This window comes from Phytopseudomonas argentinensis (genome assembly GCF_900113905.1).
GTDB lineage: Bacteria > Pseudomonadota > Gammaproteobacteria > Pseudomonadales > Pseudomonadaceae > Aquipseudomonas > Aquipseudomonas argentinensis.
Map to the genome: position 1 here is coordinate 1 of NZ_FORC01000006.1, position 113,129 is coordinate 113,129.

Consider the following 113,129-nt stretch of genomic DNA (forward strand, 5'->3'; position numbering starts at 1 on the left):
CAACCGAGGCGCGCATCTTACAGCACCCTCATTTGCTGTCAAGTTGTTTTTGAAGAACTTTTTCTTTCTTCTCAACACCTTGCAGCGCCCGACCAGACCATCTTCTCTCCAGCGGGAGGCGCATTCTACAGCGTTACAAACCGCTGTCAACACCCTCTTTACCGCCTTCGATCAAACCTGATCGAACCATCAACAGAACCACTCAAACCACCCTGTCGATGCCGGCGCATTCTACTCGAATTCGCCGTCCGTGCAACCCTTATTTTCGTCTAACTCTTTGTTTCCAAAGGAGTTTTCAGATCAGGCTGCGCCGGAAGTGGTGCGCATTATAGGCCCCCTGAAACTCAGGTCAACCGTTTATTTCACTTTGCCTGAACTTTCTGCCCTGCCCCGCCTATCCGCGGGATTCTGCGCATAAGGGCAGGGATACGCAGCAATAGAAGCACGGCCCCAACGGCTGCATAGATAGCCCATTCCTTCAGATCCGCTCTGACGATCCAGAGCATATGCAGCAACCCCAGCGGCAGAATGAGATAAATAAGGCGATGCAGTTTCTTCCAGCCTTTGCCCAGACGGCGCTGACTGTATCGATTGGAGGTCACGGCCAGCAGCAGCAAGCCGAACAGCGCGATGGCACCAACGATGATGTACGGGCGCTTGCGCAGCTCGATGCCCAGCTGCGACCAGTCCAGCCCCATAATGAACACCGCATAGGCGGCCAGATGCAGAACCCCGTAGGCGAAACACCACAGGCCGAGCTGGCGGCGCACGGCCATCCAGCCCGACCAGCCGCTGAGTTTCTGCAGCGGGGTCATGCTCAGGGTAATCAGCAGGAGGATGAGTGCGCCCAGTCCCAGTCGCTCGACCAGAACCTTGCCCGGATCCGGTCCAAGGGCAAACGACCAGGCTTGATACAGCCAGTACAGAGGCCATACGGCGACCAGCACGAAAACGAAAAGACGCCAGAACGGGTGCCGCATCAATAGTTCTTCCGCAGATCGAGATTGCTATAGAGGCTGGCAACTTCATCGGCGTAGCCGTTGAACATCTGGGTCTCGCGTACATTGGGGCTGAACAGCCCACTGGGCAGACGGCGCTCACGCGCCTGACTCCAGCGAGGATGGTCGACGGTCGGGTTCACGTTGGCATAGAAGCCGTACTCCTGCGCTGCGATGCTCTGCCAGCTGGTTTGTGGCTGCTCACTCACCAGACTGATACGCACGATCGACTTGATGCTCTTGAAGCCATACTTCCAGGGCACTACCAGCCGCAGCGGTGCGCCATTCTGGTTGGGTAGCTCACGCCCGTACATGCCGACGGCCAGGATGGCCAGTGGGTGCATGGCTTCATCCAGACGCAGGCCCTCTACATAGGGCCAGTCGATCAAGCCGAAACTGGAGCGTTGCCCCGGCATGCTGTCCGGATCCTTGAGGGTTTCGAAACGGATGTATTTTGCCGCCGAGGTCGGTTCAATCTTGTCGAGCAGAGCCGAAATGGGAAAACCGATCCAGGGAATCACCATCGACCAGGCCTCGACACAGCGCAGCCGGTAGATACGCTCTTCCAGCTGATAGGGCTTGATGAAGTCTTCCAGGGCATAGCGCCCGGGTTTGCCGACCTCACCGTCGATCACCACCGACCAGGGCTCGGTCTTCAGGCTGCCGGCATTGGCTGCCGGGTCCGACTTGTCGGCGCCGAACTCGTAGAAGTTGTTGTAATGGGTGGCGTCCTGGAACGGCGTGATCGCTTCGTCCTTGACGGTCACTGCATTCCATTTGCTGGCCGCGATCCGCTCGGCCAGCCAGGGTGGCGCGCTACCCGCGTCGACTCCGGCGTAGCGCTCGGCCGTGGCTGATTGCGCCCAGGCCGGCACACTGCCCAGCGCGATACCGGCGGCGGCGGCTGACATGAAGGTGCGGCGGGAGAGATAGACAGACTCGGGGGTAACATCCGATTCGTTGCATTCGGATGCCTGACGCAGCTTGATCAGCATGATGACTCCGCAGTATCGGGACAGACCTGCCCAATAGACTACGGAGTCTGCAGGAAATTACATCACTGCATTGGCTTGCGACGACGCAAACGCAGCAGGTATTGAATCGGACCGGACGCGGCGTAGGCCAGGAAGATCAGCAACAGGATGCGCGGCGGATCGCTGAATACAACGGCGAACACCAGCACCACAGCGAGAATGGCCACGAACGGCACACGGCCTTTCAGATCCAGGTTCTTGAAGCTGTTGTACTTGATGTTGCTGACCATCAGCATGCCGGCTGCCGCAACCAGTATCGCCACCACGAACGACATGTTGGAGCCTTGAATGCCGAAGTCGCTGAACGCCCAGACGGTACCGGCGACGACACCGGCGGCTGCCGGGCTGGCCAGACCGATGAAGTAGCGCTTGTCGACGCTGCCGATCTGCGTATTGAAGCGCGCCAGGCGCAGCGCTGCGCCAGCCACATAGATGAAGGCAACCATCCAGCCGACCTTGCCCATGCTGCCGAGCGCCCATTCGAAGGCCAGCAAGGCGGGGGCGACCCCGAAGGCCACCATGTCGGACAGCGAATCGTACTCGGCACCAAAGGCGCTCTGGGTATTGGTCAGGCGCGCGACGCGACCGTCCAGGCCATCGAGCACCATAGCCACGAACACCGTGGCGGCGGCCACGTAAAAGTTGCCGTTCATGGCATTGATGATGGAATAGAAGCCGGCGAACAGGTTCGCGGTGGTGAACAGATTGGGCAGCAGGTAGATGCCGCGATGGCGCACCTTGCGCCCCTCGTCGTCATGCCCTTCCTCAATATGCTCGTCGATGGGCAGTAAGCTGTCATCGTCACGGGACGACTTGGGCTCTTGCGGACGCTCGCTCATGAACAACACCTTGCATCGGATTTGAATTTTCGACCGAGCCGCGGGACAAGCGTTCGCCCTAATCGGCCTGGATACCCGGGCTTTATACCAGAAGCCCGCCCGGGGCTCTTTACCAAAAGCACCTGCGCTCGGTGATGCTGCATCAAAAATCGCGGCGAAGGCGCCCAAGGCCGGCACACTTCAGCGCGCCCCCAAGGGCGACTGGAGCATGCTCACTACAGCCGCCTTGCCGCTCTCCCCTTGCCTAACCTTCTCCGGGGAACCTTGGTACACAGCCGATAATGAAAAAACGCGGCCGTGGCCGCGTTTCTTCAGAGATCAAGTCGACTTAGTTCTTGGCTTTGTCGACGATCTTGTTGGCAGCGATCCACGGCATCATCGAACGCAGTTGCTCACCGATCACTTCGATGCCGTGAGCGGCGTTGTTACGACGCTTGGCGGTCATCGACGGGTAGCCGGTAGCGCCTTCGCTGATGAACATCTTGGCGTATTCACCATCCTGGATGCGCTTGAGTGCATTGCGCATGGCCTGGCGGGATTCGGCGTTGATGACTTCCGGGCCGGTCACGTACTCGCCATATTCGGCGTTGTTGGAGATCGAGTAGTTCATGTTGGCGATACCGCCTTCGTACATGAGGTCGACGATCAGCTTCAGTTCGTGCAGGCACTCGAAGTAGGCCATTTCCGGCGCATAACCGGCTTCGACCAGGGTTTCGAAACCGGCCTTGACCAGTTCGACGGTACCGCCACAGAGAACGGCCTGCTCGCCGAACAGGTCGGTCTCGGTCTCGTCCTTGAAGGTGGTTTCGATGATGCCAGTGCGGCCACCGCCCACGCCCGAGGCGTAGGACAAGGCGACGTTCTTGGCATTGCCCGAAGCGTCCTGGTAAACGGCGATCAGGTCAGGGATGCCGCCGCCTTTGACGAACTCGGTACGTACGGTGTGGCCTGGAGCCTTCGGCGCGATCATGATCACGTCGAGGTCGGCACGCGGAACCACCTGGTTGTAGTGAATCGAGAAGCCGTGGGAGAAGGCCAGGGTAGCGCCCTGCTTGATGTTCGGCTCGATCTCGTTCTTGTACAGGGCGCCCTGGAACTCGTCCGGGGTCAGGATCATCACCAGGTCGGCAGCGGCGACAGCGGAGGCCACGTCAGCGACTTTCAGGCCATGGGCTTCAGCCTTGGCAACGGTAGCGGAGCCTTTACGCAGACCGACGGTGACGTCGACGCCAGAGTCTTTCAGGTTGCACGCCTGAGCGTGGCCCTGGGAACCGTAGCCGATGATGGCAACTTTCTTGCCCTGGATGATCGAGAGGTCACAGTCTTTGTCGTAATAAACTTTCATGTTCTTGGCTCTTGTGTATCGAAAGGAATGGGTGCCCAGCACCGCGACAGAGCTACCTTAAGTGATCCGTTCCGTTGCGTAAAATGATATATTTGCAACACAACATGCCGATATATGAAACACCATGGACAGCCACGCACTCGGACTTTTTCTCTCCCTGGCCGACAACCTGCACTTCGGCAAAACCAGCCGCGAGCAGCACGTCAGCCCTTCGGCGCTCAGCCGTAGCATCAAACAGCTCGAGGAAGAACTTGGCGCACCGCTGTTCGTGCGCGACAACCGCTCGGTACGCCTGACCCGCGAGGGGCAGCAGTTTCGCGAGTACGCCAGCGAGGTGATGAACGGCTGGCAGGCCATCCGCCAGACCTTCCGGCAGGATCAACTGGTTCTGCATGGCGAGCTGTCGCTCTACTGTTCGGTAACGGCGAGCTACAGCTTCCTCTACGAGATCCTCAGCAGCTTCCGCCAGGATTACCCGCGCATCGAAATGAAACTGCACACCGGCGACCCGGCCAAGGCGGTCGAACGCGTGCAGCAGGGCCTCGAAGACCTGGCCATCGGTGCACGTCCGGACAGCCTGCCAGCCGGCATCGAGTTCCAGTCGATCACCCGCTCGGCGCTGCGCTTCATTGGCCCGCAATCGCCACAGCTGCTCAGCGAGGAACAACTGAAGAATCCCGGGGCGCACAGCTGGCAGGATGTGCCACTGATTCTCTCCGAGGAAGGCCTGGCCCGGACCCGCACCGACCGCTGGCTCAAGCACCACAACATCAAGCCACGCATCTATGCCCAGGTCAGCGGCAACGAAGCCATCGTCAGCATGGTCAGCCTGGGCTTCGGCATCGGCGTGGTGCCGCAGATCGTGCTGGACAACAGCCCCCTGGCTGCGCGCATCCGCATTTACGATATCCAGCCGCCGCTGACCGCCTACGACATCGGCCTGTTCGCCCTGCACAAGCGCCTCAAGGATCCACTGATCGCAGCCTTCTGGAACCGCCGATAGGCAAATTCGCCCATAAAAAAACCCCGCACCAGGCGGGGTTTCTTTCAAGCGCTACGATCAGATGCTCAGCACCTTGTCGCCGCGGGCGATACCGGTGACACCACTGCGCACGGTCTCCAGGATCAGCGCGGTGCCGATGGCCTGGATAAAGCTGTCCAGCTTGTCGCTGGTACCGGCCAGCTGGATGGTGTACACGCTCGGCGTCACGTCGACGATCTGCCCACGGAAGATATCGGTGGTGCGCTTTACCTCGGCGCGCTGGGCGCCAGTGGCCTTGACCTTGACCAGCATCAGCTCGCGCTCGATATGGGCGTTTTCCGACAGGTCCACCAGCTTGACCACCTCGATCAGCTTGTTGAGATTCTTGGTGATCTGCTCGATGGTGTCGTCATGACCGATAGTGGTCAACGTCAGACGCGACAGGGTCGGGTCTTCGGTTGGCGCCACGGTCAGGCTTTCGATGTTGTAGTTGCGCTGGGAGAACAGGCCGACCACACGCGACAGGGCTCCCGGTTCGTTTTCCAGCAGCAGGGAAATGATATGACGCATGTCAGGTACGCTCCGTCTTGCTCAGCCACATGTCGCGCATCGCGCCACCACGAATCTGCATCGGGTAGACGTGCTCGCTGGTATCCACGGCGATATCGAGGAACACCAGGCGATCCTTGATCGCGAACGCCTCTTCCATCTTCGCCTTGAGGTCCTTGAGGTCGGTGATGCGCATGCCCACGTGCCCATAGGACTCGGCCAGCTTGACGAAATCAGGCAATGATTCCATGTAGGAGTGCGAGTAACGGCTGCTGTACTGCATGTCCTGCCACTGGCGAACCATGCCCAGCGCGCCATTGTTGAGGTTGATGATCTTCACCGGCAGGTCGTACTGCAGGCAGGTCGACAGCTCCTGGATGTTCATCTGGATACTGCCCTCACCGGTCACGCAGGCGACGTCGGCATCCGGGAAGTTCAGCTTGACGCCCATGGCGGCCGGGAAGCCGAAGCCCATGGTGCCCAGGCCACCGGAGTTGATCCAGCGGTTCGGCTTGTTGAAGCGGTAGTACTGGGCGGCGAACATCTGGTGCTGGCCCACGTCGGAGCTGACATACGCTTCGCCCCGGGTGACTTCGCACAGGGTCTCGATCACGGTCTGCGGCTTGATGATGCTGCCGTCACCCTCGTTATAAGGGAACAGCCGACCACCACCACGCCATTCTTCGATCTGCTTCCACCAGGTGGCTTGCGATTCCCTGTCAGGCCCGTGCTCGATTTCCTTGAGAGCGGCAACCATCTCGCTCAGCACGCTGTCCACCGGACCGACGATAGGGATGTCGGCCTTGACCGTCTTGGAGATCGACGCCGGGTCGATGTCGATATGGATGATCTTGGCGTTCGGGCAGAACTTGGCCGCGGTCTCGCCATTGATGACGCGGTCATCGAAGCGCGCGCCAACGGCCAGGATCACGTCGGCGTGATGCATGGCCAGGTTGGCGGTGTAGCTGCCGTGCATGCCGAGCATCCCGACGAACTGACGGTCATCGCCCGGGTAGGCACCCAGGCCCATCAGGGTATTGGTGACCGGCACGTTCAGCGCGCGGGCCAGCTCGGTGAGCTGCGCCGAAGCGCCACCGAGGATCACGCCGCCGCCGGAATAGATGATCGGGCGCTTGGCCGCGACGAGCATTTCCGCCGCCTTGCGGATCTGCCCCGAGTGCCCACGGGCAGCCGGGCTGTAGGAACGCAGCTTGACCTTCTTCGGGTAGCTGTATTCGAACTTCTGGGTCGGATCGCCCATGTCCTTGGGAATGTCGACGACCACCGGGCCCGGGCGACCGGACTCGGCCAGGTAGAAGGCCTTCTTGATCACTTCGGGGATTTCCGAAGGATGCTTGATGATGAAGCTGTGCTTCACGATCGGACGGGAGATGCCGACCATGTCGACTTCCTGGAAGGCGTCGGTGCCGACCACGGTGCTGGCCACCTGACCGGAGATGATCACCATCGGGATCGAATCCATGTAGGCGGTGGCGATACCGGTCACGGCGTTGGTCGCGCCCGGGCCGGAGGTCACCAGAACCACGCCGGCCTTGCCGGTGGCACGGGCATAGCCGTCCGCCATGTGGGTCGCCGCCTGCTCGTGACGAACCAGGACGTGGGTCACTTCCGGCTCTTTGAACAAGGCATCGTAGATGTGCAGGAGGGCACCACCCGGATACCCATAGATGTACTTAACGCCTTCGTCACGCAACGAGCGGACGACCATTTCAGCGCCGGATAAAAGCTCCACGTTGTTCACCTCTATTACGCCAGAAAACCGCCCTTTTGCAGGGTCGGCCCGAGTAGGTTTACTGCCAGCAGAGCATGAGCGACTGTGGTCGCCGACTACGTCAGCTACAACTGAGCAAGCATTGGGACAGCCCCTGATGTGTTGCGGGACTTTCCCACCCAGCGCGAGGTAACGCGTTGCGGGTGTAACGAAAGGTCGGCGCGGGTAGCGCCTCATGTCTACTGAGCTGAAGCCAGCTTGCGGCTGACCCCACTACAGCGAGCATTCGATTGTTGATATTCGCTGGCGGCAAGTCAAGCGATGCATGACGGAATACGCAATATCCGGCAACACCGCCCTGCGCCAGGGTTCGGACACGCGGTCCGCGTCGATGTGAAACAGACCAGACTCCCGCGCCGGCCGATTGGTTATAGTAGCGGCTCGAAACTGCAGCCCAGCGCTGCAAGCGCCTTACCGTCGATTGACCATGCATAAGGAATTTCCATGCGTCGCATGATTCTCACCAGCAGCCTGTTGCTAGCCCTGAGCGCGAGCGCCATGGCCGGGCAGATCTACAAGTGGGTCGACGCCCAGGGCGTGACCCACTTCGGCGAGCAGCCACCCCAGGGCCAACAATCCACCACGGTCAATCCTTCGGCAGCGCCGCCGCCCTCCACGACCACCGAACAGAAGCCGGCGCCGACCTTCGACAGCATCGCCGACCCCGAGCAGGCAGCCGCCGACGCCAAGGTGAAAAAGGAAGTGGCGGCCCAGGAGGCCGAGCGCAAGAAATACTGCGAGACCCAGCGCAACAACCTGGCGCAGTTGGAGAACAACCCGCGGGTGCGCGTGGAGGAAGGTGGGGAAATGCGTCGCCTGGGTGAAGACGAGCGTCAGAAGCGCATCGCCGACAGCAAGCAGGCGATCAAGGAAAACTGCCAGTAAGGCCGCTGAGGCGGGCCTAACGGCCCGCCGTGATCAGCCGGTCGAAATCCCCCAGCGCCTTGAGCAGTCCCGCAGCTTCTCGACTGTCGGCACCATAGACCTGCTCGGCCATCGGCAGGATGCCGGACACCGCCGGCAGGTCCGCGCCGGTCTCGATGATCGCCTTCATGCGTGGCAGGAATATCCACTGCAGCCACTGGGAGAAATCCAGGGTATCCACGCAGAACGGCTGCTCGCTGGCCAGGGCCTGCGCGCTGGGCGCAGATGCCTCCCACCACCCCTGCACCCGCAGTGCCCGCTCGACCAGCAGCAGCTGGTCAGCGATCAGGGCTAACGAGGCGGCACTCACAGGTTGACCCTGGCCCGCTCACGGGCCTGGGCAGCGCCAGCCGCATCGCCCTGCTGCTCGCGGGACTTGGCGATCAGATCCCAAAGGCTGGCCTGCAGTGCCGGACGGCCGTTGGCATAGCTCAAGCCACGGCGGGCGAACTGCTCGGCCTGGGCAGCGTCACCCTGGGCCAGGCGCACCTGGGCCAGGCGGTACAGCACTTGCGGCTCACGCGGGGCAATACGCTGGGCACGCTCCAGGCTGGACGCCGCACCATTGAGATCACCGCCGGTCTGCTGTTGCTGGGCGCTGGTCAGCAGCGCCAGTACCGGACCATCGAGCTGCTCGTCTGCGGCCAGGCCGCCGGCGTTACCACTGGGAATACCGCTGGGCGTGGACGGCTGTGAAGGCGCCGAGTTGCCGTAGTTCGGCGAACCCAGGGGCTCGCTGCTCAGCGGCGGCTCGTCGAAGGTCAGCCCACCGCTGTTGGCAGGCGCGCCAGCCGGCGCTGCGTAGGTGTCGATCGGTGCGGAGGGCGCACCGCCGCCGGGCACCATCACCACCACACCGGAATCCTCGGGCATGGACTGCTGCTGCGCTTGCGCAGGGGCATTGTTATAGCCACCGCCGGGGCGGTCGTCCTGTTCGTAGGCCGAACTACCGGAATCAACAACCGGGATGGAACCACGCGGAACGCTGGCACAACCACCCAGAACCACCGAGGCGGTCAAAACGGGAATCAACCACTTGCTCACGGCAAACCTCTCTTATTCCAACCAGCCTTTCACCCAGTCCATCACCGAGTCGACGGGCGCCTGAATACCACAACCTGCACCGGGTGCCGGCTCGCTGCCGCGAATATACGGCATCTGCACCGCACCCGGACAATTCTGCGCCGAACCCTGCCCGGTCGCGGCATCCACCCAGGCCAGCACCACGTTGTCCGGCATCGGCATGTCCAGCGGCAGCGGGTCGGCACGGCGCATGAAGCCCGTCCAGGCCTGCAAGGCGCCGGTCGCGCCAGTGAACGGGGTCGGGCCATTGTCGTCACGGCCCATCCACACCACGGTCAGCAGATCCTGACTGAACCCGGCGAACCAACTGTCCCGCGAATCGTTACTGGTACCGGTCTTGCCCGCCAGGGTCAGCGAGCTCGGCAGCTGGCTGTAGACCGACCGCCCGGTGCCTTCACGCATGGTGCGCTGCATGGCGTTCTGCAAGAGGTAGATGGCACCAGCATCGAAACGCTGTTGAATCTGATACGGGTAACGCTTGAGCGGCTCGCCTTCGGCGGTCAACACGCTGCGGATACCACGCAGCGGGGTGTTGAAGCCGCCACTGGCGATGGTCTGGTACATGCCGGTGACTTCCATCGGCGTCAGCACACCAGCGCCCAGCAGCATCGACGGGTAGGCCGGCCATTGACGCGACACGCCCAAGCGCTCGAGGGTTTTGAGCACATTCGGCACGCCCAGTTCCAGGCCAAGCTTGGCCGTGGACAGGTTGTAGGAGTGAGCCAGCCCCTGATACAGGTAAATGCTGCCGTGGGCCTCGCGATCATAGTTCTGCGGCTTCCACACCTGGCCATCCTGGCCCTTCACCGAGAAGGGTTCGTCCTGCACGCGAGTGGTCAGGGTGTACTGGCTCGGGCGCTCCAGGGCGGTCAGGTAGATGGCCGGCTTGATCAGCGAGCCGATGGGCCGCACCGCGTCCAGCGCACGGTTGAACCCGGCGAATCGTGCCTGGCGGCTGCCGATCAGGGCCTGGATCTCGCCGGTTTCCGGGTTGGTCACCACCATGCCGGCCTCAACCTCGTCGGCGCCCTTGCGGCCAGCCTGGCGCTTGAAGGTTTCCGCCAGCGCTTCCTCGGCCTTGAGCTGCAGGATCGGGTCGAAGCTGGTGAAGATGCGCAGGCCCTCTTCGGTCAAGTCCTCGTCGCGGTAGTCCTGGCGCAACTGGCGCTTGACCAGGTCCAGGAATGCCGGGAAGGAGCCATTGGCCATGCTGCCTCGCTGGGTCACGCCCAGCGGGCGGGCCTTGGCCGCGGCTGCCTCTTCAGGCGACACCACGCCCTGCTCGGCCAGCAGGTCGAGAATCATGTTGCGGCGGTTCAGTGCCCGCTCCGGATTGCGGCGCGGGTTGTAGTAGGTCGGGCCCTTGACCATGCCGACCAGCAGGGCCACCTGATCGAGCTTGAGCTCGGACAATGGCTGGCTGAAGAAGTACTGGCTGGCCAGACCGAAGCCATGCACTGCGCGCTGGCCGTCCTGACCGAGAAACACCTCGTTGAGGTAGGCCTCGAGGATTTCCCGCTTGTCGTAATGCAGCTCCAGCAGCACCGCCATCATCGCTTCGGTGATCTTGCGGGTCAGGCTGCGCTCGTTGGTCAGGTAGAAGTTCTTCACCAGCTGCTGGGTCAGGGTACTGCCGCCCTGGCGCAACTGCCCGGCCGAGGCGTTGATCCAGATGGCGCGGGCGATGCCCTTGGGCGAGACACCGAAGTGGTCGAAGAAATCGCGATCCTCGACCGCTACCAGGGTTTCCACCAGGTAGGCGGGCACCTGATCGAGCTTGATCAGCACGCGGTCTTCCTGGTGCGCGGGGTACAGCCCGCCGATCAGCATCGGCTCGAGCCGCGCCACGGCCAGGTCCTTGCCGTCGGCCTTGGTCAGCGAGGCGACGTAGTCGCCGGAGAAGCGCACGTTGACCTGCTGAGCCTGCTCGGCGCTTTCGTAGAACTGGAAACCACGGGAATGCAGGGACACGTTGTTGCCGGAGACGGCCACCGCGCCCGGACCATTGGCCACGCTCTCGCGGCGATAGCCGAGGGCATCCATTTCCTTGAGCAGGTCATCCTTGGCCAGTTTCTGGCCGACGAACAGCTCCAGCGGCCTGGCATAAACCTTGGCCGGAACGGTCCAGCGCTTGCCGGAGAATTTCTCCTGGACGATGGCATCGAGGTAAACCGCAAAACCGGCGAACAGCACCAGGCCTACCAAGCCAAGCTTTACAGCCCAGCCCAGCAAGGGGCGCATGCCACGGGGGCGGCGTTTGGAACGGGAGCGGGAAGATCGGGTACGAGTCATGGCGCGGCATTATACGCACTTTGCGCAGCGCCGGCAGCGACCACCAGCGGTTTGCAGGGCGCCGGCGAGGGGCCATAATGCGCGCCTGTTCCCACTTTTATAAGCCAAGGATCGTCCGTGAGCCAAGCCCTGATTACCGCCTTGCAGAACCCGGCCCTTTATCCGCACCCGGTAGACGGTTTCAGTGTCATCGAGACCCATATTTCCTGGGTTGTGCTGACCGGCCCCTATGCTTACAAGGTCAAGAAACCGGTCGACTTCGGCTTTCTCGATTTCACCTCCCTGCAGTCGCGCAAGCATTTCTGCGAAGAGGAACTGCGCCTCAACCAGCGCCTGACCGAGGATTTGTATCTGGAGGTGTTGCCGATCAGCGGTAGCGTCGAGGCGCCGCAACTCGACGGCGACGGCACGGTGATCGAATATGCCCTGAAGATGCGCCAGTTCCCGCAGGAACAGCTGCTGGCCGAGGTGCAGGCCCGCGGCGAACTCAACGAAAGCCATATCGACGCCCTGGCCAGGCAGATCGCCGATTTCCATCGCGACACCCCGGTGGTGGCGGCCGATCATTCGCTGTGCAATGCCACCGCCATCGTTGCCCCACTGCGCCAGAATTTCGAGCAGATCCGCCCGATGCTCAGCGACCAGGCCGACCTGCAGCAACTCGATGCCCTGGAGGCCTGGACCGAGACCAGCCTGGAGCGCCTGTGGCCGGACCTGGAGGCGCGGGCGCGTGACGGTTTCATCCGCGAGTGCCATGGCGATATCCATCTGGGCAACGCCACCTTGCTGGACGGCCGCGCCACGCTGTTCGACTGCATCGAATTCAACGAGCCGTTCCGCTTCACCGACATCGCGCTGGATACCGCCTTTCTGGTCATGGACCTGGAAGACCGCGGCCTCAAATGCCTGGCCCGGCGCCTGCTCAACAGCTGGCTGGAGCACACCGGCGATTACGGCTCGCTCAAGCTGTTCAATCTCTACAAAACCCACCGTGCCCTGGTTCGCGCCAAGGTCGCGCTGTTCCGCCTGGGCCAGGAGCAGGATGCCGTGCAGCGCGCGGTGATCCTGCGCCAGTACCGCGCCTACGCCAGCCTCGCCGAAAGCTACAGCGCCATCCCCTCCCCCCTGCTGGCGATCACCCGCGGCGTATCGGCGGTTGGCAAGAGCCAGGTCGCGCTGCGCCTGGTGGAGGCCCTTGGAGCGATTCGCATCCGCTCCGACGTCGAGCGCAAACGCCTGCTGGGCGAGCAGACCGGCAATGAACTGAATGCAGGCATCTACAGCCAGGACGCCAGCGACGCGGTCTACCAGCGCCTGAACGCCCTGGCCGATCTGGCGTTGCACGCCGGCTACCCGGTGGTGCTGGATGCCACCTTCCTCAAGCGCGCGCAGCGCCAGGCCGCCCAGCGCATCGCCGATGAAACCGGCGTGCCGTTCCTGATCATCGACTGCCATGCGCCGGACTCGGTCCTCGCCAGCTGGCTGCAGCAGCGCCAGCAGCAAGGCAGCGATCCGTCCGACGCGACCCTGGCGGTGATCGAGGCACAACGTGCCGGCGAGGATCCGCTCGAGGACGCCGAGCTGCCCTACTGCAAGCGGGTGGACACGCCCGACAGCGCCAGCCTCGCCGACCTGGTCAGTGCGGTTCGCCAGCGTTTCCCCACCCTCTGAAAACCACCAGCGGCGCGGCAAAGCTCTTCTATACTGGCAGTAAGCCTCCCCCGGACGACTGCCACCATGAGCCAACCGCGCCAGCTGGACACCCCGCTCTATCGCCTGCTGCACAACGATGACGTTGCCGCCTTTAACCAGCAGCGCCCCCAGGGCGAAGTCATCGACCTGAGCGGTGGCGATTTTCGCGGCCTCGACCTGCGTACCCTCGACGCCGAGGGCGTCGACTTCAGCAATGCCTACTTTCGCGGCGCCGACCTGCGTGGCGTGGACTTTCGCACCGCCCAACTGGAAGGCGCCAGCATCGCCCATGCGCAGATATCGGGCGCCTACTTCCCGGTCGAGCTCAGTGCCGACGAAATCCTCATGTCGATGAATTTCGGTACGCGACTGCGCTACCGCACCCAGCCCAATCACCAGTAGCAGTCTGTAACGCGAGGCACCTGCAAGGCCCGCCAGGCAGCACTAGACTTGGCGAACCGGCAGCGCTGCACGCAGGCCGCATGAGGAGATGGCGTGAACGACGAATTGCAGACCCTCAAGAATCTGGGCAAGACCTCGTCGCAATGGCTGCATGCGGTCGGTATACACACTGTCGGCGATCTGCGTAGGCAGGGCGCGGTAGATGCCTATCGGGCCGTACGTGCTCGTGGTTTCAGGGCATCCAAGGTGTTGCTCTACTCCATCGAAGGCGCTCTGCTCGACATTCACTGGAGCGAGCTGCCCGCAGCCCGCAAGGAAAGCCTCAACCACCAGCTGCAAGCCGCCAGCCGGCATGAACCTAGCTAGCGGCGTCGCCCGGGCAATGGATTATCACCGCCGCGCCGCTGACCTGAGCGCCGGGCGAGCCCCGGAACAGGCGCTGGTTCACAAGCCCCAACGAGAGCGATTTACCTGGAGCGTGGCGAGTATTATCGTTTCAGGGATTTTCGTGCGCATCCAGCATGAGCAGCCCAAGGAACCACCATGTATCTACTCGGGGAACAACCGGCTTACGCCGACCAACTGATCAGCCGCTTGCAGAGCATCCCCGGGAAACTACTCGACGGGCTCAGCCCCTGCGGCGAACCGCTGCAGATCGAGCGCAGCGAAAACCTGGCGAGCGATCTGCCCAGCAACCAGCTGTTCATTATCGACAATGGCCTGCTGCATGCACTGGTCGACGAGCGCCCGCTGTTCTATCTGCAGGAAGGTGACCTGGTCGGGCTGCGCCAGGGGATCGACCTGCCGAGCTGTCGCTATACCAGCGACGAGCCGCTGACGCTGATCCCCTATTCGCGCAGCGACGTGTTCAAACACATCTATGCCAACGAGCCGCGCCAGGAGTTGTTCATCCAGTACCTGGTGGGCCATACCGCCCTACTGTCCGATGCTCTGGCGCGCATCAAGCAACCCGAGGTGCGCCCGGCGACCGGTTTCAAGCATTTTGCCAAGGGCGATGCGCTGATCAACCAGGGCGACGAAGCCGACCACGTGTTCATCATCATCGACGGCCACGCCGAGGCCTTCGTCGATGGCGTGAAGGTCGGTGACGTGCAGAAGGACGAGATCTTCGGCGCGATGGCCGTGTTCACTCACGAGAAACGCAGCGCCACGGTGCTGGCCAGCCAGGCCTGCACGGTGATGGTGATTCCCAAGGATCAATTCCTCAGCCTGATGGAAAGCAATCCGCGCATCGCCCACAGCCTGGTGGAAAGCATGGCCAGGCGTATCGACCTGCTCAACAAGGAAGTCACCGGGTTGCGCCAGCCTGGCTGATCGGCTCTCCACCTGCGAAAACCCGGCCAGGTGCCGGGTTTTGCATTTCTGCAGAGCGCACAATCACTATGGCGCTGATCGGGGAAAATAATTTCCAATCGCTTGTTGACTATGTAATGAGAATTGCTATTATTTGCATCAGCTGATCGCGAGATCGGTCGATAAGCTCAAGAGCCCTTAGGTCGGACTCTTCAGGTTATCTCCTCATCAGGCTAATCACGGTTATTGACCCGGCACTTTGCCGGGTCTTTTTTTGCCTGGTGAAAAGTGCAGGCACCTCGCTCACTCCATTGAGCGGCGTCATGGCAGGTACACGAACACTGGCTAGACTGTCCACACGCTCACCAGGAGACAGGTCAATGGACATCCAGATCCGTGCGTCGCAAGGCCTACGCGGCACCTGCTGGCAGGTGTGCCTGGGCAAACACCAGGTCAATTTCCGCAGCGAGGAAGAAGCGCGCCAGTTCGTGGTCACGCTGCAGGCGCGGGTGCAGGCCCCGCATCCGCTGCCCAACGAGCAGCGCTTGGCCAGTTAAGCCTTAGCCAATCGGGTGCCCCGCGCGGCGCTCGGCCCAGCGGGTAAAGCGAGAGGCGCACACCGCCAGCACGCCGCAGCTGAAGATGACCAGCGCCATGGGTACGGCGCTGCCGTCATGCAGCACCCCGACCATGGAGGCCGCGCTTGCCGCGATGGTGAACTGCAGGCTGCCCATCAGCGCTGAAGCGCTGCCGGCATGGCGGCCCTGCCCGGCCATTGCGCAGGCCGAGGTGTTGGGCAGCAGTATGCCCAGGGAGGCGATGCAGCCGAACAGCGGAAGCATCAAGGGCCACAGCACCTGCGGGCCCAGCCACGCCAGCACCAGCAAAGCCGTGCCGCAGGCCAGGTAGAACCAGACGATACGCCTGGCCCAGTAAGCCGGGCCATGGCGTGACACCAGCCAGGCATTGACCTGGGCAGCTAGAATGAAGCCGGCGGCATTGGTGCCGAACAGCCAGCCATAGTGCTCGGCTGGTACACCATAAAGCTCGATGAACACGAAGGGCGAGCCGGCGATGTAGGCGAACATGCCGGCAATGGCCAGGCCGCCGGTCAGCGCATGGCCGATAAAGGGCAGATCGCTGAACAGGCGCCGGTATTCCCTCAGGGCGCCGCTCAAGGGCGGTGGCTGGATGCTCGGGCTCAGCGTCTCCGGCAGCCAACGGCCGAGGGCCACCAGGCACGCTGCGCTGAACAGCGTCAGGCAGACGAAGATCGATGGCCAGCCGAACAGATTCAGCAGCAAACCTCCGGCCACCGGCGCGAGGATCGGCGCCAGGCCCATCACCAGCATCAGTTGCGAGAATACCTTGGCAGAGCTGATCGGGTCGCACAGGTCGCGCACCACGGCACGCGATATCACCATGCCCGCGCAACCGCCCAGCGCCTGCACGAAACGGGCGGCGATCAGCCACTCCAGGCTTGGCGCCACGGCGCAGGCGAGGGACGCCAGGGTGAACAGCGAGACCCCGACCAGCAGCGGAACACGCCTGCCGAACCGGTCGGCCAGCGGCCCGTAGACCAGTTGCCCGATGGCCAGCCCGGCGAAATAGGAGGCCAGCGACAGCTGCACGTGCTCGGTGTCGGTACCGAACGCCAGCGCCAGCGCGGGAAAGCTGGGCAGGTAGAAATCGATGGCCAGCGGGCCGAAGGCGCTGAGCGCGCCGAGAATCAGTAACAGGCGAAGGGGCATTGGCAAGGTACTCGACAGGTGTCTCCCTCGGGCAGGAAAGAGGGTAAGGCCTTGAAAGAAGTGGACGCTGACAATTACATACAAGTTCGTCTGTAAAACAAACATCCGTTCGAAAAAATAATTACACTCGCAGCTTCCTGAACCGATTGATTGCTGTCGTATGCGCCGAACCAAAGAGCAAGCAGAGCAGACCCGCATCTCCATACTGGCATCTGCCGAAATTCTGTTTCTGGAGAAAGGTGTCGCCCATACCAGTCTCGAACATATCGCCAAGCATGCCGGTGTGACCCGCGGCGCGGTGTACTGGCATTTCCAGAACAAGGCCCACCTGTTCCACGACATGCTCAGTCAGGTGCGTCTGCCGCCGGAGCAACTGGCCAGCCGCCTGCTCGAAGACGCCCAGAGCGATGGCCTGCAGTCATTGCGCATGTTGTGCGTGGAGGGCATCGCCGGGATCGCCGAAGACCAGCAGAAACGGCGGATCTTCACCATCCTGCTGCATCGCTGCGAATTCACCGAGGAACTGCGCGAGGCCGAAGAGCGCCACGAGGCGTTCATCAACCAGTTCATCGACCTGTGCGAGACGATTTTCGCTCAGCCCGCCACCCAGCGGCGCCTGCGCCCAGGCATGACGCCGCGCCTGGCCGCGCGCACTCTGCACGCGCTGATCGTCGGCATGCTCAGCGACTGGCTACGCGACAATAGCCTGTTCGATCCGCAGCAGGACGGCCCGCTGATGATCGACGGGCTGTTTCGCGGCCTGCTCAGTGACTGGTCTTAGCCGCCGGCACCGCCTCGGCCTTGTAGCCTTCGTTGATGATCGCCTCGAGCACCTGATCGACCGGGTGGGTGGTATGCACCCTGACCTCACCCGCAGCAAGATCCACCTGCACCTGCGCCGAGGCATCGATCGCCTGTACTGCGCCGGTAACGGCCTTTACGCAGTGCTCGCATGTCATGCCTTGTACCTTGAATATCTGCATCGTTATCTCCTGGGCCCGCTGGGGCAGCAGTTGGTTTGCGTGATGAAGTGTCGAGCTTGCCATCAGGTCAAGGTCAAGCCCCGGCCTTGTTGAACCCGGCAACCTCGGCCAAGCTCAGTCAAACTCAGTAACCACTTGGTCAGACCATGAACCGCCTCCTGTTCTCACTGTTTCTTGCCCTGCCCCTGCCGGCGCTCGCCCAGGTGCTGCCGTCGCACGCCACCATGGGTGACGGCTACGCCGTACTGATCATCTCCCGCGAGCGCCTGGAGGTCGCCTCGCCCTGCGAGTTCGGCGTCTACCTGGAGGATCAGCTCACCGCCCGGCTGTTCCAAGGCCAGTCGGTATCGTTCAATCTGCCGCCCGGCGACGTGACCGTACGCCTGGGCCTGATCGGCAAGCAAAGCTGCCAGGCCGGGATCACGCCCCTCGAAAGCCAGCGGCTGAGCCTGACGGCCGGCGAAATCCGCCGTTACCGCATCGCGCTCAGCCCGTCCGGGCCGTACCTGACGCCCGCGCCTTCCAGCCAGTGATGGGGATCGACGGCCCAGGGGCTTGACCTTGTCCATGTGGCAAGGTTGATCCTGTGGTCATCTTCCTGGAATCACGGAGAGCGTCATGCCCACCTTCGATCTGCCGATCAGCGGGATGACCTGCGCCAGTTGCGCGGGTCGCGTCGAGCGCGCCCTGCTCGGCGTGGCGCAGGTCAGCGCGGCCAGCGTCAACCTGGCCAGCGAGCGGGCGCGGGTGCAGGCGCCTGCCGAGCAATTGCCGGCGCTGGTGGCGGCCGTGCAGAAGGCCGGCTATGAGGTGCCGGGGCAAACCCTCGACCTGGCCATCACCGGCATGACCTGCGCCAGTTGCGTGGGCCGCGTCGAGCGCGCGCTGAGCCGGCTGCCGGGTGTGCTGGCGGTCAGCGTCAACCTGGCCAGCGAACGCGCCCGCGTGCAGGTGCTCGCGGACACCGACCTGCAGACGCTGCAGCAGGCCGTCAGCGCCGCAGGCTATTCGGCCAGCCCGGTGGATGTGCCGGTCATGACTGGCAGTGGCAATGATCGCCATCTGCACGCCGAGCGCTGGCGCCTGCTGCTGGCCTTGTTGCTGGCCGCGCCGCTGGTGCTGCCGATGCTGCTGACGCCATTTGGCGTGCACCTGATGCTGCCGGCCTGGGTGCAGTTCCTGCTGGCCACACCGGTGCAGTTCGTGCTCGGCGCGCGCTTCTACCGCGCGGCCTGGCGCGCGCTGCGCAGCGGCGCCGGCAACATGGACCAACTGGTGGCCCTGGGCACCAGCGCCGGTTATGGCCTGAGCCTCTATCAATGGGCGATCACCCCGGCCGGGCAGATGCCGCATCTGTACTTCGAGGCTTCGGCGGTGATCATCGCCCTGATCCTGCTCGGCAAATACCTGGAAAGCCGTGCCAAACGCCAGGCCACCGGCGCCATCCGCGCCCTGCAGGCGCTACGCCCCGATGAGGCCACACGGCTGCGCGACGGCGTCGAACAGCGGGTAGCCGTCAGCGCGCTAAGCGTGGGCGATCAGGTGCTGGTCAAGCCCGGTGAACGCTTCGCGGTCGATGGCAAGGTACTGGACGGCAACAGTCACGCCGATGAGGCGCTGATAAGCGGGGAAAGCCTGCCCCAGGCCAAGGCGCCGGGTGATCGGGTGACCGCAGGCGCGATCAATGGCGAGGGACGTCTGCTGATCGAGACCACCGCCCTCGGCGCGGAAACCGTGCTGTCGCGGATCATTCGCCTGGTCGAGGACGCACAGGCCGCCAAGGCGCCGATCCAGAAACTGGTGGACCGGGTCAGCCAGGTCTTCGTGCCGGTGGTGCTGCTGATCGCCCTGCTTACCCTGCTCACCTGGCTGGCCCTGGGCGCCGGTGTCGAACAGGCGCTGCTCAATGCCGTGGCCGTGCTGGTGATCGCCTGCCCCTGCGCCCTGGGCCTGGCCACGCCTACGGCGATCATGGCCGGTACCGGCGTGGCGGCCCGACATGGCATCCTGATCAAGGACGCCGAAGCCCTGGAAGTGGCCCATGACGTCAGCGTGGTGGCCTTCGACAAGACCGGCACCCTGACCTCCGGCGCTCCGCGAGTCGCCCATCTGCAAAGCGTCGCGATCGACGAACGCGAGGCACTGCGCCTGGCCGGTACCTTGCAGCAAGGCAGTGAACATCCCCTGGCCAAGGCGGTGCTACAGGGCTGCCAGGAGGCCGAACTGGCACTTCCGCCTGTCAGCGCCAGCCAGGCCCTGGCCGGTCGCGGCATCGCCGGGCAGGTCGAGGGGCGCACCCTGCAGCTCGGCAATCGTCGTCTGCTGCAGGAAAGCGGCGCTACCGAGCCGGCCGAACTGGCTGCTGCCGCCCATCGCTGGGAGGCCGAAGGCCGTACCCTGTCCTGGCTGATCGAACAGGGGGCCGCGCCGCGGGTGCTCGCCCTGTTCGCCTTTGGCGACACCTTGAAGGACGGCGCCCGTGCGGCGATTAGCGAGCTTGGCAGACGACATATCACCAGCCACCTGATCAGCGGCGACAATCAGGGCAGTGCCAGGGCAGTTGCAAGCCAGTTGGGCATCGACTCGGTGCACGCTCAGGTACTACCGGCAGACAAGGCGCGTATCGTCAGCGAGCTGAAAGAAAATGGCGTGGTGGCCATGGTCGGTGACGGCATCAACGATGCCCCGGCCCTGGCGGCGGCCCATGTCGGCATTGCCATGGGCGGCGGCACCGACGTGGCCATGCAGGCCGCCGGGATCACCCTGATGCGCGGCGACCCGCGGCTGGTGCCCGCCGCCCTAGATATCGCCCGGCGCACCTACGCGAAGATCCGCCAGAATCTGTTCTGGGCGTTCATCTACAACTTGGTGGGCATTCCCCTGGCAGCCTCCGGGCTGCTCGACCCGATGCTCGCCGGCGCGGCCATGGCGCTGTCGAGCGTCAGTGTGGTGAGCAACGCCCTGCTGCTGAACACTTGGCGCCCGCGCCATGTCGAGGACTAATGCGATGAATATCGGCCAGGCCGCCAAGCACACCGGGCTCAGCGCCAAGATGATCCGTTACTACGAAGCCATCGGCCTGCTGCCCAGCGCTGGGCGCAGTGAAAGTGGCTACCGCCAGTACGGCGACGACGACCTGCAGCGCCTGCGCTTCATTCGCCGCGCCCGCGACCTGGGCTTCTCGCTGGCCGAGTCGGGCCGGCTGCTGGCGCTCTGGCACGACCGCGAGCGGGCCAGCGCCGACGTCAAGGCCCTGGCGGTGGAACATATCGAGGCGCTCAACGGCAAGATCGCCGAGCTCGAGGCCCTGCGCGACACCCTGCAGAACCTGGTCGATCACTGCCAGGGCGATCACCGCCCCGACTGTCCGATCCTCGAGGATCTGCAGGCCGGAAGCAGCTGCTGTCAGCCCGCCGCAGCGCCCAGGGCAAGCCGCTGAAGGGCCACGCAGTCAGCGACGAAGTGATCGCTGAGTTCCGGCCAGGGATTGCTGGGCAGGTTGACCAGCACCGTGGCAGTGCCAGCAGCGCGGCCACAGGCCAGGTCGTGGCGATGATCGCCGACCATGACCATATGCTCGGGTGCGACCTGCCAGCGTTCGGCCAGGCGCAGCAGGCCACCGGGGTCGGGCTTGGGCGGCGCTTCGTCACGGCCGAGAATGTCATCCGGCGCGAAGCAGTCATCCAGGCCGATGGCTTGCAGGGTCAGCAGCGCCAGCTCGCGGGCATTGCGGGTGAGGATGCCCAGGCGCAGGCCGCGGGCATGCAGGCTACGCACCAGGGCCACGGCACCGGCGGCCGGGCGTGAGGCAATGGCCAGTTCACGCTCGTGCTCCAGCAACCAGGCGTGCTTGGCCTTAGACACCTCGGCTGGCAAGGCGGCCAGGTGATGGAGGATGTCGTCGTCGGGCGGAATGTCCAGCGCCACGCGGATGGCGGCGAAATCGTGCACGGCGATGGTCAGGGTGCCGTCCATGTCGAAAACCCAATGGGTGTAGCGCTGCAGGCTCATCGCCCCTCCGGCAAGCATGGATTCGAGGCCGCAGCATACCTGCTCGCTAGCGGATGATCACGATCCCGCACGCCTCAGCGCCAGTCCTCACGAAGGCGGATCAATCCCTCCTGGGCCACCGAAGCCACCAGCTGGCCCTGGCGGTTGAACACGCTACCGCGGGAGAAGCCGCGGGCGTTGCCGGCCCAGGGGCTGTCCATGGCGTAGAGCAGCCAGTCGTCCATGCGCAGGTTGCCGTGGAACCAGATGGAGTGATCGAGGCTGGCCACCTGCATGAACTTCTGCCACACCGACACGCCGTGGGGCAGCATCGAGGTGGTCAGCAGGTTGAAGTCCGAGGCGTAGCCCAGCAGATACTTGTGGATCGCCGGAGTGTCCGGCAGCTCGCCATCGGCGCGAAACCACACGTACTTGACCGGCTCACTCACCTGCGGCGCAAAGGGATTGTCGACCGCCACCGGGCGGATCTCGATGGGCTTGTCGAACAGCACTCGCTCGCGCACCCGGGGCGGCAGCGAATCTGCCACCTGGCTGGCCAGCTCGGTTTCCGAACGCAGGCCTTCGGGCCCCGGGACGTCGGGCATCTGTGCCTGGTGGTGGAGGCCTTCTTCCTGGTACTGGAACGAGGCGCTGCAGGTGAAGATCGCCTTGCCCTTCTGCACCGCCGTCACCCGCCGTGTGCTGAAGCTGCCGCCGTCACGCACACGGTCGACCTGATAGACCACCGGCAGCGCAGCATCGCCGGGGCGCAGGAAGTAGCCATGCAGCGAATGCACATGGCGGTCGGCCTCGACCGTCTGGGTAGCCGCCGACACGCACTGGCCAAGCACCTGACCACCAAAGAGCTGGCGAAAGCCCAGATCCTGGCTGACGCCCCGGAACAGGTTTTCCTCGATGGCCTCCAGGCTCAGCAGTGCCACCAACTCTTGCAGGACTTGACTCATAAGCGATCTCCACGGGCCCTGTTAGGGGCAATGCTGCGACCCGCGCGGGCTGCGCGGACGGTGAATGGTAATGCCTTTGCCGGCGCTCAGGAATCGCATGATGGCGAGGCATGCGACAGGCTCAGTCCCGCTTCGGCCATTCATCCCGGGGGATTTCGTACAGCACGTGCCGACACAGCGGATGCTCAGGCGCCAGCGCCGGGTGCTCGAACTCGCTGCTCAGCTGCATGCCGATTGCCTGCATCACCCGCTGCGACGGGGTGTTGGTCAGGGTGGTGAACGCTACCACCCGATCAAGCGCCAGCTGCGTGAAGGCAAACTCCAGCGAGGCCCGCGCCGCTTCCTGGGCAAGGCCCAGCCCCCAGAATGCCGGCAGCAGACGCCAGCCGATCTCCACTGCCGGTGTGAAACTTGCCTCGAAGCCGACATGAGCCAGCCCGGTCATGCCGACGAAGCGCCCATCCTCGCGTTGCCACAGCGACCAGAAGGTGAAACCGTGCTGCGCCATATGCTGTTGCAGTCGGGAGAGCAGCGCTCCGCTCTGCTCGCGGTTCAACGGCGCCGGAAAATAGCGCATCACCGCCGGGTCCGCGCACAACGCGGCCAGCTCGTCCAGATCCTCGTCACGCCAGGCGCGCAGGTGCAGGCGCGGCGTCTGTAGCTCGGTCACATCCATTGCGCTTCTCGTGCATACTGCCCAGGGTTCACCCGATGACCGTCATTGTATGCCCCTGCCGCTGATCTACCACGACGATTACAGCCCGCCGTTTCCACAGGGCCATCGCTTCCCGATGGATAAATTCCGCTTGCTGCGTGACCACCTGGTGGATAGCGGGCTGACCCGGGACGAGGACTTGCTGCGCCCGGACATCTGCCCAGCCGATACGCTCGCCTTATGCCACTGCCCGTCCTATATCGAGCGTTACCTGAGCGGCGAGCTGAGCCATGAAGATCAGCGCCGCCTTGGCTTGCCGTGGAGCCCGGAGCTGGCGCGGCGTACCGTACGCGCCGTGGGCGGCTCGCTGCTGGCCACCGAGCAGGCGCTGCAGCACGGCCTGGCCTGCCACCTGGCCGGCGGCACTCACCACGCCCACTACGATTACCCGGCGGGGTTCTGCATCTTCAACGACCTGGCGGTGATCGCCCGCTACCTGCTGGAAACCGGGCAGGCCGGGCGTGTGCTGATCTTCGATTGCGACGTGCACCAGGGCGACGGCACCGCGCGCCTGCTCGAGCAGGTGCCCGATGCGATCACCGTGTCCCTGCATTGCGAACAGAACTATCCGGCGCGCAAGGCGCAAAGCGACTGGGACATCCCCCTGCCGCGCGGCATGGACGATGCCGACTACCTCAAGGTGGTCAACGACACCCTGGGGTACCTGTTGGCGCTGTACCAGCCCGATATCGTGCTTTACGACGCTGGCGTCGACGTGCACCAGGACGATGCCCTGGGCTACCTGCAACTCACCGACGCCGGCGTCGCCGCCCGCGACGAGGCCGTGCTCAACCACTGCCTGGGTCGCGACATTCCGGTGGTCGGGGTGATCGGCGGCGGCTACAGCAAGGACCGCCACGCCCTGGCCCGACGCCACGGCATCCTTCACCACAGCGCTGCGCGGGTATGGCAGCAGCGAGGGCTCGGGTAAACTTCGCTCTTTGCCCTGCCGACGCCGCCATGACCCACCCCTCCACGCCCATCGCCCACTCGGTCGCCATCATCGGCGGCGGCCCCGCCGGCCTGATGGCCGCCGAAACCCTGGCGCTCGCCGGTGTGCGGGTCGACCTCTACGACGCCATGCCTTCGCTGGGCCGCAAGTTTCTGCTGGCAGGCGTCGGCGGTATGAACATCACCCATTCCGAGCCTTACCCGGCCTTCGTCGCCCGCTACAACGAACGCCGAGGGCAGATCGACAGGCTGCTGCAAGGCTTCGATGCCGATGCCCTGCGCCAGTGGATCCACGGCCTGGGCATCGATACTTTCGTCGGCACTTCGGGTCGGGTGTTCCCCACCGACATGAAAGCCGCGCCGCTGCTGCGCGCCTGGCTCAAGCGCCTGCGCGAGGCGGGCGTGCAACTGCATACCCGGCATCGCTGGCTGGGCTGGAACGACGACGGCAGCCTGCGCATGGCCAGCCAGGACGCTGAGCACGCGGTGCACGCCGATGCCGTGCTACTGGCCCTGGGCGGCGGCAGTTGGCCGCGGCTCGGCTCCGACGGTAGCTGGGTGGCGCCTCTGCAGCAGGCTGGCGTACCGGTGGCGCCGCTGCAACCGAGCAATTGCGGATTCGATGTGGCCGCCTGGAGCCCGTTGCTGCGCGAAAAATTCGCCGGTGCACCGCTGAAGAACGTGGCGTTGGGTTTGCCAGACGAAGCGTCACGACCGGGCGAATTCGTGCTCACCGCCACCGGTATCGAAGGCAGCCTGGTGTACGCCCTGTCCGCCGGGATTCGCCAGCGCATCAATAGCGACGGCAGCTGCACGGTGTATCTGGACCTGCTGCCACAACGCAGCGAGGAAGCCCTCGGCAAGTCCCTGAGCAAGCCCCGCGGCTCCCACTCCATGGCCAAGCATCTGCATCGCCAGGCCGGCCTGGATGGCGTCAAGGCGGCGCTGCTGCGTGAGCTGACGCCTGCCGAGCAGTTCGCCGATCCCCAGCGCCTCGCTGCCGCCATCAAGGCGCTGCCGATCACCCTGTGCCGGCCACGTCCCATCGAAGAAGCGATCAGCAGCGCCGGTGGCGTGCCTTTCGAAGCCCTCGACGACAACCTGATGCTGAGCGCCCTGCCTGGCACTTTCTGCGCCGGCGAAATGCTCGACTGGGAGGCGCCCACCGGCGGCTACCTGCTCACCGCCTGTTTCGCCAGCGGCCGCGTGGCCGGCCAGGGCATGCTGCGCTGGCTGCAGGCCGGCACCCGTTAATCCAGGGAAAAAGGAAATTCCATGCTCACCAGCTTGCAACTCAAGACCTTCATCCCGGCCCGGGACTACCCGCTCAGCCAGGCCTTCTACACCGCCCTGGGTTTCAAGGCGGCCTGGCAGACGGACGAGATGAGCTATTTCAGCCACGGCGAGCACTGCGCCTTTCTGCTGCAGAATTTCTACGTGAAGGAGCAGGCCGAAAATTTCGTCATGCACCTGATGGTCGATGACGTGCAAGCCTGGTGGGCCCATGTGCAGGCAGAAAACATCGCCGAGCGCTTCGGCGTGCGCACCATCGCCCCCGAAGACCAGCCCTGGGGCATTCGCGAGTTCATCGTCTTCGACCCCAGCGGCGTGCTGTGGCGGATCGGCCAGAACATCTGAGCCTGGAATCGGCGAAGTAGCTTGGGTTGGGCAGAGCGATACCCAGGATTGTGAAAAGGTAAGAGGCTTAAGCTGCGAGAGCTCGCGCCACCATCTCGGTCAGTCGCTCTGGCCAGATGGTCTCCTCGCTTAACGGCAGATCATCGAGCGTCCACCAGCGATGCTCGGCAATGACCGCCCTCTCCTCAGTAGTCCAAAGCGAGTTGCATACCTCTTCGGTTGCAGCTCGAACGTAAAAGTAGTGCTCCAGCGCCTCGACCACTTCGCCATCAGACATACGCATTTCAAACCGGCGAAAGCCTACCGGCTCGCCGAGCGATGGAGCCCGAATGCCCGTTTCTTCCAGCAGCTCGCGCAAGGCCGCAGAGGCGAAGGTTTCACCTTCTTCGACGGCACCGCCAGGCGTAGCCCAATAGCTGCTGCCGTTCAGCGCGCCGCTGGCGTGGGCAAACCTGAACAGCAGAATCCTGCGGGCTGGGCTGACAACCAACAATCGCGCTGACTTCCGCACTCGCATCGCGGCTCTACCGTCCGCCCTTCGGCTTACCACCGAAACTCGGCACCTTGCGAATGGCCTTGACCGGCGGCTCGGCCGGCTCGTCGCTTTCCATCCAGCGGCCCAGGCCGCCGGCCTTGCCGCCGCCGACCACCTTGGGCTTTTTCGGCTTCTTGGGTTTCTTCACCACCAGGCCGCCGGCGACCGTCTGTGGTACGCGGTGGTCGGGGATGAAGTCCGGTTCGTCGACGCGCGGCAGGATCTGCTGGATCAGCGCTTCGATGGCCGACAACAGTTGCACTTCGTCGGCGCAGACCAGCGACACCGCCTGGCCCGTGGCGCCGGCGCGGCCGGTGCGGCCGATACGGTGCACGTAGTCTTCGGCGACGATGGGCAGGTCGAAGTTGACCACCAGCGGCAGGTCGTCGATATCCAGGCCGCGGGCAGCCACGTCGGTGGCGACCAGCACATCGACCTCGCCGGCCTTGAAGCGCTGCAGGGCGCGCAGTCGCGTGGGCTGCGGCTTGTCGCCATGGATCGAGTCGGCGCGGATGCCTTCGGCGAGCAGCGCCTGCTCCAGCTCATCGACCCCCTTGCGGGTCTTGGCGAACACCAGCACCTGGGACCACTTCTTGCTGCGGTACAGGTGCAGGAACAGCTCTGCCTTGCGCTTCTTGTCGACGGGAATCAGCCACTGCTTGACCGACTTGGCGGCGGCATTGCGCGGGCTGACTTCGATGCTCAGCGGGTCGCGCAGCATCTCCTTGGCCAGGCCGCGGATGGCCTCGGAAAAGGTCGCCGAGAACAGCAGGGTCTGGCGCCTTTTCGGCAGCGCGGCGAACAGGTCATCCAGCTCGCGGGCAAAGCCCAGGTCGAGCATGCGGTCGGCCTCGTCGAGCACCAGCACCTGCAACTGGGAAAACTTCACCGCGTTCTGGCGGTACAGGTCGAGCAGCCGGCCGGGGGTGGCGACCAGCACGTCGAGGCCCTTGCGCAGCTTCATCATCTGCGGGTTGATGCTCACCCCGCCATACACCGCATAGCTGCGCAGCGGCAGGAACTGCGAGTAGGTCTGCACGCTCTGCTGCACCTGTTCGGCCAGCTCGCGGGTCGGCACCAGTACCAGGGCGCGCACCGAATTGCTGGCCACCACCGGGCCTTCCATCATCAGGCGCTGCAGGATCGGCAACGTGAAGGCGGCGGTCTTGCCGGTGCCGGTCTGCGCTGCGGCCATGATGTCGCGGCCCTTGATGATCGGGCCGATGGCCTGGGCCTGTACGGGCGTCGGGGTCTTGTAGTCGAGGCCGTCGAGGCAGCGCAGCAGGGGTTCGATCAGGCCGAGGGAAGCGAAGGTCATGGCGGGCAACGTGGTGGGCAATGGAGATGGCGCGCAGTTTAACGCGTCCTACGGGCTATCGCTCGGCCGTTGCAGCGCCAGGGATGTACACCTCCAGCGCAGCGACACCCGGGAAATACAAACCTGGGTATCGGTGCGCTCAACCCAGGCTACGCGGCAGCGAGCAGCGCGCGCACCTTGGCGGCGGACATGCCCTGCAGCTGGCGCAGAAAATCGTGATCCACGGCGCTGCGCCCGTGCTGCTCGCGCAGCACCCTGCACAGGTGCAGGGTCAGGTTGGCAGCCATCTCCGCGTCAGCCAGCGCCCGGTGCGCCTTGCCGGTATCGGGCAGACACGCCCAGCGGTTGAGGTTGCCGAGTTTGTGGCTCGGTGCCCCCGGCAGCAGGCGACGCGACAGCAGCAGCGAGCAGGCGAAGTGCTGCACCCGGGCGCGACCGATCAGGCCCAGCTCGGCGTCCCAGAACTTCTGGTCGAAAGACGCGTTGTGCGCCAGCATCGGAATATCGCCGACGAACTCGGCAACCTCGTGCATCACCTCGGCAGCCGGCGGCGCGCTGCGCACCATGGCATTGCTGATGCCGGTCAGTTGCTCGATGAATGGCGGCACCCAGGCGCCGCTGTTCATCAGGCTCTGATAACGGGCGGTGATCTGCCCGCCCTCGATGATTACCACGCCGATCTCGGTGGCGCGCGCCTGCTGGGCCGGCGACATGCCGGTGGTTTCGAAGTCGATGACAGCGATGGGTTTCACGTAAAGCCTCAGTGTTTGAGCAACAGATGCCCCTCGATGGGCACGTAACGACTGGCCGCGCGCACCAGCGACTGCGCGGTAAGCCCGGGAACGCCATAGGCCACGGTCTCCACGCCATGGCGCTGGCGAATACGTTCGAGCAGCAGGTCGAAATCACCATCCCCCGAGGCCAGCACCACGCTGTCGACGTCGGCCGCGGCGTCCATCACGTCGATGGTGATGCCTACGTCCCAGTCGCCCTTGGCCGAGCCGTCGCTGCGCTGGATGTAGGGCTTGAGCTTCACGGTGAAGCCCAGGTTGCGCAGGATCTGCTGGAACTGCTGCTGCTTGGGATCACCGCGGTCGATTGCATAGGCGTAAGCCGCAACGATCTCGCCGCCCGCGGCCAGCTCGTTCCACAACGCCGTGTAGTTGAAGTGGCAGCCATAGGCCTGGCGCACGGTGTAGTAGAGATTCTGTACGTCGGCGAACACGGCAATTTTCTTCACCGGACATCCTCACAAGGGCTCGCGCGGGTTGCACGGGCAGCCAGTATGCCAGTGCGGCCCCCTCCAGGTCGAAGGCAGCGCCACAGCGGCGACGAACGTCATCGCTGGTGGCGGGCCGGCCGCGCTCGTATCATGGCAGCCTGTTTTTTCTGGCCGTGACCGTTCATGAATCCCCTCGACGCCCTGCGTGACGCCTGGTTCTTCTTCCGGCAAAACCTGTTGCAGATCCTCTTGCTGTGCCTGCCCTTGCTGCTGCTCGAAGCCTTCGTGAGCCTGCAGCTCGAAGGGCAGGTCGCGGCCGCCAAGGTGCCGCTCTATCAGGTGCTGCTGGGCCTGTTCTTCTATCCGCTGTACAGCGCGGCGCTGATCCTGTTCATCGACGCCCGCAGCCGTGGCGAGCAACCCGGCAAGGGCGCGCTGCTGGCCATGAGCCTGAGCCTGTGGCCGCGCTTCGTGCTGCTCGCAGGCATCGGCACCCTGGCAATCATGCTCGGCATCTCGCTGTTCATCCTGCCCGGCTTGTGGCTGATGGTAAGGCTGGTGTTCGCCGACTACCTGCTGGTGCTGCGCGGCCTGTCGCCGCTGCAGGCGCTGCACCAGAGCCTGCAGCTGACCCAAGGACACTTCTGGCCGATCTTCACCTGCGTGATGCTGGTGATGGTGCCGCCATGGCTGGCCGGCTTCTGGGCCGCCGATATCGCCAGCGAGCCGGCCGGGCGTCTGTTGCTGGACGTGCTGTTCGGCCTTTGCCAGCTGTTCACCACCGTTGTGGTGTTTCGCCTGTACATGCTGCGCGCGGACGACAATACCGATTCTCTTGCGTAACCTTCGGTCATTTACCTATCCCCATCGAGACGAGCCCGTGGCAAGAAAATCGCGCAGAGAGCTGGCCAAGGATCGCGGTGACCTGACCGAGCTACCGGTAACGGTCAAGGATGTGGCGCTCAAGGCCGGCGTATCGCCGATCACCGTATCGCGGGCCATCCAGCGCCCGGAACTGGTCAGCGACGCCACCCGCGAGCACGTGCTGGCAGTGGTGCGCGCCATGGGCTACGTGCCCAACCTGATGGCCGGCGCCCTGGCCACCAGCAAGAGTCGCCTGGTGGCCATCGTACTGCCGACCATCGCCAACTCGATCTACGCCAGCGTGGTACAGGCGATCATGGACCGCCTCGCCGAAGCCGGCTACCACACCCTGGTCGGCCCCAGCGGTTACACCCCCGAACATGAAGAAGCCCTGCTGGCCACCATCCTCGGCCGCCGCCCGGACGGCATCGTGCTGACCGGCACCTTTCATACCCAGGCCAGCCGCGAGCGGTTGGCCTCGGCGGGCATCCCGATGGTCGAGGCCTGGGATCTGAGCGATGACGGCCTGGATATGCAGGTGGGGTTTTCCCACGAACAGGTTGGCACCGCCGTGGCCGAGCACTTCTTCGCCAAGGGCTACCGCCGCTGGGCGGTGATTGGCGTCGACGATCCCCGCGCGCTGCGCCGCTGTAATGCGGTGATCCAGCGCCTCGATACGCTCGGTGCGGATGCCGTGGCTGTGCAGACGCTGCCGTTGCCGGCGACCTGGGAGGTCGGCCGCAAGGGCCTGGCCAACCTGCTCGATAACGGCGAGCAACCCGACTTCATCTTCTGCAGCTCGGACACCGTCGCCTTTGGCGTGCTGGCCGAAGCCACCACCCGCGGCCTGAACGTGCCGGATGATCTCGCCGTGCTGGGCTTTGGCGACACCCTCAACGGCCAGTTCGCCAACCCGGCGCTGTCCACGGTCAGCGTCAATGCCACCGAGATGGGCCAGCAAGTGGCCGAAGCGCTGCTGCGCCGCTTCGCGGGTCAGAAGGCCAAGGCGAGTGTGGATACCGGGTTTTCCATTATCGAGCGTGGCAGCACTGCTCGATCCTGAGCCCTACAATCTAATTGTGGGAGCGGGCGTGGACGCCTAGTCCACGCCCGCGAATGCGTTGCGGACCTCCATACCCCTTTGATGGGTTGCACCTACGCCGCCCGCCCCATCCTACGTACTGATTCCTGCCCTTCCATCGCGGGAGCGGGCCATGCCCGCGAAGCCGTACGCCATGGCGCGCTCCCACGTCAGCTCCATGACCATTGAATGGGTCGGGCCGCGCAGAGCGGCATGTTGATGGTTGCCCCCCCGCAGTCCGCCCTACCCATGGCCGCGGCCGCAGCCGCAGCCACCGAGCCGCAAATTTCGCTTGAATGATAACGTTATCTGCATATGATGATAACGTTATCTTACGGTGCTGCCCGGCGAGGCGGCCAGACCAACCGCAACGCCGGCAACGGCACAGGAACCACGCGATGAACAATAACAACACCCATGCAGGTACCCCGCTTATCACCGCCCTTGAGGTCATCCCGGTGGCCGGCCATGACAGCCTGCTGCTCAACCTCAGCGGCGGCCATGCGCCCTTCTTCACCCGTAACCTGCTGATCCTGCGTGACAACGCCGGCCATGTCGGCGTTGGTGAGGTACCGGGCGGCGAAGCCATCCGCCAGACCCTGGAAGACGCCCGCCAGTTGCTGGTCGGCCAGCCCATCGGCCATTATCAAAAGCTGCTCGGCCAGGTACGCCAGGCCTTCGCCGACCGCGACGCCGGCGGCCGTGGCCTGCAGACCTTCGACCTGCGCATCACCATCCACGCCGTCACCGCCGTCGAGGCCGCCTTGCTCGACCTGCTCGGCCAATACCTGGACGTGCCGGTGGCCGCCCTGCTCGGCGAAGGCCAGCAGCGTAATGCCGTGGAAATGCTCGGCTACCTGTTCTACATCGGTGATCGCAAGAAAACCGACCTGCCCTATCGCCAGGAAGCCGATGCCGACAACGCCTGGTTCCAGGTGCGTAACGAAGAAGCACTGGACGCCAGGGGCGTGGTGCGCCTTGCCGAAGCCGCCTATGAGCGTTACGGCTTCAAGGATTTCAAACTCAAGGGCGGCGTGCTGCGCGGCGACGAGGAAATCGAAGCGGTCACCGCCCTGGCCGAGCGCTTCCCGGAGGCGCGAATCACGCTGGACCCGAACGGCGCCTGGTCACTGCAGGAAGCCATCCGCCTGTGCCGCGACCAGCACCATGTGCTCGCCTATGCCGAAGATCCCTGTGGCGCCGAGAACGGCTATTCCGGCCGTGAGGTGATGGCCGAGTTCCGCCGTGCCACCGGCCTGCCGACCGCCACCAACATGATCGCCACCGACTGGCGGCAGATGGGCCATGCGATCCAGCTGCAATCGGTGGACATCCCCCTGGCCGACCCGCACTTCTGGACCATGCAGGGTTCGGTGCGCGTGGCGCAGATGTGCAACGACTGGGGCCTGACCTGGGGCTCGCACTCGAACAACCACTTCGACGTGTCCCTGGCCATGTTCACCCATGTGGCAGCGGCCGCGCCGGGCAAGATCACCGCCATCGATACCCACTGGATCTGGCAGGACGGCCAGCACCTCACCAAGGAGCCGCTGCGTATCGAAGGCGGCCTGGTGCAGGTGCCGAAAAAGCCCGGCCTCGGCGTGGAGCTGGATATGGACGCCGTGGCCAAGGCCCACGAGTGCTACAAGGGCATGGGCCTCGGCGCGCGCAACGACGCGGTGGCCATGCAGTACCTGATCAGCGGCTGGACCTTCGATAACAAGAAGCCTTGCCTGGTGCGCTGAGCGCGTTCCAGAGGCGGTCATTTGGTGGGCTAGAGCGGATCGCCGCGCGGCCACCCCACGACTGAATGCCAAACTCTGTGGGAGGGCGCCATGCGCCCGATTCGCGGGCATGGGCTAGGCGCCCCTGCCCGCTCCCGCAGTTAGGTGCCCGGGCTATATGCCAGGTTCGCTATCCCTGGCCGCCGGGGCAGCCTAGCTGTGATTCAACTGTGCCTTGAGACGGTCGCGGAAGCTCTGGATAAGCGGTTCGCGTGAGCGGCCGCGGCGCAGCGCCAGGGTAAAGGGCGCCTGGTAGCCGAAGGTGGTGGGTAGCAGCACTTTCAGACGCTTCTGCTCCGCCCATTGCTGGGCGTAATGCTCGGGCAGATAGCCGATATAGGCGCCGGACAGCACCAGAATCAGCTGCGCCTCCATCGACTCCACCGTCGCTGCGCTGTGCTTGAAGCCGTGGCGCGCCAGCTCGGCCTGGCTCCAGTAGCCGCGGCCAACCATGCGCTGCTGGGTGATCACCTCCGCCGGAATCTGCCGCTGGGTATACAGCGGATGCCGGTCGCTGCAGTACAGCCAGTGCTGCTCGCGGTACAGCGCCTGGTAGATCAGGCCGTTGGTGCGCACCGAGAAAGCGCCGATGGCCAGGTCCAGGCGATTTTCCAGCACGCCCAGTTGCAACTCGGCCGGGCTGAGCACCGCCAGGTGCAGGTGCACGGCTGGGTGTTCCTCACTGTAAGCGCCGATCACCTCGGCCAGCGGCAGGGCCGGGTCGCTGACGGTGGAGTCCAGCACACCCAGGTTCAGGGTGCCGCGCAGCTCGCCCTTGAGCGCCGCCGAATAACGCTCGAAACCCTCCAGCTCGGCTAGCAGCCGCAGCGCCTCCTGATGGAACAGCTCGCCCTTGCTGGTCAGGCTGAAACCGCCGCGCCCGCGATGGCAGAGCACGAAACCAAGCTGCGCCTCCAGCTGGCTCATATAGGTGCTGATCGCCGAAGTGGACAGGTTCAGCTCCTGCTGCGCGGCGGCGAAACCCTGGTGGCGCACCACGCAGGCGAACAGGCGCAGCAACTTGAGATCAGGCATCGATTCTCCGTTTCACAGACAGTGACATTGACGGGCCGGATACATGCTAAAGCTTGCCGTTTAGTTTAGAAATTTCTGAACTGATTATTTACCGTGCAGGATTCTTCCCGCCGCCAACCCTCACCAGAATCGGGCCACGACAACCACAAGAACTGCGAGGCCCCCGTGGAAAACTCCCTCCACCAGCCGCTGGGCGGCAATGAAATGCCCCGTTTCGGCGGTATCGCCACCATGCTGCGTCTGCCCCACGTGCAGATGCCCGAAGCGCTGGGCAAACTCGACGCGGCGTTTATCGGCATCCCCCTCGATATCGGCACTTCACTGCGCTCCGGTACCCGCTTCGGGCCACGGCAGATCCGCGCCGAATCGGTGATGATCCGCCCCTACAACATGGCCACCGGTGCTGCGCCCTTCGATTCCCTGAACGTGGCCGACATCGGCGACGTGGCAATCAACACCTTCAACCTGCTCGACGCCGTGCGCATCATCGAAGCGCATTACGACAGCGTGCTCGAACACGGCATCATCCCGCTGACCCTCGGCGGCGATCACACCCTGACCCTGCCGATCCTGCGTGCCATGCACAAGAAGTACGGCAAGGTCGGCCTGGTGCACGTCGATGCCCACGCCGACGTCAACGACCACATGTTCGGCGAGAAGATCGCCCACGGCACCACCTTCCGCCGCGCCCAGGAGGAAGGTTTGCTCGACAGCCAGCGCGTGGTGCAGATCGGCCTGCGCGCCCAGGGTTACACCGCCGACGATTTCAACTGGAGCCGCCGCCAGGGCTTTCGCGTGGTGCAGGCCGAGGAGTGCTGGCACAAATCCCTCGCCCCGCTGATGGAAGAGGTACGCGCCAAGGTCGACGGCGGCCCGGTGTACCTGTCCTTCGACATCGACGGCATCGACCCGGCCTGGGCGCCCGGCACCGGCACCCCGGAAGTCGGCGGCCTGACCACCATCCAGGCGCTGGAGATCATCCGCGGCTGCCAGGGCCTGAATCTGATCGGCTGCGACCTGGTCGAGGTGTCGCCGCCCTACGACACCACCGGCAACACCTCGCTGCTGGGTGCCAACCTGCTCTACGAAATGCTCTGCGTGCTGCCGGGCGTGGTGCGCAGGTAGACCAGCTGTCCACCTCGTAACCCCAGAGGCGTTACCTCACCGAACACCCGAGCGGGTCACAGAAGCCCGCCGTGGCGCATTACCCGTTCGCGGGACATGGAGCGCACTTCGCTCCGCGCGGCTTTGCCGCACTGCCCAAGCACCACTACCCGACGGCTGTCGGGGGTGAATAACAAGGTCGGCGCCATGGCGCCACCCTGACAAGAATCGTGACAGGCGCTGGAGAAAGACATGATCCTGGATATATCCGTAGTGCTGATTTACGCCGCCGGCATGCTGCTGCTCGGCTGGTACGGCATGCGCCGCGCGCGCAGCCAGGAAGATTACCTGGTGGCCGGCCGCAACCTCGGCCCGGCCTTCTACATGGGCACCATGGCCGCTACCGTGCTTGGCGGCGCCGCCACCGTCGGCACAGTGCGCCTGGGCTACGTGCACGGCATTTCCGGGTTGTGGCTGTGCGCCGCCCTGGGTGCCGGCATCATCGTGCTCAACCTGTTCCTGGCCAAGCCGCTGCTCAAGCTGCGCATCTTCACCGTCACCCAGATCCTCGAGCGGCGCTACACCCCGGCGGCGCGCCAGGCCAGCGCGGTGGTGATGTTCGCCTATGCGCTGATGATCGCCGTAGTGTCCGTGCTAGCCAGCGGCACCGTGCTGCAGGTGCTCTTCGACCTGCCCTTCTGGGCCGCCATCCTGCTGGCCGGCGGCGTAGTGGTGGTGTATTCGAGCATCGGCGGCATGTGGTCGCTGACCCTGACGGACATCGTGCAGTTCGCCATCAAGACGGTCGGCCTGATGTTCGTGCTGCTGCCCATCTGCCTGTACCGCGTCGGCGGCTGGGACGCCCTGGTGGCCAAGTTGCCGGACACCGCCTTCAGCCTGACCACCATCGGCTACGACACCATCATCACCTACTTCCTGATCTACTTCTTCGGCATCCTCATCGGCCAGGACATCTGGCAGCGCGTGTTCACCGCCCGCAGCGAGCGCGTGGCCCGGGTGGCCGGCAGCCTGGCCGGGGTGTATTGCGTAATCTACGGGTTGGTCGGCGCACTGATCGGCATGTGCGCCAAGGTGCTGCTGCCTGACCTGGCCAATGCCAACAACGCCTTCGCCTCGATCGTGCAGAGCGCCCTGCCCGATGGCATTCGCGGCCTGGTGATCGCCGCCGCCCTGGCCGCGATGATGTCCACCGCCAGCGCCGGCTTGCTTGCCGCCTCCACCACGGTAACCGAAGACCTGCTGCCCAAGCTGCGCGGCGGTCGCCCATCCAGCCTGGGCACGGCGCGGCTGTTCACCCTGCTCACCGGCCTGCTGGTGCTGGCCATCTCCCTGGTGGTCAGTGACGTGATCGGCGCCCTGACCCTGGCCTACAACCTGCTGGTGGGCGGCATCCTGATCCCCATCCTGGGCGCCATCTACTGGAAACGCGCCACCACCAGCGGCGCCATCGCCAGCATGGCCCTGGGCTGCGCCACAGCCCTGGCGTTCATGCTCAAGGATGGCCTGGAAGCCAATACGCCAATCTATTACAGCCTGGCGGTCGGCCTGCTGGCCTTCGTTATCGGCAGCCTGCTGACCCGCCCCCAGGCGCGTGCCGCCAGCCTCGCCTGAGCCCTCACCGGTGCCGGCGCTGCGGCCGGCACCTTCAGACCCATCACCTGGGAGCCAGCATGACCACCTGCGGTGAATTTCTCGTCAAGCAACTGCACGCCTGGGGCGTCGACACCGTGTTCGGCATTCCCGGCGTGCACACCATCGAGCTGTACCGCGGCCTGCCGGGTAGCGGCATCTGCCATGTCACCCCGCGCCACGAGCAGGGCGCCGGCTTCATGGCCGACGGCTATGCACGGGTGAGCGGCAAGCCCGGCGTGTGCTTCATCATCACCGGGCCGGGGATGACCAACATCGCCACCGCCATGGGCCAGGCCTATGCCGACTCGATCCCGATGCTGGTGATCTCCAGCGTCAACGAGCGCGCGCGCCTGGGCCGCGGTAACGGTTACCTGCACGAGTTGCCGGACCAGCGCGCCCTGGTGGCCGGAGTCGCTGCCTTCAGCCATACGCTGATGAGCGTCGACGAATTGCCCGAGGTGCTGGCCCGCGCCTTCGCGGTATTCGATGGGCAGCGGCCACGACCGGTGCACATCGAGCTGCCGCTGGACGTGATCACCGCGGCAGCCGACCACCTGAGCGTGCAACCCCGGCTGGTCGCCCCGCGCCCTGCCCCACAGGCCGCCTTGATCCAGCAGGCGGTGCAGCGCCTGCGCAAGGCCCAGCGCCCACTGTTGCTGATCGGTGGCGGCTGCGTCGCCCAGCCCGAGGCAGTGCGCCGCCTGGCCGAGACGCTGGATGCGCCGACCGCGCTGACCATCAACGCCAAGGGTCTGTTGCCGGCAGCGCATCCGCTGCTGATTGGCAGTAACCAGTCGCTGCCGCCGGTACGCAGATTGGCGCTGGACGCCGACCTGGTACTGGCCATCGGCACCGAGCTGGGCGAGACCGATTACGACGTGGTATTCGACGGCAACTTCCGCCTCGGCGGCGAGTTGATCCGCATCGATATCGACGCCGCGCAGCTGCAGCGCAATCACCAGCCGGTATTGGCCATTCAAGGCGACGCCGGCCTGGCCATCGAGGCGCTGCTGGAGCAACTGCCGCAACGCATCTGCGCGGGGCGGAGCCGTGGCGCCGAGCGGGTCAGCGGGGTTCGCAGGCAACTGGTCGAAGAGTTCAGTGGCTGGGCCCACTATCGCCGGCTGTTCGACTGCATCCTCGAGGCGCTGCCCGAGGCGCGCTTCGTCGGCGACTCGACGCAGACCGTATACAGCGGCAACCACCTGGTCGAGCTGGACGGCCCGCGGCGTTGGTTCAATGCCTCCACCGGCTACGGCACTTTGGGCTATGGCCTGCCGGCGGCGATTGGCGCCCGGCTGGCCGAACCGACGCGACCGGTGATCAGCCTGATGGGCGACGGCGGCATCCAGTTCACCCTGCCGGAACTGGCCAGCGCCGTGGAAGCACGGGTCGGCATCATCGTGCTGCTGTGGAACAACCAGGGCTACGGCGAGATCAAGCGCTACATGCAGCGCCGCGACATCACCCCGCTGGGCGTGGACATCTACACGCCGGATTTCCTGACCATCGCCCGCGGCTTCGGCTGCCTGGCCGAACGCGCCCGCGACCACGGGCACCTGCAAAGCCTGCTGCGCGAGGCGCCGAGCGACCGACCGCTGCTGATCGAGTTGGCCGAAGCACCACCTTTCGCCCCCTGATAGCGCGGCAGCGCCCCGGCGCGGGCCACTACTTGCGCGGTTTCGCCCGCGCCGTGGGCTCGGCGATCAGCGGGTCGTCGGGCCAGTAGTGTTTCGGGTAACGGCCCTTAAGATCCTTCTTCACCTCGGCGTAGGTGGTGCGCCAGAAGTTGGCCAGATCCTGGGTCACCTGCACCGGCCGCCGCGCCGGGGACAGCAAATGCAGCAGCACCTGTTGCCGGCCATTGGCGATGCGCGGTGTTTCGGCCAGGCCGAACAGCTCCTGCAGGCGCACCGCCAATACCGGCGGATGCTCGCTGTAATCCAGGCCGATGCGCGAGCCGGATGGCACCGCGATGCTGCGCGGCGCCCATTCGTCCAGGCGCTGGGGCAGCGGCCAGGGCAACAGGGTTTGCAGCATGGCGTGCAGGTCGAGGTTGGCGAAGTGGCTCAGCCGGGTGACCTTGCTCAGGTAAGGCGCCAGCCAGGTTTCCAGGCTGGCCAGCAACGCGGCATCGGATACATCGGGCCAATCGCTGGCTGCCCCGCTTTGCAGATCGAGCCCACGCAGCAACATTACTCGCGCCTGCCACTGGCGCAGCTCCGGCGTCCATGGCAGCAGCGCCAGCCCTTTGCGCCGCACCAGGCCGAGCAGCGCGGTGGTGCGCGCCTCGGCATCCAGCCCCGGCAGTGCCTCGCTGCTCAGTACCAGATCACCGACCTTGCGTTGCCGCTCGGCACGCAGCACGCCTTCGCGTTCGTCCCACTCGAGCAGATCCTGGCTGCTGACCTGCTCGGTCAGCACCGAGTCGAACAACGCCGGCTCCAGTTCGGCGGCGAGGTAGATGCGCTCCTCACGCTGGCCCTGACGGCTGCCCAGGTCGGCGACCACCAGCCAGCTGTGCTTCATCAGCGCATCAGCCTCGGCGAACTGCGCGGCGCGGCCATTGGCCAGGCGGTATTCGGCGCCACCTTCGCGGCGCTGACGGGCGATGCGATCCGGGTAGGCGAAGGCCAGCAGTGCGCCCAGCCAGCGGCTGTGCTCGGGATCATTCACCGGCTCGCTGACCGGCACCCGGCGCAAGTACCCCTGGAACTGCCTGGCCAGCTGCCGGGCGCGCTGTACGCCGCCATTGGCGCCGCGCGCCGCCCGACTCTGACCCGACAGCAGCGCCAGGCGGCTGTGCAGATCGGCGCCGCCGCCACGCTGGATGTCGCGCTCGCCCAGCAGGGCCGCCAGGTCACAGGCCAGCTCACCGAGGCCCAGGGCCTGCCCGCGCAACAGCAGGTGGGCGATACGCGGATGGGCCGGCAGCTCGGCCATGGCCTGGCCGTGGGAGGTCAGCACGCCGCGCTCGTCGAGCGCGCCAAGGCGTTGCAGCAGGTCGCGTGCCTGGGCATAGGCCGCGGCAGGCGGCGGGTCGAGCCAGACCAGCTCGTCCACCTCGACGCCCCAGCGCGCCAATTGCAGTGCCAGGCCCGCCAGGTCGACCTGGAGAATCTCCGCCGCGGAATAGGCAGGCAACTGTTCGTGCTGCGCCTGGGACCATAGCCGGTAGCACGCACCCGGCTGCAGGCGTCCGGCCCGGCCGGCGCGCTGGATGGCTGAGGCGCGGGAAACACGCGCGGTATCCAGGCGCGTCATGCCGCTGCCCGGGTCGAAACGCGGCACGCGCGCCAGGCCGGCGTCGACCACTACGCGCACGCCATCGATGGTCAGGCTGGTCTCGGCGATGTTGGTGGCCAGCACCACCTTGCGCAGCCCGGCCGGCGCCGGCTCGATGGCCGCGCGCTGGGCCGACAGTTCCAGCTCGCCATGCAGCGGGCAGACGCGCACGTCGTCGCGCCCGGCCAGCGCTTCGTCCAGTTGCTCGGCCACCCGGCGAATCTCCGCCTGGCCGGGCAAAAACACCAGCAGGCTGCCCGGCTCGTCGTCCAGTGCCTGCAGTACCGTCTGCAGCACCCGCGGCTCCAACCACTCGCCGGCCTGCCACGGCGCGCCCCAGCGAATATCCACCGGGAACATGCGTCCTTCGCTGCGCAGCACCGGCGCGTCATCGAGCAGCCCGGCCAGGCGCTCGCCTTCCAGCGTGGCGGACATCAACAGCACCTTGAGCGGCGCCTCGCCACTGTCGGCGCCGCGAAACATCGCCCGACCGTTGAGGGTCAGCGCCAGGGCCAGGTCGGCATCCAGGCTGCGTTCGTGGAATTCGTCGAAGATCACCAACCCCACACCGTCCAGCGCCGGGTCGTCCTGCAGGCGCCGGGCGAGGATGCCCTCGGTGACCACCTCTATGCGTGTGTTCGGCCCCACCTTGCTGTCCAGGCGAATGCGATAGCCCACCGTCTCGCCGACCTTTTCACCCAGCTCGCTGGCCAGCCACTCGGCGGCGGCGCGGGCGGCCAGGCGCCGCGGCTCGAGCATGATGATGCGCTGCCCGGCCAGCCACGGCTGGTCGAGCACGGCCAACGGTACGCGGGTGGTCTTGCCGGCCCCGGGTGGCGCTTCGAGCACCACTTCATCGCGGGCAGCGAGGGCGCGGCAGAGGTCGGGCAGCAGGGAATCGATCGGCAGGGTATTCATCGAAGCTCCATCATCGGCCGGCGATTATACGGCGAACCGCCTCTGCGCTTCGCCGGTCAGATGGCATCGAACGCTGCGTATTCGCAGCGCCACAGCAGCTTTGCAATCAACGCCTTGCTATAGTGGCGTCCACTTTTTCTGGAGGTGCTCGATGCGCACGAAATCCCGCGTTATCGGCGGCGTTCTCGCCGTTACATTGGTCACTCAACTCACTGCCTGCGGCACCATTTTCTACCCTGATCGCCGCGGTCAGATCGAAGGCCGCGTCGACCCCGTCATCGTCGGCCTCAACGCCATCGGCATCCTGTTCTACGTGATCCCCGGTCTGATCGCCTTTGGTGTCGACTTCGCTACCGGCGCCATCTACCTGCCCGGCGGCCTCAACGCCCAGGTCGACCCGCAGTCGCTGAAGAACGTGGTGGACGCGGACGGCAAGGTCGACACCGCCAAGCTCAAGGCACTGATCGAAACCCAGACTGGCCATAACCTGCCGCTCGACGACCCGCGCCTGATCCAGCACAGCGGCAGCACCGAGCAACTGGCAGCCTATGGCCTGCGTCCTGCGGCCTGATTGACCCGCGCAGCCCGTCAGCGATGATGGGCTCACCCCTGCCGCACGCCATGGATCGCCCATGACCCTCGACCGCCAGCACGCCCGCCTGATGCGCCAGGCCACCGCCGCCGCACTCTGCGTGGCGCTGACCCTGGTGCTGTGCAAGGCCGTTGCCTGGTGGGCCAGCGGCTCGGTCAGCCTGCTGGCCGGCCTGACCGATTCACTTCTCGACAGCGCCGCCTCGCTGCTCAACCTGATCGCCGTGAACATCGCCCTGCGCCCCGCCGATGACGATCACCGTTACGGCCATGGCAAGGCCGAGGCACTCGCAGGCCTGGGCCAGGCGCTGTTCATCGCTGCCAGCGCCATCCTGGTCGCCGTGCAGGGTTTCGAGCGCCTGCGCCAGCCGGAACCGCTGACCGCCCAGGCCCTGGGTATCGCGGTGATGCTGCTGTCCATGGCGCTGACCGTCGCCCTGCTGCTGTTCCAGCACCACGTGGTGCGCAAGACCGGCTCCACGGCGATCCATGCCGACTCCCTGCACTACCGCTCCGACCTGCTGCTCAACGGCGGCATCCTTCTCGCCCTGCTGCTCGCCTACCTGGGCTGGCAACAGGGCGATGCGCTATTCGCCATCGGCATCGCCGCCTACATCCTGTGGAGCGCCCTGAGCATCGCCCGCCAGTCGACCAGTGTGCTGATGGATCAGGAACTGGCGCCCGATGTCAGCACCCGCATGAGCGAGCTGGCCCGTGCGGTGCCCGGGGCGATCGGTATCCATGACCTGCGCACGCGCCTGTCGGGCACCCGCTGGTTCGTGCAATTGCACGTCGACCTGCCGGGCAGCCTCAGCCTCAACGAGGCCCACGCCCTGTGCGAGCAGGTGGAAGACGCCATCCGCAGCGAATTCGCCCAGGCCGAAGTGCTGGTGCATGCCGACCCGGTCGACGCCGCACCGTTTTGAGGCAGGCGATACGCCACCAGAAAAACACTGAACCGTCATTGCGAAAGGCCAGTCAGCTTCACTAAGCCCAAATGATTTGGGTGGGTCACTCCCGGCTCCCTCACCCTCGACCAGGGCGGCACCGGGACCCTATTCGTGATGAGAGGATTACCACATGAAGCGCGTATCCATGTTCGTCATTGCCGCCGTTCTGGCTGCTCCAGCCTTCGCAGCCGATGACCTGTGCACCGTCAACCTGCAGAAACTCGACAACGCCGTGGCCACCAAGGCCACCCTGCCGGAGCCGCTCAAGCAGCAGGTCACCGAAGCCAAGAAGAAAGCCACCGACGCCAAGGCGGCCGGCGACCTGGAAGCCTGCGGCACCTACGCCCAAGAAGCCCTGCAGTTGCTGGACGCCCCGGGTGATGACGGCAGCGGCGCTACCCGCTGATACCCTGTCGGGCCGGCCTTGATGCCGGCCTGATTGCAGCGTGCAGCGTACGTTCGGGTCGACGCCACGAACCCTTTTGACGTACACTGCACGTCTTGCAGTTTCGGGGCCGATTAGGATTCGACGCCGGTAGCGAAGCTCGAGGTGCATGCCGACTTGGTAACAGAAGTCGTAAATCCACTGTTGCAACTTTCTATAGTTGCCAATGACGAAAACTACGAGGGCTACGCTCTCGCTGCGTAAGCGGCGCGACTAGTCCTTCTGGTAGCTTCGGCTCCAGCGATCACTAGAGGATGCCTGTAAACTCGAAGTGATTGTCATGCAGAACAGGATCGCCGCGTAGTACGTTGTGGACGAAGTGGCTAAAACTTACACAACTCGCCCAAAGCACCCTGCCCGTCGGGCGGCTGAGGGTTAACTCAATAGACACGGCTAAGCATGTAGTACCGACAGTGGAGAACTGGCGGACGGGGGTTCAAATCCCCCCGGCTCCACCAAATAAACCCCTGATTTTCCTAGCGAAAGTCAGGGGTTTTTCTTTGGGTATCGCAAAGACGCCAGACTGAACATCAGCTGCCCATCTGGTAGCTTGCAAACCGCCCGCAAGGCTGCCGATGGTCTTGCCCCCTTGGCGGTTTTATCAACTGGGCGAGTCGACGGTCAGATCTGCCAATCCGGTACTCGGACAGGCAAGTAACCCCGTAGCGAGCATCCTTACCGATGGCCGTTAACCCTTGTAGCCGGTTGCATCAGGCGGTGGCTTTCTTCTGTCGCGGCGGCACGCGATTGACTCGCGTCTTGGCGCCGAAGAAAGCCACGCTGAGAAAGCGCAGCGGGCCGATCCGTTCCAACACCACCTTGAACGCCACCGGCAGGAGCAGCCCCAGCATCATGCTTACGGTGAAGACCACCCAGGCGTCATGCACCTGCAGCTTGTTCAGCCCGATGCGCGCACCCGCGGTGCCGAAGACATGGAACAGGTAGATCTCGAAGGAGAAGTACCCCAGCCAGGCCAGCGGTTTGAAATAGAAGCGGCGAGCGATCAATAAGCTGATGGCGGCCAGGCCCAGGGCGGTGCCGACCAGCGCCACATCAGGCTCGTCGAGATCGATCAGCGCGAACAGATAGGCTTGGTCGATGCCTACCAGGATCGCCAGAACCACGGCCATGGTCATGACATTGCGGCGGGTGATGAGTTGCTCGCCGAAGCGGTGGAGCCCCAGGCCCAGCAGGAAGAAGGGGAACAGCTGCATCGCCCTGTCGAGGCTGAACAGGTCCGGGAAGCTTTCCCAGGCGAAGGGTGCCGCCAGGGCCATAGTGAATATCAGGCCGTAACTGCGCAGGGTCAGCAGCAGCCCCGCCTTCTCCAGCAGGGCGATCACCACGAAGATGCAGAAGATCGACTGCAGGAACCAGAAGTGCGCGTAGCTGAAGAAGTAGATGCTGAAGATGTCGGTCAGCTGCGGCTTGTCGTTGGTGTTGGGTACCACCATCTGCAAGACGAAGAACAGCGTCGAGACCACCAGCAACGGTATGCCGATGCGTTTGAATTTGCCTAGGTAGAAGCGCGGCAGGTCGCTGCCGGAATTCACCGGGCGCATTGCATAGACGTAGCCGGAGATGGCGGTGAACAGTGGCATGCGGATGTAGACGAGGGAATCGTAGAGGTAGCGCAGCACGGAGTCGTCGGGCACCTTCATGCCCAGGTCGGACGAACTGCCGATGACATGGCCCGCGACCATCAGAAACAGCGCCAGTCCGCGCATGGTCTCTATTCGCAGATCCTTTTCAGGCGTGATCTTGGTCATGCTGAGTCCTCTGTACTAGCTAAGCGAGACAGCGTTTCCACAGAGATGGGAACGGATGCTGGCGGATCAGACCATCTGAGCCCGGTGAGCTTCGACAGTTCATCAGCCGCCTTGCGGTCGCGCCGCTAGAGAGGACTGATTTTTCAATAATCCAAGCGAGAGCTTCTGACCCACGTGGCGATGAGGCAAAGTGATGGCAAATACCCTAGTGCCATCACCATCCTCCGACATGCTGATGGCTCGCAGGGTATTGCGGCCGATCCGCCCGGCACGTTTCACCTACCAGGCGACCTGCCACTGCACCACCCGCCAGGGCAGTGCACGCAGCGCATCCATGGACATATCCATTACCGTGCTGCTAGCCGCAGCAGCTCTCACCTCCCGGCCTAGACACGTTCAACACGCCGCGTTGAAACTAATCACCACTAGACGATACAACATAACATTACTATATTGTCCGGCCTTTTTTGCCACGGGCAGCGCGCCAGCGCCTGCCTGCCGATCAGACTCGCCAAGGACCTGCCCATGCCTTTCAGGAACCGCCCTCGCCTCTCACTGCTCGCCGGCGCCTTCGCCACCTGGCTGACCCTGACCGCGGGACACGTCGCCGCCGAAGACCGTGTGTTCGATGTGGTCGCGCCATTCGAGATCGGTGGGCTGGATCCGACGATTTCCGGGTTTATCTTTCAGCGCATGCAGATCACCGAAACCCTGCTCGAGGCCGACGCCAAGGGCCAGCCGCTGCCAGCGCTGGCCGAGCGCTGGAGCGTGGCGGATGACGGCAAGCAGTGGACGCTGGCGATCCGCCAGGGCGTGAAGTTCCACGATGGCAGCGACCTCACCGCCGCCGTCGCCGCCCATGCCCTGGAGGCGGCGCGCAAGAAGCCTGGCATGCTGCGCGACGCGCCGATCACCGCGATCAGCGCCAACGGCAACGACGTAGTGATCGCCCTGAGCAAGCCTTTCAAGCCGCTGGCGGCGTTGCTGGCCCACTCCTCGGCCAACATCCTGGCCAGCGCGGCCTATGATGCCGAGGGCAACGTCAAGCAGATCATCGCCACCGGCCCCTACCGGCTGACCCTGCTGGAGCCGCCGCAGCGCCTCGCCGCCGAGCGCTTCGAGGGCTACTGGGGAACAAAACCGAGTATCGAGAAGGCCACCTACCTGGGCGCCGGGCGCGGCGAAACCCGCTCGCTGATGGCCGAGAGCGGCGGTGCCGAACTGGTGTTCCAGCTCGACCCGCCGAGCATCGCCCGTTTGCAGCGCAGCCCCAATGTGCAGGTGCTGATGGGCCCTGTGCCGCGCGTGCTGGTGCTGGCGGCGAATGCCGGCAGCGGTGCCACCGCGCCGGTAGAGGTGCGCCAGGCGCTGAGCCTGGCGATCAACCGTGAGGGCATCACTGCGGCCGTGCTGCGCGCCCCGGGCACCGGCGCGACGCAGATGTTCGCCGACAGCGTGCCGGCCTGGCACGACGCCAGCCTGCCGCCGCTGAAGTACGACCCGCAGGCGGCCCGCGAGCTGCTCAAGGCCCAGGGCTGGACGCCGGGCGCCGACGGCATTCTGGAAAAGGACGGCCAGCGCCTGCAGCTCAAACTGCTCACCTACTCCGACCGCCCGGAACTGCCGCTGATCGCCACCGCTCTGCAGGCGCAACTGCGCGAAGTCGGCGTGGACGTGGAGGTCGCGGTGACCAACGCCAGCGCAATCCCTGCGGCCCACAACGACGGCACCCTGCAACTGGCCCTGTACGGGCGCAACTACGCCCTGGTGCCCGACCCGCTGCTGACCCTGATGGCCGACTTCGGCAACGGCGGCGCCGAGTGGGGCCCGCTGGGCTGGAACAACCCGCAGTTCGAGCAGACCCTGAGCACACTGCTGGCCAGCGATGACCCGGCCGCGCAACAGCAACTGCGCAACAAGCTGATGGGGTTGGTGCAGCAAGACCTGCCGCTGATCCCGATCGCCTGGTACCGCCAGTCCATCGCCGTGTCCAAACAGATCGAAGGCGCGGCCATCGACCCATTCGAGCGCACCTTCGGCCTGAGCAACATGCGGTGGCGCCCATGATCCGGCTGCTGGGCTTTCGCCTGCTGCAGGCGGTGATGGTCGCCGTGCTGATCGGCGCGCTGACCTTTCTGCTGATGAGCCTGCTGCCCGGCGATGCGGCCTATCGCATTGCCGCCGGGCGCTACGGCTACGACATGGTCAACAGCGCCGCCGCCGAAGCGGTGCGTGCCGAGCTGGGTTTGGATCAGCCGGTGCTGTGGCGCTTCACGGCCTGGATTGGCGATCTGCTGAGCCTCGACCTAGGCAACTCGCTGGTTACCGGCCGGCCGGTGATGGACATGGTCGCCCACGAGCTGGGCAGCTCCGTACGTCTGGCCGTCGGTGCGGTGCTGTTGTCCTTTCTGATCGGCCCGCCGGTTGGGGTGATCGCCGGCCTGCGCCCGGGCGGCTGGCTGGATCGCGGCCTGCTGCTGCTCAGCACCGCGACCCGCGCCATTCCGCATTTCGTGCTCGGGGTGATTCTGGTGCTGATCTTCTCGGTCTGGTTGATGGTGCTGCCATCGGCCGGCCATGGCAGCTTCACCCATACCATCCTGCCGACCCTGACCCTGGCGCTGGGTCTGGCGGCGGTGTCCTCGCGGGTCGCGCGGGATGCCACCGTGGCGGTGGCGTCATCCCCCTACTTCGCCTTTGGCCGCCTCAAGGGGCTGAGTGGCACCCAGGTGTTCATGCGCCACGGCCTGCGCAATATCGGCGTACCGGTAGTGACCTATCTCGGCGTGCAGCTGGTGTACCTGATCGAAGGCGTGGTGGTAGTCGAGACCCTGTTCGCCTGGCCGGGCATCGGCCACGGCCTGGTGCACGCCATCGTCCAGCGCGACGTGCCCATGGTGCAGGGCACCGCATTGGCCATGGGACTGATGTTCGTGCTGCTGAACACCGTGGTGGACCTGCTCAACCACCTGATCGACCCACGCCGGAGAAGCGCATGAGTCTGGAAATTGCCATCGCCGAGGCGGCGCCCGCACCGCGCGCGCCCGTTCGTATCATCGGCCTCGTCCTGCTCGCGGCGCTGGTCGCCTTTGCCATCGGCGTACCGCTGTTCTGGGGCGTGGATATCGCCAAGCAGGACTACAGCGCGATTCTCGCCGGCGTGAGCAGCGCCCACCCGCTGGGCACCGATCATCTGGGGCGCGACATGCTCGCCCGCCTGGCCGCTGCGGTGCGCCTGTCCCTGGGCCTGGCCCTGGTCAGCGTGGCCACTGCCGCCATTCCCGGCGTGCTGCTGGGCATCCTGGCGGCCTGGAAAGGCGGCTGGGTCGACAAGGGGCTCGGGCTGCTGGCCGAGATGTTCCTGGCCCTGCCCGGCCTGCTGCTGGTGCTGCTGATCGTGGCCATCTACCCTGGCTCCTTTCTCGCCCTGTACGGCGCGGTGGCGCTGGTACTGTGGATCGAGTACTTCCGCATGACCCGCGCCCTGGCGCGCACCGTGCTGGCCTCGCCAGCGGTAGCGGCCTCGCAGCTGCTCGGCTTCGGCCCGACGTACATCATCCGCCGCCACCTGTGGCCGGAGCTGGCACCCACGCTGATGACCATCGCCGCCTTTGGCGCGGCCGCGGCGATCATGGCCATCGCAGCCCTGGGCTTCGTCAGCGTGGGGGTCAAGCCACCCACCGCCGAGCTGGGACTGATGATCACCGAGCTGCTGCCGTACTTCGCCGAAGCGCCCTCGGTGATCGCCCTGCCGATCACCGTGATCTTCCTGATCGTTCTGTCACTGCTGCTGATTGCCGGGGGGCGCAAGCCATGAAACCACTGCTGAGCACCCGCGCCCTGGAGATCCGCACCGCCACGGCGCAACTGGTCGAACCGCTGTCCATCGACCTGTGGCCAGGCCAGGTACTGACCATCATCGGCGAAACCGGCTCGGGCAAGAGCCTGTTCGCCCAGGGCATCGTCGGCAACCTGCCCCCGGGGCTCTCGGCCCATGGCGAAATAGAACTGGCTGGCGGCCTGCGCGAACAAGGCCAGGCCAGCGGTCGGCATGCCGCCTGGGGCCGCGAACTCGCCGTGCTGCCCCAGGAACCCTGGCTGAGCCTGGACCCGACCATGCGCGCCCTCGACCAGGTCAGCGAAACCTACCAGTACGTGGTTGGCAAAAGCGCTCAAGAATCTCGCCAGCAAAGCCGCCAGGATCTGACACAGCTGGGCATCGAGCAGGCCGAGGCGAAGTTTCCCTTCCAGCTCTCCGGCGGCATGGCCCAGCGCCTGGCCTTCGCCGCCACCCATGCCGGCGGCGCCAAGGTGATGATTGCCGACGAACCCACCAAGGGCCTCGACAGCGCGCGTATCGGCGAAGTGATCAGCCTCTTGCAGGCCGGCATCGCCGATGGCGGCGCGCTGCTGATCATCACTCACGACATCGAGGTGGCGCGCCGGCTCGGCGGCCAGGTGATGATCATGCTCAAGGGCAGGATCATCGAGAGCGGCAGCGCCGAGCAGGTGCTCGATGCCCCGAGCCACGACTACACCCGCCGTTTGCTCGATGCCGACCCAGCACGCTGGCCGCGCCAGGCACCCTCGGTACTGAGCGGCGAGCCGGTGGTGCAGGTGCGTGACCTGGCCGTGGAGCGTGGCGAACGGCTGCTGTTCGAGGGGTTGTCGTTCGACGCGCGCCCTGGCGAGGTGGTCGGCGTGACCGGCCCCTCGGGCTGCGGCAAGTCGACCCTGGGCGACGTCATCCTTGGTTTGATGCAGGCGCGCAGCGGCACGGTGAGCAAGCGCCGCGAGGCGCCACGGGTGGCTTTCCAGAAGCTCTACCAGGACCCGGTGGCGGCCTTTCCACCGACCATCACCCTGGGCCGCTGCCTGGCTGACTTGGTGCGCCTGCATCGCCTCGATGCCAGCCGTATCGACGGGCTGCTCGAGCGCCTGCGCCTGCAACCGAGCCTGCTCGAGCGCCTGCCTGGCAACGTCTCCGGTGGCGAGCTGCAACGCTTTTCGCTGCTGCGCGTGCTGCTGCTCGACCCGGTGTTCATCTTCGCCGACGAACCCAGCTCGCGCCTGGATCTGATCACCCAGCAGGAGATGATCGAACTGCTGGTGGAAACCGCCCGGGAACGGCGCACCGCGGTGCTGCTGGTCAGCCACGACGAAGCGCTGATCGAAGCGGTAGCCGATCAGCGCATTCGCCTGGGCCACTGAGCGGGGCGGTTGTGCACGGATGCTTCAGCGGCGTGCACAACTCTGCTCCGAGGCGAGCATCTCGCTGATCCAGCGCACCTGCTGCTCCAGTTGCCCATCCGCCACGGTCCGATGAGCGCGGGCCAGGCCCGCCAGGGTCTGTTGCTTGAGGCGCAGCAGGCGCTGCCACTTGGCGACAAATACCGGGCCGCGCGCCTGCAGCAGCAAAGGGCCGAAATACAGCTCTTGATCCGTGTAGCTTGTCGGCTCGCCGGGCTCGGCGACGATGATCTCGTAGAAGAAGCGGTTTTCCTGCAGCAGCTCCTCGTGACGGATGCGGTAGCCGTGGTCCATCAGCCACCTGCGCAGCGGCTGCTCGCCGCCGTTGGGTTGCAGGATCAATAGCTCGTTGCCGCCGAGCCGCGCCCTGTCCCGCGCAAGGATGTAGCGAATGGTCTCGCCGCCCATGCCGCAAAAGCTGATGGCGGAGATGCAGTCGGCGGGTTCGATGGCCGCCAAGCCATCGGCCAGGCGCACGGCGATAAGCTCGCCCAGGTCATTCTCGCGTACGCTGCGCTCGACCGCGCGCAACGGTGTGAGCGCTACTTCGCCGGCCACCGCGGCGCTGATCAGGCCGCGATTCATCAGGGCGACGAGCAGGTAGCCATGGTCGGTACCGATATCGGCAAGCCGCGCGCCTGCCGGCACCTGGGCGGCGACGCGCTCCAGGCGTGCGGACAATTTTCGTGGGTTCAACGGCGGCCTCGTGATAGCTCGCGCGCCAGGGCTTGGCAGCGCGGCGAGCGATTCTGTCGGGCAATGGCTGGCGAAGCAACCGCAGAGGCTGCCCTGCAGCGAGGCGCGGCTCAGCTGGCGCGCCGGCCGCCGATCAGCGCGCTCACACTGAGGGTGTCCACCTGCACGCCCTCGCAGGCCCGCGCTTCCTGCAGGCATTGCAGGCACAGCTGGGCATTGGCGCTGTGCGAGCACGACAGGTCTGCGGCGCCCTGGTCAAGAAAGATGGCGCCCGTCTTGCGCGAACGCATCTCGGGCAGCACTTCGCTGACCACCGCGGCCAGGCTCAGGCAGCCCAGGTCGGCGGCCTGGGCCGCGAGTGCAGCGGCCTCGGGCATGTTGCTGGAGTCCAGGCCGTAGTACATGGCATCGATCGGCCCGACGCTGCTGCGGATCGAGCGGATCATCGCCCTGGCCTGCTCGGGCCGGGACAGGTCGCCGGTGAAGGTGCGGGTGGCGATGCCTTCGCTCTCCAGCACGCTGGTCAGTGCCTGCACAGCCTGCGCGTGGTCGGCCACCAGCACCACGTCATAGCCCTGGTTGCCGTAATGCCGTGCGGCCAACGCACCCGCGCTGTTCTGCGCGCCAAAGACCAAGAAAGTTCGATTCATGCCTCAACCCGCCCCGAAGTTGCGTGCACAGGCGCGGCGCTCCGACATCGCCTGGTGGGCGGCGGGCGCCTTGCCTCAGCGGCCCGGTCGGCCGTTGCAGATGATGGTCACCCGGCAACATTGCCTGAACATTGCGCCGTGGTTTTCGCGCCTCCGCTACTATGTGAGGCTCCGATAAACCCCGTGGTAAGCCCCCTTGCGAATCCTCCTCGTCGAAGATGACCTGCCCATGGCCCAGGCCCTGCAAGAGGCGCTGGGCCGGCATGGCTTGCTGGTCGATTGCGTGCACTCGCTGGCCGCGGCGGGGGCGACGCTGCGCCTGAACGTGCACGATCTGTTGATCCTCGACCGCGGCCTGCCCGATGGCGATGGCGTGGGCTTCATCGCCACCGCCCGGCGGCTGTGCCCGGCGCTGCCCATCGTGCTGCTTACCGCCCGTGGCGAGATCGCCGAGCGAGTCGATGGCCTCGATGGCGGTGCCGACGACTACTTGGTCAAGCCGGTGGCCGTCGACGAACTGCTGGCACGGGTGCGGGCGATTGCCCGGCGCCCGGCCACGCTGGTGCTGCCTACCGCCACCCTTGGCGCCCTGTCGTTCGACTTCAGCGCCCGCGAGGCCGTGGTCGACGGCCAGGCGCTGCATTTGCCGCGACGCCAGTTGCTGATCCTGGAGGCACTGATCTACCGCCAGGGGCGCACCGTGCTGCGCGAGAATCTGCACGAGGCGGTGTATGGCCTGGCCGACGAGATCCAGTCCAACGCCCTGGACGCCCACGTGTCGCGGCTGCGCCGGGCGCTCAAGGATGCCGAGGCCGGCGTGGAGATCGCGGTGATCCGCGGGGTTGGCTACCTGCTCAAGGAAAGTCGATGACCAGCGCCCACAACCCTTCGCTGATCGGCCGCCTGCTGTGGTCGCTGTGCATCATGCAGGTGGTGGTATTGGTGACCGCGATCGCCGGCACCCTGTATCACATCATCGACGACCAGTTCACCTTCATGGACGACGAGGTGATCGAAGCCCTGGAGGAGTCCATTGCCGTGCAACCCCAGGGGCTGGCCTTCACGTCCAGCGAGCCGTTGCGCCAGCTGCAGGCGGCCAACCCCGGCCTCTGGGTGGTGATCGCCGACGGCAACGGGCGCCGTAATGAACTCGGCCGCGTGCCGGGCGAATACCGCGAGCTGGCCAACTACCTGCCGGCGCTCGGCATCTCGCAGATACGCACGCTGCCGGAACACCGCCAGCTGACCATGCGCATCGAGGTCAAGGAAATCCAGGGCCAACGCGTGCATATCATGGTCGGCGGCGTGGCGGACCTGAGCTTCAACAGCCTGATCGTCCAGGCCACCGGACTGCTCAGCCCCTACTTCCTGACGCCCTTGCTGCTGTTCACCCTGCTGGCCACGCCCATAGTGGTGCTGCGCGCCATGCGCGGGGTGCGCAAGCTAGCCAGCCGCGCCGCGGCACTGGATATCTCGCAGCCCGATGCGCACCTGCCGGAAGACTCGGTGCCGCGGGAAATTCGCCCGCTGGTCAGCGCCTTCAACGCCGCCATGGAGCGCTCCAGCAAGGCCTACCATGCCCGCGACCGCTTCCTGCGTGACGCCGCCCACGAGCTGCGCATGCCGATCGCCGTACTCATGGCGCGCCTCGACGGCATGCCGGCGCACCCACTAAAACCCATGTTGCAGATCGACCTGGCGCGCCTGGCCACCGTAGCCGAGCAGTTGCTCGACCTGCAGCGGCTGCAGGCGCCCAAGGTGGAGTTCCAGCCCGTGGATCTGGTCGCGCTGAGCCGCGAGGTGGTCTCCGATATCGCGCCCATGGCCCTGGCTCGCTGCGATGACTTGGTGCTCGAAGCCCCCGAGCAACCGGTGTGGATCATCGGCCAGGCCAGCGCCCTGAGCCGGGTGCTCACCAACCTGCTGCAGAATGCGCTGGTGCATGGCGCGGGTGCCGGCACCATCAGCCTGCAGGTGGCTGCCGACGGCAGCGTGGCGGTAGCCGACCAGGGTCCCGGGGTGGCACCGGAAGACCGCGAGCAGATCTTCCAACCCTTCTACCGTGGCAAGACCGAGCAACCCGGGCATGGTCTCGGCCTGCACCTGGTGCAGGAAATCGTGCGTGCCCACAACGGCCGCATCTCGGTCGAGGATGCCGCAGGCGGCGGCGCCCTGTTCAGGGTGCAGCTGCCCCTGGTGCGCGCCTAGGCGCAGGTGCTGATCAGGCGCACTGGCTGGCAGCCGCGCGGCGCGTGGCCAGCGGCGGCAGCACGCTGAGCAGGCCCAGCAGGGCGATGCCGGCGCCGACCCACAGTGGCGCACGCAGCCCGTAACCGGCTTCGATGGCCGCACCGCCGGCCCAGCTGCCGAAGGCCAAGCCGGCGGTGATCACCGAGGTGTGCAGGGTGTTGACCAGGGCGCCGGGCTCGGCGGCCTTCATCACCCGTGCGACCATCGCCGGGTTGAGCGCCACGCCGGTCAGGCCGATGGCGATGAAGCAGCTCAGGTTGAGCCACAGTTGATCGCCGGCCAGGGCGAAAACACTCATCACCAGCACCATCATGGCCAGCCCGAGGCCCACCGCGCCGAGTGTGTGGCTGTCGGCGAAACGCCCGACCAGCATGTTGCCGATCAGGTTGGCCACGCCATAGAGGGCCAGCATCGGTGCCACCTGGCCAGGCGCCAGGCCGACTTCCTCGATGAGGATCGGCGTGCAGTAGCTGAAAGCGGCAAAGGTGGCGCCGATGATCAGCCCGCTGGTCAGGTAGGCGCCCCACAGGCGGCGGGTGCGCAGGGTTCTGATCTGCTCGGCGAGCCGGGTTTGGCCGCCGGCCTCGCCCTTTGGCAGGCGCATGGCGGCCAGCAGGGTGCACACCAGGGCCAGACAGACCACCGCCCAGGAACTGGCGCGCCAGCCGTGGTGATGTTCGATCCAGGCGGTCATCGGCACGCCGGCCACGGGCGAGAGCATCAGCCCGGCAAGCACCACCGACACCGCACGGCCGCGCTCCTGGCTGGGCACCATCGCCGCGCAGAGGGTCATGCACAGGCCGATGCAGGCCGCACTGGAAACGCCCATGATGATCCGCGCTAGCGCCAGCACCGGGTAGCTGGTGGCCGCTGCGGCCAGCGCACCGGCCAGCACGTACACCGCCAGCAAGCCGACCAGCGCCGGCTTGCTGCCGATACCGCGCGACAGCAGGAGCACGGTCACGGGCGGGCCACCCAGGGCCATGCCCAGGGCGTAGAAGGCGATCAGGTTGCCGACCTCACCCAGGCTCACCGAGAACGCCTCGGCCAGGGCCGGCATCATGCCGGCGACCATGAATTCGGCAGTGACCAGCGAGAAGATCGTCGCACCCAGCAGGTAGATGGTGAACGGCAGTTTGGGACGAGCGGACATGGGCGACCTTGAATCTGCAAAAACGGGTCGCCACCCTAGGCACTCAGGCCCGTGGGGTCAAATGGTCGTGGTTCATAACGCTCATGCATGGCGGCAATGTGCAGGCTAGAGGCCTGGCTACGCTTCGCTCAGCCATCGGCGCACCCTGAGCGGCTATCCCATTTCGGCACAAGTTAACTTTATTAATCATTAAACGGATTTACGGAACGGAAATTGCCTTATCGTGGGGACACCGCATCGAACCGCAGTAGAGGTTTCGAAAATGCACAGTCCTGTCGTTACCGCGCCCAATTTGCTCCCATCCGCCCTGCCCTCGGCGATCAGCTACCGGCGTTCCCACGATGTCGAGGAGCATGCCCACCTGTCCGGCTGGCAGCTGCGTTACGACCAGCTCAGCGCCGGGCGCTTCAGCGGGGAAATACTCGAGTTGCAGCTCGACGGCATGCAGCTGATTCGTGACCGCGCCAACCAGGCAATGCTCAAGCAGGCGGCCACCTGGCCTGGCGCCATCGCCTTCGCCATGCCGTTGCGCTGCCTGGATCCGCACCTGCACTGTGGCGGCCACTCGATTCACGCGCCGAGCCTGCTGGTCGGCCGCGGCGATCAATTGCCGGAGCTGCGGGTGAACGGCGAGCTGGACGCGGTGTGCATCGCCATCGACGAACAGTCGCTGCAGCGCACCCTTCACGCGCAGCAGCGCGAGCTCGACCTGACGCGCCTGTCCAAGTGCTACCGGCTGCTCGGCAAGGCCGACCAGCAGCAGTTGATCAACCTGTTCGGCAGCGTGCTCGACCGGCAGGCCCCCGGCGCCACACTGCTCGATCACGGTACGGTTCGGGGCGCCATCCGCGATGCCATCGTCATGCACCTGCTGGAGCTGATCGATACCGAGGGCGACCACTCGCTGCCGCCCAGCGCCCGCCGACGCATGGTCGACCGCGCGCGGGACTACGCCCTGGCCCACCCGGAGCGGCCCGTCAACATTCTCGAGCTGTGCAACCAGATCGGCGCCAGCCGCCGCAAGCTGCAGTACTGCTTTCAGGAGGCGCTGGGCATCAACCCGCTGGCCTACCTGCGCACCATTCGCCTGAACGCGGTACACCGCCAGCTGCGCCACGCCACAGACGGCGACTCGGTACAGAGCATTGCCGCCAACTGGGGTTTCTGGCACCTGAGCCGTTTCGCCAGCGACTACCGCCGGCTGTTTGGCTGCAAGCCGTCGGACACTTTGCGTCAGGCTCGCCAACACTGTGCCGAAAACGGATAACGGCAAACCCTGAAGCGCCCCTAGGCTGACCTCCCACACAATAATAAAAGGGGTCATCCATGCCAGTCAGCCGTGCGTCATTCCCTCCTCTGTCAGCCCTGTTCGGCGTCGCCCTGCTCCTGGGTGGCCAGGCCCAGGCCACGGAAAACGGGGCGCCCACCACGCCGGCCGGGGTCTACGACTTCGGCGCCGGCATGTCGCCGCCGCCCACGCCGTTCGGCACCCTGGGCCTGCGCACCGCTTACTACTCCACCAACGTGCAGAAGGACCGTGATGGCGACAAGGTAGCCAACGCCTTCTCGCTGGACGTGCTGTCGATTGGCGTGGCCTATATCCGCATGACCGAGCAGCAGCTGTTCGGCGCCCGCTACGGCTTCGCCATCGCCCAGCCGTTCTTCCAGATGGACGCGCGCCTCAAGGTGGATACGCCATTCGGACCGCTGCGCCTGGAAAAGAGAGTGTTTCGCCAGGCCGACACGCAGATCACCCCGCTGATCCTGCAGTGGGACATTTCCCGCAACCTGTTCATCAACACGCGCCTGCAGATCCAGGCGCCGACCGGCGACTACGACAAGAGCCGGCTGATCTCCCCGGGTCTCAACCACTGGACCATCTCGCCTGCGCTCAACGCCACCTGGCTCAGCGACGACGGCTTCGAGGTATCGTCCAGCCAGCAGCTGGACTTCAACACCCGCAACCACGCCACCGACTACCGCAGCGGCACCGAGTACCGCCACGAGTTTTCCGTGGGCCAGCATGTCGGGCCCTGGACCCTGGGCCTGGGCGGCTACTACTACCAGCAGATCAGCGACGACGACGCACCCAACCTGGAGACCGGCAATCGCGTCCGGGTCATGGCCGTGGGCCCGGCGCTGAGCTTCTTCAAACCGGGCCTGCCGCCGGTGTGGCTGCACGCCTACAAGGAGTTCGGCGCCGAGAACCGCACCGAGGGTTACAACGTCGCCCTGCGCGTCGCATACAGTTTCTGAGGTGGCCGCCATGACGATCGAATCTACCGTTTCACGCCAGGCCATGACCCGTCGCGAGGGCCTGGTGCTGGTCCTCGGCAGCAGCCTGACCGTCATGGGCTCGGTGATGGTCGCGCCCATCCTGCCCAAGCTCGGCGCCGAGTTCGGCCCCTTCGAGCCGCGCGCCGACGTGCTGGTGCCCCTGGCGATCACCGGGCCGGCCCTGGCCATCGCCCTGTTCGCGCCACTGGCCGGCTGGCTCGCCGACCGCATCGGCCGCAAGGCGCTGCTGATCATCGCCACCCTGCTGTACGCCCTGCTCGGCGTGCTGCCGGCACTGCTCGATGACCTGCGCCACATCGTCGCCGCGCGACTGCTGTTCGGCTGCGCCGAAGCGGCGATCATGACCTGCTGCGCGGCGCTGATCGCCGACTACTGGCACGGCGAGGACCGCATGCGCCTGGTCAACCTGCAGGTGGTCGGCATCGGCCTGGTCGGCGCCCTGTGCTTCGTGGCCGGCGGTGCCCTGGGCGAGCAGTCCTGGCGGTTGCCGTTCTACCTGTACCTGCTGCCGTTGCTGCTGATCCCGGCCATGCTGCGCGTGCTCTGGGAGCCACCACAGCGCGTGGCGAGCAGTGTGCAGGCGGACGACGCCCCGGTATCCATCCCGCGGCTGGTCGTCGGTTACCTGCTGATTCTTGGCGGCATGGTGCTCAGCCTGGTGGTGCCGGTGCAATCGCCGCTGCTGCTGGCCGGCACGGGCATCACCTCGAGCACACTGATCGGTGCCTGCGCCGGGCTGGGCCTGCTGGCCAGCCTTGGCGGTTCCCTGGCCTGGCCGCTGCTGCGCCGTGGCCTGGGCATCGCCGGCTGCAACGCGCTGCTGCTGGCCTTGATGGCCGCCGGCCTGTGGCTGCTGATCCGCGCGCAGAGCTACCCGGACATGCTGGTGGCGGTGGTCGTTCATGGCCTCGGTGTCGGCCTGCTGGTGCCCAATGCCATGGCGCCGGTGATGAACGCCCTGAGCGCCACCACCCGTGGCCGTGGCCTCGGCGTGTTCACCGCCTGCCTGTATATCGGCCAGTTCGCCAGCCCGCTGGCGGTCGCCACCCTGATGGCGCTCGGTTACGACCTGCGCGGCGCCATAGGCTGGCTGGCCACCTTCAGCCTCGCCTGCGCAACCATCTGGCTGGTCGCGGCGCTGATCCGCCCGCGCGGCAACGCCGTCGCCTCCCACCCCTGAATCCCGCTTACCCCGCTGGCTCGCCAGCGGGCGACATCCACGTACCGAGGCTTACCCATGCACGACATTCACACCCTCATGGATCAGCACGACGCCACCGGCCTGGCCGGCCTGGTGGAAAAAGGCGAGGTCAGCCCTGGCGAACTGCTCGAAGCCAGCATCGCCCGCCTGGAGCAGGTCGAGCCGCAACTCAACGCAGTGGCCGAGAAACTCTACGACAGCGCGCGCCAGGCGACACTCGGCAACGGGCCATTGCGCGGCGTACCGACGCTGATCAAGGACCTGTTCGCGCCACTTACCGGCGCCCGCATGAGCAATGGCTCACTGGCCCTCGGCGAAGCCCGCATGGAGCTCGACGACGCCGTGGTCAGCCGGCTGCGCGAGGCCGGCTGCCAGTTCATCGGCACCACCACCGCGCCGGAATTCGGCACCTCCTACACCACCGAGTCGACCCGTTTCGGCGCCACCCGCAACCCCTGGGACACCGAGCGCAGCGTGGGCGGCTCCAGCGGTGGCGCCGCGGCGCTGGTGGCGGCCCGTGTGGTGCCCTTCGCTCACGGCAATGACGGCGGCGGCTCGCTGCGGGTGCCGGCCTCCTGCTGCGGGGTGTTCGGCCTCAAGCCAAGCCGCGGGCGCATGCCCAGCGGGCCGCTGACCGGTGAAGGCTGGGCCGGTATGAGCACCGCCCACGCAATCACCGTATCGGTACGCGACAGCGCCGCGCTGCTCGACATCACCGCCGGCGCCGACCTCGGTGCCCCCTACGCCGCGCCCTGGCAGCACGAGCCCTTCGTCGACAGCCTGCGCCGCCCACCACGGCCGCTGCGCATCGCCCTGGTCGAACACCTGGCGCCCTGGTCCAGCGGCCCCGAGGCGCTGGCCGCGGTGCGCCACAGCGCCAGGCTGTGCGAATCCCTCGGCCACCGGGTCGAGCACGCCACCCTGCCGGTCGACGCCCTGGCCTTTCTCGACCAGGTGTTCGACATCATCGGCGCCAGCACCAGCAGCTACATCGGGCTGCTCGGCGAGATGCGCGGTGCAGCGGTAAGCCCCGAGGAGCTGGAGCCGCGCACGCGCATCATCCTGCGCGAGAAAGGCGGCACCAGCGGTGCCCGTTACGCCGACGCGGTGGCCAGCATCCATATGCTGGGCCGGCGCCTGGCCGCCTTCATGACCGACTACGACCTGATCCTAACGCCGACGCTGACCCGCGAACCGCCACCGATCGGCAGCCTCGACCCCTTCGACGACAGCCTCGACCTGGCCGCGATGATCGAGCGCTTCCACAGCTACTCCCCGTTCACCGCGCTATTCAATGCCAGCGGCCAGCCGGCCATGTCGGTACCGCTGTACTGGACTGCCGGCGGTTTACCACTGGGCTCGCACTTCGCTGCACGCTTCGGCGAAGAGGGCACCCTGCTCGCCCTCGCCGCCCAGTTGGAACAGGCCCAGCCCTGGGCCGCCAGGGTGCCGCCGGTAAGCGCCCAGCGGCGCTGAGCGCACGTTCGGGTAGCGGCGCCTGCCGATACCCGAGCCAGGCCCCGGGATAGCGCCCTGCTCGCGCGACGGCGATAACTGCTCTGCCATCGGGCGCCAATTAAACGCGCTGATTGCCATCGACCGGAACACAGCACAGTCAACTCATGGCAGTCGGAGCAGCCGCTCACTTACGTGACGGGAGCGACACGAGAATGCTCAAATGGCGCCCCTTCCCTGAATGGCCGCCAGCAGGACATACCCCATGCCACAAGCCACCGACAACGCGTTCTTCGACCGCGCCGACGCGCACATCGAACTCGCCAACCGCCAACTCGGCGACAGCGACAACCCTGGTACGGTCGCGGCCTCGATGACCTTCGCCGCTACCCGTTTCAGCACCTGGGTCAGCGCCCGCGGCTTCAAGTCAGGCGAAGAAATGGCCGCGGCTCGCGATGCCATGCTCACCTACTTCTGCGACCAGTACCGGCTAATGCTCGAAGACAACCTGGACGATCACATCGCCCGGTTCGACCAGTACATGAGCGGCCAGCACCCCGTCGAGTGAGCACCGCCGGCGCTGTTGTTAACGACTCGCGCCAGGCAGCGATCTGCCCACCCTTGGCGAGGCCCCCGGCCACTCCGTCCCGACAGGAATTTGCCCAATGTCCCGTTCGCAACGCCTGCTGAGCCTGCTGGAGATTCTTCGGCGGCATCGTTTTCCGGTGGCTGGCTCCAGCCTGGCCGAAGAACTGGGCATCACCTTGCGCACCCTTTACCGCGACATCGGTACCCTCAGGGAACAGGGCGCGAACATCGAAGGTGCTGCCGGGCTGGGCTTTATCCTGCATCCAGGCTTCACCTTGCCGCCGTTGATGTTCACCCAGGAAGAACTGGAAGCTCTGGTATTGGGTTCACGCTGGGTGGCGCGCCGCGCCGATGATCGCCTCGGGCTGGCGGCCCGTCATGCCCTGCACAAGATCTCGGCAGTACTGCCCAGCACTTTGCGCGACGAGCTGGAGGCCTCTGCCCTGCTGGTTGGACCTGGCGCGCCACTGCCGTCCGGGGCCGCGGAGCCGCCTATTCGCGCGGCGATCAAGACCGAACGCAAAGCCCAGGTTCGCTACTGCGACCAGCACGGCAACGAGTCATCGCGCACGGTCTGGCCTTTCGCATTGGGCTATTTCGATGACTGTCGAGTACTGGCCGTATGGTGCGAGTTGCGCAATGGCTTCCGGCACCTGCGCGTGGATCGCATCCTGAGCTTCGACACGCTGGCGCAACGTTATCCGCATCGTCGCCAGGTTCTGCTGCGCGACTGGCGTGAACAGGAAGGCATCGCGGCACAGTGACCTTCCACTGCTGACAGAAATGGGTAGTAGCAGCTCTTAGGCTGCGTGGGCACTGGCAGACAAGACGCTGCCAGGGCATCCACTTATTGCCCAGGAAGTCATCATGACCACCCCTAATTTCTTCATGCTCTATGTCGACAGCCCAGAAGCCAGCGCGCGCTTCTATGCCGACCTGTTCGCCGTGGCGCCGGTCGAGGTTTCACCGACCTTCGCGCTGTTCATCCTGGAAGCCGGCTTCAAGTTCGGACTGTGGGCCAGGCACGGGGTCGAGCCAGCGCTGCGCGACCCGGGTTGTTCAGGCGAGGTGGTCTTCATGCTGGCCGACGCCAGTGCCGTCGATGCCACCTTCCAGAGCTGGAGCCGCAAAGGCCTGAGCATCCTCCAGCAGCCGGTGGCGATGGACTTCGGCTACACCTTCGTGGTGTTGGACCCGGATGGCCACCGCCTGCGGGTCTACGCCATGGCAGAGGGCTGAACGCTGCACCTTTCATCCCGCGTGCCGGGTGACGGCGGTAACACACCTGCCCGCCCCCGCTGAAAACACGCCAACCGGGCACCGGCCTGTTGCTGCAACAGCCGGTGCCATCGAGCCGAAGGCATGACCACCCACAAGGCTCGCTGCCGGGGGTTCCCCCATTCCCCACGCCGGCCGCAGGACTTCTCGCCACCACCAAAACGCCCAGTAACCGGGCGCCTGCCCCCTGCCGTGCTTCATTCGGTGACATTAGGGTTACCCGCACCAGCCCACCAGAATGCCGGGTTCGTCACCTAACCCCCTGTTAACTCACCCGAATCTGATCTCCGGCGCAGATTGGCCCGGCTATTGCTGTATTGGCTAAACGGATAATTGGATACATTTATTCAGGAAGCTCAGCATGCTCACCGCTCCGCTCTATGCCCAGCGTCAACCCGTGACCGCCGAAGAAGAGGCCTACAACTTCCTGCTCGCGGCGATCTGCGCCGGCCGTTACCGCAAGGGTGACCGCCTGGTGGCCGAGGACATCGCCGCGGAAATCGGCACCAGCCGCATGCCGGTGCGCGAAGCCTTCCGCCGCCTCGATGCCCAGGGCCTGGTCACCCTGCGCCCCAACCGTGGTGCGGTGGTCAGTGGCCTGGATATCGAGCAGATGCGCGAAGTCTTCGAAATGCGCAGCGCCCTCGAGGGCCTGGCGATCCGCGTGGCGGTGGCCAAGGTGACCGAGCGCCACCTGATCCTGCTCGAGCGCCTGCTCGACGACATGGACGAGTGCCGCAACGACACCGCCCAGTGGGTGGTGCGCCACCGCATCTTCCACGAGTACCTGTGCAGCATCAGCGAACGGCCGCGACTGATGAAACAGATCGTCGCGCTCTACTCGCTGATCGAGGCGCCGATGCGCCTGTGGCTCGAACACGGCGAGAAGCCGCTCAGCGGCCGCGAGGAACACGCGCAGATTCTCGATGCCCTGCGCACCCGTGACGCCGACCTGGCCGAGCGGGTGCTCCGCGAACATATCGAGGGCACCCTGCCGGCCCTGACGCTGTTCCTGCAAAGCGAACAATAACAAGCGGACGACCGCCGACGGTCGCCTCTCTTGCCACTTCACTGCTGCCCTCTCGATCACAGCAAACGGAGTACCACCATGCGCCTTTCATGCTCTCTCGCCGCCGTCGTATCCCTGGGTCTGGCCGCCTCCCTGGCCTCGGCCGCACCCACCGTGCCGGATCGCCTCAAGGACGTCAGCAAGCTGACCTATTGTTCGGGCATGGACTCGCCGCCGCTGGTGTCCTTCGACGCTGCGCAGAAACCCACCGGCCTGGCCATAGACCTGGGCATGGAGATCGCCAAGCGCCTGGGCGACAAGCAGGTATCCTGGCGCGTCACGCCGTTCTCCGGGCTGGTGCCGGCGCTGCTGGCCAGCCAGTGCGACCTGATCGTCGACCAGCTGTTCGACAAGCCGGAGCGCCGCGAGGTGATCGACATCGTCAACTACATGTACTCCAGCCAGTCGGTGGTGGTGCCCAAGGGCAACCCCAAGAACATCCAGGCGCTCGATGACCTGTCCGGCCACAAGATCGCCGTGCTCAACGGCTCGACCATCAAGACCCTGCTCGACGCCGAGAACGACAAGCTGGCGGAGGCCGGCAAGGCGCCGATGAAACTGGTGGTCTACAACACCGACACCGACGCCTTCCAGGCGCTGCGCATCAGCCAGGTCGACGCCTACGGCACCACCGTGGAAACCGCCGGCTACTACGCGGCCATGGCTCCCGATCTGTTCCAGGAAGGCGTGCCGGCGTTCGGGCGGATCCTCACCGGCATCGGCATCCGCAAGGATGACCAGCAGCTGTCCGCCGCCGTACAGCGGGTGATCGACGACATGCGCGGCGACGGCAGCTACGCCGCGTTGCTCGCCAAATGGCACGTCGCCAGTGACAAGCTGGACTGAGGGCCACCTAGATGAATTTCAATTGGGACATCTTCTGGCAGTACCTGCTGCAGCCCAGCGACGTGTACCTGCGCGCGCTGTGGCTGACCTGCGTGATCGCCGTGCTGTCCATGGCGCTGGGTTGCGTGCTGGGCCTGGTGGCGGCGCTGATGCGCCTGTCGGGCAACCCGTTCATCCAGGCACCGGTACGCTTCTACGTGTGGCTGATGCGCGGCACGCCACTGCTGGTGCAGATCGTCTTTCTGTACACGGCGCTGGCGGCGGGCGGCATCTTCCGTTTCGAAGACCTGGACCTGGGCTGGGTGGTGATACCGGGCAACCTGCAGGCGGCGATCATCGCCCTGGGCCTCAATGAAGGCGCCTACATGGCGGAGATCATGCGCGCCGGCATCGCCGCGGTGGACAAGGGCCAGTACGAGGCCGGCCGCTCCCTGGGCATGACCTTCGGCAAGCTGATGCGCCGTATCGTGCTGCCCCAGGCGTTGCGGATCATCGTGCCGCCGCTGGGCAACGAGTTCAACGTGATGCTCAAGAACACCACCCTGGTCAGCGTGATCGGTGTGCAGGAGCTGCTGCTCAGCACCCAGATGATCACCTCGGCAACCTTCCGGGTATTCGAGCTGTACCTGGTGGTGGCCATCTACTTCCTGCTGCTGACCACCCTGTGGGGCTTCTTCCAGAGCTGGCTGGAACGCCGCTTCGGGCAGTCCGACCGGCGCCCCGCCACGGCGTCCAGGCGCCTGTTCGGCAGCTACACGGCAAAACTGTTGAGGGGGCGTTGAGATGCACAGTACAGATCAGGATCTGGTGATCGAAGCCCTGGATATCCACAAGGCCTACGGCGATGTGCAGATCCTCAAGGGTGTGTCGCTGCAGGTCAAACGTGGCGAGGTGGTGGTGCTGATCGGCGCCTCGGGCTCGGGCAAGACCACCTTCATCCGCTGCATCAACCTGCTCGAGGAGATCCAGGGCGGGCGCATTCGCGTCAACGGCCAGCCCATGGGTTACCGCGAGCGCCCGGATGGCTCGCTGGTGCGCGACAGCGAGCGCAATATCGCCCGCCAGCGCCGGGACATCGGCATGGTGTTCCAGCGCTTCAACCTGTTCCCGCACATGACCGCCCTGCAGAACATCATCGAGGCGCCGATCCAGGTGCTCGGCGTCAGCAAGGCGCAGGCCCTGGAGCACGCTCGCCAGCTGCTCAAGCAGGTGGGCCTGGCCGACAAGGCCGACCACTACCCATCGATGCTTTCCGGTGGCCAGCAGCAGCGCGTGGCCATCGCCCGTGCCCTGGCGATGAAGCCCCAGGCGATGCTGTTCGACGAGCCGACCAGCGCCCTGGATCCGGAAACCGTCGGCGAAGTACTTCAGGTGATGAAACAATTGGCCGAACAGGGGATGACCATGGTGGTGGTCACCCACGAAATGGGCTTCGCCCGGGAAGTGGCCGACCGCGTGGTGGTGCTCGATCAGGGCGAGCTGATCGAACAAGGCCCGCCCGAACAGATTTTCAGCGCGCCCAGCCACCCGCGTACGCGGGCGTTCCTGAGCCGCGTCCTGCCGGAGGTATCCGCATGCTGAGCTTTTCCGCACACCGTTATCCCTATGCCTCGCAGCGCCAGAGCGTGTTCGCCCGGCGCGGCATGGTGGCCGCCTCACAACCGTTGGCCGCCGAAGCCGGCATCGACATCATGCGCCGCGGTGGCAACGCCATCGACGCGGCCATCGCTACCGCCGCCGCGCTGACCGTGGTCGAGCCTACCGGCTGCGGCATCGGCGGTGATGCCTTCGCCCTGGTCTGGGTCAAGGGCCAGCTGCATGGCCTGGACGCCAGCGGCCACGCACCCGCAGCCCTGAACATCGACGCCGTGAAGGCCGCCGGCCACACGCAGATGCCCACCTACGGCTGGACATCGGTAACCGTGCCGGGCTGCCCGTCGGCCTGGGCCGAACTGTCGCGACGCTTCGGGCGCCTGCCGTTCGCCGACCTTCTGAAACCGGCGATCAGCCTGGCCGCCGATGGCTTTCCGCTGTCGCCAGTGGTCGCCCACCAGTGGCAGGTGGCCCTGGATGAATTTTCCGCGCACCGCGAGCCGGCCATGCAGGCCTGGTTCGATACCTTCCTGATCGACGGCCGCGCGCCGCAAGCCGGCGAGCTGTTCCGCAACCCAGCCCAGGCACACACCCTGCAGGCGCTGGCCGACAGCACGTGCGAGAGTTTCTACCGCGGCGAGATCGCCGAGCGTATCGACCAGGCCTCGCGCGCCGCTGGTGGCTACCTGCGCAAAGAAGACCTGCACGCCTACAAACCGCGCTGGGTCGAGCCGATCAGCATCAACTACCGCGGTTATGACGTGTGGGAAATCCCGCCCAGCGGCCAGGGCCTGGTCGCCCTGATGACCCTGCAGATCCTCCAGGGCTTCGAGTTCGATCATCGTGACAGCCTGCAGACCTGGCACCGCCAGATCGAGGCGCTAAAGCTGGCCTACGCCGACGGCCTGCACCACATCACCGACGCCGAGCACATGCGCGTCGCGGTGGCCGACCTGCTCAGCCCCGGCTACACCGAGCGGCGCCGCAAGCTGATTGGCGAGCGCGCCCTCACGCCTGCAGCCGGCGACCCGCACGCCAGCGGCACCGTGTACCTGGCCACCGCCGATGGCGAAGGCAACATGGTGTCGTTCATCCAGAGCAACTACCACGGCTTCGGCTCCGGCGTGGTGGTGCCAGACAGCGGCATCGCCCTGCAGAACCGTGGCCAGGAATTCAGCCTCGAGGCCAACCACGCCAACACCCTGGTCGCCGGCAAGAAGACCTTCCATACCATCATCCCCGGTTTCCTCACGAAGGACGGCGAGGCAGTCGCGCCGTTCGGCGTGATGGGCGGCTACATGCAGCCCCAGGGCCACGTGCAGATGGTGATGAACCTGGTCGACTTCGGCCTCAACCCCCAGGCCGCCCTCGACGCACCGCGCTGGCAGTGGTTGGGCGACCGCAAGGTCGGCATCGAACAGGGCGCCTCGCGGGACCTGGCCGCGGCCCTGGCGCGCCTGGGCCACGAGGTCAGCGTGACCTGCGACTCCACCGACTACGGCCGCGGGCAGATCATCGTGCGTGACCCGCACAGCGGCGTGCTATGTGGCGGTACCGAGCCTCGCGCCGACTCGCATATCGCCGTGTGGTGACGCTGTTTGTTGACTACCCGGGCCGCCGTAATGACGGCCCGTTTTTTAGAATCTGTTCACGAACTGTCGGCTCGAACTTAGCGCTTTGACTGCAAAGTGGGACGGATTCAAGCGGCCGTTCGCAAACTCGTGGGAGGGGCTTTAGCCCCGAGCTCTTTGTTTGCCTTGATAAGAAACTCGAGGCTAAAGCCTCTCCCACAAAAGCACCGTGCCTGCCGACCGCTTTTGCCTTGCAGCCGCCTCTTCATGTTGCCCAAGAGGATCGTGAACGGCTTCTCGAGGCCTGAATGAAACGACTCGGGCGCAGGTACTTTTCGTACCGAGCCTAGTCGGCGCTTTGTCCGCGATACCCCTTGAACAACCTGAACACCACCAGCGCCAGCACGCCGATCACCACCGCCGAGGTGCTGAGCAGCACCGAGTGGGTGCTGGAAAAGGCCGCCTTGGCCGCCTCGATCAGAGTACTGGCCTGTTCGGCTGGCAGCTCGGCAGCAACCAGGTAACTGTCGCCGATCGAGCGCGCCGCACGCTCGGCCAGCGGTGTCGCCAACTCGCCGGGCAGGGCGATGGTGTGGCCGTACACGCTGGCCATGAACACCCCGAAGAAGGTGATTCCCAGGCCCGTGCCCAGCTCGTAGGCAGTGGCCTCCAGGGCGCCCGCCGCGCCGCCCTTGCTGGCCTCCACCGCGCCCATGATGGCGATCGACGAAGCCGTCAGGCCGATGCTCAGCGCCAGCCCCAGTACGGCAAGCACGGCCGGCACGCCCAGGCCAGGCTCATGCAGGTCGGCGAAGGCCACGAAACCCAGGGCGCCAGCGGAAACCAGCAGCGACAGGCTGGCCACCCAGCGCAGGCCGAAGCGATTGGACAGGTAGCCGGCCAGGGGCCCGCCGACCGCAGCTGCCGCCATGATCGGAATCATGAAGATGCCGGCCTGCAGCGGCGATTTGTCGAGCACGTACTGCAGCTCCATTGCCAGGGTCAGTTCCACACCGGCCAGGGCGCCGATGGCCACCACCGCCATGATCAACCCGGCGAGCAGCACCGGACGGCCGAACAGCGACAGGTCGAGCATCGGTTCGGCCGAGCGCAGCTGCTGGCGGGCGAACAGCGTCAGCAGCGCCAGGCCCACGAGCAGCACCAGCAGGGCGAGCGGTAGCGGCTGGGTGCCGCCGACGCCGGCCTTGATGGCGTAGACCACGGCGATGATGCCGGCGATCAGGATCAGCGCCTGGCCGATGGCCCACTTGCCCGGGGTGGTTTGCTCGACGCGCGGCAACAGCAGGAAGGCCACCGGAATCACCACCGCCATCACCGGCACGTTGATCAGAAACACCGAGCCCCACCAGAAATGCTCGAGCAGCGCGCCACCGATCAGCGGCCCCACCGCCGCCCCGGCCGCGCCAACGGTGCCCCACAGGCCGAGCGCCATGGCCCGCTCGCGCTCGTCCTCGAAGGTGCGGCGGATAATGCCCAGCACACAGGGCATGATCATCGATCCGCCCAGGGCCAGCAGCACCCGGGCGCCGATCAGCAAGGCCGGGGTCGGTGCGAATGCCGCGAGCAGCGAGGCCAGCCCGAACACTCCGAGGCCGCACAGCAGAATGCGCCGGTTGCCCACCCGGTCGGCCAGGGTGCCCATGGGCACCAGCAGGCCGGCCATCAGCAGCGGGTAGATGTCGATGATCCACAGGATCTCGGTGCTCGTGGCGCCAAGCGCCTGGGTCAGCGACGGCACCGCGATATGCAGGATGGTCATGTCGATGACGATGGGCATGAACGCCAGCATCACCGCGACGAGGATCAACCAACGGGTAGGTAAGGCACGCAACATGACTAGGGCTCTTGAAGATCGGGGTTGGCGGCGCGGCTGGTCGCCGCGGTGATGATGGTGCGCTCGCGCAGGCCACCGCCGAGGGCCTTGTACAGCGCCACGCTGTTGACGACCGCGTCGCGGCGCAGTTCCAGCAACGTTTGCTGGGCACCATAGAGCTGGCGCTGAGCATCCAGCAATTCCAGGCGCCCGTCGAGCCCGGCCCGGTAACGCAGCCCCGAGAGTGCCACGCGGCGCTGGGCACTGGTCACCACCCGGCCCTGCGCCTCGATCTGCCGGTCCAGGGTGGCCGCGCCGGCCAGGGCGTCGGCGACCTCACGAAAGGCGATCTGGATGGCGCGCTCGTATTGGGCCACCGCCTCGGATTTGCGCACCTTGGCCAGGCGCAGTTCGGCACGCAGTCGCCCGGCCTGGAACAACGGCTGCGAGATCTGCGGCGCAAAGCGCCACACCTGGCGACTGGGATCGAACAGCCCGCCCAGCGAGCTGCTGGCATACCCGAACGAGGCGGTCAGCGACAGCTGGGGGAAGAACGCCGCCCGCGCCGCGCCGATATCGGCATTGGCCGCGCTGAGGGTCTGTTCGGCCTGGCGAATGTCGGGGCGGCCGAGCAGCAGATCCGATGGCAGGCCGGCAGGCACAGGCGCCACCAGGGGCTGCCGTTCGAGCACTCGAGCGGCCGGCAGGTCTGCCGGCAATGCGTCACCGACCAGCAACTGCAGTGCGTTGCCCGCCTGAGCAAACGCCCGCTGACGCGCCTGCAGATCGGCCTCGGCGCTGGCCACCTGGCCCTCGGCCTGGGCGACATCCAGGCTGCTGTTCTGTTTGGCATCCTGCAGCAGGCGCGCCAGCTTCAGGGACTGCTGCCAGTCCTCCAGGGTGCGCTCGGCCAGCTGGCGCTGTTCGGCGGCCAGTTGGCGGGCGAAGTAGGCGTCGGCCACCGCGCCAATCAGGCTGATCTGCGCGGCATCGCGGCCCTGCTCGCTGGCCAGGTAACGGGCCAGGGCCGCGTCGGACAGCGAGCGCACGCGGCCGAACAGATCCAGTTCGAAGGCGCTGGTGCCGACGTTGACGGCGACCTGGTTGCTCACCTCGCGGCGCGATTTGCCGCTGTTGTCCTGGGCCAGGGCGCGCTCGCGGCTGTGGCTGGCATCCAGCGACACCGACGGCAGGCGCGTGGCCTGCTGGATATTGAACATCGAGCGCGCCGCCTCGACGTTCAACGCGGCCAGGCGCAGGTCGCGGTTGTGCGCCAGGGCCAGCTCGATCAGGCGTTGCAACGGCGGGTCGGCGAACATCGTGCGCCAGCCCATTTCAGTGGCGGGCACCGCGCTGCCAGGCACGGCAGCGGTCTCGGGAAAGCTGGCCGGCACCGGTGCCGGCGGGCGTTCCAGCTTGGGCGCCATGGAACAGGCCGACAGGAGCCCGACCAGGGCGATTACCATGAACGAACGCATGATCATTGCTCCTCACCGAGCTGCGGCGAACCGCCAGTACGCCGTGCGCGCCAAGCCTGGACGCGCTCCTGCAGCCCCATCACCAACACGAAGAACGACGGCACGAAGAACACCGCCAGCAGGGTCCCGCTGAGCATGCCGCCGAATACCCCAGTGCCGATGGCGTGCTGGGTTTCGGCGCTGGCGCCGGAGGCGAGCATCAAGGGCACCACACCCAGGGTGAAGGCCAGCGACGTCATCAGGATCGGCCGCAGGCGCAGGCGCGCGGCGGTCACCGCGGCGTCCACCAGCGAACGGCCCTCGGCGTGCAACTGACGGGCGAATTCGACGATCAGGATGGCGTTCTTCGCCGACAGGCCGATGATGGTGATCATCCCCACCTTGAAGAACACATCGTTGGGCAGCCCGCGCAGCATTACCGCGGCCACCGCGCCGAGCAGGCCGAGGGGCACCACCAGCATCACCGACAGCGGGATCGACCAGCTCTCGTAGAGCGCCGCCAGCACCAGGAACACCACCAGCGCCGAGAGCGCCATGAGCAATGGTGCCTGGGCAGCCGACTGGCGTTCCTGCAGCGACTGGCCGGTCCAGGCCACCGCATAGCCCTGGGGCAACCCGGCCACCAGGCGCTCCATCTCGGCCATCGCCGCGCCGCTGGACACACCCGGCGCCGCACCGCCGGAAATGCGCACCGCGGGGAAGCCCTGGAAGCGCATCATCTGCTGTGGCGACTGGCTCCAAAGCGGGGTCACCACTTCACCCAGCGGCACCATGCCGCCATTGGCATTACGCACCCGCAGGTTGAGCACGTCGTCGAGCTGCATGCGCGCCGGGGCGTCGGCCTGCAGGATCACCTGCTGCATACGCCCGGCATTGGGGAAGTCGTTGACGTACAGCGAGCCCATGGCCGCCGACAGCGTGCTGCTCACCGCCGTGAACGACAGGCCCATGGCCTCGGCCTTCTGCCGGTCGATGTTCAGGCGAATGCTCTCGCCCGGCGGCAGCCCGTCCGGGTACACATCGCTGACGATCTCGCTCTGCCCGGCCAGTTCCAGCAGCTTCGCCTGGGCCTCGAGCAGTGCGGCTTCGCCGTGGTTGCCGCGATCCTGCAGGAACAGGGTAAAGCCCGAGGACGTACCCAGCTCGTCGATGGCCGGCGGCATCAGGCTCATCACCGTGCCCTCGACGCCATCGGCCATGGCCGCCTGGGCCAGCGCCGCTTCCTCGGCGGCACTGGCGCCATTACGCTGATTCCAGTCCTTGAGCATGGTGAAGGCCATGGCGGCATTGGGGCCGGAGCCCGAAAAGCTGAAGCCCTGCACCACCATATTGGCGTCCAGCGCCGGGCGGCTGGCCACGTGGGCCTCGAAGCGCTTGACCACCTCCAGGGTGCGCTCGCTGGTGGCGCCGGTGGGCAACTGGATGGAGGTCATGAAGTAGCCCTGATCCTCCTCCGGCAGAAAGGACGACGGCAGTTGCTGCGCGGCGATGGCCAGTACGCCGCAGAGCAGCACGAACACCGCCATCATCCGCCCGCTGCGCCCGACCATGCGGGCCACGCGGCCGGTGTAGCGCTCGGTCAGGCGCTCGAAGGCGCGGTTGAAGGCGCCGAAGAAGCCGCGTTTTTCATGGTGCCCGGCACCTACCGGGCGCAGCAGCGTGGCGCACAGCGCCGGCGTCAGGGTCAGGGCCAGGAAGGCCGAGAACAGGATCGACACCGCCATCGACAGGGTGAACTGCTGGTAGATCACCCCCACCGAGCCGCTGCCGAAGGCCATGGGGATGAATACCGCGGTGAGCACCAGGGTGATGCCGATCACCGCGCCGGTGATTTCCTGCATCGCCCGTTCGGTGGCCGCCTTGGGTGACAGGCCCTGGGTGGCCATCAGTCGTTCGACGTTCTCGACCACCACGATGGCGTCGTCGACGATGATGCCGATGGCCAGCACCATGCCAAACATGGTCAGCGAGTTGATCGAAAAGCCCGCCAGCAGCATCACCGCGAAGGTACCGAGCAGCGCGATGGGCGCGACGATGGCCGGGATCAGCGTGTAGCGCATGTTCTGCAGGAACAGGAACATCACCAGAAACACCAGCACCATGGCCTCGAACAGGGTGTAGGCCACCTTCTCGATGGATACCTTGACGAAGGGCGCGGTGTCGAACGGCACCGAATAGCTCATGCCCGCGGGCATGCTCGGCGCCAGTTCGGCCAGCCGGTCGCGCACCCCCTGGGCGGTGCGCACCGCGTTGGCACCGGGTGACAACTGGATCGCCGCGCTGGTTGCCGACACACCGTTCTCGCGGTTGGAAAACCCATAGGACTGGGCGCCCAGCTCGACCCGCGCCACGTCGCCGATGGTCACCCGCGCGCCATCGGCGGTGGCACGCAGCACCACGGCGGCGAACTGCTCGGGGGTTTCCAGCTGGCCTTCGACGGTCAGCGGCACGGTCAGCCGCTGGCCCGGCAACGCCGGTTCGTCACCGACCCGGCCAGGGGCGATCTGCGCGTTCTGCGCCTCGATGGCCTGGGCCAGGTCGCCCATGGTCAGGCCAAAGGCGGTGAGCTTGTTGGGGTCGACCCAGATGCGCAGCGCCTGCTCGGCGCCAAACAACTGCACGCGGCCGACGCCGTCGATGCGGCGCAGCTCGGGCACCACGTTGCGCGCCAGGTAATCGTTGAGCGCCACCTCGTCGAACTGGCCGTCCGGCGACGTCATGCCGATCATCATCAGAAAACCCGAGGCGGCGGACTCCACCTGCAGACCGCTCTGGCGCACCACCTGGGGCAGGCGCGGTTCGACCGCCTTGATGCGGTTCTGCACGTCCACCTGGGCCAGCTCGGGATCGGTGCCCGGCTTGAAGGTGGCGGTGATCTGCGCGGTGCCCGAGGTGTCCACCGAGGACTCGAAGTACATCAGGTTCTTGACCCCGGACAGCTCGCGCTCGACCAGGCTGACCACCGAATCGTCGAGGGTCTTGGGCGTAGCGCCCGGATAGGTGGCGTACAGCGTCACCGAGGGCGGCGCCACCGAGGGGTAGCGGGCGATGGGCAACTGCGGGATGGCGATGACGCCAAACAGCACGATAAACAGGGCGATCACCCAGGCGAACACCGGACGATTGATGAAGAACTGCGGCATGGTTGCGTCTCCTGATCAGCGCGCGGCCGAGCTGGCCAGCTCGCCAGCCGTGCCGGATTGCCAAGGTCGCGCGTTGACCGCAACGCCCTCCTCAAGGCGTTCGAGGCCTTCGATCACCACCCGCTGGCCGGCACTGAGCCCGGACGCGATGCGGTAGCGACGCGCCACCAGCTCACCCAGCTCGACCGGCACCCGCCGCACCTGCTCGCCTTCGCCCAGCACCCACACGCTGGCTTGGCCGTCGCGGCGCAGCACCGCCTGCTGCGGCACGCTCAGGGCAGCGCCGTAATGCGCCCGTGGCACCCGCGCCAGCACGTACATGCCCGGCAGCAACTGGCGGTGGGGGTTGTCGACCTGGATACGCAGCAGCAGGTTGCCGGTGCCGGCATCCACGCTGATCCCCGAGAACAGGATCCTGCCGCTCAGCCCATAGGCCTTGCCGCTGCTGTCGAGTACCTCGACCTGCACGCCATCGGCGCCAGGGGCCAACTGACTGCCCAGGGCATGGCGCCAGCGCTCCAGGCGGGTGGCCGACTCGCGCACATCGACATACACCTGGTCGATCTGCTGCACGGTGGCCATGGGCGTCGTGTCGGTGCTCGCCACCAGGGCGCCTTCGGAGACCTGCGCCTGATCGACGCGGCCGGCAATCGGTGCGTTGACCGTTGCGAACTTCAGGTCCAGGCGCTTGCGCGCCAGCACCGCCTCGGCCTGGGCCACGTCGGCGGCGGCCTGCTCGCGCAGGGAAGCGGCATCGTCATAGACCTGCTGGCTGACCGCCTCGGCGCTCACCAGCGGCTGTAGGCGCTCGGCCTGGATACGTGCGCGCGAAAGCACCGCCTGGGCGCGCTTGAGAGCCGCATCGGCGGTCTGCACCTCGGCGGCGAAGGGCGCCGCATCGATCTGGAACAGCGCGGCGCCGGCCTTGACGTCGGCGCCCTGCTCGAACAACCGGCGCTGCACGATGCCGCTGACCTGCGGGCGAATCTCCGCGCTGCGCAAGGCGGCAACGCGCCCCGGCAGGTCTTCGCTGATTTCCAGGGCCTGCGCCGTCAGGGTCATTATCGAGACCTGCGCGGGCGCCGCTTGCGCCTCCTGCTCTGCCGAATCACAACCGCTCAATATCAGGGCGCACAGGCAAAGGCCGATGACGTACCACCCCTTATGACTTCCCATAACCTTGCCAACCTCACAGATGATTTGGTCCTGCGCACCAAGCGCAGCATCTGAAGGCGAGTGTCGGCGCAAACAATCGGGATTGATTCGAGCTTTTGTGGAGATAATGTGGAGGCCAGCCGAAAAGGTGAAATTCATGACGTTGCCGCCCACCGCAACACCCCGCCAGGATGCGCTGATCCTGATCGCCGAGGACGAGAGCGAGATCGCCGAGATCCTTGCCGCCTACCTGCAGCGTGGCGGCTTGCGCACGGTGCACGCCCGCGACGGCCAGGAGGCGCTGAACCAGCACCAGGCGCTCAAACCCGACCTGGTACTGCTCGACGTGCAGATGCCGCGCCTGGATGGCTGGCAGGTGCTGGCCGAGATTCGTCACCGTGGCGACACGCCGGTGATCATGCTCACCGCCCTGGATCAGGACATCGACAAGCTGATGGGCCTGCGCATCGGTGCCGACGACTACGTGGTCAAGCCCTTCAACCCGGCCGAGGTGGTGGCCCGGGTCACCGCAGTGCTCAGGCGTGCCAAGACCAGCGGCGCGGCCGGCAGCCGCCGACTACGGGTGGGCCGCTTCGAGGTCGACCTGGATCATCATGAGGCTACCGTCATCGGCGGCGACCAGCCGCAGGCACTGGACCTGACCCTGACCGAATTCAAGATCCTGGTTACCCTGATGCGTACTCCAAAACGCGTATTCAGCCGCGCCGAACTGCTGGTCGGCTGCCTGCCCGAAGGCGACACCCAGGAGCGCACCGTGGACAGCCATATCAGCAAGCTGCGCCGCAAGCTGGAAACCCTCGACATCCGGGGCACGCCGGTCAGCGTGCGCGGCGTCGGCTATCGCTTCGGCAGCGGCACATGAACGGTGCAGTGAGCCTGCGCCGGCAGATCCTGCTGTCGCTGAGCATCATGGCGGTGGGCGTGATCCTGCTGTCGATCGTCGGCAGCTACGCCTTCTACGCCGTGGCCTCGACCCTCGCCCCCGGCAGCATCTCGGAAACCTGGGTGCCTTCCGGCATCGAGATGCTGTGGATGGTCGGCACCATCTTCGTGGCGCTGTGCATCGCCGGCTATGTGGGCATCCGCCTGTCGCGGCGCATTCTCACCCCGCTCAACTCGGTGGCCCACAGCCTGCGGGAGATTGCCCAGGGCAACCTGCAGGCCCGCGCCGCGCCGGATGATCAGGCGCTGGGCGAAACCGGCCAGCTGGTACGCGACTTCAACACCATGGCCGAGCGCCTGCAGAGCGTGACCCGCGAACAGCAGTTCTGGAATGCCGCGGTGGCCCACGAGCTGCGCACCCCGGTGACCATCCTGCGCGGGCGCCTGCAAGGCCTGGCCGAAGGCGTATTTGCGCCCAGCGCGGAAACCTTCCAGGGGCTGCTGCGCCAGGTCGAGGGACTTGGCCGGCTGATCGAAGACCTGCGCGTGCTGAGCCTCAACGACAGCGACCACTTGCAACTGGACCTGGCCACCACCTGCCCCGCCGAGACCATCGCCGCCACGGTGCAGGCCTTCTCCGGCCGGCTGCAGGCTCGCGGCTTCGAGGTGCAGCTGCAGTTGGACGAACACACCGCGGTGGTCTGCGACACCTTTCGCCTGCGCCAGGCGCTGATCGCCCTGCTGGAAAATGCCCTGGCCCATGCCGACCCTGGCCAGCTGCGCATCGAAACCGGCGTGGCGGCTGGCGGCTACCGGCTGAGCGTGACCGACGACGGCCCCGGTATCGACGCCGAACTGGCTGCCCAGGTGTTCGAGGCGTTTCGCCGTGGCGAGCCGTCGCGCTCACGCCACAGCGGCGGTAGCGGCCTCGGCCTGGCGGTGGTCAAGGCCATCGCCCAAGCCCACGGCGGGCAGGCACACTGCGAACGGGCGGGAAAGGGTACGCGGTTCAGCGTGCAGCTGCCGTTATCGGCTTGACTAGCGCCAGAAGTCGTCGAGATTGCTGAAGCCCCACTCGCCCGGGTCCTCGCGCCCGACGATACGGTCATTGGCGCCTGGCCGCGACAGGTCCACTTCCTGCTGGGCGATGGCAGCCCTGCTCTTGGCCGAGAAGAACACCCGCACCACCGGTGTGGTCAGCTTGCCCGGCAGCAGGTCGACCACCACACCAAGGCGCCCCGACTCCAGGCGCACCAGCGAACCCAATGGGTAGATGCCGACCGTGCGCACCAGGGCGTGGAACACCCGGGTGTCGAAGTGGCCCGTCCACTGCGCCATGCGCGCCAAGGATTCGGCCGGGCTCCAGGCATGCTTGTAGGGGCGGTTGGAGGTGATGGCGTCATACACGTCGCAGACCGCGCCCATGCGCGCCAGCAGGCTGATGTTCTCGCCGGCGAGCCCGTACGGATAGCCGCTGCCATCGTACTTTTCATGATGATGCAGGCAGACGTCCAGCGCCGACTCGGGCAGCGAACCGGCCGCCCGCAACATGGCGTGGCCACGCTCGGGATGGCTGCGCATCACCGCGAATTCGGCGTCGCTGAGGCTGCCGGGCTTGTTCAGTACCTCGAGCGGCATGGCCATCTTGCCGACGTCGTGCAGCAACCCGGCCAGGCCGGCCTCACGGGCGTGCTCTTCGTCCAGGCCCAGTTGCCGCGCCAGAGAGAGCATCAGCGCGCATACCGCCACCGAATGCATGTAAGTGTATTCGTCCTTGTGCTTGAGACGCGCCAGGCCGAGCAGCGCCGAACTGTTGCGCGCCAGCGATTCGCTGATGTCGGCGACCAGCGGCATGCAGCCCTCGACATTGATGGCATTGCCCAGGCGGGCCTCCTGGAACAGCTCGGTGACGGCCTTCTTCGAGCGGTTGATCAGCCTGGCGGCGCGCTGCAGCTCATCGCGCACGCTGCAGCGCGCCACGGCAGCCACCACAGTCGGCTCGGCGACCGGCACGGCCGCCTCGGGAGCAGGCGCCGGGCCAGACTGGTTGGCCACGTCCAGTCCCTTGCTGGTATCGATCCATACCCCGCTCACACCGCTCTGCCGCACCCGGGCCAGGTCTTCGGCGTCTTCGATGACGAAGCGACTCTTCCAGAACGGGTGTGACAGCCAGTTGCCATCGAAACCCTGGATGAACATGCCAACGCGAACCGCCTGCGTGGATATCTTTTTCAGCATGGGCGCCTCGACACGACTCCGCGAACATGGATGCCTGCCCAATAATCTAGCCCATCCTGGCAATGTCCAGTGACCAAGGTGGCTGGCGTCGTCACAAATTCCGGGTTAGTTTGGCCGCCCCGTTATCCATGACGACTGTTGCCATGCTGCCACGCAAGCTGCACCGCCTGACCATCCTCGGCCTGGTGTTCTTCATTCTCGGCCTGATCGGCGTCCTGTATGCCCTGTACGCGATCTACAGTGGCCCGCGCCCAGCCGACCCGGACCTGACCCGCAGCCTAGTGATCGCCGCGGGCATGCAACTGACCGGCTACGTGCTGCTCAATCGCAACCGCTGGAAGATGATGGTGGGTAAAAGCCGCAAGTAAAGCACCGCGCCGGATTGCCGGCGCGGCTTGGTCTTAGAGCCTGTCCACGATCTTTATGAGCATGAAGCGGCAACTACAAGGCAAAAGCCGACATCCAGCGCTTTGGCTTTTTATGTTTCCTCTCGTGCAAAAGTAACTGACGACGCCAATCGCCCCTTCAGGAGGCCGAGTGGAATCGTTGTGGAGAGGGTTGAGCGACATGGATGTCGCGAGAGCCGCGATGGGCCAAGGATGGCCCTTCGCGGCGAGCCCTCGGAACAATGATGAAGCGAGGGAACCCCGGCGAAGCCGGGGCCGTATGTCGGGGCTAGACCTTTTGGTTACTTTTGGGGCAATGCCAAAAGTAACCCGCTCGTCAGAGCGGAACCGAGCATATAAACAACTCGGTAATGCTGGCGGACTCATGTCGGTACGGGCGGGGACGCCCAGTCCATGCCCGTGATTTTTCGCGGGCATGGCCCGCTCCCACAGATAATCACCAGCCACCCTAACGGGGGGCGAACGGTCGCTTTCGCCACTTAGCTGCCAAATTCGACGAACCTGGGCTGAAAGAACAGGCTTTCAACGAAATGGCCTCAGCGGAACGGCGGCTCGTCGAAGCTGCGCAGCTTGCGCGAGTGCAGCGAGTTGAGCTGGCCACGCAGCAAGTCCAGCGCGGCGATGCCGATGTGCAGGTGCTGGGTCACCGCCCGCTCGTAGAACGCCCCCGCCGCGCCCGGCAACTTGATCTCGCTGTGCAGCGGTTTGTCCGACACGCACAGCAAGGTGCCGTACGGCACGCGCAGGCGATAGCCTTGCGCGGCGATGGTGCCGCTTTCCATGTCCACCGCCACCGCTCGCGACAGGTTGATCAGCGGCCGTTCCTGGGCCCAGCGCAGCTCCCAGTTGCGGTCGTCGTAGGTCAGTACGGTGCCGGTGCGCAGGCGGCGCTTGAGGTCGTCACCACGCTCGCCAGTCACCTGGGCAGCAGCATCCTGCAGCGCCTGCTGCACTTCGGCCAGGGCCGGCAGCGGGATGTGCGGCGGCAGCACGCGGTCGAGAATGCCGTCGCGGCGCATGTACGCGTGGGCCAGCACGTAGTCGCCGATGGTCTGCGACTGCCGCAGGCCGCCGCAGTGGCCGATCATCAGCCAGCAATGCGGACGCAGCACGGCCAGATGGTCGGTGATGTTCTTGGCGTTGGACGGGCCGACGCCGATGTTCACCAGGGTGATGCCATCGCCATCGGCGGCCTGCAGGTGGTAGGCCGGCATCTGGTAACGGTGCCAGACCACGGTCTCGATGATCGCCTGCATCTCGCCTTCCGGCATGCCGCGGGAAATGACGATATTGCCAGGCAGCACCATACGCTCGAAACGCGACTCGGCATTGAGCATGTCCAGGCCATGGCGGATGAACTGGTCGACGTAGCGGTGGTAGTTGGTCAGCAGAATCCACGGCTGCACATGGCGCCAGTCGCTGCCGGTGTAATGCACCAGGCGGCGCAGGGAAAAGTCCACCCGCGCGGCGTCGAACAGCGCCAGGGGCAGCGGGTCGGTATTCTCCCAGTCGTAGAGGCCGTCGGCAGTGCCATCGGTGGCCGCCGACAGGTCGGTGCTGGGGAACACCCGCGCCAGCTCGGCGGCGGTCACCCCGGAGCCGGCAAGCTCGTCGCCCTGCTCCACCACGTAGGGATAGGGAATGTACTGCTCGCTGACCCCGACCTCGACGGTCAGGGTGAAGTCCGCCATCAGCGGCTGCAGCTGCTCGAGCAGGTACTTACGAAAGGCCGCCGGATGGGTGATGGTGATGCTGTAGGTACCGGGTACCTGCACCTTGGCGTAGGCGCGTACGGTGGTCGGCACTTCGCCCTGGCAATCGTAGGTCAGGCGCAGTTCCGGGTAGCGAAACAGCTCCTGCTCCTCGGCACCGGGGCGCACGCGGTCTTTCAGATAGCGCTTGAGCGCCTGGCTCAGGCCCTCGGTGGCACGCTGGTGCAGCGCGGCCAGGCGGTCAACGGCTTCTTCGGCAGTGTTGACGACGATAAAAGCGCCGTCTGTAGAAAGGGACATGCACGGTTCCTTATCGTGAATTTCACGGATCATAGCTGACACTTATTACTGTCGGGGTGCAAGGGGCGCGCTCATAACGGCCAGGCCTCGGCGATGCGCTCCAGCGCCTGCTTGAGTTCGGCGCGGCTACGCGCGGCGGCCAGGCTGATGCGAATCGCACTGGCCTGGGCCGCGCCGACGGCGAAGACTTCGGCCGGCACCACCTCGACACCCGCGGCCCGACAGGCCAGCACCAGCTCGGCACTGTGCGGCGCGTGCAGCCACAGGTGCGGCGCCACCTCGCGGCCGGTCGGCATGCGCGGGCCCAGCACGCGGGCCGCCAGGCGCCAGCGCTGCTGCAATTCTTCCCGTTGCCAGGCCAGCTTGCGGGCGGCGGTGCCGTCCTCGATCCATTCGCAGGCCAGTGCCAGGCACAGCGGCGAAACAGCCCAGCTGGTGGCATGCCCTTGGGGGTCGATGCGCTTGAGCAGCGCCTGCGGCCCCTGCATGAAACCCAGGCGTAGGCCCGGCGCCACGGTTTTCGACAGGCTGCTGACCAACAGGCTGCGTGCCGGCACAGCGGCAGACAGCGGCGCCTGCTCGCCCAGCGCGCCGTATACGTCGTCCTCGATCAGCCAAAGGCCATGGCGCTCGATCAGCTCGGCGATGCGCTGGCGGCGCTCGCCATCCATGCTGCTGCCGGTGGGGTTCTGCAGGCAGGGGGTAAGCACCAGCCCCCGGGCTCCGGTGGCGCGTACCTGGCGGTCGAGATCCTGGGGAAGAATGCCGCGCTCATCCATCGCCACGCCATGCAGCGGCAGCCTGAGCTGGCGTGCGGCGGCCTTGATGCCGGGCGCGGTGAAGGCTTCGGCAAGCACCGGATCACCCGCCTCGCAGAGTGCCAGCAGCGCCGCCGATACACCCTGCTGGGCACCGGCACAGAGCGCCACCTGGGACGGCGGTGTATGCACGCCACGCAGCTGCAGCAACTGGCTAACAGCCACCCGGCCACGCTGCTCGAGCTCGGCCGGCGCATAGGCCTGCAGGGCATCGAGGCGACCATCGGCAATCAGGCGCTGCAGGGTGCGCGACAGGTCATCGCTGCCGCCATCATGCACCGGCACATTGGTCGACAGGTCGATGCCATCGGCCGGCAACCGTGGCTGCTTGAGGTGAAACAGGCTGGCCTCGTGGCTATCGGCCAACACGTAGGTGCCGCGCCCGACCTCGCCGGACACCAGGTGCCGCCGCGCCGCCTCGCGGTACGCCTGCATCACCGTGCTCGGGTTGATGCCCAGCGCCCAGGCCAGGCGCCGTTGCGGTGGCAGCCGTTCGCCGGGCTTGAGCTCGCCCTTGCCGATGGCTCCGGCAATCGCCTCGACCAGCGCCAGATAGGTGGGCAGCGCACTGCCCTGGAGGTCAGGTAGCCACATTGCTTGCCATGCAATATAAAGATTTACCCATACAATGCCCGAGCCGTAGCATCGGGTCAAAGCCTCTCTGGAGCACCACCCGATGTTCGATCTCATCGCCCTGCGCCAAGCCGTTACCTTGATTCGCCCGAGCGTTCCGGCAACGCCGCAGTTCGCCTGGCCGCTGCTGGCCGAACGGCTGGGCTGCGAGGTGTGGGTCAAGCATGAGAACCACACGCCGACCGGCGCCTTCAAGGTGCGCGGCGGGCTGGTCTACGTGGATGCCCTGCTGCGCCGTGAGCCAGCCGTCAGCGGGCTGATCTCGGCCACCCGCGGCAACCATGGGCAAAGCATGGCGCTGGCCGCGCGCCAGGCCGGGTTACCCATCGTTATCGTCGTGCCGCACGGCAATGCCCGGGAAAAGAACGCCGCCATGGCGGCGCTGGGCGCCGAAGTGATCGAGCATGGCCGCGACTTCGACGAGGCCCGCGCCCGGGCCGCCGAACTGGCCGCCCAGCGCGGCCTGCACTTCGTACCGTCGCTACATGCGGATCTGATCCGCGGCGTGGCCACCTATGCCCTGGAGCTGTTCGAGGCGGCGCCGCCACTCAAGCGCATCTACGTGCCTATTGGCCTGGGCTCGGGCATTTGTGGGGTGATCCGTACCCGCCACCTGCTGGGCCTGGGGACCGAGGTGATCGGCGTGGTGAGCAGCGCCGCCGACGGCTACGCGCAGAGTTTCGCCGCCGGACGCATCATCTGTACCGACAGCGCCGACACCATCGCCGATGGCATGGCCTGTCGCATGCCGCAGCCCGAAGCGCTGGAAATTATCCGCGCCGGTGCCGCGCGCATCGTGCGGGTCGACGACGAAGAAATCCGCCAGGCGATGCGCATCTACCACGAAGACACCCACAACCTGGCCGAAGGCGCCGGTGCGGCTGCCCTGGCGGCATTGATTCAGGAGCGCGAGATCAATCGCGGCGAGCGCGCCGCGGTGGTACTCAGCGGCGCCAACGTCGATCGCGCGGCGCTGGCGGCGATCCTTGCCTGAACCTAGACGCTGATCGACAGCGCCGCGCCGATCGACAGGGACATGCCGCCGCCGGCCATCTGGCCAGCGGCCTTGTCGACCTCGGCCAATTGCTTGCTGATGCCGTCAATGAGCTTCTTGCTGTCTTCGTCCGGCTTGGCGGCCAACTGCGAGCGAACCATGGCAAGCAGCTGCTTGAGCTGGGCAGCCACCTTCTTCAGCTCCTCGCCATCGGCCCGGCGCTGGCGCTCGTTGCGCTCGTTGCGGGTGGCCTGGGCCTGTTCGCCGGCCGGCTCTTCGCTGGCCCCCGCCTCGTCGCTCTGCTCGGCGTCTTCACCGACGGCTTGCTCGACGGCCTCGGTATCAACCGCAGGTGCGTCAGCCTCGACCGGCGCAGCTTCGCTAGGCCCCTCGACGGTGGCCGGCGCCTGAGCAGTAGCGGCCTCGCGCTCGCCAGTCGCGCCCTGGGCCGCAACAACCGACAGGTTGCCGCCACCGGACGCTTCCTGCAGTACCGCGGCAGCCTGCCCCAGCTCCTGGGCCAGTTGCTTGAGTTGGCGCAGCGCACCCTTCGCCCCTGCCGGCCCAAGCGACACGACCAGCTGCTTGAGCATCTCGATGCGCTTCTTGATGTCTTCCAGCTTCTGGCGCGCCGCCTCCTTGCGCGACTCCTGCTGCCTGGCCTGCATCTCGCGCAGCTTGCCAAACGCCTCACGCATGCTCTGCGCGCGCTTCTGAGCATAAGCGCTGAGGGTAACGGTAACCGAGGGCTGTTGCTCGGGCTCGCCGGCAGTCCTGGCCGGAGCGCCGGCCTCATTGCCCAGGCGCGCGGGCGCAGCCTTAATCGGCGGTACGGCGCTGGCGCCGGTAGTAGTGATGGTCGACATGCCACGTCCTGTGTCTGACGAGTGTGCCCAGGGTATCGGCCTCTGGGTGGCGAACTTGAAGCAGCGCCGCGGCGGCAGGCTGCTCTGACGCTGCATAGCAAAAAGCCCCGGCACGGGGCCGGGGCTTTTAGAAACGGTGGCGTAACGCCTGTGGCGAGTCAGTACTTGCTACGGAAATCGTGCAGTTCTTCCTCGGCCTTTTCCTTGGTCCAGCCATAACGTTCCTGCAGCTTGCCAGCCAGGTATTCGCTGTGGCCTTCGGCGACATCCACGTCGTCATTGGTGAGCTTGCCCCAGCGCGCCTTGATGTCGCCCCCGAGCTGCTTCCACTTACCTTTGATGATGTCCGAATTCATGATTCATTCTCCTGCTGTCGTGGAAAGGCAGGCCGTGCGGCCTGCCGAACACATGATCAGTCGGCAGCTTTCAGGCCGTCAGCGGAAACCGCTTGAACGCCTTTGATTTCTTTGGCCTTGGCAACAGCCAGGTCACGCTCGGCTTCGGTTTTCACTACGCCGGACAGGGCGACCACGCCTTTGTTGGTCTCGACCTTGATGTCCAGAGCGCTGAGGCCGTCGTCAGCCAGGAAGGCGGATTTGACCTTGCTGGTGATCCAGGTGTCGGACACGGCTTCTTCAGCCTTGTCCATCGAGTTGGCAGCCAGCATGGTTGGCTGGGTGTTGCTGTAGGTATCGGCGAAAGCGGTACCCGCCACGGACAAGCTCAGGGCGGTCGCAGTGATAGCGGCAAAAGCGAACTTATTGATTGGCTGTTTCATGGGCAACACTCCTGTTTCATTCAAATTCGCCACATCCAACTTCAGGACTGTGGCTTCCCAATGAATATCGCAAGTGCTGTGCCAGCTTTTTTGAATAGAAAAATGCTTTATTTATCAATAGGTTGACGGATAACTTAAATTCCGTTTTCCGTGCAAAGTGCATGTTCAAGCGTAACGGCTCAGGCAGATTGCACGAAATGCCCAAATGCTATCACCCAGGTGGCAATTGCTGTGCCGCGGAATAGAAAATGCCGGTCATCAGAGACCGGCATTGGGGTATCGCGCAGCGGCACAGAGATCTATTTGACGACCTTCAGGCTGGGCCGCCCGCTTGGCCGCGGTGGCTCGTCGTCGGGCGGCGTCTGCTCGTCTTCGACCTCGCTCTGTACAGGCGGCGGCTCCTGGTCGAAGACCATGCCCTGGCCGTTTTCCCGCGCATAGATCGCCAGTACGGCGGGCGCCGGCACGTGCAGGCTGTGAGCCACACCGCCAAAACGACCCTCGAAGCTGACCGCGTCATTGTTGAGGGCCAGTTCACGCACGGCGGTAGGCGACACGTTGAGCACGATCTGCCCGTCGCTGACGAACTGGCTCGGCACCTGCACGCCGGGGTACTCGGCGTTGACCAGCAGATGCGGGGTGCAATCGTTGTCGACGATCCACTCGTACAGCGCGCGAATCAGATAAGGACGACTGGAGTTCATCAAACCTCCTGAACATGGCGCGCTAACTGCGGTGCGCCAGAAAAATGGGTCAGCGCATGTCTCGTTCGACAGACGACAGGCTGCGGCGAAAGCTTTCGCGCGCGAACTGCCTGTCCATGTAATCGAGCAGCGGTTTGGCCGGCCTTGGCAATTCGATCCCCAGTACCGGCAGGCGCCAGAGAATCGGCAACAGGCAGCAGTCTACCAAGCTCAGCTCGTCGCTGAGAAAAAATGCTTTTTCAGCAAACAACGGCGACACCCCGGTCAGGCTTTCACGCAATTCCTTGCGCGCCTGCACGCGGGCCGCCTCCTTGCTGCGCGCATCGAGAATCAGGTCGACCAGCGAGCACCAGTCGCGCTGGATGCGGTGCATCAACAGCCGCGTATTACCCCGCGCCACCGGGTACACCGGCATCAGCGGCGGATGTGGGTAACGCTCCTCCAGGTACTCCATGATCACAGTCGGCTCGTACAGCGCCAGGTCACGGTCGACCAGGGTCGGCAGGGTCGCGTAGGGGTTGGCTTCCAGCAACTTGTTGGGGAAGCGGCCCTGCTCCACGTCGATGATTTCCACAACGACGCTCTTCTCGGCAAGCACGATGCGCACGCGGTGAGAGTAGTGGTCGGCAGCGTCGGAATAACAGGCCAACCGGTTGGTCGCAGCCAAGGCGATCCTCCAGAGTCGTGAAACGTGAACACGCCGGGAACGCTGTCGCAGCGACGGCTCCCGGGTGCCCATGGGATGAAATCCCAGGGCATAAAAAAGCCCGCGCAGTGCGCGGGCCGAGCATGATACCGGAAGCGGCCCTCGCTGGCCGTTGAAAAACGTAGGCGAGGCAGCCGGCAGGTAGTTTCTAATGCACGTCTTTCCAGTATTCGCGTTTGAGCAGATAGGCGAATACGAAGAAGAACGCCAGGTAGATCAGTACATAGGTGCCGATGCGCCGCATGTGCAGCTTGTTGGGGTCGGCCGAATAAGCCAGGAAGGTCACCAGGTTGCGCACCTTGTCGTCGAAAGCCTGGGGGCTGAGCTGGCCGCTGTTGGGCTCGAGCACCAGCTGGTCGCAGGCCTCGTGGGTCAGCGGCGTGCCGGTCAGCGGGTCGTACTGCTTCTTGCCACCGTCGACCACCTGCACCTGCTTGCAGCCCATGTACTGGCGGCCCTGCAGCTTGCCCAGCACATTGGGCATGCCGACGTTGGGGAACACCAGGTTGTTGGCGCCCAGTGGCCGCGCCGGATCGTCATAGAAGGTGCGCAGGTAGGTGTACAGCCAGTCGTTGCCACGCACCCGGGCAACCAGGGTCAGATCCGGCGGCGCGGCGCCGAACCAACGCTTGGCGTCCTCGGGCTTCATGCCGATGTTCATGTGGTCGCCGATCTTGGCGCCGGTGAACACCAGGTTGTCCATCATCTGCTGTTCGGACACGCCGATGTCCGCGGCAACCCGCTCGTAGCGCTGGAACTTGGCGCTGTGGCAGCCCATGCAGTAGTTGGCGAAGGTGCGCGCGCCATCCTGCAGCGCAGCCTTGTCGGTCAGGTCGATATCGGCCTCGTCCAGCGCCATGCCGTGGCCACCGGCGGCCAGGGCGAAGGCAGGCAGTAACGCGACCACACATGCAGCAAATAGCTTTCTCATCAGCCGGTCACCCTTTCAGGAACGGGTTTGGTCTTTTCCATCCTGGTGTAGAAGGGCATCAGGATGAAGTACGCGAAATACAGCGCCGTGCACAGTTGCGACAGCAGCGTACGGCCCGGGGTGGGCGGCAGGACGCCGAGCACGCCGAGGATGACGAAGGACACGCAGAACACCAGCAGCCAGAGCTTGCTCAGCCAGCCCTTGTAGCGCATCGAACGCACCGGACTGCGATCCAGCCAGGGCAGCACGAACAGCACGGCGATGGCGGCGCCCATGGCGATCACCCCCATCAGCTTGTCGGGGATGGCGCGCAAGATCGCGTAGAACGGCGTGAAGTACCACACCGGGGCGATGTGTTCGGGGGTCTTGAACGGATTGGCCTGCTCGAAGTTGGGCTTCTCGAGGAAATAGCCGCCCATCTCCGGGAAGAAGAACACCACGAAGCAGAACACGAAAAGGAACACCACCACACCGACGATATCCTTGACCGTGTAGTACGGGTGGAAGGGAATGCCGTCGAGGGGGATGCCGTTCTCGTCCTTGTACTTCTTGATGTCGATGCCGTCCGGGTTGTTCGAGCCGACCTCGTGCAGCGCCAGGATGTGCAGCACCACCAGGCCGAGGATGACGATCGGCAGGGCCACCACGTGCAGGGCGAAGAAGCGGTTGAGGGTGATGCCGGAGATCAGGTAGTCGCCGCGGATCCACTCGGTCAGCGCATCGCCGATGTAGGGGATGGCGCCGAACAGCGAGATGATCACCTGGGCGCCCCAGTAGGACATCTGCCCCCAGGGCAACAGGTAACCCATGAAGGCCTCGGCCATCAGCATCAGGTAGATCAGCATGCCGAAGATCCACACCAGCTCGCGGGGCTTCTGGTAGGAGCCGTAGAGCAGGCCGCGGAACATGTGCAGGTAGACCACGATGAAGAACGCCGAGGCGCCGGTCGAGTGCATATAGCGCAGGATCGCGCCGTGGGGCGTATCGCCGGTGCGCACGTCACGCATGATGCCCTCGACGGAGGCGAAGGCGGCGTCGGCGGTGGGCGTATAGCTCATGGTCAGCCATACGCCGGTGAGCAGCTGGTTGACCAGCACCAGCAGCGCCAGGGAGCCGAAGAAGTACAGGAAGTTGAAGTTCTTCGGCGCGTAGTATTTGGCCAGGTGGTCGTTCCACATCTTGGTGGCCGGGAAGCGCGCATCCACCCACTCCATCAATTTGCTCATCCTGCTTGCTCCTGATCCACGCCGATGATGATCACGTCAGCCGACTCGTAGCTGTGCGGCGGCACCGGCAGGTTCAGCGGTGCCGGTTGCGACTTGTAGACTCGCCCGGCGAGGTCGTAGCGCGAGCCGTGGCACGGGCAGAAATAGCCGCCTACCCAGTTCTCGCCAAGATCTGCGGGGGCCACTTCGGGGCGAAACGACGGTGAGCAGCCCAGGTGCGTGCACAACCCGACCAGCAGGAGGATTTCCGGCTTGATCGAGCGGGTCTTCGGGTCGACGTAACCCGGCTGCACCGAGTGCTGGGAGTCGGCGTCGGCCAGCTGCCCTTCGATCCGGGTGAGGTTCGCCAGGATCGTTTCGGTGCGCCGCATGATGAACACCGGCTGGCCCCGCCACTCGGCCACCATCTGCTGGCCCGGCTCGATCTTGGCGACGTTCACCTTGACCGGTGCCCCGGCGGCCTTGGCCTTGGCACTCGGGTACCACGACCCCACAAACGGAACTGCAGCCCCCACCGCCCCGGCGGCCCCAACCACCGAAGTGGCTGCCACCAGAAAGCGACGCCGGCCCGCATTCACGCCGTCATTGCTCATTCAGTCGTCTCCCATCGGCTTTCCGGCCTGTTGTTCAGGCCTCTAATAAGTAAGTGTTGGTCGCGCGCAGCAGCGGCCGGAGGATGATCGAAGCGTCGCACGTACGCCACTCGACCCGCCTTGCAGATCATGGCCAGAGGCGCAGCCATTGGACGCTCATCAAGCACTTTACCCCACAGCCTCAGCCGGCCGGCCCGCGCAGGTCGACCTGCGGCCACGGGCGTAAAGACGCTGGAAGTCACGGCGGACAGGCGCTACTGCAACCCGGCGCGAGATTCGCACAGGCCGCCGGGACGACTCATGACGCGCATCAACGAAGCGGTGGGTAGCAGGCTCATGCCAACACAGGCAGAGCAGGCGATAGATAGGAAGTCTGGAGAGGAAACGAAAAACGGCCGGGCGCCTCACCGCCTCTTGCAACGGTCCGCAGGGCGGCGGCAAAAATGACCGGCCATAAAAAACGCCCAGCTCCGTGAGGAAACTGGGCGTTTTCGAGTACAGCAGCGAATTAACGCTTGGAGTACTGAGGACGCTTACGCGCTTTACGCAGACCGACTTTCTTACGCTCGACTTCACGAGCATCGCGGGTCACGTAGCCTGCTTTACGCAGGGCCGGACGCAGGGTCTCGTCGTAGTCCATCAGAGCGCGGGTGATACCGTGACGGATCGCACCAGCCTGACCGCTCACACCACCGCCGATGACGGTAACGTAGATGTCGAACTTCTCGACAGTCTCGGTCAGCTCCAGCGGCTGGCGAACTACCATGCGGGCAGTTTCACGACCGAAGAAGGTGTCCAGGGTGCGGTTGTTGATGGAGATCTTGCCAGTGCCCGGACGCAGGAAAACGCGTGCGGTTGCAGTCTTGCGACGGCCAGTGCCGTAATTTTGAGTCGCCGACATAATGAACTATTCCGTTAAATCTTCAGTTCTTGAGGCTGCTGAGCAGTATGAGGGTGAGCAGCGCCCGCATAGACTTTCAGCTTACGGTACATGTCGCGGCCCAGCGGGTTCTTCGGCAGCATGCCTTTAACCGCGGTCTCGATCACGCGCTCAGGGGCCTTGGCGATCAGCTTCTCGAAGTTGATCGACTTGATGCCGCCCGGGAAACCGGAGTGGGAGTAGTACATTTTGTCGCTGGTTTTAGCGCCAGTCACACGTACCTGCTCGGCGTTGATGACGACGATGTAGTCGCCGGTGTCAACGTGAGGGGTGTACTCGGGCTTGTGCTTGCCACGCAGACGGCTCGCGATTTCTGTAGCCAGACGACCCAGGGTCTGACCAGCAGCGTCAACGACGAACCAGTCGCGTTTTACTGTTTCCGGTTTAGCGGTAAAAGTTTTCATTCTTTATAGCCTCAGGGGCCGCCCAGCAAAAATAGACGGCGGATCTTACTGAATAGTGCGTACTTTGACAAGTCAAAGGCAGCCGGATGCGGGCGCTATCGGGGGCTCGGGTCAGCGCGTCCGCGTACGGCAAGATTCTTCGGCAGGCGGCGCATCACTTCCACCGCAGAAAGAGGAGGCGGATTATCCTGATTGCGAAAAAAATTTCAACCTGCTTGTATGGGCCTTTTGTCAGAGGACGCTCCAATGGAATACCGCCAGCTCGGCCGAACCGATCTCAACGTCAGCGCCCTGTGCCTGGGCACCATGACCTGGGGCGAACAGAACGATGGCAGCGAGGCGTTCGCGCAGATCGACCGCGCCAAGGCCCGGGGCATCAACTTCATTGACACCGCCGAGATGTACCCGGTGCCGCCGCGTGCCGAGACCTACAGCAAGACCGAGCAGATCATCGGTGACTACTTCAGGCAACGCGGTGACCGTGCCGACTGGATCCTGGCCAGCAAGGTCGCCGGCCCCGGCAACGGCATCACCCATATCCGCGACGGCCAGCTCAAGCACAACCGCCAGCACATCGTCGCCGCCCTGGACGCCAGCCTCAAGCGCCTGCAGACCGACTGGATCGACCTCTACCAGCTGCACTGGCCGGAACGCCCGACCAACTTCTTCGGCCAGCTCGGCTACCAGCACCAGGACAGCGACTCCACGCCGATCGAGGAAATCCTCGAGGCGCTGGACGAGCAGGTCAAGGCCGGCAAGATCCGCCACATCGGCCTCTCCAACGAGACGCCGTGGGGCACCATGAAATTCCTGCAGCTGGCCGAAGCGCGCGGCATGTCCCGGGTGGTATCGGTGCAGAACCCCTACAACCTGCTCAACCGCAGCTACGAAGTGGGCATGGCCGAAGTCTCGATTCGTGAGCAGTGCGGCCTGCTGGCCTACTCACCCCTGGCCTTTGGCATGCTCTCGGGCAAATACGAGAACGGCGCCCGCCCTGCCAATGCACGGCTGAGCCTGTTTAGCCGCTTCCAGCGCTACAACGGCGCCGAGACCGTGGCCGCCTGCTCGCGCTACGTGGCCCTGGCCCGGGAGCACGGCCTGGATCCGGCGCAGATGGCCCTGGCGTTCGTCACCAGCCGCCCGTTCGTGACCAGCAACATCATCGGCGCCACCTCGCTGGAGCAGCTGGACGCCAACCTGGCGAGCAGCGAGCTGAAGCTCAGCGATGCGGTACTGGAAGGCATCGAGGCGATCCACAAATCGCAACCCAACCCGGCGCCGTGATTTTTAGGGGTTAGGGATGGTGGTGGGTTAGCACCTACGCGGCCCACCCACACCATCTGTGGGAGCGCGCCATGCGCGCGAATCGCGGGCATGGCCCGCTCCCACAAGAGCAGGCCGTAGGATGGGTCGGGCCGCGTGGGCGAGAACCCATCACCTCGACCATCCGCCCTCCTGCCTACAACAGCTTCGCCCCCTTGGTATCGCGCCGCGAGGCCAGCCGATCCGCCAGGCGCGTCGGCTCCGGCAGCCGATAGCCTCTATCCCAGCTCAACACCAACTCCGCGGCCTTGTGCATGCTCACCCGGTTGCCCGGCGAGACGATCAGCGGCCGCACCTTGCGCTTGCTGCGCAGTACCCAGCCGATCTGCCGGTTCTGGCGGTCGAGCAGCTCCACCTTGTCGCCGCGCTCGTCACCCAGTTCGCAGTGATGCCCGGTGAGGATCTTCTTCGCCACGCCGATGGTGGGCCGGCCGGTGACCACCCCCAGGTGCGCGGCAATCCCCAGGCCACGGGGGTGGGCGATGCCATGCCCGTCGACGACGATCAGATCCGGCTCCTGGGGCAAGCCGGCCAGGGCCGACAGCAGGGCCGGCAACTCGCGAAACGACAACAGCCCCGGCACGTAGGGCATGCTGGTGGGAATGCGCGCCACGCATTCGGCAATCGGCTGCAGGGTTTCGGCATCCAGCAGGATGGCCGCGGCGCGGGTGATTTCGCCGCCCTCCTCGAAACCGACATCCACCCCCGCCAGCAGGCGCAGCGGCGGGAAGTCATCCTCCAGGCGCACCTGCTCGGCCAGCTGCTTCTGCAGGACTCGCGCCGCGGCAGGCGTGCCATCCCACTCGGCGAACGGCGAAGCGGCCAACTCGGAAAAACTGATCATCACGCTATATCCCCCAATCAGACTTGCAAGACCGGACTGGACGCAGGCGGCATAAAATAAGACGATTCAGCCGCACGCTGACGGCTTTACCCTCAAGCCGATCCAATCACTCGAATAAGAACAACAGCCATGCCCAGCCCGTCATCCCCGCTCACGCGCGTGAGCATCCTCGCCACGCCCGGCGTATTCGCTTCGACCCTCATGCAGGCCAGAGATTTCTTTCATATGGCCGGCTTGCGCCACGGCAAGCAGCAGGGTCTGGGCCTGGTGCCGACCTTCGAGGTGCGCCTGGTCAGCCCGGACGGCCTGCCGGTTACCAGCTTCAGCGGCGTGCAGCTGCCGGTCGACGGCCCGCTCGACGATGAGGCCCAGCTGATCATCCTGCCGGCCTTCTGGGACGACTACGACGCCCTGTGCAGCCGCTACCCGCAGGTGTTCGACTGGCTGCGCGCGCGCCATGCCGCCGGCGCCAGCCTGTGCGGCGAAGCCAACGGCGCGTTCTGGCTGGCCGCCAGCGGCCTGCTCGACGGCAAGGAGGCGACCACCTGCTGGCGCTTCTTCGGCGAGTTCGCCACACGCTTTCCGGCCGTGGCCCTGAACCAGGACAAGCACCTGACCGACGCCGACAACCTCTACTGCGTGGCCGGCCCGACCTCGGCCTGCGACCTGTACATCTACCTGATCGAGCGCTTCTGCGGCACCAGCGTGGCGCAGGGCGTGGCCCGCGACATCCTCTACGAGGTCAGGCGCAGCTATACCCCCGGGCGCATCGGCTTTGGCGGCCAGAAGCAGCACCAGGACACCAAGATCCTGCAGATCCAGCAGTGGCTCGAGGAGCACTTTGCCGAGCGTTTTCGCTTCGAGGACGTGGCCCGCGACCACGGCATGAGCATCCGCAACTTCATGCGCCGCTTCCATGCCGCCACCGGCGACAAGCCGCTGTACTACCTGCAGCGCCTGCGCATCGAAACCGCCAAGGGGCTGCTGTCGTCGTCGCCGAAGAGCATCAAGGCGGTCAGCTATGAAATTGGCTATGACGACGCCAGCTTCTTCGCCCGTCTGTTCCGCAAGCACACCGGGCTGTCGCCCAACCACTACCGTCAGCAGTTCCAGCAGCAGGCGCAGCCGCCCGCCAACTGAAACGAAAAAAGGCCGCACGCCGTGCTTCCGGTCAGGAAGCGGGCATGCGGCCTTTGCCGTTGTGCGCGCCGATCAGGGCTTGTGCGGGCGCGACAGGAACTCGTGGGACTGCATTTCCAGCAGGCGGCTCAGGGTGCGCTGGAACTCGAAGCTCAGGCGCCCGCCAGTGTACAGATCCTTGAGCTCCACCTCGGCGGAGATGATCAGCTTGACGTTGCGGTCGTAGAACTCGTCCACCAGGTTGATGAAACGCCGCGCCATGTCTTCCTTGGCCACGCTCATCTGCTCGACGTTGGAGAGAATCACCGAGTGGAAGATCTTGCCCAGTTCGATGTAGTCGTTCTGGCTGCGCGGGCCGTCGCACAGCTCGCGGAAATCGAACCAGCCGACGTCGCCGCCAACCCGCCGCGCGACGATGGCGCGGTTCTCGATCATCAGCGATTCGTTTTCCTGCACGCCGGTGTTTTCGTGCAGCAGGCTCTTGAAGCTCTTTTCCAGGCTCTGCTCGGCTGCCTCGCCCAGCGGGAAGTGGAACAGCTCGGCCTGCTCCAGGGCGCGCAGGCGGTAGTCGATGCCGCTGTCGACGTTGACGATCTCGGTGTGCACCTTCAAGAGCTCGATCGCCGGCAGGAAGCGCGCGCGCTGCAGGCCGTCCTTGTAGAGGCCGTCGGGCACGATGTTGGAGGTGGCCACCAGGGTCACGCCGTTCTTGAACAGCTCTTCGAGCAGGGTCGCCAGGATCATCGCGTCGGTGATGTCGGAAACGAAGAACTCGTCGAAGCAGATCACCCGGAACTGCTCGGAGAAGCGCTTGCCGATCACAGTCAGCGGGTTCTTGACGTCCTTGAGGGTGCGCATCTCTTCATGCACGCGCTTCATGAAGCGGTGGAAGTGGGTGCGCTCCTTTTCCTTGAACGGCAGGGCATCGAAGAAGGTGTCGACCAGGTAGGTCTTGCCACGGCCGACGCCGCCCCAGAAGTACAGGCCCTTGACCGGGGTGACGGCCTTCTTGCCGAACAGCTTGCCGAGCACCCCGGGCTTGCTGCGCTCGTCGGCGACCAGCTCGTCGTACAGGCGCTGCAGGTGGCGCACGGCCTGTTCCTGGGCGGCATCGTGAAAGAAGTCCGGACGTTTGAGGTCGGCCTGGTAGCGTTCGAGCGGAGTCATAGTGCGAAAACCGGGCAAATGAAGCGGGGGCGACACTTTAACGACGCCCCCGTGGATTGGCAAATAGGCCCTCTAGCCAAGGGCAGCGCAGGCGCCGGGCGGATGCTCCGCCCGGCGCACAGGCTCAGACCGCGACGCGCGGCAATGGTGTCAGGCTTCTTCCGGCGCCAGGGCGTCCCGCAGGCGGGCGATGGCCGCCTCAAGCGCAGCGGCATCGGCGAAGGCAGGGCTTTCGCCGACCAGCTGGTCGTCCAGCCATACTCCGAAGGTGTTGCCCTGGGCGCGGATGTCCAGCGGCTCGCCGCCTTGCAGGCGCTTGCTGGCCTGCCCCGCCGCCTTGCCGTCAGCGAAGGACGACGACAGCAGCAGTTGCTCGCCGTCGGCATCCAGCAGGCGGAAGCGGAAGCTGCCGTCCTCGTCGCGGAAGCTGACGAAGCGGGCGCGCTTGGCGGCCTTCTTCTTGCTGCCTGCGGCAACCTGCACCTGCTCGCGGAACGAGCGCAGGCCCACCGCTTCGCGCAGCTCGCCAAGGAACGGGGTGGCGGTCTTGCGCGCTTTGGCAGCACCGGCCAGCAGGATGTCCTCCAGCTCCGCCGGCTTGGCGATCAGCGCGTGGTAGCGCTCACGGGCCTCGCCCAGTTCGGCATCCAGCAACTCGAAGAGCGCCTGCTTGGCTTCGCCCCAGGCCAGCCCGCCGAGCAATGCGGCGCGGAAATCCGCCTGCTGGGTTGGTGCGGCAAAGGCCTGGTAGAGGGTGAACAGGTGCGAGTTGTCCGGATCCTTCGCCTCGCCGGGCTGGCGGGAGTCGGTGACGATGCGCGCCACGGCGTCCTTGAGCTGCTTGGCGCTGCCGAACAGCGGGATGGTGTTGTCGTAGCTCTTCGACATCTTGCGACCGTCGAGGCCCGGCAGGGTGGCGACGTCCTCCTCGATCACCACCTCAGGCAGCTTGAACAGGTCCTTGCCCTGGCCGAACAGGTGGTTGAAGCGCTGGCCGATATCACGGGCCATTTCCACGTGCTGGATCTGGTCGCGCCCCACCGGCACCTTCTCGGCGTTGAACAGCAGGATGTCCGCGGCCATCAGCACCGGGTAGCTGAACAGGCCCATGGTCACGCCGGCATCCGGGTCTTCGCCGGCTTCGAGGTTCTTGTCCACCGAGGCCTTGTAGGCGTGGGCGCGGTTGAGCAGGCCCTTGCCGGCCACGCAGGTCAACAGCCAGCACAGTTCGGTGATCTCCGGGATGTCGGACTGGCGGTAGAAGGTCGCCCTGTCGGTATCCAGGCCCAGGGCCAGCCAGGTCGCGGCGATTTCCAGGCGCGAACGCTGGATGCGCGCCGGGTCATCGCACTTGATCAGCGCGTGGTAGTCGGCCAGGAAGTAGAAGGAATCCATGTCGGCGCGGCGGCTGGCGACGATGGCCGGGCGAATCGCGCCCGCGTAGTTGCCCAGGTGCGGCGTGCCGGTGGTGGTGATGCCGGTGAGGATGCGAGTGGTCATGTTCAGGTTCGCTTTACGTGGACCAACTTGAGGATCTGGCGCGCCAGGCGGCGCGCGGCAGATCAGAGGCGAGGCAGCAGCAGATCCTTGAGATCGGTCAGCTTGCCGTGAAAAAAGTGGCCGCATTCTGCCACTTTCAGCAGTTCATGGGCACGCCCGAGGTTGGCGGACCAGTCATAGACCAGCTGCGGCTCGACCACCTCGTCGGCATCCGGCTGGATCACCACCAGCGGGCAACGCTCGGCCGCCGGGTTGTCGCCGCCCAGGCGCATCACCGCCGGGGCGATCATGAACAGCTTCGCCACCTCGATACCCTGCTGTTCCAGGCGCGCGCCAAGGCTGGCCGCCACGAAACCACCAAAGGAAAACCCCAGCAGGGTCAGCGGCAGATCCGGGTAACGCGCGCGCAGCCAATGGGCGACTGCCTCGGCATCATCCACTTCGCCGCTGCCCATGTCATGGCTGCCGGCGCTGGCACCGACGCCCCGGTAATTGAAGCGCAGGGTGTGGTAACCGGCATCGCGGGCGGTGCGCTGCAGGGTCGACACCACCTTGTTGAGCATGGTGCCGCCCTGCACCGGGTTGGGGTGGCAGATCAGCGCGACGCCGCGCGCCTCGTCGACGTCCAGGCAAAGGGCTTCGAGCTGGCCACTCGGGCCATCGATCATCATGGGGGTTTCGCGGATCAGCAACAGTGAACTCCGTGACCTCGAATCGGGTCGACTCGTCGAACGATGCAACCGGGCCGCAGCACGCGTCGTGCCGGGCAGCCGGGCAAACACCTAAACACCTTCGCCTACACGCACTTAGCGGTGTACAGCGCAGGTTCCAGCCGTTAACGTAAAGCAAAGCCGTTTAGAGAGGAAGGACTCGTGGAACAGACGCTCACCGCCTGGTTGCTACCAGCGCTTACCCTGGTCGCTGGCATCGCCATCGGTTTCCTGATCGCTCGTCTTGCGCCCAACGCCGCACCCAGCCGCACCCAGCGCCAGCTGGACGAAATGCAGGAACGTTTTGAGGCCTACCAGAACGAAGTGGTCACCCACTTCAACACCACCGCCAATCTGGTCAAGAAACTGACCCAGAGCTATCACGACGTTCAGGAGCACCTGTCCCACGGTGCCGATCGCCTGGCCCTCGACGAAGTGACCCGCCAGCGCCTGCTCGCCACCCTGCACGCCGAGCCGAGCAGCGACAAACGCGAGCGCCTGACGCCGCCGCGCGACATGGAAATCCCCAAGGATTACGCGCCCAAGAGCGACGACGTGCCGGGCATGCTCGATGAGGGCTACGGCCTGAAGAACCGCTACTGAGCCCGGTAGCCGTAGTACCCCAAACCCCGCCCCTTGGCGGGGTTTTGTTTTAGGATGGTGCCTCGCCCCCGACAAGGACGTGATGTCATGCCAGCACGCCAATCACACCACCCCACTCGCCAGGCATTGATGGACGCCGCCCGCGCGCTGCTGGACAGCGGCCGGGCTTTCAGCAGCCTGAGCCTGCGCGAGGTGGCGCGCGCCGCTGGTATCGTGCCCACCGGTTTCTACCGTCACTTCAAGGACATGGACGCCCTGGGCCTGGCCCTGGTGGCCGAAGTGGGCGAGACCTTCCGCACCACCCTGCGCCAGGTGCGCCACAACGAGTTCGAGCTGGGCGGCATCATCGATGCCTCGGTGCAGATATTCCTGCGCGCCGTGGAACAGCACCGCGGCCAGTTCCTGTTCCTCGCCCGTGAACAGTTCGGCGGCTCGCTGCCGGTGCGCCAGGCTCTGGCGACCTTTCGCGATGACATCGCCGAGGACCTGACCAGCGACCTGAGCCTGATGCCCAAGCTGCAGCACCTCGACGAAGCGGCGCGCAGCATGCTGGCTGACCTGGTGGTAAAGACGGTTTTCGCCACTCTGCCCGAACTGATCGACCCGCAGACCGCCGCCCTGCCCGCCCACCGACGGCCGGAAACCAAGATGATCGAACAGCTGCGCTTCATTCTGATCGGCGCCAAACGCTGGCGTGGCCTCAGCGCCAGCGACAAGGGCTGAACACGCAGTCGCACCCTGAGCAAAAAACGACCAGCCTCCGTCAACGCCCGTGATTCGCGGCCTGGGCGGTGATTCGCGCATCTTATCCACAGCGTGCTCCACACCTTCCGTGGACAACCTTTCCTCAGGCGCCCTTCAAAGCACTGAAATCATTGAAGTAATTGTTGACGCAGCGATGTTTTTTGGCACCACTTTGAACTGATCAAATAACGAACAACCGCCTGCACACACCGCTATTGGTGGCCTGCAGCCAGGCATGCTCACCTTATCCACAGCACTGCGCACCGTAACCGGGGAAAAGTTGATAACCGTCCGCTCTGCTCACCTAATCCCTTGCTTGCAAAACGATATGGGCATTGATCAAAAATAGCGCGACGCCCTGCAGGCCACGTCGGCGCAGCGCTGCACGGCCTTTTGCACATGAACGATACAGGCTTATCAACAGGGTCTGTGGGTAACCAGCTCAACTTTCTGATTTTCATGGACAAATAAAAAGGCCGCTGACAAGCAGCGGCCTTGAGATGAAGACGGGCATCAGTCGACCAGGGTCAGCGCACCTTTCATCAACGCGGCATGGCCGGGGAAGGAGCAGAAGAACTGGTAGGCCTCGGCAGCATCCAGCTTGCTGACGTCGAAGGTCACCGAGTCGGACTCGCCGCCACCAATCAGCTTGGTATGGGCAATCACCCGGGCGTCATCTGCTTTCAGGTAATCCTTGTCGACGCCGGCTGCGATGCTGTCGGCGCTGATCGCCTGCACGTCGGCAGTCTTGGCCACGACCAGGTTATGGCCCATCACGTGCTTGGGCAGGTTGCCGACGTGCTTGAGGTCGATGGTGAAGGTCTTGCAGCTCTTGCTGACCTTGATCTCCTTGGTGTCGAAGGTCATCTGGTCGGTGGAATGCACTTCCACCGAGCATTCGGCAGCCAACAGCGGCGCACTGACCAGGGCTAGCACGGAGGCGACGACAAACTTGCGAATCATGGGAGTCTCCTTGGCAGTAAGAATGTTCACAGGCTGCAGGTTGCCCTATCGAGCGGCTATTTCCCATGACCTGAGGCAACACACCGCAGTTGATCCAGGAAAGCTATCGAGGCGATCCACACAAATGAGCGGCCGTGCGGGCGAGCGCCCCCTATCCTGGGCCCAGGTTCGCAAGGAGAAACACCATGAGCATCATCGATAGCCTGCAGCACTGGTTTGCCGCCTATGCCCAGGGCGCCAGCGGCTGCTCCAGCTAGAGCGCAGCAGAAAATAAACGGCCGCGACCGGCGCTTCTGCCAGGTCGCGGCCACGTCGCTTCGGTTAGTGCCCGCCCAGGTAGGCGTTGCGCACTTCCTGGTTGCCGAGAAGCTCCTGCCCGGTGCCGGTCATGCGGATTTCCCCGGTGACCATCACGTAGGCGCGGTCGCTGAGGCGCAACGCGTGGTTGGCGTTCTGCTCGACCAGGAAGATGGTCATGCCGGTCTGCGCCAGCTCACGCAGGGTGGCGAAGATCTGCTTGACCACGATGGGCGCCAGGCCCAGCGACGGTTCGTCGAGCAGCAGCAGCCTGGGCCGGCTCATCAATGCCCGGGCGATGGCCAGCATCTGTTGCTCACCGCCGGACATGGTCATCGCCCGCTGGTTGCGCCGCTCCTTGAGGCGCGGGAACAGCTCGAACATGCGCTGCATGTCCTCGTCGGCATGGGTGGTGCCGACCGGGATGGTGCCCATCAGCAGGTTCTCTTCCACGCTCATGTCCGGGAACACCCGGCGCCCTTCCGGCGACTGGGCGATGCCGTTGGACGCCACGAAGTGTGTGCTCTTGCGGGTGATGTCTTCGCCGCGGTAGAGAATCTGCCCGCCGCTGGCCCGTGGCTGGCCGAAGATCGACATCAGCAGCGTCGATTTACCCGCGCCGTTGGCGCCGATCAGGCTCACCGTTTCGCCGGGGTTGATGTGCAGGTTGACCTTCTTCAGCGCCTGGATCTGCCCGTAATGCACGTCAACGTCCCTGAACGCCAGCAGCGGTGCCCCATTCACATCGCTCATGCCACTTCCTCCTCATCCGCGCCGAGGTAGGCGGCGATCACTTTCGGGTCGTTCTTGATATCGTCCGGGCCGCCCTGGGCGATTACCAGCCCATGGTCGAGGACGATGATGTGGTCGCTGATGCTCATCACCATGCCCATGTCGTGCTCGATCAGCAGCACGGTCAGGCCGTGCTCGTCGCGCAGCAGGCGGATGATCTTGCTCAGCGCGTGGGTTTCCGATGGGTTGAGGCCGGCGGCCGGTTCGTCCAGACAGATCAGCTCCGGGCCGGTGCACATGGCGCGGGCGATTTCCAGGCGGCGCTGCTGGCCGTAGGAAAGCTCGCCGGCCAGGTGGTTGGCCTGCTCGACCAGATCGACCACTTCCAGCCAGTAGAAGGCGGTGTCCAGCAGCTTGTTCTCGGCGCGCCGATAACCGGGCGTATTGAGAATGCCCTTGATCAGGCTGCGCTCGGCGAGCATGTGCTGGGCCACCAGCAGGTTTTCCAGCACGGTCATTTCCTTGAACAGGCGAATGTTCTGGAAGGTGCGCGCCAGGCCTGCACGGTTCACCAGGTGGGTGCCGCCAAACATCTTGTACCAGAGCCGCGAGCCGAATTGCGCCGGCTTGATGAAGTCGTCGGCCTGGAACGGCTCGCCGAGAATCTGGATCACGTCGGTCTGCCGGCCCTGGGCGTTGAGCATGATCTTGCCGCCGGTGGCCGAGTAGAAGCCGGTCAGGCAGTTGAACACAGTGGTCTTGCCGGCACCGTTGGGGCCGATCAGCGCCGAGATGGAATGGCGCTTGATCGAGAAATTGACGTCGCTGAGCGCCTTGATGCCACCGAAGTGCATCATCAGGCCGTCGACCGAGAGGATCCTGTCACTCATGGCGCGACTCCTTTACGCGGGGCGATGCCGATGCGGTTGATGCGAATCAGCCCGCGCGGTCGCCAGATCATCATCAGCACCATGAGCATGCCGAACAGCAGCACGCGGTAGTCGGCGAAGCTGCGCAGCAGCTCCGGTGCGATGGTCAGCACGAACGCGGCGATCACCACGCCCACGGTCGAGCCCATGCCGCCGAGCACCACGATGGCAAGGATCAGCGCCGACTCGAAGAAGGTGAACGAGGTCGGGTTGACGAAGCCCTGATAGGTGGCGAAGAACACCCCGGCGATACCCGCAGTCGACGCACCGAGCATGAAGGCCGAGAGCTTGACCAGCACGTGGTTCAGGCCCATGGCGCGGCAGGCGATCTCGTCCTCGCGCAGCGCTTCCCAGGCGCGGCCCACCGGCATGCGGGTCAGGCGGTGCTTGACGTAGAGCACCAGCAGCACCACCAGCACCAGCACCGCGTAGATGAACAGAAACTTCATGTTGGGGTTGTAGGCCACGCCAAAGAACTCGTGGTACGGCACGCCGCCGTCCTTGGCGCGGCGGGCGAACTCCAGGCCGAAGAAGGTCGGTGATGGCGCGCTCATGCCGTTGGGGCCGCCGGTGACTTCCAGCCAGTTGGTCAGCACCAGGCGGATGATCTCGCCAAAGCCCAGGGTGACGATGGCCAGGTAATCGCCGTGCATCCTCAGCACCGGAAAGCCCAGGATCATCCCGGCGAAAGCGGCCATGACCGCCGCCAGCGGCAGCAGGCTCCAGAAGCCCAGGCCCAGGTACTCGTAGCCCATGGTCAGGCCGTAGGCGCCGATGGCGTAGAAGCCCACGAAACCCAGGTCGAGCAAGCCGGCAAGGCCGACCACGATGTTCAGGCCGAGGCCGAGCAGCACGTAGATCAGGCCAAGGATGATCACCGTCAGCAGGTACTTGTTGGCGAAGAACGGGAAGATCAGCGCCAGCAGGATCAGCCCCGGGATGATCCAGCGCATGCGCGACACGTAACCCGGAGGCTGCACGCCGACGCCGCCACCGGAGCGCTCGAAGCCCTCCAGCACCACACGCCCGCGGGAGGTCTGCAGGAACAGGCTGAGCAGCAAGCGGCCGATCATTACCGCACCGACCATCCAGGCCACGCGGTCGAACTGCGGGGTGAAGTCGTAGCCCTTGAGCACCACGCCCACCACCGGGCCGAACACGATCAGGGCGATCAATCCGGCCATCAGCGCATCGACCAGGCTCTTTTTCACATCGATAGAAGTCGTACTCACGGCATCACACCTTGGTTACCTGAGGACGGCCCAGCAGGCCCTGGGGACGAAAAATCAGAATCAGCACCAGCAGCGAGAAACTGAACACGTCCTTGTAGTCGGAATTCACCATTCCAGAGAACTGCGCCTCGGCCACGCCGAGAATCAGCCCGCCGAGCATCGCCCCAGGCAGCGAGCCGATGCCGCCGAGCACCGCCGCGGTGAAGGCCTTGATGCCGATGATGAAGCCGGCATAGAAGTCGAAGGTGCCGTAGTTGAGGGTGATCAGCACCCCGGCCAGCGCGCCCATGGAGGCGCCGATGACGAACACGTAGGAGATCACCCGGTCGGTGTTGATGCCGAGGATCTGCGCCATCTTGCGGTCCTGCTGGGTGGCGCGGCACATGCGCCCCAGGCGGGTCTTCTGGATGACGAAGGTCAGCGCCAGCATGCCGATGATGGCCGCGGCGATGATGAACAGCTTGGTGTAGGTGATCATCACGTAGCCGTCCCCCACGTGCAGGCGCAGCGCGCCTTCGAGCATGGTCGGGATGCCCTGCTGCCGCGCGCCCTGGCTGAGTTGCACGTAGTTCTGCAGGATCAGTGACATGCCGATGGCGCTGATCAACGGTGCCAGCCGTGTGGAGTTGCGCAGCGGCTTGTAGGCGATGCGCTCGATGGCGAAGCCGTACACCCCGGTGACCACGATGGTGAACACCAGCGTGCCGAGAATCACCAGCGGGAAGGAATGCACGCCGAAGAAGGCCAGTACGGCGATGGCGATGGCGGCCAGGTAAGCGGAGACCATGTACACCTCGCCGTGGGCGAAGTTGATCATGCCGATGATGCCGTAAACCATGGTGTAGCCGATGGCGATCAGGCCGTAGACAGAACCAAGGGTCAGGCCGTTGACCAGTTGCTGCAGGAAGATACCGTCCATTGAAAAATCTCTGAGTCCGTGACGGAAAGAAGCGCGAGGTCGCCAGGCGACCGCAGCAGCCCCGGCAGGTCATGGCCCGCCGGGTTTGGAGGTTTTGTTGACAGCTGCAGGGCCATGGAGATGAAGCAATCACTTGTAGGAGGGGTCGGGCGGCGATCCGCTTTAGCCCCGAGCTCTTAACCACTCGTGGCTAAAGCCACTCCCAGGCGCGCCCTGCCCCTTTGAAAACCCTGCTCTTAGAGCTGCTTGTACTTGCCGTCAGCGCCCCACTGGTACATCACGTAGTCGGAGACCTTCAGGTCGCCCTTCTCGTCGAACTCCTTCTTGCCCATCACCGTCTGCACCGGGTTGGCCTTCAGCCAGGCGGCGGCTTCGGCGCCGTCGGTGCCCCGGGTCCCGGCGAACGCGGCGGCGACCACCTGCAGCGAGGCGTAGGAGTACAGGGTGTAGCCCTCGGGCTCGTAGCCATTGGCGCGGAATTTCTCGATCACCGCCTTGCCATCCGGGATCAGGCGCGGGTCGGCGCCAAAGGTCATCAGTACGCCATCGACGTATTGCGCACCGCCGGCCGTAGCGACCAATTCGTCGGTGACGATGCCATCGCCGGAAAGGAACTTGGCGTTCACGCCCTGCTCGCGCAACTGCCGCACCAGCGGCCCGGCCTCCGAGTGCAGCCCGCCGAAGTAGACCACCTCGGCGCCGCTGGCGCGGATCTTGGTGACCAGGGCGTTGAAGTCCTTCTCGCCACGGGTCAGGCCCTCGTACATCACCTCTTTCACGCCGCGCTTGTTGAGCTGCGCACGGGTGGCGTCGGCCAGGCCCTGGCCATAGGTGTCCTTGTCATGGATCACCGCAACCTTGCTGGCCTTGAGGGTATCGACGATATAGTCGCCGGCGACGATGCCCTGCTGGTCGTCACGGCCGCACATGCGGAACATCGCGGTCAGGCCGCGCTCGGTGACCTGGGGGTTGGTCGACCCCGGGGTAATAGCCAGGATGCCCGCCTCGTCATACACCTCGGACGCCGGCATGGTCGACGACGAGCAGAAGTGGCCGACCACTGCCACCACCTTGTCCGAGTCCACCAGGCGGTTGGCCACCGCCACGGCCTGTTTGGGCTCGCAGGCATCGTCGCCCTTGACCAGCTTGATCTTCTCGCCGTTCACCCCACCCGCCGCGTTGATGTCATCGGCGGCTTGCTGCGCGCCGCGCCAGAACTGATCGCCAAAGGCCGCGTTGCCGCCGGTCATCGGTGCACCGACGCCGATGATGATGTCGGCATGGGAGAACGGGGAGAAGCCCAAAGCACCAGTGATCGCAAGCGCCAGGAAACCTTTCTTGAAAGACGTGTGAGGCATGGACGTGCTCCTGAGGAGTATTTGGATTGGCCCGCCTGCTGGAGCAAGCGCTATGCCATTCGCACAACCGTTTGAAACTTCTAGACGAAAGTCGCGGTAGATGCCGATGTAACCTCAAGTGTCTAGGGGCGATGCGTCACTTTCGATTGAAAAGGCGCCACGTTCACCACCAACCGCCGCTAGATGCGCACCGTCGCCGGGCAAGGCGTCGTCCAAGCTGGTGCAACAATCCGAAACACCGGGTTGATAAGTACACGTTTCGCAGCTGCCTGTCGGAGGGCCTGCAGAGGGGACCAGAAGTTGATTCCAGAGCGGTTGTGATGCTTGCTAAGCCTCTACTGGGCGTTGTAACCGGTAACAATGTAAAAACGCCCCGCACCGTTGCCGGGCAGGGCGTTGTCGTTCCGGCTCAGCGGTGGCTTATTGCGGCCACTTCACCTCGCCCTTGATCACCTGGGCACTCAACTCCAGGGACGCCTCATCGGCCAGGTCCGGGTAACGCTTGCCCATGGCGGCGATCAGCTGCTTGGAATCCCTGGCCTTGCCGGCTTCCTGCTCGAAGGCCTGCAGGTACTCGCGGGTCGCGGCGACGGTCTGCGGCGAATCCGGCAGGCTGCCATCGGCGTTGGGCAGGTAATGCCCGGGCACCACGCGGCTCGGGTTCAACGCGTCGATGGCCGCCAGGGTCGCCAACCAGTCGCGGCGCGATTGCACGGTCTGGGTATCGGCCATCCACACATGGATATTGGCCGACACCGGGATGCCGCCGACCACCGTCTTCAGCGATGGAATCCACACGAAAGTACGCGCCGGCTCCGGCCCGCGAATCTCCAGCACCTGCCCATCCACGGTCAGCGTCGGCGCCTTCAGCACCTCGGGCACCACCAGCGCCTCGGGTGCATTGCCTTCCATGATCGGCCCCCAGTGCGCCAACTTGCCGTCCTTGCTCGCCTCGATGGCAGCCACCGTTTCGGCAGTGGCAACGATCTTCGCATCCGGGAAAGCGCGGTGAATCACATCCAGCCCGAAGTAATAGTCCGGGTCGCTATGGCTGATATACACGGTGGTCAGCTTCTTGCCGGTCGCGCGCACCTTCTCGACCAGCGCCTGGGCATCGTCACGCTGGAACTGCGCATCGATCAGCACCGCCTCGGTAGGCCCGGAGACGATCTGCGCCGATACCGGGAAAATCGATTTCGCACCGGGGTTATACACCTCCAGCTTGAGCGGCTCAGCCGCCAGCACCTGGCCGGCCATGGCCAGCACGGCACTGCCTAACAACAAAGGGCGTAGCAGACGTAAAGCGTTCATGGCATGGCCTCGCAAGGGAAAGTGCGAGCCATCATAGAGAGGCAGATAGGTTCGAAATACGGCCTAACGCGCAATGGTTTGTTGCGTGTTTTGCTGCAAATAGCTTCTCACCCTATGCAGCCACCTCGCCCATGCGACTAAAAGCCATACACACCTAGTGGCGCACCGCCAGTATTTCGCAGTAAGGTCGGCCATCGCCTCTCAAGGAAGAACCATGGCCAGCAAGAACGCTCCCTCCAGCCGCCAAAAACACCTCGCCGTTCAGATCGATTCTGAAAGCGGCCTATCGCTTTTTCCGAAGGCTTCTTTTCTAAAGAGACCTCCTGTTAGAACTTCAGCTATATCCCCAGCGAATAGTTATAACGCCGAACGATTAGCAATATCTTTCAAATTTCTAAAGATAGGCAAACGGCCTACCGCCACCTCAAACCAAATCAAAATTAACCACTGACTGCCAAGTCATAAATTACGAGTTAAACATGATCAACCACATTAGTTTTGAAAACTATAAAGCATTTGAAACGGGAGCATTAGACCTAAGACCTATAACCATAATACTAGGCGCAAACAGTACGGGAAAAAGCAGCATATTACAACTTATCTTACTATTTGCACAAAGCTTCCAATCTGGCGACGATTATGCCGGCGCATTCAAACTAAACAGTAAATATGTATCTCTCGGAGAGGGAGTCAACATCTTACGAGACCATAAAAAAAATAACGAGCTATGCGTAAAATTTGACATCACACAAATTGACTACTCAGAGAAACAAAGAATAACAAGCGCACTACAAGAGTATGCTTTTGTTTCTGACCATTTCGGAACATCAGAAAAAATGTTCCCAGAAATAATGAGTCGATGCGAAGACTCAAAGGGGGACACCAAAGCTTTAAGAGATATATTTTCAGAGCTTAAAAATGAATACGAAAAATCAATAAAAATTGAGGCAAAAGGAAAGTTAAAAAAACAGCATAAGCTTCAGAGCTTTTTAAAGAAAGAAGATATATCAGAGCTTTCAGACCTTATCGACATGTGTGCAAACTCTAATAACACAACTCCAATCACGGGTGTTGGCTACCATTTTTTCTTGGACGAGAAAACCGAAGCTATTCACGTTAAAGAAGTTACTGTATATAGCAACAACGCCATCTTGATCTCATATTCAAATCGGCGCAACAATGGTTATAAAGCTCACGATTTAGAAAGCGATCTTTTTGAAAAAAGTATTATTGAAAAAAACAGGGTGACTTTCGGCAGATCAAAGAAAATTGATGGCTTTGAGATTACAGGACCAGTAGATAGCAAACGCACTAGCTTTCTAGGCATGAACTTAATCGCGTCCCCCAAATCGATGATTGAAGAAATATTCAACATAACAAACAGAGCCATTGAAGCAAAATTTAGAACAGGGCTAATTAATCACGTAAGCCCACTAAGAGGATTTCCTCAGCGCTATTATATGATTGACCAATCATATACTCGCGAATCACTTAACACAAAAGAGGGCGACTCGCTTGCAGACGCGTTAAAGCGAAACCCGGAAATCAAGAGGAATGTAAATACATGGCTGAACACTTTCAACCTCGCCGTTGACGTTGAAGCATTAAAAGACATCATCCATTCGATCAAGATCAATCAGAATGACCTACACCTCGATCTAACGGACGTGGGCTTTGGAATTTCACAAGTGCTACCAGTAATAGTTCAGGGCTTTTTGTCCAAACCCTCGTCTATAACCATCATTGAACAACCTGAAATCCACCTACATCCCAAAATGCAAGCGGAGCTGGCAGACCTATTTATCGACATAGTAAAGCAGTCAGAAAAAGTACTCTTAATCGAAACGCATAGCGAAGCTTTGCTTAAGCGACTAAGACGAAGAATATCTGAGGGATCAATCCCGGCCAAAGATGTTGCAATATATTTTGTTAGTGGTAAATCTCAAGGAAAGAAGGGTGCAATTCGAAAAATTGAAGTAGAGGAAAAAGGCGCATTCGAATGGCCAAAAGACTTCACCGAAACGGAGATTGAAGACACAATAGAGTTCATGAAGAATCAAAAAAATGACTAAATATGCTATCTGCCCCGAACTATTCGAGCACTGTTTGGTAGAGCGGAAAAAATTTTTTGACTTCTTACTTATATTTCTGCAGACAAACGATCATAAAATTCTACTAGATAGTGAAATGCAAATACTCGACAGGTACAAGAAATCTAAAGATCCCAATGGGCTTTTTGGATTTTGGATTGAGCAGATCGAGTTCACTGGCAGAGGTTCCTACTATCCAATAAACATGAGCACAAACTTTAGCTCGCTCAGCGATCAAAAAGCGATGATTGCTTTAACCAAAGAATTCAGTGCAGAACGTTATTTGGCGACAATAGATCGTGACGATTATGCCGAGCATAACGTAGAAATTAGAAATTCAAGAATAAACCTGCTAAGTGCAAACGAGGCATTGGAGCACATAAACGCTTTGCCCCCCCGAAGATTTGACATTCAAGAATTATCAAGATGCTTAGTAAAGAAAGCAAAGAAAATGCTTGAAAAAAAATTCAAGAAAGAACTTGAGGATATCTATAACGATGATTTTAGTGAGTTTCTAAGAGGACAAGGTTTTTATGTAGCAGATCAAACAAGAAGTGGTCGTTCTTCTGGAGGAATCAATCCAGGTGAGATAGACATTATGATCCGGGATAGCGAATCAGGAGCTCCTGAAGCGATTATTGAATCACTAAAGATAGATTCATGCGGACCAAAAAACCAAGTCATATCAAAACATTTAAACAAATTACTCGACGACTATGACACATCAGGACTCCAGCGAAATTTCATTATAATCTTTTCATTCATATCAAATTTCCAAAATGGTTGGAAAAATTACATATCTTATATGAAAGACCTTAACAACAAGCCTGACTTCACAACTCAGCATCGAATAGAGTCATATATGGATAGTAGTTCCGATTGGTCGTGCCCTGCAGAAATAAGGACAGGACTGGCAATTCACAATCGAAATGGAAGTCATGTGGAAGTTATGCACATATTCATGAACATGTGCAGCGACAGCACGAATTAATATCGGAGACTCCGAGTCACAAGTAGGGTAAACAACGCGAAGCTTGTCCGCCGTTCGGCTCAACGCGATACGCCAATCGCCCCTTCAGGAGGCCGAACGGAATCGTTGTGTAGAGGGTTGAGCGGCATGGATGCCGCGAGAGTCGCGATGGGCCAGGGATGGCCCTTCGCGGCGGACCCTCGGAGCAATGATGGAGTGAGGGAAGTCGAGCGTAGCGAGACCCGGATGCAGGGGCACAGACTTTTGGTTCCTTTTGGGGCGTTTGCCAAAAGGAACTCGCCGTAAGGGCGAAACCGGTTTGCGGGGCGATAGAGAGGCGGCGTCGGAGAGCGATATCTGGCTGCAAATCATGCGCCGCTACCGATATCGATTCGCGGGCATGGCCCGCTCCCACAGTTGGCATTCCCACAACTGGCAATCCCACAGTTGGGGCGCTCACAATTCCCGCTCCCACAATTCTCCGCACCCACAAAGTACGGGTGGGCGATCCCGGTTTCTGGGCACCAATAAAAAGGCCGATCAACTGATCGGCCTTTTCGCTCCCTCACCCCACCTCAGCTATTGCTGGGAAACGCAAACTGCGCCGCCTCGTGGGTCTTGCGCTGCGGCCAGCGCTGGGTGATCGACTTGCGGCGGGTGTAGAAGCGCACGCCGTCCGGGCCGTAGGCGTGCAAGTCGCCGAACAGCGAGCGCTTCCAGCCGCCGAAGCTGTGGTAGGCCACCGGCACCGGCAACGGCACGTTGACGCCGACCATGCCCACTTCGATCTCGTCGCAGAACAGCCGCGCCGCTTCGCCATCACGGGTGAAGATGCAGGTGCCGTTGCCGTACTCGTGGTCGTTGATCAGCTTCATGGCGGTTTCCAGGCTGTCCACACGAACGATGCACAGCACCGGGCCGAAGATCTCGTCGGTGTAGATGCTCATGTCCGCCGTCACCCGGTCGAACAGGCTGCCGCCGAGGAAGAAGCCGCTTTCATTGCCGGACACGCTAAGGCCGCGACCGTCGACCACCAGCTGGGCGCCAGCGGCCACACCGGCATCGATATAGCCGGTGACCTTGTCCTTCGCCGCCGCGGTGACCAGCGGGCCCATGTCCAGGCCGCACTGGGTGCCGGCGCCGATCTTCAGGGCCTTGATCTGCGGGACGATACGCTCGACCAGGGCGTCGGCGATCTGGTCGCCCACGCACACGGCCACCGAGATGGCCATGCAGCGCTCGCCGCAGGAGCCGTAGGCAGCGCCCATCAGCGCGCTGACGGCGTTGTCGAGGTCGGCGTCGGGCATCAGCACCGCGTGGTTCTTGGCGCCGCCCAGGGCCTGCACGCGCTTGCCGTGCTTGCTGCCTTCGGCGTAGATGTATTCGGCGATCGGTGTGGAGCCGACAAAGCTCAGGGCCTTGACCTCCGGCGCCTGGATCAGCGCATCCACGGCGGTCTTGTCGCCATGCACCACGTTGAGCACACCGGCGGGCAGGCCGGCTTCGTGGAGCAGCTGGGCGATGTACAGGGTGGAGCTAGGGTCACGCTCGGACGGCTTGAGGATGAAGCAGTTGCCGCAGACGATGGCCAACGGGTACATCCACAGCGGCACCATGGCCGGGAAGTTGAACGGGGTGATGCCGGCGACCACGCCGACCGGCTGGAAGTCGCTCCAGGCGTCGATGTTGGGGCCGACGTTGCGGGTGTATTCACCCTTGAGGATTTCCGGCGCCGAGCAGGCGTATTCGACGTTCTCGATACCGCGCTTGAGCTCGCCGGCAGCGTCTTCGAGGGTCTTGCCGTGCTCTTCGGCAATCAGCTTGGCGATGGTGTCTTCGTGCTGCTCGAGCAGTTGCTTGAAGCGGAACATCACTTGGGCACGCTTGGCCGGCGGCGTGTTGCGCCAGGCCGGGAAGGCCTGTTTGGCCGAGTCGATTGCCTGCTGCACGGTGGCCACATCGGCCAGGGCGACACGGCGAATCGCCTCGCCAGTGGCCGGGTTGAACACGTCGGCGCTGCGGCCGCCCTGGCCGTCGGCGAGTTGGCCGTGGATCAGGTGCTGGATGGTGGTCATTGGGTCCTCCGAATATTGTTCGCTTGGGTAGCAGCGACATGCGCCGCTGCCGCCGGAAATGGGGTTGTCACATGAGTTCGGTTTCGACGAAGACCACTTCGTGGTCGATGGCATTGACCACGTTGTGCTCGACGCCGGCCTTGCGGAAGTAGCTCTGGCCGGCGATCAGCGTTGCGTGCTTGTCGCCGTCCGGGGTTTCCAGCAGCAGGGTGCCGTCGGTCATCGGCACCACCACGTAATCGTGGCCATGGCGGTGGCGGCCGGTTTCGGCGCCGGGTGCGAAGCGCCACTCGGTGACGATCACCTCGTCGTTGTCCACCTGCACGGTGGCCACTGCCTGCTGCCGGCCGGCCATCAGGCGACGCCCTGCAGTGCGTCGCTGACGGCGCTGAACACGCGGTCGAGGTCTTCGATCTTGGCGTTGAACATCGGCCCGAACTGCAGGCCGTCGCCGCCAAAGCGCACGTAGAAGCCGGCCTTCCACAGAGCGATGCCGGCCTCGTACGGGCGGATGGTCGGGTCGCCGTCACGGGGCGCCAGCTGGATCGCGCCAGCCAGGCCGCAGTTGCGGATGTCGACCACGTGCTTGGCACCCTTCAGGCCATGGATGGCGTTCTCGAACTTGGGCGCCAGCTCCGCGGCCTGCTGAATCAGGTTCTCGCGCTTGAGCAGTTCCAGCGAAGCCAGGCCGGCGGCGCAGGCCACCGGGTGGGCGGAATAGGTGTAGCCGTGGGTGAACTCGATCATGTGCTCGGGCGTCGGCTGGCCCATGAAGGTCTGGTAGATCTCGCGACTGGCGATCACCGCACCCAGCGGGATGGCGCCGTTGGTGATCTGCTTGGCGACGTTGACGATGTCCGGCGTGACGCCGAAGTACTCGGCACCGGTCCACTTGCCCATGCGCCCGAAGGCAGTGATCACTTCATCGAAGATCAGCAGGATATTGTGCTGGGTGCAGATCTCGCGCAGGCGCTGCAGGTAGCCTGCCGGCGGCACGATGACGCCAGCCGAGCCGGACATGGGCTCGACGATCACCGCGGCGATGTTCGAGGCGTCATGCAGTTCGATCAGTTTGAGCAGCTCGTTGGCCAGCTCGACGCCGCCGGTCTCGGCGGCGCCCTTGGTAAAGGCCATGCCCGGCTGCAGGGTGTGCGGCAGGTGGTCGACGTCCATCAGCTGGCCGTACATCTTGCGGTTGCCGGCGATGCCGCCGAGGCTGGTGCCGGCGATGTTGACGCCGTGGTAGCCGCGGGCGCGACCGATGAACTTGGTCTTGCTGGCCTGGCCCTTGAGGCGCCAGTAGGCCTTGGCCATCTTCACCGCGGTGTCGGCGCACTCGGAGCCCGAGCCGGTGAAGAACACGTGGTTGAGCTCGCCCGGCATCAGCTCGGCCATCTGCTCGGCCAGCTTGAACGACAGCGGGTGGGCGTACTGGAAGCCCGGCGAGTAGTCGAGGGTGCCGAGTTGCTTGGCCACGGCCTCCTGAATCTCCTTGCGGCAATGGCCGGCGCCACAGGTCCACAGCCCGGACAGGCTGTCGTAGACCTTGCGCCCGGAATCGTCGGTCAGCCAGCTGCCTTCGCCGGCGACGATGATCCGCGGGTCGCGCTGAAAGCTGCGGTTGGCGGAAAACGGCATCCAGTGGGCGTCCAGCTTGAGTTGGCTGGCCAGGGGCGGCGTGGCGGTCTGCGGCATGTTCATGGCAATGGCCTCGTGGGTGGGCTGCGGGCAACGTGCCTTACACAGCGTATCGGTTGCGGGCCAAGGTGCCACAGGCATAAAGTCACTCAAACCTGACTCTTCGAATCCTCAGTTCACTGGTGACTAAACAATGAGCGCCCGACGCCCCGAGCCCCTTGCCCAGGTCAGCGACTTCGATATCCGCCTGCTCAAGCTGTTTCGCAGCGTGGTCGAATGCGGCGGCTTTTCTGCCGCGGAAAGCGTGCTGGGCATCGGCCGTTCGGCGATCAGCCAGCAGATGAGCGACCTGGAGCAACGCCTCGGCCTGCGCCTGTGCCAACGTGGCCGCGCCGGCTTCGCGCTGACCGAGGAAGGCCGTGAGGTGTACCAGTCGACCCAGCAGCTGCTGGCGGCGCTGGAGAGCTTTCGCACCGAGGTCAACGGCCTGCACCAGCACCTGCGCGGAGAGCTGAACATCGGTCTGACCGACAACCTGGTGACAGTGCCGCACATGCGCATCACCGGCGCCCTCGCCCGCCTCAAGGAACGCGGGCCGGACGTACGGGTGAACATCCGCATGACGCCGCCCAGCGAGGTCGAGCAGGGTGTACTCGACGGGCGCCTACATGTGGGCGTGGTGCCGGTGGTCGGCGGGCTTTCCGGCCTGGATTACCAGACGCTGTACGACGAACGCTCGCGGTTGTACTGCGCCGTCGGCCACCCGCTGTTCTATGTCGATGACAAGGAGCTGGCGGACGAACGCCTCAACAACCAGGACGCCATCGCCCCGACCTTCCGCCTGCCGCCGGAGATCCAGAACCATTATGGGGTGCTCAATTGCACGGCCAGCGCCTCGGACCGCGAAGGCATGGCGTTTCTGATCCTCACCGGGCGCTATATCGGCTACCTGCCGGACCACTATGCCGAGGCGTGGATCAAGGAAGGCCGCCTGCGCGCGCTCAAGGCCGACTCGCGCTTTTACGACATCAGCCTGGCTTCGGTGACTCGCAAGGGCCGCCGGCCGCATCTGGTGCTGGAGAGCTTTCTGCAAGAATTGGCGACCAGCGCCTGACGCGCGCTTGCAAGCC

107 protein-coding genes, 1 other RNA gene and 1 pseudogene are annotated in these 113,129 nt (G+C 64.6%); 54 read left to right on the top strand and 55 right to left on the bottom strand.

Features of this window, described 5'->3' with window-relative positions:
- Positions 1–181 (top strand): annotated as a pseudogene (locus tag BM154_RS24330) (hypothetical protein); the annotation flags it as partial.
- A gap of 181 nt (positions 182–362) precedes the next feature.
- Here BM154_RS24330 and msrQ read toward each other — a convergent pair.
- The 4 genes from msrQ to ilvC all read right to left on the bottom strand — a co-directional run bounded on the left by msrQ (position 363) and on the right by ilvC (position 4,216).
- Entirely contained in the window at positions 363–980 is a 618-nt protein-coding gene (gene msrQ / locus BM154_RS21485) for a protein-methionine-sulfoxide reductase heme-binding subunit MsrQ (protein ID WP_074889282.1), read from the bottom strand.
- Positions 980–1,993, bottom strand: a complete 1,014-nt coding sequence (gene msrP / locus BM154_RS21490) for a protein-methionine-sulfoxide reductase catalytic subunit MsrP (protein ID WP_074889285.1) — start codon at positions 1,991–1,993, stop codon at positions 980–982. Before msrP ends, msrQ begins: the two co-directional genes overlap by 1 nt.
- 62 nt (positions 1,994–2,055) lie before the next feature.
- Entirely contained in the window at positions 2,056–2,871 is an 816-nt protein-coding gene (gene pssA / locus BM154_RS21495) for a CDP-diacylglycerol--serine O-phosphatidyltransferase (RefSeq protein WP_074889288.1), read from the bottom strand.
- Between the two features lie 328 nt (positions 2,872–3,199).
- On the bottom strand, positions 3,200–4,216 hold the full coding sequence (ilvC, locus tag BM154_RS21500; RefSeq protein ID WP_070887307.1) for a ketol-acid reductoisomerase: 1,017 nt from the start codon (positions 4,214–4,216) through the stop codon (positions 3,200–3,202).
- Positions 4,217–4,340: 124 nt separating this feature from the next.
- On the opposite strand from ilvC, the gene ilvY reads away from it, so the two are divergent.
- The gene (ilvY, locus tag BM154_RS21505; protein ID WP_074889290.1) at positions 4,341–5,219 is read left to right on the top strand and encodes an HTH-type transcriptional activator IlvY; all 879 of its coding nucleotides are present in this window, start codon (positions 4,341–4,343) and stop codon (positions 5,217–5,219) included.
- A gap of 57 nt (positions 5,220–5,276) precedes the next feature.
- On the opposite strand, the gene ilvN is transcribed toward ilvY, so the two are convergent.
- Both ilvN and BM154_RS21515 read right to left on the bottom strand, forming a co-directional pair.
- Positions 5,277–5,768: an acetolactate synthase small subunit gene (gene ilvN / locus BM154_RS21510; protein WP_013789972.1), complete on the bottom strand. Its 492-nt coding sequence runs from the start codon at positions 5,766–5,768 to the stop codon at positions 5,277–5,279.
- Position 5,769: 1 nt separating this feature from the next.
- Positions 5,770–7,500 (bottom strand): acetolactate synthase 3 large subunit, encoded by a 1,731-nt coding sequence (locus tag BM154_RS21515; RefSeq protein WP_074889711.1) that lies wholly within the window; start codon positions 7,498–7,500, stop codon positions 5,770–5,772.
- Between the two features lie 483 nt (positions 7,501–7,983).
- On the opposite strand from BM154_RS21515, the gene BM154_RS21520 reads away from it, so the two are divergent.
- A complete protein-coding gene (locus BM154_RS21520) occupies positions 7,984–8,424 on the top strand; it encodes a DUF4124 domain-containing protein (protein WP_074889293.1) in 441 nt (146 codons plus the stop codon).
- A gap of 16 nt (positions 8,425–8,440) precedes the next feature.
- On the opposite strand, the gene BM154_RS21525 is transcribed toward BM154_RS21520, so the two are convergent.
- The 3 genes from BM154_RS21525 to mrcB are packed head-to-tail and all read right to left on the bottom strand — an operon-like array spanning position 8,441 to position 11,838.
- Positions 8,441–8,773, bottom strand: a complete 333-nt coding sequence (locus BM154_RS21525; RefSeq protein WP_074889296.1) for a YqcC family protein — start codon at positions 8,771–8,773, stop codon at positions 8,441–8,443.
- A complete protein-coding gene (locus BM154_RS21530) occupies positions 8,770–9,507 on the bottom strand; it encodes a tetratricopeptide repeat protein (RefSeq protein WP_074889299.1) in 738 nt (245 codons plus the stop codon). The genes BM154_RS21525 and BM154_RS21530 overlap by 4 nt, the downstream gene beginning before the upstream one ends.
- Before the next feature lie 12 nt (positions 9,508–9,519).
- The gene (gene mrcB, locus BM154_RS21535; RefSeq protein WP_139225504.1) at positions 9,520–11,838 is read right to left on the bottom strand and encodes a penicillin-binding protein 1B; all 2,319 of its coding nucleotides are present in this window, start codon (positions 11,836–11,838) and stop codon (positions 9,520–9,522) included.
- Between the two features lie 117 nt (positions 11,839–11,955).
- On the opposite strand from mrcB, the gene BM154_RS21540 reads away from it, so the two are divergent.
- The 5 genes from BM154_RS21540 to BM154_RS24245 all read left to right on the top strand — a co-directional run bounded on the left by BM154_RS21540 (position 11,956) and on the right by BM154_RS24245 (position 15,803).
- Positions 11,956–13,509, top strand: coding sequence for a bifunctional aminoglycoside phosphotransferase/ATP-binding protein (locus tag BM154_RS21540; RefSeq protein WP_074889306.1), 1,554 nt, complete (start codon positions 11,956–11,958; stop codon positions 13,507–13,509).
- Positions 13,510–13,575: 66 nt separating this feature from the next.
- Positions 13,576–13,932 (top strand): pentapeptide repeat-containing protein, encoded by a 357-nt coding sequence (locus tag BM154_RS21545; RefSeq protein WP_074889309.1) that lies wholly within the window; start codon positions 13,576–13,578, stop codon positions 13,930–13,932.
- Positions 13,933–14,025: 93 nt separating this feature from the next.
- Entirely contained in the window at positions 14,026–14,298 is a 273-nt protein-coding gene (locus tag BM154_RS21550) for a TfoX/Sxy family protein (protein ID WP_074889312.1), read from the top strand.
- 177 nt (positions 14,299–14,475) lie between these two features.
- Positions 14,476–15,267 (top strand): Crp/Fnr family transcriptional regulator, encoded by a 792-nt coding sequence (locus BM154_RS21555; RefSeq protein WP_074889314.1) that lies wholly within the window; start codon positions 14,476–14,478, stop codon positions 15,265–15,267.
- 359 nt (positions 15,268–15,626) lie between these two features.
- Positions 15,627–15,803 carry a hypothetical protein gene (locus BM154_RS24245; protein ID WP_167364720.1) on the top strand — a complete coding sequence of 59 codons (177 nt, stop codon included), beginning with the start codon at positions 15,627–15,629 and terminating at the stop codon, positions 15,801–15,803.
- Between the two features lie 3 nt (positions 15,804–15,806).
- Here the strand turns inward: BM154_RS24245 and BM154_RS21560 are convergent, their stop codons facing one another.
- The gene (locus tag BM154_RS21560) at positions 15,807–16,997 is read right to left on the bottom strand and encodes a multidrug effflux MFS transporter (RefSeq protein WP_074889317.1); all 1,191 of its coding nucleotides are present in this window, start codon (positions 16,995–16,997) and stop codon (positions 15,807–15,809) included.
- A gap of 160 nt (positions 16,998–17,157) precedes the next feature.
- On the opposite strand from BM154_RS21560, the gene BM154_RS21565 reads away from it, so the two are divergent.
- Positions 17,158–17,778, top strand: coding sequence for a TetR family transcriptional regulator (locus BM154_RS21565; RefSeq protein WP_074889320.1), 621 nt, complete (start codon positions 17,158–17,160; stop codon positions 17,776–17,778).
- On the opposite strand, the gene BM154_RS21570 is transcribed toward BM154_RS21565, so the two are convergent.
- Positions 17,762–17,980 carry a heavy-metal-associated domain-containing protein gene (locus BM154_RS21570; RefSeq protein WP_074889323.1) on the bottom strand — a complete coding sequence of 73 codons (219 nt, stop codon included), beginning with the start codon at positions 17,978–17,980 and terminating at the stop codon, positions 17,762–17,764. The genes BM154_RS21565 and BM154_RS21570 overlap by 17 nt on opposite strands.
- A gap of 146 nt (positions 17,981–18,126) precedes the next feature.
- On the opposite strand from BM154_RS21570, the gene BM154_RS21575 reads away from it, so the two are divergent.
- From BM154_RS21575 to cueR, 3 genes are all read left to right on the top strand, one after another.
- The gene (locus BM154_RS21575; protein WP_074889326.1) at positions 18,127–18,513 is read left to right on the top strand and encodes a hypothetical protein; all 387 of its coding nucleotides are present in this window, start codon (positions 18,127–18,129) and stop codon (positions 18,511–18,513) included.
- A gap of 85 nt (positions 18,514–18,598) precedes the next feature.
- On the top strand, positions 18,599–20,983 hold the full coding sequence (locus BM154_RS21580) for a heavy metal translocating P-type ATPase (protein ID WP_074889329.1): 2,385 nt from the start codon (positions 18,599–18,601) through the stop codon (positions 20,981–20,983).
- 4 nt (positions 20,984–20,987) lie between these two features.
- Positions 20,988–21,419, top strand: coding sequence for a Cu(I)-responsive transcriptional regulator (gene cueR, locus BM154_RS21585; protein ID WP_074889332.1), 432 nt, complete (start codon positions 20,988–20,990; stop codon positions 21,417–21,419).
- Here the strand turns inward: cueR and BM154_RS21590 are convergent.
- From BM154_RS21590 to BM154_RS21600, 3 genes are all read right to left on the bottom strand, one after another.
- A complete protein-coding gene (locus BM154_RS21590; RefSeq protein ID WP_074889335.1) occupies positions 21,386–21,991 on the bottom strand; it encodes an HAD family hydrolase in 606 nt (201 codons plus the stop codon). The genes cueR and BM154_RS21590 overlap by 34 nt on opposite strands.
- Positions 21,992–22,065: 74 nt before the next feature.
- Positions 22,066–22,935, bottom strand: coding sequence for an acyl-CoA thioesterase II (tesB, locus tag BM154_RS21595; RefSeq protein WP_074889339.1), 870 nt, complete (start codon positions 22,933–22,935; stop codon positions 22,066–22,068).
- 121 nt (positions 22,936–23,056) lie between these two features.
- Positions 23,057–23,611: a GNAT family N-acetyltransferase gene (locus BM154_RS21600; protein ID WP_074889342.1), complete on the bottom strand. Its 555-nt coding sequence runs from the start codon at positions 23,609–23,611 to the stop codon at positions 23,057–23,059.
- Positions 23,612–23,660: 49 nt separating this feature from the next.
- Between BM154_RS21600 and BM154_RS21605 the strand changes: the two genes are divergently transcribed.
- Genes BM154_RS21605 through BM154_RS21615 form a run of 3 tightly spaced genes read left to right on the top strand, consistent with a single transcriptional unit; the run spans position 23,661 to position 26,239 of the window.
- Positions 23,661–24,581, top strand: a complete 921-nt coding sequence (locus BM154_RS21605) for a histone deacetylase family protein (protein WP_074889345.1) — start codon at positions 23,661–23,663, stop codon at positions 24,579–24,581.
- Positions 24,582–24,610: 29 nt separating this feature from the next.
- Positions 24,611–25,855 carry a TIGR03862 family flavoprotein gene (locus tag BM154_RS21610; RefSeq protein ID WP_074889348.1) on the top strand — a complete coding sequence of 415 codons (1,245 nt, stop codon included), beginning with the start codon at positions 24,611–24,613 and terminating at the stop codon, positions 25,853–25,855.
- A 21-nt stretch (positions 25,856–25,876) separates the two neighbouring features.
- Entirely contained in the window at positions 25,877–26,239 is a 363-nt protein-coding gene (locus tag BM154_RS21615; RefSeq protein ID WP_074889352.1) for a VOC family protein, read from the top strand.
- 67 nt (positions 26,240–26,306) lie between these two features.
- On the opposite strand, the gene BM154_RS21620 is transcribed toward BM154_RS21615, so the two are convergent.
- The 4 genes from BM154_RS21620 to BM154_RS21635 form a co-directional block, all read right to left on the bottom strand.
- Positions 26,307–26,732 (bottom strand): NUDIX hydrolase, encoded by a 426-nt coding sequence (locus tag BM154_RS21620; protein WP_425272842.1) that lies wholly within the window; start codon positions 26,730–26,732, stop codon positions 26,307–26,309.
- 31 nt (positions 26,733–26,763) lie between these two features.
- Positions 26,764–28,092 (bottom strand): RNA helicase RhlE1, encoded by a 1,329-nt coding sequence (gene rhlE1 / locus BM154_RS21625; protein WP_074889357.1) that lies wholly within the window; start codon positions 28,090–28,092, stop codon positions 26,764–26,766.
- Between the two features lie 149 nt (positions 28,093–28,241).
- Positions 28,242–28,844, bottom strand: a complete 603-nt coding sequence (locus tag BM154_RS21630) for a 3'-5' exonuclease (RefSeq protein WP_074889360.1) — start codon at positions 28,842–28,844, stop codon at positions 28,242–28,244.
- A gap of 8 nt (positions 28,845–28,852) precedes the next feature.
- Positions 28,853–29,332: an NYN domain-containing protein gene (locus BM154_RS21635; protein ID WP_074889363.1), complete on the bottom strand. Its 480-nt coding sequence runs from the start codon at positions 29,330–29,332 to the stop codon at positions 28,853–28,855.
- 165 nt (positions 29,333–29,497) lie between these two features.
- Between BM154_RS21635 and BM154_RS21640 the strand changes: the two genes are divergently transcribed.
- From BM154_RS21640 to gudD, 3 genes are all read left to right on the top strand, one after another.
- Positions 29,498–30,157 carry a YciC family protein gene (locus BM154_RS21640; RefSeq protein ID WP_074889366.1) on the top strand — a complete coding sequence of 220 codons (660 nt, stop codon included), beginning with the start codon at positions 29,498–29,500 and terminating at the stop codon, positions 30,155–30,157.
- 37 nt (positions 30,158–30,194) lie between these two features.
- The gene (locus tag BM154_RS21645; RefSeq protein WP_074889369.1) at positions 30,195–31,241 is read left to right on the top strand and encodes a LacI family DNA-binding transcriptional regulator; all 1,047 of its coding nucleotides are present in this window, start codon (positions 30,195–30,197) and stop codon (positions 31,239–31,241) included.
- Between the two features lie 416 nt (positions 31,242–31,657).
- A complete protein-coding gene (gudD, locus tag BM154_RS21650; RefSeq protein ID WP_074889374.1) occupies positions 31,658–33,004 on the top strand; it encodes a glucarate dehydratase in 1,347 nt (448 codons plus the stop codon).
- A 192-nt stretch (positions 33,005–33,196) separates the two neighbouring features.
- On the opposite strand, the gene BM154_RS21655 is transcribed toward gudD, so the two are convergent.
- Entirely contained in the window at positions 33,197–34,078 is an 882-nt protein-coding gene (locus BM154_RS21655) for a LysR family transcriptional regulator (protein WP_074889378.1), read from the bottom strand.
- Positions 34,079–34,243: 165 nt separating this feature from the next.
- On the opposite strand from BM154_RS21655, the gene speB reads away from it, so the two are divergent.
- The 3 genes from speB to BM154_RS21670 all read left to right on the top strand — a co-directional run bounded on the left by speB (position 34,244) and on the right by BM154_RS21670 (position 38,475).
- Complete coding sequence (gene speB / locus BM154_RS21660; protein WP_074889380.1) at positions 34,244–35,203, top strand: agmatinase; 960 nt, start codon at positions 34,244–34,246, stop codon at positions 35,201–35,203.
- 231 nt (positions 35,204–35,434) lie between these two features.
- Positions 35,435–36,814: a sodium:solute symporter family protein gene (locus tag BM154_RS21665; RefSeq protein WP_074889383.1), complete on the top strand. Its 1,380-nt coding sequence runs from the start codon at positions 35,435–35,437 to the stop codon at positions 36,812–36,814.
- A 59-nt stretch (positions 36,815–36,873) separates the two neighbouring features.
- Positions 36,874–38,475 (top strand): 5-guanidino-2-oxopentanoate decarboxylase, encoded by a 1,602-nt coding sequence (locus BM154_RS21670; RefSeq protein ID WP_074889386.1) that lies wholly within the window; start codon positions 36,874–36,876, stop codon positions 38,473–38,475.
- A gap of 28 nt (positions 38,476–38,503) precedes the next feature.
- Here the strand turns inward: BM154_RS21670 and hrpB are convergent, their stop codons facing one another.
- Positions 38,504–41,038, bottom strand: a complete 2,535-nt coding sequence (gene hrpB, locus BM154_RS21675; RefSeq protein ID WP_074889387.1) for an ATP-dependent helicase HrpB — start codon at positions 41,036–41,038, stop codon at positions 38,504–38,506.
- 151 nt (positions 41,039–41,189) lie between these two features.
- Here hrpB and BM154_RS21680 point away from each other — a divergent pair, with 151 nt between their 5' ends.
- From BM154_RS21680 to ssrA, 4 genes are all read left to right on the top strand, one after another.
- Positions 41,190–41,609 (top strand): polyribonucleotide nucleotidyltransferase, encoded by a 420-nt coding sequence (locus BM154_RS21680; protein ID WP_074889389.1) that lies wholly within the window; start codon positions 41,190–41,192, stop codon positions 41,607–41,609.
- A 61-nt stretch (positions 41,610–41,670) separates the two neighbouring features.
- Complete coding sequence (locus BM154_RS21685) at positions 41,671–42,555, top strand: cation diffusion facilitator family transporter (RefSeq protein WP_074889391.1); 885 nt, start codon at positions 41,671–41,673, stop codon at positions 42,553–42,555.
- A 154-nt stretch (positions 42,556–42,709) separates the two neighbouring features.
- Positions 42,710–42,985: a hypothetical protein gene (locus BM154_RS21690; RefSeq protein ID WP_074889393.1), complete on the top strand. Its 276-nt coding sequence runs from the start codon at positions 42,710–42,712 to the stop codon at positions 42,983–42,985.
- A 105-nt stretch (positions 42,986–43,090) separates the two neighbouring features.
- Positions 43,091–43,482: a transfer-messenger RNA gene (ssrA, locus tag BM154_RS21695) on the top strand.
- Between the two features lie 252 nt (positions 43,483–43,734).
- Here the strand turns inward: ssrA and BM154_RS21700 are convergent.
- On the bottom strand, positions 43,735–44,793 hold the full coding sequence (locus BM154_RS21700; RefSeq protein ID WP_074889394.1) for an acyltransferase family protein: 1,059 nt from the start codon (positions 44,791–44,793) through the stop codon (positions 43,735–43,737).
- 525 nt (positions 44,794–45,318) lie between these two features.
- On the opposite strand from BM154_RS21700, the gene BM154_RS21705 reads away from it, so the two are divergent.
- The 4 genes from BM154_RS21705 to BM154_RS21720 are packed head-to-tail and all read left to right on the top strand — an operon-like array spanning position 45,319 to position 50,004.
- Positions 45,319–46,860 (top strand): ABC transporter substrate-binding protein, encoded by a 1,542-nt coding sequence (locus tag BM154_RS21705; protein ID WP_074889396.1) that lies wholly within the window; start codon positions 45,319–45,321, stop codon positions 46,858–46,860.
- Complete coding sequence (locus BM154_RS21710) at positions 46,857–47,792, top strand: ABC transporter permease (RefSeq protein WP_074889398.1); 936 nt, start codon at positions 46,857–46,859, stop codon at positions 47,790–47,792. Before BM154_RS21705 ends, BM154_RS21710 begins: the two co-directional genes overlap by 4 nt.
- A complete protein-coding gene (locus tag BM154_RS21715; protein ID WP_074889401.1) occupies positions 47,789–48,610 on the top strand; it encodes an ABC transporter permease in 822 nt (273 codons plus the stop codon). Before BM154_RS21710 ends, BM154_RS21715 begins: the two co-directional genes overlap by 4 nt.
- Complete coding sequence (locus BM154_RS21720; protein ID WP_074889404.1) at positions 48,607–50,004, top strand: ABC transporter ATP-binding protein; 1,398 nt, start codon at positions 48,607–48,609, stop codon at positions 50,002–50,004. Before BM154_RS21715 ends, BM154_RS21720 begins: the two co-directional genes overlap by 4 nt.
- Before the next feature lie 24 nt (positions 50,005–50,028).
- Here BM154_RS21720 and BM154_RS21725 read toward each other — a convergent pair whose 3' ends face one another.
- Together BM154_RS21725 and BM154_RS21730 are read right to left on the bottom strand one after the other, a co-directional pair.
- On the bottom strand, positions 50,029–50,739 hold the full coding sequence (locus tag BM154_RS21725; RefSeq protein WP_074889407.1) for a tRNA (adenine(22)-N(1))-methyltransferase: 711 nt from the start codon (positions 50,737–50,739) through the stop codon (positions 50,029–50,031).
- A gap of 110 nt (positions 50,740–50,849) precedes the next feature.
- Positions 50,850–51,389, bottom strand: coding sequence for an SDR family NAD(P)-dependent oxidoreductase (locus BM154_RS21730; protein ID WP_083414629.1), 540 nt, complete (start codon positions 51,387–51,389; stop codon positions 50,850–50,852).
- A gap of 196 nt (positions 51,390–51,585) precedes the next feature.
- Here BM154_RS21730 and BM154_RS21735 point away from each other — a divergent pair, with 196 nt between their 5' ends.
- Together BM154_RS21735 and BM154_RS21740 are read left to right on the top strand one after the other, a co-directional pair.
- Positions 51,586–52,260: a response regulator gene (locus BM154_RS21735; protein ID WP_074889411.1), complete on the top strand. Its 675-nt coding sequence runs from the start codon at positions 51,586–51,588 to the stop codon at positions 52,258–52,260.
- A complete protein-coding gene (locus BM154_RS21740; RefSeq protein ID WP_074889413.1) occupies positions 52,257–53,597 on the top strand; it encodes a sensor histidine kinase in 1,341 nt (446 codons plus the stop codon). Before BM154_RS21735 ends, BM154_RS21740 begins: the two co-directional genes overlap by 4 nt.
- Before the next feature lie 13 nt (positions 53,598–53,610).
- Here BM154_RS21740 and BM154_RS21745 read toward each other — a convergent pair whose 3' ends face one another.
- Positions 53,611–54,792, bottom strand: a complete 1,182-nt coding sequence (locus BM154_RS21745) for an MFS transporter (RefSeq protein ID WP_074889418.1) — start codon at positions 54,790–54,792, stop codon at positions 53,611–53,613.
- Positions 54,793–55,054: 262 nt separating this feature from the next.
- On the opposite strand from BM154_RS21745, the gene BM154_RS21750 reads away from it, so the two are divergent.
- The 12 genes from BM154_RS21750 to BM154_RS21805 all read left to right on the top strand — a co-directional run bounded on the left by BM154_RS21750 (position 55,055) and on the right by BM154_RS21805 (position 66,712).
- On the top strand, positions 55,055–56,059 hold the full coding sequence (locus tag BM154_RS21750; protein ID WP_074889421.1) for a helix-turn-helix domain-containing protein: 1,005 nt from the start codon (positions 55,055–55,057) through the stop codon (positions 56,057–56,059).
- Positions 56,060–56,118: 59 nt separating this feature from the next.
- Positions 56,119–57,048, top strand: coding sequence for a SphA family protein (locus BM154_RS21755; RefSeq protein WP_083414630.1), 930 nt, complete (start codon positions 56,119–56,121; stop codon positions 57,046–57,048).
- A gap of 10 nt (positions 57,049–57,058) precedes the next feature.
- Complete coding sequence (locus BM154_RS21760; protein ID WP_074889424.1) at positions 57,059–58,270, top strand: MFS transporter; 1,212 nt, start codon at positions 57,059–57,061, stop codon at positions 58,268–58,270.
- Between the two features lie 57 nt (positions 58,271–58,327).
- On the top strand, positions 58,328–59,767 hold the full coding sequence (locus tag BM154_RS21765) for an amidase (RefSeq protein WP_074889427.1): 1,440 nt from the start codon (positions 58,328–58,330) through the stop codon (positions 59,765–59,767).
- Between the two features lie 244 nt (positions 59,768–60,011).
- Positions 60,012–60,314, top strand: coding sequence for a DUF3144 domain-containing protein (locus BM154_RS21770; RefSeq protein WP_074889430.1), 303 nt, complete (start codon positions 60,012–60,014; stop codon positions 60,312–60,314).
- A 97-nt stretch (positions 60,315–60,411) separates the two neighbouring features.
- Positions 60,412–61,098, top strand: a complete 687-nt coding sequence (locus BM154_RS21775) for a helix-turn-helix transcriptional regulator (protein ID WP_074889432.1) — start codon at positions 60,412–60,414, stop codon at positions 61,096–61,098.
- A 103-nt stretch (positions 61,099–61,201) separates the two neighbouring features.
- Complete coding sequence (locus tag BM154_RS21780; RefSeq protein WP_074889435.1) at positions 61,202–61,573, top strand: VOC family protein; 372 nt, start codon at positions 61,202–61,204, stop codon at positions 61,571–61,573.
- A 400-nt stretch (positions 61,574–61,973) separates the two neighbouring features.
- The gene (locus BM154_RS21785) at positions 61,974–62,642 is read left to right on the top strand and encodes a GntR family transcriptional regulator (RefSeq protein ID WP_074889438.1); all 669 of its coding nucleotides are present in this window, start codon (positions 61,974–61,976) and stop codon (positions 62,640–62,642) included.
- 78 nt (positions 62,643–62,720) lie between these two features.
- On the top strand, positions 62,721–63,527 hold the full coding sequence (locus BM154_RS21790) for an ABC transporter substrate-binding protein (protein ID WP_074889444.1): 807 nt from the start codon (positions 62,721–62,723) through the stop codon (positions 63,525–63,527).
- Positions 63,528–63,538: 11 nt separating this feature from the next.
- The gene (locus tag BM154_RS21795) at positions 63,539–64,309 is read left to right on the top strand and encodes an amino acid ABC transporter permease (protein WP_074889448.1); all 771 of its coding nucleotides are present in this window, start codon (positions 63,539–63,541) and stop codon (positions 64,307–64,309) included.
- 1 nt (position 64,310) lies between these two features.
- Positions 64,311–65,108, top strand: coding sequence for an amino acid ABC transporter ATP-binding protein (locus BM154_RS21800; protein WP_074889450.1), 798 nt, complete (start codon positions 64,311–64,313; stop codon positions 65,106–65,108).
- Positions 65,102–66,712 (top strand): gamma-glutamyltransferase family protein, encoded by a 1,611-nt coding sequence (locus BM154_RS21805; RefSeq protein ID WP_074889453.1) that lies wholly within the window; start codon positions 65,102–65,104, stop codon positions 66,710–66,712. Before BM154_RS21800 ends, BM154_RS21805 begins: the two co-directional genes overlap by 7 nt.
- Before the next feature lie 325 nt (positions 66,713–67,037).
- Here BM154_RS21805 and BM154_RS21810 read toward each other — a convergent pair whose 3' ends face one another.
- From BM154_RS21810 to BM154_RS21825, 4 genes are read right to left on the bottom strand one after another with little or no spacing between them, the layout of a single operon-like run.
- Positions 67,038–68,546 (bottom strand): MFS transporter, encoded by a 1,509-nt coding sequence (locus BM154_RS21810; protein WP_074889455.1) that lies wholly within the window; start codon positions 68,544–68,546, stop codon positions 67,038–67,040.
- Positions 68,547–68,548: 2 nt separating this feature from the next.
- The gene (locus BM154_RS21815) at positions 68,549–70,003 is read right to left on the bottom strand and encodes an efflux transporter outer membrane subunit (protein ID WP_074889458.1); all 1,455 of its coding nucleotides are present in this window, start codon (positions 70,001–70,003) and stop codon (positions 68,549–68,551) included.
- Positions 70,004–70,005: 2 nt separating this feature from the next.
- Positions 70,006–73,146 (bottom strand): efflux RND transporter permease subunit, encoded by a 3,141-nt coding sequence (locus tag BM154_RS21820; protein ID WP_074889460.1) that lies wholly within the window; start codon positions 73,144–73,146, stop codon positions 70,006–70,008.
- A 15-nt stretch (positions 73,147–73,161) separates the two neighbouring features.
- Complete coding sequence (locus tag BM154_RS21825; RefSeq protein ID WP_244157250.1) at positions 73,162–74,208, bottom strand: efflux RND transporter periplasmic adaptor subunit; 1,047 nt, start codon at positions 74,206–74,208, stop codon at positions 73,162–73,164.
- A 250-nt stretch (positions 74,209–74,458) separates the two neighbouring features.
- Here BM154_RS21825 and BM154_RS21830 point away from each other — a divergent pair, with 250 nt between their 5' ends.
- Both BM154_RS21830 and BM154_RS21835 read left to right on the top strand, forming a co-directional pair.
- Positions 74,459–75,184 carry a response regulator gene (locus BM154_RS21830; protein WP_074889465.1) on the top strand — a complete coding sequence of 242 codons (726 nt, stop codon included), beginning with the start codon at positions 74,459–74,461 and terminating at the stop codon, positions 75,182–75,184.
- Positions 75,181–76,242, top strand: coding sequence for an ATP-binding protein (locus BM154_RS21835; protein ID WP_074889468.1), 1,062 nt, complete (start codon positions 75,181–75,183; stop codon positions 76,240–76,242). Before BM154_RS21830 ends, BM154_RS21835 begins: the two co-directional genes overlap by 4 nt.
- Here the strand turns inward: BM154_RS21835 and BM154_RS21840 are convergent, their stop codons facing one another.
- Positions 76,243–77,442, bottom strand: coding sequence for an HD-GYP domain-containing protein (locus BM154_RS21840; protein ID WP_074889471.1), 1,200 nt, complete (start codon positions 77,440–77,442; stop codon positions 76,243–76,245).
- Between the two features lie 143 nt (positions 77,443–77,585).
- Between BM154_RS21840 and BM154_RS21845 the strand changes: the two genes are divergently transcribed.
- Positions 77,586–77,810, top strand: coding sequence for a hypothetical protein (locus BM154_RS21845; protein ID WP_074889474.1), 225 nt, complete (start codon positions 77,586–77,588; stop codon positions 77,808–77,810).
- A 575-nt stretch (positions 77,811–78,385) separates the two neighbouring features.
- Here the strand turns inward: BM154_RS21845 and amn are convergent.
- The gene (gene amn / locus BM154_RS21850; RefSeq protein ID WP_074889476.1) at positions 78,386–79,861 is read right to left on the bottom strand and encodes an AMP nucleosidase; all 1,476 of its coding nucleotides are present in this window, start codon (positions 79,859–79,861) and stop codon (positions 78,386–78,388) included.
- 71 nt (positions 79,862–79,932) lie between these two features.
- A complete protein-coding gene (locus BM154_RS21855) occupies positions 79,933–81,273 on the bottom strand; it encodes an aminotransferase-like domain-containing protein (RefSeq protein WP_074889478.1) in 1,341 nt (446 codons plus the stop codon).
- A gap of 82 nt (positions 81,274–81,355) precedes the next feature.
- On the opposite strand from BM154_RS21855, the gene BM154_RS21860 reads away from it, so the two are divergent.
- Positions 81,356–82,306: a threonine dehydratase gene (locus BM154_RS21860; protein WP_074889481.1), complete on the top strand. Its 951-nt coding sequence runs from the start codon at positions 81,356–81,358 to the stop codon at positions 82,304–82,306.
- A gap of 2 nt (positions 82,307–82,308) precedes the next feature.
- On the opposite strand, the gene BM154_RS21865 is transcribed toward BM154_RS21860, so the two are convergent.
- The 10 genes from BM154_RS21865 to rplM form a co-directional block, all read right to left on the bottom strand.
- Positions 82,309–83,172: a hypothetical protein gene (locus BM154_RS21865; RefSeq protein WP_074889484.1), complete on the bottom strand. Its 864-nt coding sequence runs from the start codon at positions 83,170–83,172 to the stop codon at positions 82,309–82,311.
- A 158-nt stretch (positions 83,173–83,330) separates the two neighbouring features.
- Positions 83,331–83,528: a CsbD family protein gene (locus BM154_RS21870; protein WP_074889487.1), complete on the bottom strand. Its 198-nt coding sequence runs from the start codon at positions 83,526–83,528 to the stop codon at positions 83,331–83,333.
- Positions 83,529–83,584: 56 nt separating this feature from the next.
- The gene (locus BM154_RS21875) at positions 83,585–83,950 is read right to left on the bottom strand and encodes a BON domain-containing protein (RefSeq protein WP_074889490.1); all 366 of its coding nucleotides are present in this window, start codon (positions 83,948–83,950) and stop codon (positions 83,585–83,587) included.
- Between the two features lie 299 nt (positions 83,951–84,249).
- Positions 84,250–84,654, bottom strand: coding sequence for a ClpXP protease specificity-enhancing factor (locus BM154_RS21880; protein WP_074889493.1), 405 nt, complete (start codon positions 84,652–84,654; stop codon positions 84,250–84,252).
- A 49-nt stretch (positions 84,655–84,703) separates the two neighbouring features.
- Positions 84,704–85,321 (bottom strand): glutathione S-transferase N-terminal domain-containing protein, encoded by a 618-nt coding sequence (locus tag BM154_RS21885; protein ID WP_074889497.1) that lies wholly within the window; start codon positions 85,319–85,321, stop codon positions 84,704–84,706.
- 187 nt (positions 85,322–85,508) lie between these two features.
- Positions 85,509–86,291, bottom strand: coding sequence for a cytochrome c1 (locus tag BM154_RS21890; protein ID WP_074889500.1), 783 nt, complete (start codon positions 86,289–86,291; stop codon positions 85,509–85,511).
- Positions 86,291–87,517: a cytochrome b gene (locus BM154_RS21895; protein WP_074889503.1), complete on the bottom strand. Its 1,227-nt coding sequence runs from the start codon at positions 87,515–87,517 to the stop codon at positions 86,291–86,293. The genes BM154_RS21890 and BM154_RS21895 overlap by 1 nt, the downstream gene beginning before the upstream one ends.
- On the bottom strand, positions 87,514–88,110 hold the full coding sequence (gene petA / locus BM154_RS21900) for a ubiquinol-cytochrome c reductase iron-sulfur subunit (RefSeq protein WP_074889506.1): 597 nt from the start codon (positions 88,108–88,110) through the stop codon (positions 87,514–87,516). Before petA ends, BM154_RS21895 begins: the two co-directional genes overlap by 4 nt.
- Before the next feature lie 508 nt (positions 88,111–88,618).
- Positions 88,619–89,011, bottom strand: a complete 393-nt coding sequence (rpsI, locus tag BM154_RS21905) for a 30S ribosomal protein S9 (protein WP_013789890.1) — start codon at positions 89,009–89,011, stop codon at positions 88,619–88,621.
- Positions 89,012–89,025: 14 nt separating this feature from the next.
- A complete protein-coding gene (gene rplM / locus BM154_RS21910) occupies positions 89,026–89,454 on the bottom strand; it encodes a 50S ribosomal protein L13 (protein ID WP_013789889.1) in 429 nt (142 codons plus the stop codon).
- Between the two features lie 246 nt (positions 89,455–89,700).
- On the opposite strand from rplM, the gene BM154_RS21915 reads away from it, so the two are divergent.
- On the top strand, positions 89,701–90,738 hold the full coding sequence (locus BM154_RS21915) for an NADP(H)-dependent aldo-keto reductase (protein ID WP_074889510.1): 1,038 nt from the start codon (positions 89,701–89,703) through the stop codon (positions 90,736–90,738).
- 175 nt (positions 90,739–90,913) lie between these two features.
- On the opposite strand, the gene nfi is transcribed toward BM154_RS21915, so the two are convergent.
- The gene (gene nfi / locus BM154_RS21920) at positions 90,914–91,621 is read right to left on the bottom strand and encodes a deoxyribonuclease V (protein WP_074889513.1); all 708 of its coding nucleotides are present in this window, start codon (positions 91,619–91,621) and stop codon (positions 90,914–90,916) included.
- A 129-nt stretch (positions 91,622–91,750) separates the two neighbouring features.
- Between nfi and BM154_RS21925 the strand changes: the two genes are divergently transcribed.
- Positions 91,751–92,761, top strand: coding sequence for a GlxA family transcriptional regulator (locus BM154_RS21925; RefSeq protein WP_074889516.1), 1,011 nt, complete (start codon positions 91,751–91,753; stop codon positions 92,759–92,761).
- Positions 92,762–92,833: 72 nt separating this feature from the next.
- Here BM154_RS21925 and zapE read toward each other — a convergent pair whose 3' ends face one another.
- The 3 genes from zapE to BM154_RS21940 all read right to left on the bottom strand — a co-directional run bounded on the left by zapE (position 92,834) and on the right by BM154_RS21940 (position 96,120).
- Positions 92,834–93,928: a cell division protein ZapE gene (gene zapE, locus BM154_RS21930; protein WP_074889519.1), complete on the bottom strand. Its 1,095-nt coding sequence runs from the start codon at positions 93,926–93,928 to the stop codon at positions 92,834–92,836.
- A 150-nt stretch (positions 93,929–94,078) separates the two neighbouring features.
- Entirely contained in the window at positions 94,079–95,428 is a 1,350-nt protein-coding gene (locus BM154_RS21935; protein WP_074889522.1) for a tryptophan--tRNA ligase, read from the bottom strand.
- A gap of 62 nt (positions 95,429–95,490) precedes the next feature.
- Positions 95,491–96,120: an alpha/beta hydrolase gene (locus BM154_RS21940; protein ID WP_074889524.1), complete on the bottom strand. Its 630-nt coding sequence runs from the start codon at positions 96,118–96,120 to the stop codon at positions 95,491–95,493.
- Between the two features lie 180 nt (positions 96,121–96,300).
- On the opposite strand from BM154_RS21940, the gene BM154_RS21945 reads away from it, so the two are divergent.
- Together BM154_RS21945 and BM154_RS21950 are read left to right on the top strand one after the other, a co-directional pair.
- Positions 96,301–96,741, top strand: coding sequence for a Z-ring associated ZapG family protein (locus BM154_RS21945; protein ID WP_074889527.1), 441 nt, complete (start codon positions 96,301–96,303; stop codon positions 96,739–96,741).
- Positions 96,742–96,828: 87 nt separating this feature from the next.
- Positions 96,829–97,464 (top strand): TetR family transcriptional regulator, encoded by a 636-nt coding sequence (locus tag BM154_RS21950; protein ID WP_139225505.1) that lies wholly within the window; start codon positions 96,829–96,831, stop codon positions 97,462–97,464.
- A gap of 534 nt (positions 97,465–97,998) precedes the next feature.
- On the opposite strand, the gene azu is transcribed toward BM154_RS21950, so the two are convergent.
- From azu to BM154_RS21985, 7 genes are all read right to left on the bottom strand, one after another.
- Positions 97,999–98,448, bottom strand: coding sequence for an azurin (gene azu / locus BM154_RS21955; RefSeq protein WP_074889531.1), 450 nt, complete (start codon positions 98,446–98,448; stop codon positions 97,999–98,001).
- A gap of 321 nt (positions 98,449–98,769) precedes the next feature.
- Positions 98,770–99,498 carry an ABC transporter ATP-binding protein gene (locus BM154_RS21960; protein ID WP_074889534.1) on the bottom strand — a complete coding sequence of 243 codons (729 nt, stop codon included), beginning with the start codon at positions 99,496–99,498 and terminating at the stop codon, positions 98,770–98,772.
- On the bottom strand, positions 99,495–100,367 hold the full coding sequence (locus BM154_RS21965; RefSeq protein ID WP_074889536.1) for an ABC transporter ATP-binding protein: 873 nt from the start codon (positions 100,365–100,367) through the stop codon (positions 99,495–99,497). Before BM154_RS21965 ends, BM154_RS21960 begins: the two co-directional genes overlap by 4 nt.
- Positions 100,364–101,638 (bottom strand): high-affinity branched-chain amino acid ABC transporter permease LivM, encoded by a 1,275-nt coding sequence (livM, locus tag BM154_RS21970; RefSeq protein ID WP_074889539.1) that lies wholly within the window; start codon positions 101,636–101,638, stop codon positions 100,364–100,366. Before livM ends, BM154_RS21965 begins: the two co-directional genes overlap by 4 nt.
- A gap of 4 nt (positions 101,639–101,642) precedes the next feature.
- Positions 101,643–102,557, bottom strand: a complete 915-nt coding sequence (locus tag BM154_RS21975) for an ABC transporter permease subunit (RefSeq protein WP_074889542.1) — start codon at positions 102,555–102,557, stop codon at positions 101,643–101,645.
- Positions 102,558–102,793: 236 nt separating this feature from the next.
- The gene (locus BM154_RS21980) at positions 102,794–103,915 is read right to left on the bottom strand and encodes a branched-chain amino acid ABC transporter substrate-binding protein (protein ID WP_074889546.1); all 1,122 of its coding nucleotides are present in this window, start codon (positions 103,913–103,915) and stop codon (positions 102,794–102,796) included.
- Positions 103,916–104,335: 420 nt separating this feature from the next.
- On the bottom strand, positions 104,336–105,226 hold the full coding sequence (locus BM154_RS21985; protein ID WP_074889549.1) for an MBL fold metallo-hydrolase: 891 nt from the start codon (positions 105,224–105,226) through the stop codon (positions 104,336–104,338).
- 479 nt (positions 105,227–105,705) lie between these two features.
- On the opposite strand from BM154_RS21985, the gene BM154_RS21990 reads away from it, so the two are divergent.
- Positions 105,706–107,298: an AAA family ATPase gene (locus BM154_RS21990; RefSeq protein WP_074889550.1), complete on the top strand. Its 1,593-nt coding sequence runs from the start codon at positions 105,706–105,708 to the stop codon at positions 107,296–107,298.
- Positions 107,291–108,307, top strand: a complete 1,017-nt coding sequence (locus BM154_RS24050) for a hypothetical protein (RefSeq protein ID WP_139225506.1) — start codon at positions 107,291–107,293, stop codon at positions 108,305–108,307. The genes BM154_RS21990 and BM154_RS24050 overlap by 8 nt, the downstream gene beginning before the upstream one ends.
- A gap of 554 nt (positions 108,308–108,861) precedes the next feature.
- Here the strand turns inward: BM154_RS24050 and BM154_RS21995 are convergent.
- The 3 genes from BM154_RS21995 to aptA all read right to left on the bottom strand — a co-directional run bounded on the left by BM154_RS21995 (position 108,862) and on the right by aptA (position 112,062).
- Positions 108,862–110,361 carry a CoA-acylating methylmalonate-semialdehyde dehydrogenase gene (locus BM154_RS21995; protein ID WP_074889554.1) on the bottom strand — a complete coding sequence of 500 codons (1,500 nt, stop codon included), beginning with the start codon at positions 110,359–110,361 and terminating at the stop codon, positions 108,862–108,864.
- A gap of 67 nt (positions 110,362–110,428) precedes the next feature.
- Positions 110,429–110,716 (bottom strand): cupin domain-containing protein, encoded by a 288-nt coding sequence (locus BM154_RS22000; protein ID WP_074889558.1) that lies wholly within the window; start codon positions 110,714–110,716, stop codon positions 110,429–110,431.
- On the bottom strand, positions 110,716–112,062 hold the full coding sequence (gene aptA / locus BM154_RS22005; protein ID WP_074889562.1) for an omega-aminotransferase AptA: 1,347 nt from the start codon (positions 112,060–112,062) through the stop codon (positions 110,716–110,718). The genes BM154_RS22000 and aptA overlap by 1 nt, the downstream gene beginning before the upstream one ends.
- 130 nt (positions 112,063–112,192) lie before the next feature.
- Between aptA and BM154_RS22010 the strand changes: the two genes are divergently transcribed.
- Positions 112,193–113,113 (top strand): LysR family transcriptional regulator, encoded by a 921-nt coding sequence (locus tag BM154_RS22010; RefSeq protein WP_074889564.1) that lies wholly within the window; start codon positions 112,193–112,195, stop codon positions 113,111–113,113.
- Positions 113,114–113,129: the final 16 nt, after the last annotated feature.

Bases quoted from the DNA above. Each gene is read 5' to 3' on its own strand.
- ilvN (WP_013789972.1), bottom strand. From the start codon at position 5,768: ATGCGTCATATCATTTCCCTGCTGCTGGAAAACGAACCGGGAGCCCTG.
- BM154_RS21840 (WP_074889471.1), bottom strand. From the start codon at position 77,442: ATGCTGAAAAAGATATCCACGCAGGCGGTTCGCGTTGGCATGTTCATC.
- BM154_RS21860 (WP_074889481.1), top strand. From the start codon at position 81,356: ATGTTCGATCTCATCGCCCTGCGCCAAGCCGTTACCTTGATTCGCCCG.
- BM154_RS21925 (WP_074889516.1), top strand. From the start codon at position 91,751: ATGCCCAGCCCGTCATCCCCGCTCACGCGCGTGAGCATCCTCGCCACG.
- BM154_RS21705 (WP_074889396.1), top strand. From the start codon at position 45,319: ATGCCTTTCAGGAACCGCCCTCGCCTCTCACTGCTCGCCGGCGCCTTC.
- BM154_RS21760 (WP_074889424.1), top strand. From the start codon at position 57,059: ATGACGATCGAATCTACCGTTTCACGCCAGGCCATGACCCGTCGCGAG.
- BM154_RS21855 (WP_074889478.1), bottom strand. From the start codon at position 81,273: ATGTGGCTACCTGACCTCCAGGGCAGTGCGCTGCCCACCTATCTGGCG.
- tesB (WP_074889339.1), bottom strand. From the start codon at position 22,935: ATGAGTCAAGTCCTGCAAGAGTTGGTGGCACTGCTGAGCCTGGAGGCC.
- BM154_RS22010 (WP_074889564.1), top strand. From the start codon at position 112,193: ATGAGCGCCCGACGCCCCGAGCCCCTTGCCCAGGTCAGCGACTTCGAT.
- BM154_RS21880 (WP_074889493.1), bottom strand. From the start codon at position 84,654: ATGAACTCCAGTCGTCCTTATCTGATTCGCGCGCTGTACGAGTGGATC.
- BM154_RS21715 (WP_074889401.1), top strand. From the start codon at position 47,789: ATGAGTCTGGAAATTGCCATCGCCGAGGCGGCGCCCGCACCGCGCGCG.
- ilvY (WP_074889290.1), top strand. From the start codon at position 4,341: ATGGACAGCCACGCACTCGGACTTTTTCTCTCCCTGGCCGACAACCTG.
- BM154_RS22000 (WP_074889558.1), bottom strand. From the start codon at position 110,716: ATGGCCGGCCGGCAGCAGGCAGTGGCCACCGTGCAGGTGGACAACGAC.
- BM154_RS21810 (WP_074889455.1), bottom strand. From the start codon at position 68,546: ATGTTGCGTGCCTTACCTACCCGTTGGTTGATCCTCGTCGCGGTGATG.
- BM154_RS21935 (WP_074889522.1), bottom strand. From the start codon at position 95,428: ATGACCACTCGCATCCTCACCGGCATCACCACCACCGGCACGCCGCAC.
- msrP (WP_074889285.1), bottom strand. From the start codon at position 1,993: ATGCTGATCAAGCTGCGTCAGGCATCCGAATGCAACGAATCGGATGTT.
- BM154_RS21775 (WP_074889432.1), top strand. From the start codon at position 60,412: ATGTCCCGTTCGCAACGCCTGCTGAGCCTGCTGGAGATTCTTCGGCGG.
- BM154_RS21820 (WP_074889460.1), bottom strand. From the start codon at position 73,146: ATGCCGCAGTTCTTCATCAATCGTCCGGTGTTCGCCTGGGTGATCGCC.
- BM154_RS21755 (WP_083414630.1), top strand. From the start codon at position 56,119: ATGCCAGTCAGCCGTGCGTCATTCCCTCCTCTGTCAGCCCTGTTCGGC.
- BM154_RS21835 (WP_074889468.1), top strand. From the start codon at position 75,181: ATGAACGGTGCAGTGAGCCTGCGCCGGCAGATCCTGCTGTCGCTGAGC.
- BM154_RS21790 (WP_074889444.1), top strand. From the start codon at position 62,721: ATGCGCCTTTCATGCTCTCTCGCCGCCGTCGTATCCCTGGGTCTGGCC.
- BM154_RS21770 (WP_074889430.1), top strand. From the start codon at position 60,012: ATGCCACAAGCCACCGACAACGCGTTCTTCGACCGCGCCGACGCGCAC.
- aptA (WP_074889562.1), bottom strand. From the start codon at position 112,062: ATGAACATGCCGCAGACCGCCACGCCGCCCCTGGCCAGCCAACTCAAG.
- BM154_RS21605 (WP_074889345.1), top strand. From the start codon at position 23,661: ATGCCCCTGCCGCTGATCTACCACGACGATTACAGCCCGCCGTTTCCA.
- BM154_RS21960 (WP_074889534.1), bottom strand. From the start codon at position 99,498: ATGAGCGATGTGAATGGGGCACCGCTGCTGGCGTTCAGGGACGTTGAC.
- mrcB (WP_139225504.1), bottom strand. From the start codon at position 11,838: ATGACTCGTACCCGATCTTCCCGCTCCCGTTCCAAACGCCGCCCCCGT.
- BM154_RS21825 (WP_244157250.1), bottom strand. From the start codon at position 74,208: ATGACCCTGACGGCGCAGGCCCTGGAAATCAGCGAAGACCTGCCGGGG.
- gudD (WP_074889374.1), top strand. From the start codon at position 31,658: ATGAACAATAACAACACCCATGCAGGTACCCCGCTTATCACCGCCCTT.
- BM154_RS21565 (WP_074889320.1), top strand. From the start codon at position 17,158: ATGCGCCGAACCAAAGAGCAAGCAGAGCAGACCCGCATCTCCATACTG.
- BM154_RS21590 (WP_074889335.1), bottom strand. From the start codon at position 21,991: ATGAGCCTGCAGCGCTACACCCATTGGGTTTTCGACATGGACGGCACC.
- BM154_RS21890 (WP_074889500.1), bottom strand. From the start codon at position 86,291: ATGAGAAAGCTATTTGCTGCATGTGTGGTCGCGTTACTGCCTGCCTTC.
- BM154_RS21580 (WP_074889329.1), top strand. From the start codon at position 18,599: ATGCCCACCTTCGATCTGCCGATCAGCGGGATGACCTGCGCCAGTTGC.
- BM154_RS21680 (WP_074889389.1), top strand. From the start codon at position 41,190: ATGCGCACGAAATCCCGCGTTATCGGCGGCGTTCTCGCCGTTACATTG.
- BM154_RS21700 (WP_074889394.1), bottom strand. From the start codon at position 44,793: ATGACCAAGATCACGCCTGAAAAGGATCTGCGAATAGAGACCATGCGC.
- msrQ (WP_074889282.1), bottom strand. From the start codon at position 980: ATGCGGCACCCGTTCTGGCGTCTTTTCGTTTTCGTGCTGGTCGCCGTA.
- BM154_RS21745 (WP_074889418.1), bottom strand. From the start codon at position 54,792: ATGTCCGCTCGTCCCAAACTGCCGTTCACCATCTACCTGCTGGGTGCG.
- BM154_RS21685 (WP_074889391.1), top strand. From the start codon at position 41,671: ATGACCCTCGACCGCCAGCACGCCCGCCTGATGCGCCAGGCCACCGCC.
- BM154_RS21575 (WP_074889326.1), top strand. From the start codon at position 18,127: ATGAACCGCCTCCTGTTCTCACTGTTTCTTGCCCTGCCCCTGCCGGCG.
- BM154_RS21845 (WP_074889474.1), top strand. From the start codon at position 77,586: ATGCTGCCACGCAAGCTGCACCGCCTGACCATCCTCGGCCTGGTGTTC.
- BM154_RS21975 (WP_074889542.1), bottom strand. From the start codon at position 102,557: ATGGACGGTATCTTCCTGCAGCAACTGGTCAACGGCCTGACCCTTGGT.
- BM154_RS21995 (WP_074889554.1), bottom strand. From the start codon at position 110,361: ATGACCACCATCCAGCACCTGATCCACGGCCAACTCGCCGACGGCCAG.
- cueR (WP_074889332.1), top strand. From the start codon at position 20,988: ATGAATATCGGCCAGGCCGCCAAGCACACCGGGCTCAGCGCCAAGATG.
- rhlE1 (WP_074889357.1), bottom strand. From the start codon at position 28,092: ATGACCTTCGCTTCCCTCGGCCTGATCGAACCCCTGCTGCGCTGCCTC.
- BM154_RS24245 (WP_167364720.1), top strand. From the start codon at position 15,627: ATGGACATCCAGATCCGTGCGTCGCAAGGCCTACGCGGCACCTGCTGG.
- BM154_RS21720 (WP_074889404.1), top strand. From the start codon at position 48,607: ATGAAACCACTGCTGAGCACCCGCGCCCTGGAGATCCGCACCGCCACG.
- BM154_RS21730 (WP_083414629.1), bottom strand. From the start codon at position 51,389: ATGAATCGAACTTTCTTGGTCTTTGGCGCGCAGAACAGCGCGGGTGCG.
- BM154_RS21785 (WP_074889438.1), top strand. From the start codon at position 61,974: ATGCTCACCGCTCCGCTCTATGCCCAGCGTCAACCCGTGACCGCCGAA.
- ilvC (WP_070887307.1), bottom strand. From the start codon at position 4,216: ATGAAAGTTTATTACGACAAAGACTGTGACCTCTCGATCATCCAGGGC.
- rpsI (WP_013789890.1), bottom strand. From the start codon at position 89,011: ATGTCGGCGACTCAAAATTACGGCACTGGCCGTCGCAAGACTGCAACC.
- BM154_RS21870 (WP_074889487.1), bottom strand. From the start codon at position 83,528: ATGAATTCGGACATCATCAAAGGTAAGTGGAAGCAGCTCGGGGGCGAC.
- BM154_RS21805 (WP_074889453.1), top strand. From the start codon at position 65,102: ATGCTGAGCTTTTCCGCACACCGTTATCCCTATGCCTCGCAGCGCCAG.
- azu (WP_074889531.1), bottom strand. From the start codon at position 98,448: ATGATTCGCAAGTTTGTCGTCGCCTCCGTGCTAGCCCTGGTCAGTGCG.
- BM154_RS21610 (WP_074889348.1), top strand. From the start codon at position 24,611: ATGACCCACCCCTCCACGCCCATCGCCCACTCGGTCGCCATCATCGGC.
- BM154_RS21750 (WP_074889421.1), top strand. From the start codon at position 55,055: ATGCACAGTCCTGTCGTTACCGCGCCCAATTTGCTCCCATCCGCCCTG.
- rplM (WP_013789889.1), bottom strand. From the start codon at position 89,454: ATGAAAACTTTTACCGCTAAACCGGAAACAGTAAAACGCGACTGGTTC.
- BM154_RS21560 (WP_074889317.1), bottom strand. From the start codon at position 16,997: ATGCCCCTTCGCCTGTTACTGATTCTCGGCGCGCTCAGCGCCTTCGGC.
- BM154_RS21950 (WP_139225505.1), top strand. From the start codon at position 96,829: ATGCCAGCACGCCAATCACACCACCCCACTCGCCAGGCATTGATGGAC.
- BM154_RS21555 (WP_074889314.1), top strand. From the start codon at position 14,476: ATGTATCTACTCGGGGAACAACCGGCTTACGCCGACCAACTGATCAGC.
- BM154_RS21965 (WP_074889536.1), bottom strand. From the start codon at position 100,367: ATGAGTGACAGGATCCTCTCGGTCGACGGCCTGATGATGCACTTCGGT.
- BM154_RS21915 (WP_074889510.1), top strand. From the start codon at position 89,701: ATGGAATACCGCCAGCTCGGCCGAACCGATCTCAACGTCAGCGCCCTG.
- petA (WP_074889506.1), bottom strand. From the start codon at position 88,110: ATGAGCAATGACGGCGTGAATGCGGGCCGGCGTCGCTTTCTGGTGGCA.
- BM154_RS21765 (WP_074889427.1), top strand. From the start codon at position 58,328: ATGCACGACATTCACACCCTCATGGATCAGCACGACGCCACCGGCCTG.
- BM154_RS21815 (WP_074889458.1), bottom strand. From the start codon at position 70,003: ATGCGTTCGTTCATGGTAATCGCCCTGGTCGGGCTCCTGTCGGCCTGT.
- BM154_RS21600 (WP_074889342.1), bottom strand. From the start codon at position 23,611: ATGGATGTGACCGAGCTACAGACGCCGCGCCTGCACCTGCGCGCCTGG.
- BM154_RS21570 (WP_074889323.1), bottom strand. From the start codon at position 17,980: ATGCAGATATTCAAGGTACAAGGCATGACATGCGAGCACTGCGTAAAG.
- pssA (WP_074889288.1), bottom strand. From the start codon at position 2,871: ATGAGCGAGCGTCCGCAAGAGCCCAAGTCGTCCCGTGACGATGACAGC.
- BM154_RS21830 (WP_074889465.1), top strand. From the start codon at position 74,459: ATGACGTTGCCGCCCACCGCAACACCCCGCCAGGATGCGCTGATCCTG.
- BM154_RS21990 (WP_074889550.1), top strand. From the start codon at position 105,706: ATGATCAACCACATTAGTTTTGAAAACTATAAAGCATTTGAAACGGGA.
- zapE (WP_074889519.1), bottom strand. From the start codon at position 93,928: ATGACTCCGCTCGAACGCTACCAGGCCGACCTCAAACGTCCGGACTTC.
- BM154_RS21690 (WP_074889393.1), top strand. From the start codon at position 42,710: ATGAAGCGCGTATCCATGTTCGTCATTGCCGCCGTTCTGGCTGCTCCA.
- BM154_RS21780 (WP_074889435.1), top strand. From the start codon at position 61,202: ATGACCACCCCTAATTTCTTCATGCTCTATGTCGACAGCCCAGAAGCC.
- amn (WP_074889476.1), bottom strand. From the start codon at position 79,861: ATGTCCCTTTCTACAGACGGCGCTTTTATCGTCGTCAACACTGCCGAA.
- BM154_RS21710 (WP_074889398.1), top strand. From the start codon at position 46,857: ATGATCCGGCTGCTGGGCTTTCGCCTGCTGCAGGCGGTGATGGTCGCC.
- BM154_RS21795 (WP_074889448.1), top strand. From the start codon at position 63,539: ATGAATTTCAATTGGGACATCTTCTGGCAGTACCTGCTGCAGCCCAGC.
- BM154_RS21985 (WP_074889549.1), bottom strand. From the start codon at position 105,226: ATGAACGCTTTACGTCTGCTACGCCCTTTGTTGTTAGGCAGTGCCGTG.
- hrpB (WP_074889387.1), bottom strand. From the start codon at position 41,038: ATGAATACCCTGCCGATCGATTCCCTGCTGCCCGACCTCTGCCGCGCC.
- nfi (WP_074889513.1), bottom strand. From the start codon at position 91,621: ATGATCAGTTTTTCCGAGTTGGCCGCTTCGCCGTTCGCCGAGTGGGAT.
- BM154_RS21980 (WP_074889546.1), bottom strand. From the start codon at position 103,915: ATGCCTCACACGTCTTTCAAGAAAGGTTTCCTGGCGCTTGCGATCACT.
- BM154_RS21665 (WP_074889383.1), top strand. From the start codon at position 35,435: ATGATCCTGGATATATCCGTAGTGCTGATTTACGCCGCCGGCATGCTG.
- BM154_RS21740 (WP_074889413.1), top strand. From the start codon at position 52,257: ATGACCAGCGCCCACAACCCTTCGCTGATCGGCCGCCTGCTGTGGTCG.
- BM154_RS21615 (WP_074889352.1), top strand. From the start codon at position 25,877: ATGCTCACCAGCTTGCAACTCAAGACCTTCATCCCGGCCCGGGACTAC.
- BM154_RS24050 (WP_139225506.1), top strand. From the start codon at position 107,291: ATGACTAAATATGCTATCTGCCCCGAACTATTCGAGCACTGTTTGGTA.
- BM154_RS21545 (WP_074889309.1), top strand. From the start codon at position 13,576: ATGAGCCAACCGCGCCAGCTGGACACCCCGCTCTATCGCCTGCTGCAC.
- BM154_RS21655 (WP_074889378.1), bottom strand. From the start codon at position 34,078: ATGCCTGATCTCAAGTTGCTGCGCCTGTTCGCCTGCGTGGTGCGCCAC.
- BM154_RS21670 (WP_074889386.1), top strand. From the start codon at position 36,874: ATGACCACCTGCGGTGAATTTCTCGTCAAGCAACTGCACGCCTGGGGC.
- BM154_RS21895 (WP_074889503.1), bottom strand. From the start codon at position 87,517: ATGAGCAAATTGATGGAGTGGGTGGATGCGCGCTTCCCGGCCACCAAG.
- BM154_RS21800 (WP_074889450.1), top strand. From the start codon at position 64,311: ATGCACAGTACAGATCAGGATCTGGTGATCGAAGCCCTGGATATCCAC.
- BM154_RS21875 (WP_074889490.1), bottom strand. From the start codon at position 83,950: ATGAAACAGCCAATCAATAAGTTCGCTTTTGCCGCTATCACTGCGACC.
- BM154_RS21865 (WP_074889484.1), bottom strand. From the start codon at position 83,172: ATGTCGACCATCACTACTACCGGCGCCAGCGCCGTACCGCCGATTAAG.
- BM154_RS21640 (WP_074889366.1), top strand. From the start codon at position 29,498: ATGAATCCCCTCGACGCCCTGCGTGACGCCTGGTTCTTCTTCCGGCAA.
- BM154_RS21520 (WP_074889293.1), top strand. From the start codon at position 7,984: ATGCGTCGCATGATTCTCACCAGCAGCCTGTTGCTAGCCCTGAGCGCG.